The sequence below is a fragment of the Mycobacterium sp. SMC-13 genome, from assembly GCF_045311035.1.
GTDB lineage: Bacteria > Actinomycetota > Actinomycetes > Mycobacteriales > Mycobacteriaceae > Mycobacterium.
Window position 1 is genome coordinate 167,237 of the sequence record NZ_JBJIAI010000009.1, and the last position, 94,262, is coordinate 261,498.

General features: G+C 67.4%; 91 protein-coding genes and 1 pseudogene (1 of these 92 cut by a window edge). 45 read left to right on the top strand and 47 right to left on the bottom strand.

The window, feature by feature from the left end; genetic code table 11:
* Both ACJH6I_RS15620 and ACJH6I_RS15625 read right to left on the bottom strand, forming a co-directional pair.
* A protein-coding gene (locus ACJH6I_RS15620) for an alkaline phosphatase family protein (RefSeq protein ID WP_318984983.1) crosses the window boundary here: on the bottom strand, nt 1–695 show its 5' portion. It extends 457 nt beyond the left edge of the window; only the first 695 of its 1,152 coding nucleotides appear in the window; the start codon lies at nt 693–695; its stop codon lies beyond the left edge, outside the window.
* Between the two features lie 139 nt (nt 696–834).
* A complete protein-coding gene (locus ACJH6I_RS15625; protein ID WP_406784259.1) occupies nt 835–1,131 on the bottom strand; it encodes a hypothetical protein in 297 nt (98 codons plus the stop codon).
* A 205-nt stretch (nt 1,132–1,336) separates the two neighbouring features.
* Here ACJH6I_RS15625 and ACJH6I_RS15630 point away from each other — a divergent pair, with 205 nt between their 5' ends.
* Complete coding sequence (locus ACJH6I_RS15630) at nt 1,337–2,554, top strand: acyltransferase (protein ID WP_318984984.1); 1,218 nt, start codon at nt 1,337–1,339, stop codon at nt 2,552–2,554.
* 39 nt (nt 2,555–2,593) lie between these two features.
* Complete coding sequence (locus ACJH6I_RS15635; protein WP_212811351.1) at nt 2,594–3,280, top strand: Rv0518 family GDSL lipase; 687 nt, start codon at nt 2,594–2,596, stop codon at nt 3,278–3,280.
* On the opposite strand, the gene ACJH6I_RS15640 is transcribed toward ACJH6I_RS15635, so the two are convergent.
* The gene (locus tag ACJH6I_RS15640; protein WP_212811352.1) at nt 3,270–4,349 is read right to left on the bottom strand and encodes a GGDEF domain-containing protein; all 1,080 of its coding nucleotides are present in this window, start codon (nt 4,347–4,349) and stop codon (nt 3,270–3,272) included. The two genes, ACJH6I_RS15635 and ACJH6I_RS15640, sit on opposite strands and share 11 nt — an antisense overlap.
* A gap of 351 nt (nt 4,350–4,700) precedes the next feature.
* On the opposite strand from ACJH6I_RS15640, the gene ACJH6I_RS15645 reads away from it, so the two are divergent.
* The 4 genes from ACJH6I_RS15645 to ACJH6I_RS15660 all read left to right on the top strand — a co-directional run bounded on the left by ACJH6I_RS15645 (nt 4,701) and on the right by ACJH6I_RS15660 (nt 9,586).
* Nucleotides 4,701–5,150 carry a Fur family transcriptional regulator gene (locus tag ACJH6I_RS15645; RefSeq protein ID WP_212811353.1) on the top strand — a complete coding sequence of 150 codons (450 nt, stop codon included), beginning with the start codon at nt 4,701–4,703 and terminating at the stop codon, nt 5,148–5,150.
* A 102-nt stretch (nt 5,151–5,252) separates the two neighbouring features.
* The gene (gene katG / locus ACJH6I_RS15650; protein WP_406784260.1) at nt 5,253–7,379 is read left to right on the top strand and encodes a catalase/peroxidase HPI; all 2,127 of its coding nucleotides are present in this window, start codon (nt 5,253–5,255) and stop codon (nt 7,377–7,379) included.
* A gap of 57 nt (nt 7,380–7,436) precedes the next feature.
* Entirely contained in the window at nt 7,437–8,330 is an 894-nt protein-coding gene (locus ACJH6I_RS15655; protein WP_406784261.1) for a LysR family transcriptional regulator, read from the top strand.
* Between the two features lie 56 nt (nt 8,331–8,386).
* The gene (locus ACJH6I_RS15660; protein WP_406784262.1) at nt 8,387–9,586 is read left to right on the top strand and encodes an MFS transporter; all 1,200 of its coding nucleotides are present in this window, start codon (nt 8,387–8,389) and stop codon (nt 9,584–9,586) included.
* On the opposite strand, the gene ACJH6I_RS15665 is transcribed toward ACJH6I_RS15660, so the two are convergent.
* Nucleotides 9,583–10,245: an MOSC domain-containing protein gene (locus ACJH6I_RS15665; protein WP_406774640.1), complete on the bottom strand. Its 663-nt coding sequence runs from the start codon at nt 10,243–10,245 to the stop codon at nt 9,583–9,585. The two genes, ACJH6I_RS15660 and ACJH6I_RS15665, sit on opposite strands and share 4 nt — an antisense overlap.
* Before the next feature lie 267 nt (nt 10,246–10,512).
* Here ACJH6I_RS15665 and ripD point away from each other — a divergent pair, with 267 nt between their 5' ends.
* Nucleotides 10,513–11,193 carry an NlpC/P60 family peptidoglycan-binding protein RipD gene (gene ripD, locus ACJH6I_RS15670; protein ID WP_212811358.1) on the top strand — a complete coding sequence of 227 codons (681 nt, stop codon included), beginning with the start codon at nt 10,513–10,515 and terminating at the stop codon, nt 11,191–11,193.
* Between the two features lie 79 nt (nt 11,194–11,272).
* Here ripD and ACJH6I_RS15675 read toward each other — a convergent pair whose 3' ends face one another.
* The gene (locus tag ACJH6I_RS15675) at nt 11,273–12,322 is read right to left on the bottom strand and encodes a type IV toxin-antitoxin system AbiEi family antitoxin domain-containing protein (protein WP_318984989.1); all 1,050 of its coding nucleotides are present in this window, start codon (nt 12,320–12,322) and stop codon (nt 11,273–11,275) included.
* A gap of 83 nt (nt 12,323–12,405) precedes the next feature.
* Between ACJH6I_RS15675 and tpx the strand changes: the two genes are divergently transcribed.
* Nucleotides 12,406–12,900 (top strand): thiol peroxidase, encoded by a 495-nt coding sequence (gene tpx / locus ACJH6I_RS15680; RefSeq protein WP_318984990.1) that lies wholly within the window; start codon nt 12,406–12,408, stop codon nt 12,898–12,900.
* Between the two features lie 78 nt (nt 12,901–12,978).
* On the top strand, nt 12,979–14,325 hold the full coding sequence (locus ACJH6I_RS15685; RefSeq protein WP_318984991.1) for a HAMP domain-containing sensor histidine kinase: 1,347 nt from the start codon (nt 12,979–12,981) through the stop codon (nt 14,323–14,325).
* A 1-nt stretch (nt 14,326) separates the two neighbouring features.
* Here ACJH6I_RS15685 and ACJH6I_RS15690 read toward each other — a convergent pair whose 3' ends face one another.
* Complete coding sequence (locus ACJH6I_RS15690; protein ID WP_318984992.1) at nt 14,327–14,569, bottom strand: hypothetical protein; 243 nt, start codon at nt 14,567–14,569, stop codon at nt 14,327–14,329.
* Nucleotides 14,570–14,742: 173 nt separating this feature from the next.
* Nucleotides 14,743–15,012 carry a hypothetical protein gene (locus tag ACJH6I_RS15695; RefSeq protein ID WP_318984993.1) on the bottom strand — a complete coding sequence of 90 codons (270 nt, stop codon included), beginning with the start codon at nt 15,010–15,012 and terminating at the stop codon, nt 14,743–14,745.
* 195 nt (nt 15,013–15,207) lie between these two features.
* Between ACJH6I_RS15695 and ACJH6I_RS15700 the strand changes: the two genes are divergently transcribed.
* On the top strand, nt 15,208–16,074 hold the full coding sequence (locus ACJH6I_RS15700; RefSeq protein WP_318984994.1) for a hypothetical protein: 867 nt from the start codon (nt 15,208–15,210) through the stop codon (nt 16,072–16,074).
* Between the two features lie 20 nt (nt 16,075–16,094).
* Here ACJH6I_RS15700 and aceA read toward each other — a convergent pair whose 3' ends face one another.
* The 3 genes from aceA to ACJH6I_RS15715 form a co-directional block, all read right to left on the bottom strand.
* A complete protein-coding gene (gene aceA / locus ACJH6I_RS15705; protein WP_318984995.1) occupies nt 16,095–18,371 on the bottom strand; it encodes an isocitrate lyase ICL2 in 2,277 nt (758 codons plus the stop codon).
* A 74-nt stretch (nt 18,372–18,445) separates the two neighbouring features.
* Complete coding sequence (locus ACJH6I_RS15710) at nt 18,446–18,841, bottom strand: tautomerase family protein (RefSeq protein WP_212811365.1); 396 nt, start codon at nt 18,839–18,841, stop codon at nt 18,446–18,448.
* Nucleotides 18,842–18,868: 27 nt separating this feature from the next.
* Nucleotides 18,869–20,248, bottom strand: a complete 1,380-nt coding sequence (locus tag ACJH6I_RS15715) for a glutaminyl-peptide cyclotransferase (protein WP_318984996.1) — start codon at nt 20,246–20,248, stop codon at nt 18,869–18,871.
* Between the two features lie 74 nt (nt 20,249–20,322).
* Between ACJH6I_RS15715 and ACJH6I_RS15720 the strand changes: the two genes are divergently transcribed.
* From ACJH6I_RS15720 to ACJH6I_RS15740, 5 genes are all read left to right on the top strand, one after another.
* The gene (locus ACJH6I_RS15720; RefSeq protein WP_318984997.1) at nt 20,323–22,860 is read left to right on the top strand and encodes a DUF3516 domain-containing protein; all 2,538 of its coding nucleotides are present in this window, start codon (nt 20,323–20,325) and stop codon (nt 22,858–22,860) included.
* Nucleotides 22,861–22,886: 26 nt separating this feature from the next.
* Nucleotides 22,887–24,044, top strand: coding sequence for an acyltransferase (locus ACJH6I_RS15725; protein ID WP_318984998.1), 1,158 nt, complete (start codon nt 22,887–22,889; stop codon nt 24,042–24,044).
* Nucleotides 24,045–24,086: 42 nt separating this feature from the next.
* Nucleotides 24,087–24,554: a hypothetical protein gene (locus ACJH6I_RS15730; protein ID WP_212814804.1), complete on the top strand. Its 468-nt coding sequence runs from the start codon at nt 24,087–24,089 to the stop codon at nt 24,552–24,554.
* Nucleotides 24,555–24,618: 64 nt separating this feature from the next.
* Entirely contained in the window at nt 24,619–25,209 is a 591-nt protein-coding gene (locus ACJH6I_RS15735) for a hypothetical protein (RefSeq protein WP_244872535.1), read from the top strand.
* Nucleotides 25,210–25,271: 62 nt separating this feature from the next.
* Nucleotides 25,272–25,547 (top strand): hypothetical protein, encoded by a 276-nt coding sequence (locus tag ACJH6I_RS15740; protein WP_174557662.1) that lies wholly within the window; start codon nt 25,272–25,274, stop codon nt 25,545–25,547.
* Between the two features lie 9 nt (nt 25,548–25,556).
* Here ACJH6I_RS15740 and ACJH6I_RS15745 read toward each other — a convergent pair whose 3' ends face one another.
* From ACJH6I_RS15745 to ACJH6I_RS15795, 11 genes are all read right to left on the bottom strand, one after another.
* Nucleotides 25,557–26,240, bottom strand: coding sequence for a sensor domain-containing protein (locus ACJH6I_RS15745; RefSeq protein WP_212811369.1), 684 nt, complete (start codon nt 26,238–26,240; stop codon nt 25,557–25,559).
* A gap of 196 nt (nt 26,241–26,436) precedes the next feature.
* Nucleotides 26,437–27,078, bottom strand: a complete 642-nt coding sequence (locus tag ACJH6I_RS15750; protein WP_318984999.1) for an FKBP-type peptidyl-prolyl cis-trans isomerase — start codon at nt 27,076–27,078, stop codon at nt 26,437–26,439.
* Between the two features lie 10 nt (nt 27,079–27,088).
* Nucleotides 27,089–27,703, bottom strand: a complete 615-nt coding sequence (locus ACJH6I_RS15755; RefSeq protein ID WP_212811371.1) for a bifunctional 2-polyprenyl-6-hydroxyphenol methylase/3-demethylubiquinol 3-O-methyltransferase UbiG — start codon at nt 27,701–27,703, stop codon at nt 27,089–27,091.
* Nucleotides 27,704–27,728: 25 nt separating this feature from the next.
* On the bottom strand, nt 27,729–29,630 hold the full coding sequence (locus ACJH6I_RS15760; RefSeq protein ID WP_318985000.1) for a transketolase: 1,902 nt from the start codon (nt 29,628–29,630) through the stop codon (nt 27,729–27,731).
* 48 nt (nt 29,631–29,678) lie between these two features.
* Nucleotides 29,679–30,218 carry an isochorismatase family cysteine hydrolase gene (locus ACJH6I_RS15765; protein ID WP_318985001.1) on the bottom strand — a complete coding sequence of 180 codons (540 nt, stop codon included), beginning with the start codon at nt 30,216–30,218 and terminating at the stop codon, nt 29,679–29,681.
* A gap of 44 nt (nt 30,219–30,262) precedes the next feature.
* Nucleotides 30,263–30,961 carry a hypothetical protein gene (locus ACJH6I_RS15770; RefSeq protein WP_244872536.1) on the bottom strand — a complete coding sequence of 233 codons (699 nt, stop codon included), beginning with the start codon at nt 30,959–30,961 and terminating at the stop codon, nt 30,263–30,265.
* The gene (locus tag ACJH6I_RS15775; protein ID WP_318985002.1) at nt 30,958–32,721 is read right to left on the bottom strand and encodes a hypothetical protein; all 1,764 of its coding nucleotides are present in this window, start codon (nt 32,719–32,721) and stop codon (nt 30,958–30,960) included. The genes ACJH6I_RS15770 and ACJH6I_RS15775 overlap by 4 nt, the downstream gene beginning before the upstream one ends.
* Nucleotides 32,712–33,188 (bottom strand): hypothetical protein, encoded by a 477-nt coding sequence (locus tag ACJH6I_RS15780; RefSeq protein ID WP_318985003.1) that lies wholly within the window; start codon nt 33,186–33,188, stop codon nt 32,712–32,714. The genes ACJH6I_RS15775 and ACJH6I_RS15780 overlap by 10 nt, the downstream gene beginning before the upstream one ends.
* On the bottom strand, nt 33,178–34,044 hold the full coding sequence (locus ACJH6I_RS15785) for a DUF58 domain-containing protein (protein WP_318985004.1): 867 nt from the start codon (nt 34,042–34,044) through the stop codon (nt 33,178–33,180). Before ACJH6I_RS15785 ends, ACJH6I_RS15780 begins: the two co-directional genes overlap by 11 nt.
* A gap of 7 nt (nt 34,045–34,051) precedes the next feature.
* Nucleotides 34,052–35,053 carry an AAA family ATPase gene (locus ACJH6I_RS15790; protein WP_318985005.1) on the bottom strand — a complete coding sequence of 334 codons (1,002 nt, stop codon included), beginning with the start codon at nt 35,051–35,053 and terminating at the stop codon, nt 34,052–34,054.
* A 12-nt stretch (nt 35,054–35,065) separates the two neighbouring features.
* Nucleotides 35,066–36,247, bottom strand: a complete 1,182-nt coding sequence (locus ACJH6I_RS15795; protein WP_318985006.1) for a zinc-dependent alcohol dehydrogenase — start codon at nt 36,245–36,247, stop codon at nt 35,066–35,068.
* A gap of 109 nt (nt 36,248–36,356) precedes the next feature.
* Here ACJH6I_RS15795 and ACJH6I_RS15800 point away from each other — a divergent pair, with 109 nt between their 5' ends.
* Together ACJH6I_RS15800 and ACJH6I_RS15805 are read left to right on the top strand one after the other, a co-directional pair.
* The gene (locus ACJH6I_RS15800) at nt 36,357–36,851 is read left to right on the top strand and encodes a flavin reductase family protein (RefSeq protein ID WP_406774623.1); all 495 of its coding nucleotides are present in this window, start codon (nt 36,357–36,359) and stop codon (nt 36,849–36,851) included.
* An 11-nt stretch (nt 36,852–36,862) separates the two neighbouring features.
* A complete protein-coding gene (locus tag ACJH6I_RS15805; protein WP_318985008.1) occupies nt 36,863–37,603 on the top strand; it encodes an SDR family oxidoreductase in 741 nt (246 codons plus the stop codon).
* A 6-nt stretch (nt 37,604–37,609) separates the two neighbouring features.
* Here ACJH6I_RS15805 and ACJH6I_RS15810 read toward each other — a convergent pair whose 3' ends face one another.
* Entirely contained in the window at nt 37,610–38,626 is a 1,017-nt protein-coding gene (locus ACJH6I_RS15810) for a TIGR03617 family F420-dependent LLM class oxidoreductase (protein ID WP_318985009.1), read from the bottom strand.
* A 199-nt stretch (nt 38,627–38,825) separates the two neighbouring features.
* On the opposite strand from ACJH6I_RS15810, the gene ACJH6I_RS15815 reads away from it, so the two are divergent.
* The 4 genes from ACJH6I_RS15815 to ACJH6I_RS15830 all read left to right on the top strand — a co-directional run bounded on the left by ACJH6I_RS15815 (nt 38,826) and on the right by ACJH6I_RS15830 (nt 41,341).
* On the top strand, nt 38,826–39,812 hold the full coding sequence (locus ACJH6I_RS15815; protein ID WP_212811382.1) for an NAD-dependent epimerase/dehydratase family protein: 987 nt from the start codon (nt 38,826–38,828) through the stop codon (nt 39,810–39,812).
* 9 nt (nt 39,813–39,821) lie between these two features.
* On the top strand, nt 39,822–40,256 hold the full coding sequence (locus ACJH6I_RS15820) for a VOC family protein (RefSeq protein ID WP_318985010.1): 435 nt from the start codon (nt 39,822–39,824) through the stop codon (nt 40,254–40,256).
* Nucleotides 40,257–40,420: 164 nt separating this feature from the next.
* Nucleotides 40,421–40,693 carry a hypothetical protein gene (locus tag ACJH6I_RS15825; RefSeq protein ID WP_212811383.1) on the top strand — a complete coding sequence of 91 codons (273 nt, stop codon included), beginning with the start codon at nt 40,421–40,423 and terminating at the stop codon, nt 40,691–40,693.
* A 120-nt stretch (nt 40,694–40,813) separates the two neighbouring features.
* Nucleotides 40,814–41,341, top strand: coding sequence for a lipoprotein LpqH (locus tag ACJH6I_RS15830; protein WP_318985011.1), 528 nt, complete (start codon nt 40,814–40,816; stop codon nt 41,339–41,341).
* Between the two features lie 3 nt (nt 41,342–41,344).
* Here the strand turns inward: ACJH6I_RS15830 and ACJH6I_RS15835 are convergent, their stop codons facing one another.
* The 8 genes from ACJH6I_RS15835 to ACJH6I_RS15870 all read right to left on the bottom strand — a co-directional run bounded on the left by ACJH6I_RS15835 (nt 41,345) and on the right by ACJH6I_RS15870 (nt 51,536).
* On the bottom strand, nt 41,345–42,847 hold the full coding sequence (locus tag ACJH6I_RS15835; RefSeq protein WP_212811385.1) for an amino acid permease: 1,503 nt from the start codon (nt 42,845–42,847) through the stop codon (nt 41,345–41,347).
* Nucleotides 42,847–43,932 carry a Glu/Leu/Phe/Val dehydrogenase dimerization domain-containing protein gene (locus tag ACJH6I_RS15840; protein ID WP_212811386.1) on the bottom strand — a complete coding sequence of 362 codons (1,086 nt, stop codon included), beginning with the start codon at nt 43,930–43,932 and terminating at the stop codon, nt 42,847–42,849. Before ACJH6I_RS15840 ends, ACJH6I_RS15835 begins: the two co-directional genes overlap by 1 nt.
* An 86-nt stretch (nt 43,933–44,018) precedes the next feature.
* Nucleotides 44,019–47,498 carry an indolepyruvate ferredoxin oxidoreductase family protein gene (locus ACJH6I_RS15845; RefSeq protein WP_346415785.1) on the bottom strand — a complete coding sequence of 1,160 codons (3,480 nt, stop codon included), beginning with the start codon at nt 47,496–47,498 and terminating at the stop codon, nt 44,019–44,021.
* A 162-nt stretch (nt 47,499–47,660) separates the two neighbouring features.
* Nucleotides 47,661–48,143: an Lrp/AsnC family transcriptional regulator gene (locus ACJH6I_RS15850; protein WP_061001308.1), complete on the bottom strand. Its 483-nt coding sequence runs from the start codon at nt 48,141–48,143 to the stop codon at nt 47,661–47,663.
* 29 nt (nt 48,144–48,172) lie between these two features.
* Nucleotides 48,173–48,652 (bottom strand): OsmC family protein, encoded by a 480-nt coding sequence (locus tag ACJH6I_RS15855; protein WP_212811387.1) that lies wholly within the window; start codon nt 48,650–48,652, stop codon nt 48,173–48,175.
* Between the two features lie 62 nt (nt 48,653–48,714).
* Nucleotides 48,715–49,755, bottom strand: a complete 1,041-nt coding sequence (locus ACJH6I_RS15860; RefSeq protein ID WP_346415786.1) for a hypothetical protein — start codon at nt 49,753–49,755, stop codon at nt 48,715–48,717.
* A 5-nt stretch (nt 49,756–49,760) separates the two neighbouring features.
* Nucleotides 49,761–50,735 (bottom strand): PE-PPE domain-containing protein, encoded by a 975-nt coding sequence (locus tag ACJH6I_RS15865; protein ID WP_346415787.1) that lies wholly within the window; start codon nt 50,733–50,735, stop codon nt 49,761–49,763.
* Nucleotides 50,736–51,062: 327 nt separating this feature from the next.
* Nucleotides 51,063–51,536: a GtrA family protein gene (locus tag ACJH6I_RS15870; RefSeq protein ID WP_346415788.1), complete on the bottom strand. Its 474-nt coding sequence runs from the start codon at nt 51,534–51,536 to the stop codon at nt 51,063–51,065.
* A gap of 79 nt (nt 51,537–51,615) precedes the next feature.
* Between ACJH6I_RS15870 and ACJH6I_RS15875 the strand changes: the two genes are divergently transcribed.
* From ACJH6I_RS15875 to ACJH6I_RS15900, 6 genes are all read left to right on the top strand, one after another.
* Nucleotides 51,616–52,233 carry a cadmium resistance transporter gene (locus ACJH6I_RS15875; protein ID WP_406784263.1) on the top strand — a complete coding sequence of 206 codons (618 nt, stop codon included), beginning with the start codon at nt 51,616–51,618 and terminating at the stop codon, nt 52,231–52,233.
* A 7-nt stretch (nt 52,234–52,240) separates the two neighbouring features.
* The gene (locus ACJH6I_RS15880; protein ID WP_212811392.1) at nt 52,241–53,662 is read left to right on the top strand and encodes a wax ester/triacylglycerol synthase family O-acyltransferase; all 1,422 of its coding nucleotides are present in this window, start codon (nt 52,241–52,243) and stop codon (nt 53,660–53,662) included.
* A gap of 193 nt (nt 53,663–53,855) precedes the next feature.
* Nucleotides 53,856–54,080: a hypothetical protein gene (locus tag ACJH6I_RS15885; RefSeq protein ID WP_346415790.1), complete on the top strand. Its 225-nt coding sequence runs from the start codon at nt 53,856–53,858 to the stop codon at nt 54,078–54,080.
* Nucleotides 54,081–54,087: 7 nt separating this feature from the next.
* Entirely contained in the window at nt 54,088–54,516 is a 429-nt protein-coding gene (locus ACJH6I_RS15890; RefSeq protein ID WP_406774612.1) for a ubiquinol-cytochrome c reductase iron-sulfur subunit, read from the top strand.
* Nucleotides 54,517–54,685: 169 nt separating this feature from the next.
* Complete coding sequence (locus ACJH6I_RS15895) at nt 54,686–55,420, top strand: cutinase family protein (protein ID WP_244872537.1); 735 nt, start codon at nt 54,686–54,688, stop codon at nt 55,418–55,420.
* Nucleotides 55,421–55,473: 53 nt separating this feature from the next.
* The gene (locus tag ACJH6I_RS15900) at nt 55,474–56,082 is read left to right on the top strand and encodes an alpha/beta hydrolase (protein WP_244872538.1); all 609 of its coding nucleotides are present in this window, start codon (nt 55,474–55,476) and stop codon (nt 56,080–56,082) included.
* Here ACJH6I_RS15900 and ACJH6I_RS15905 read toward each other — a convergent pair.
* Together ACJH6I_RS15905 and ACJH6I_RS15910 are read right to left on the bottom strand one after the other, a co-directional pair.
* Nucleotides 56,009–57,277, bottom strand: a complete 1,269-nt coding sequence (locus tag ACJH6I_RS15905) for an RNA polymerase sigma factor (protein WP_371824544.1) — start codon at nt 57,275–57,277, stop codon at nt 56,009–56,011. The genes ACJH6I_RS15900 and ACJH6I_RS15905 overlap by 74 nt on opposite strands.
* An 8-nt stretch (nt 57,278–57,285) precedes the next feature.
* The gene (locus tag ACJH6I_RS15910) at nt 57,286–57,639 is read right to left on the bottom strand and encodes a YciI family protein (protein WP_318985023.1); all 354 of its coding nucleotides are present in this window, start codon (nt 57,637–57,639) and stop codon (nt 57,286–57,288) included.
* A 138-nt stretch (nt 57,640–57,777) separates the two neighbouring features.
* On the opposite strand from ACJH6I_RS15910, the gene ACJH6I_RS15915 reads away from it, so the two are divergent.
* Nucleotides 57,778–58,290, top strand: coding sequence for a DinB family protein (locus tag ACJH6I_RS15915; RefSeq protein ID WP_212811397.1), 513 nt, complete (start codon nt 57,778–57,780; stop codon nt 58,288–58,290).
* A gap of 9 nt (nt 58,291–58,299) precedes the next feature.
* Here the strand turns inward: ACJH6I_RS15915 and ACJH6I_RS15920 are convergent, their stop codons facing one another.
* Both ACJH6I_RS15920 and ACJH6I_RS15925 read right to left on the bottom strand, forming a co-directional pair.
* Complete coding sequence (locus tag ACJH6I_RS15920) at nt 58,300–60,477, bottom strand: glutamine synthetase III (protein ID WP_212811398.1); 2,178 nt, start codon at nt 60,475–60,477, stop codon at nt 58,300–58,302.
* A gap of 95 nt (nt 60,478–60,572) precedes the next feature.
* Nucleotides 60,573–61,352, bottom strand: coding sequence for an alpha/beta fold hydrolase (locus tag ACJH6I_RS15925; protein ID WP_212811399.1), 780 nt, complete (start codon nt 61,350–61,352; stop codon nt 60,573–60,575).
* 89 nt (nt 61,353–61,441) lie between these two features.
* Here ACJH6I_RS15925 and ACJH6I_RS15930 point away from each other — a divergent pair, with 89 nt between their 5' ends.
* Nucleotides 61,442–63,208, top strand: a complete 1,767-nt coding sequence (locus ACJH6I_RS15930; RefSeq protein ID WP_212811400.1) for a GNAT family N-acetyltransferase — start codon at nt 61,442–61,444, stop codon at nt 63,206–63,208.
* A gap of 8 nt (nt 63,209–63,216) precedes the next feature.
* Here the strand turns inward: ACJH6I_RS15930 and ACJH6I_RS15935 are convergent, their stop codons facing one another.
* From ACJH6I_RS15935 to ACJH6I_RS15945, 3 genes are all read right to left on the bottom strand, one after another.
* On the bottom strand, nt 63,217–64,347 hold the full coding sequence (locus ACJH6I_RS15935) for an MFS transporter (protein WP_212814809.1): 1,131 nt from the start codon (nt 64,345–64,347) through the stop codon (nt 63,217–63,219).
* A 115-nt stretch (nt 64,348–64,462) separates the two neighbouring features.
* Entirely contained in the window at nt 64,463–64,918 is a 456-nt protein-coding gene (locus ACJH6I_RS15940) for a DUF1942 domain-containing protein (RefSeq protein ID WP_212811401.1), read from the bottom strand.
* Between the two features lie 668 nt (nt 64,919–65,586).
* On the bottom strand, nt 65,587–66,075 hold the full coding sequence (locus ACJH6I_RS15945; protein WP_244872940.1) for an Hsp20/alpha crystallin family protein: 489 nt from the start codon (nt 66,073–66,075) through the stop codon (nt 65,587–65,589).
* 251 nt (nt 66,076–66,326) lie between these two features.
* On the opposite strand from ACJH6I_RS15945, the gene ACJH6I_RS15950 reads away from it, so the two are divergent.
* Nucleotides 66,327–66,755 (top strand): cellulose-binding domain-containing protein, encoded by a 429-nt coding sequence (locus ACJH6I_RS15950; protein ID WP_212811402.1) that lies wholly within the window; start codon nt 66,327–66,329, stop codon nt 66,753–66,755.
* 15 nt (nt 66,756–66,770) lie between these two features.
* Nucleotides 66,771–67,745: a squalene cyclase gene (locus ACJH6I_RS15955; protein WP_212811403.1), complete on the top strand. Its 975-nt coding sequence runs from the start codon at nt 66,771–66,773 to the stop codon at nt 67,743–67,745.
* A gap of 35 nt (nt 67,746–67,780) precedes the next feature.
* Here ACJH6I_RS15955 and ACJH6I_RS15960 read toward each other — a convergent pair whose 3' ends face one another.
* The gene (locus ACJH6I_RS15960) at nt 67,781–68,791 is read right to left on the bottom strand and encodes an AraC family transcriptional regulator (RefSeq protein WP_212811404.1); all 1,011 of its coding nucleotides are present in this window, start codon (nt 68,789–68,791) and stop codon (nt 67,781–67,783) included.
* Nucleotides 68,792–69,097: 306 nt separating this feature from the next.
* Here ACJH6I_RS15960 and ACJH6I_RS15965 point away from each other — a divergent pair, with 306 nt between their 5' ends.
* The 3 genes from ACJH6I_RS15965 to ACJH6I_RS15975 all read left to right on the top strand — a co-directional run bounded on the left by ACJH6I_RS15965 (nt 69,098) and on the right by ACJH6I_RS15975 (nt 71,992).
* On the top strand, nt 69,098–70,528 hold the full coding sequence (locus tag ACJH6I_RS15965; protein ID WP_244872540.1) for a cytochrome P450: 1,431 nt from the start codon (nt 69,098–69,100) through the stop codon (nt 70,526–70,528).
* A gap of 34 nt (nt 70,529–70,562) precedes the next feature.
* Nucleotides 70,563–71,027: a DinB family protein gene (locus ACJH6I_RS15970; RefSeq protein WP_406774611.1), complete on the top strand. Its 465-nt coding sequence runs from the start codon at nt 70,563–70,565 to the stop codon at nt 71,025–71,027.
* Between the two features lie 65 nt (nt 71,028–71,092).
* A complete protein-coding gene (locus ACJH6I_RS15975) occupies nt 71,093–71,992 on the top strand; it encodes a phenylalanine 4-monooxygenase (RefSeq protein ID WP_212811406.1) in 900 nt (299 codons plus the stop codon).
* On the opposite strand, the gene fahA is transcribed toward ACJH6I_RS15975, so the two are convergent.
* The 4 genes from fahA to ACJH6I_RS15995 form a co-directional block, all read right to left on the bottom strand.
* Entirely contained in the window at nt 71,979–73,292 is a 1,314-nt protein-coding gene (gene fahA, locus ACJH6I_RS15980) for a fumarylacetoacetase (RefSeq protein ID WP_212811407.1), read from the bottom strand. The two genes, ACJH6I_RS15975 and fahA, sit on opposite strands and share 14 nt — an antisense overlap.
* Nucleotides 73,289–74,593, bottom strand: a complete 1,305-nt coding sequence (gene hmgA, locus ACJH6I_RS15985) for a homogentisate 1,2-dioxygenase (RefSeq protein ID WP_406784264.1) — start codon at nt 74,591–74,593, stop codon at nt 73,289–73,291. The genes fahA and hmgA overlap by 4 nt, the downstream gene beginning before the upstream one ends.
* Nucleotides 74,593–75,810: a 4-hydroxyphenylpyruvate dioxygenase gene (gene hppD / locus ACJH6I_RS15990; protein WP_318985038.1), complete on the bottom strand. Its 1,218-nt coding sequence runs from the start codon at nt 75,808–75,810 to the stop codon at nt 74,593–74,595. The genes hmgA and hppD overlap by 1 nt, the downstream gene beginning before the upstream one ends.
* Nucleotides 75,811–75,871: 61 nt before the next feature.
* A complete protein-coding gene (locus ACJH6I_RS15995) occupies nt 75,872–77,341 on the bottom strand; it encodes a DHA2 family efflux MFS transporter permease subunit (protein WP_406784265.1) in 1,470 nt (489 codons plus the stop codon).
* Nucleotides 77,342–77,554: 213 nt separating this feature from the next.
* Between ACJH6I_RS15995 and ACJH6I_RS16000 the strand changes: the two genes are divergently transcribed.
* The 3 genes from ACJH6I_RS16000 (at nt 77,555) to ACJH6I_RS16010 (ending at nt 82,147) form a co-directional block, all read left to right on the top strand.
* Nucleotides 77,555–78,670 carry a glycosyltransferase family 4 protein gene (locus ACJH6I_RS16000; RefSeq protein ID WP_406784278.1) on the top strand — a complete coding sequence of 372 codons (1,116 nt, stop codon included), beginning with the start codon at nt 77,555–77,557 and terminating at the stop codon, nt 78,668–78,670.
* Nucleotides 78,667–80,793, top strand: coding sequence for a glycogen debranching N-terminal domain-containing protein (locus ACJH6I_RS16005; protein WP_318985040.1), 2,127 nt, complete (start codon nt 78,667–78,669; stop codon nt 80,791–80,793). The genes ACJH6I_RS16000 and ACJH6I_RS16005 overlap by 4 nt, the downstream gene beginning before the upstream one ends.
* Before the next feature lie 199 nt (nt 80,794–80,992).
* Nucleotides 80,993–82,147 (top strand): serine hydrolase domain-containing protein, encoded by a 1,155-nt coding sequence (locus ACJH6I_RS16010; protein ID WP_318985041.1) that lies wholly within the window; start codon nt 80,993–80,995, stop codon nt 82,145–82,147.
* 5 nt (nt 82,148–82,152) lie between these two features.
* On the opposite strand, the gene ACJH6I_RS16015 is transcribed toward ACJH6I_RS16010, so the two are convergent.
* Nucleotides 82,153–82,659 (bottom strand): MarR family transcriptional regulator, encoded by a 507-nt coding sequence (locus ACJH6I_RS16015; RefSeq protein ID WP_318985042.1) that lies wholly within the window; start codon nt 82,657–82,659, stop codon nt 82,153–82,155.
* An 81-nt stretch (nt 82,660–82,740) separates the two neighbouring features.
* Between ACJH6I_RS16015 and ACJH6I_RS16020 the strand changes: the two genes are divergently transcribed.
* On the top strand, nt 82,741–83,475 hold the full coding sequence (locus ACJH6I_RS16020) for a hypothetical protein (protein ID WP_406784266.1): 735 nt from the start codon (nt 82,741–82,743) through the stop codon (nt 83,473–83,475).
* Nucleotides 83,472–84,368: a TIGR03560 family F420-dependent LLM class oxidoreductase gene (locus ACJH6I_RS16025; RefSeq protein WP_406784267.1), complete on the top strand. Its 897-nt coding sequence runs from the start codon at nt 83,472–83,474 to the stop codon at nt 84,366–84,368. The genes ACJH6I_RS16020 and ACJH6I_RS16025 overlap by 4 nt, the downstream gene beginning before the upstream one ends.
* A 143-nt stretch (nt 84,369–84,511) precedes the next feature.
* On the opposite strand, the gene ACJH6I_RS16030 is transcribed toward ACJH6I_RS16025, so the two are convergent.
* Nucleotides 84,512–84,940: a nuclear transport factor 2 family protein gene (locus ACJH6I_RS16030; protein ID WP_406784268.1), complete on the bottom strand. Its 429-nt coding sequence runs from the start codon at nt 84,938–84,940 to the stop codon at nt 84,512–84,514.
* A gap of 242 nt (nt 84,941–85,182) precedes the next feature.
* Here ACJH6I_RS16030 and ACJH6I_RS16035 point away from each other — a divergent pair, with 242 nt between their 5' ends.
* The 5 genes from ACJH6I_RS16035 (at nt 85,183) to ACJH6I_RS16055 (ending at nt 89,724) form a co-directional block, all read left to right on the top strand.
* Nucleotides 85,183–85,914 carry an alpha/beta hydrolase family protein gene (locus ACJH6I_RS16035; RefSeq protein WP_406784269.1) on the top strand — a complete coding sequence of 244 codons (732 nt, stop codon included), beginning with the start codon at nt 85,183–85,185 and terminating at the stop codon, nt 85,912–85,914.
* A gap of 99 nt (nt 85,915–86,013) precedes the next feature.
* On the top strand, nt 86,014–86,616 hold the full coding sequence (locus tag ACJH6I_RS16040; protein WP_406784270.1) for an LGFP repeat-containing protein: 603 nt from the start codon (nt 86,014–86,016) through the stop codon (nt 86,614–86,616).
* Between the two features lie 63 nt (nt 86,617–86,679).
* Nucleotides 86,680–87,540: a helix-turn-helix transcriptional regulator gene (locus tag ACJH6I_RS16045; RefSeq protein ID WP_318985048.1), complete on the top strand. Its 861-nt coding sequence runs from the start codon at nt 86,680–86,682 to the stop codon at nt 87,538–87,540.
* 61 nt (nt 87,541–87,601) lie between these two features.
* Nucleotides 87,602–88,792: an MFS transporter gene (locus tag ACJH6I_RS16050; protein ID WP_406784271.1), complete on the top strand. Its 1,191-nt coding sequence runs from the start codon at nt 87,602–87,604 to the stop codon at nt 88,790–88,792.
* Nucleotides 88,789–89,724, top strand: coding sequence for an alpha/beta hydrolase (locus ACJH6I_RS16055; protein WP_406784272.1), 936 nt, complete (start codon nt 88,789–88,791; stop codon nt 89,722–89,724). The genes ACJH6I_RS16050 and ACJH6I_RS16055 overlap by 4 nt, the downstream gene beginning before the upstream one ends.
* On the opposite strand, the gene ACJH6I_RS16060 is transcribed toward ACJH6I_RS16055, so the two are convergent.
* Nucleotides 89,714–91,420 (bottom strand): GMC family oxidoreductase, encoded by a 1,707-nt coding sequence (locus ACJH6I_RS16060; protein WP_406784273.1) that lies wholly within the window; start codon nt 91,418–91,420, stop codon nt 89,714–89,716. The genes ACJH6I_RS16055 and ACJH6I_RS16060 overlap by 11 nt on opposite strands.
* A gap of 311 nt (nt 91,421–91,731) precedes the next feature.
* Here ACJH6I_RS16060 and ACJH6I_RS16065 point away from each other — a divergent pair, with 311 nt between their 5' ends.
* Nucleotides 91,732–92,835, top strand: a complete 1,104-nt coding sequence (locus ACJH6I_RS16065; protein WP_318985052.1) for a GGDEF domain-containing protein — start codon at nt 91,732–91,734, stop codon at nt 92,833–92,835.
* 11 nt (nt 92,836–92,846) lie between these two features.
* Here the strand turns inward: ACJH6I_RS16065 and ACJH6I_RS16070 are convergent, their stop codons facing one another.
* The gene (locus tag ACJH6I_RS16070; protein WP_406784274.1) at nt 92,847–93,911 is read right to left on the bottom strand and encodes a cupin domain-containing protein; all 1,065 of its coding nucleotides are present in this window, start codon (nt 93,909–93,911) and stop codon (nt 92,847–92,849) included.
* A gap of 111 nt (nt 93,912–94,022) precedes the next feature.
* Nucleotides 94,023–94,262 (bottom strand): annotated as a pseudogene (locus tag ACJH6I_RS16075) (IS256 family transposase); the annotation flags it as partial.

Below are 94,262 nucleotides of genomic sequence, written 5' to 3' on the forward strand. Positions count from 1 at the left end.
TCCACCTGCCGCAACTGCATCCGCCAGGCCGTCGACCCGGCGCCGTACAGATGGCCGAGCATGTCCAGATCGGCGTGGTAGCCGTAGCAGAAGCCGCCGTCGGCGACGGCCTGCTGCACGCGGGCCGCGAGGTCGCCGAGTCGATGCACCCCGACGTACTGTCCGCCGCGGAGCACCGCGCGGGTCAGCCCCGAATCGGTGAATTCGGCGCCCGAGATGACGCTCACCGCGACACCGGCGGCCGACGCCTGGCCGAACGTGGTCGGCAGCGGCTGCACGTCCTCGGGAACCAGCGCGTCGCGCAGGTCCGCGCCGAAGGGATGCGGCGTCCAGCGCAGCGCGTTGACGACGCCGTGGTCGGGAATCCGGAACGAGTAACCGACCATGCCGTGTTCGCCGGAGCGCCGTCCGGTTCCCACCGCCGCCAGCCCCGCAGCGGTGGTGGCGGGGTAGCCGACGCGCAGGTGCCGGCCGCGAAGCCCGGCCAGTACCGGAGCGTCGGCTGCGTAGGTGTCGAGGAGCTGGGCACCGAGGCCGTCGATCAGCAGCACGCACGCGCCACGAACACCGCCGGGCAGGTCGATGGGCCGGTGCACACCGTCGAGTTGGGCCCCGGGGACACCCATCGCGGCCAGCACGGCCGGTACCACGTCGGCCAGATGCGGCGCGTCGGCTCGCGGGCTCGGCAGATCCATGGCCGCGAGCTTAGGGATTTCCCGGGTGAAGTAAATCCAATTACCGCGCCGCGGACCCCATTGGCGCCGAGAGCAAATTCCTATTCGGCGCCATGAATAGGGAAAACGCAATTATCTCGCGACGCGAGCAAATGCGTTGTCAGCCGCCCCAGCCGCGGGTGCCGTCCCAGCCGCCACAGATGCCGTTGAAGCAGCCGTGTCCGAAGCCGCCGGTGACGGGGTTCCAGCCACCGCAGCCCCGCCAGTTCGCGCCGTCGCCGCAGCCACCGCCGCCACCCTGGCCATCGGGTCCGCCGTAGCCGTTGTCGGCAACCACGGTCCGATCCGTGCCGATGCTCCCGGAGAGGGTCATCGCCGCGGCCGGAGCGGCAACTATCGCTGCTGTGGCGGCCACCGCGGCGACCGCCGATGTCGTGAATTTCCGCCTAATTAGCATGTCTACAGAATGCTCCTGAGCGGCCGGATATTCCAGCCTCCCGCACTCCTCGATTCGATTCTGTGAGCAGAGTTACTACCGGACACGCCTTTCTGTGGGGAAATGCATTTCGGCCCGGAATCACGCGGTCGGGAGTGTCATCCAAGAAAAGTCACAGGTTTCCCATCAGGACCCGGGTCTTCGCCGCTGTTACCCTTTTCCCGTCATGAGTGTGGTGCCGAGCGGTGAAATCAAGGCACTGTCCGGCCTGCGCATCGTTGCGGCAGTGTGGGTGGTGCTGTTCCATTTCCGTCCGCTGTTGAAGCAGGCGTCACCGCCCCTGAGCGACGCCCTCGCCCCGATCCTCGACTGCGGCGCGCAGGGCGTCGATCTGTTCTTCATCCTCAGCGGATTCGTCCTCACCTGGAACTACCTCGAGCGCATGGGGCCGGCGTGGTCGACACGGGCGACGCTGCATTTCCTGTGGCTCCGCCTGGCCCGGGTCTGGCCCGTCTACCTGGTCACCATGCATCTCGCCGTGGCCTGGATCATCTTCACGCTCAACGTCGGCGACTTCCCGTCGCCGGAGGCGGCCACCCTCACCGGCCCCAACTACCTGCGTCAGCTGTTCCTGGTCCAGCTGTGGGTGGTGCCGTACTTCGACAACTCCAGCTGGGACGGCCCGGCCTGGTCGATCAGCGCGGAATGGCTGGCCTACCTGCTGTTCGGGTTGCTGGTCATCGTGCTGTTCCGGGTGGCCCGGGTGAGCCGGGCGCGGACCCTGCTGTGGCTGGCGTTCGCCGTGACGCTGCCGCCGCTGCTGTTCCTGGCCGCCACGGGCGAGTTCTACACGCCGTGGAGCTGGCTGCCGCGCATCGTCCTGCAGTTCACCGCGGGCGCCCTGGCGTGTGCCGCCGTCCGCAAGCTGAACCTGACCGACCGGGGCCGCACGGTCGCGGGGGTGCTGTCGGTGGTGCTGCTGGCCGTCATCGTGGGCCTCGTGTACTGGTTCGACGCACATCCGATCCCGACCATCCGTGACGACTTCGGCCTCGTCGACGTCTTCTTCCTGCCGTTGGTGGTGGCCCTTTCGGTCGGCACCGGCACCCTGCCCGCATTGTTGTCGACCCGCGTCATGGTCTACGGCGGCAAGGTGTCGTTCGGCCTGTACATGGTCCACGAACTCGTGCATCAGGGCTGGAACTGGGCCGCGGCGCAGTACCGCATCGAGATGTTGCCGAGTTGGGGCACCAAGTTCATCGTGCTGGCGCTGCTGGCCGGCTCGTTCGCCGGTGCCGTGCTGCTGTTCCACTACGTCGAAGAGCCGGCGCGGCACTGGATGCGGCGCATGGTCGGGCCGGCAGATGGCTCGAAAGCTGTTGTAACACAACGTAAACTCCAGGCGATATCTGACGACGAAGAGCCCGCCGAACGCGCAGGCTGACCGCACTACGCCGTAGTACCGACTCATCATGGGAGACCCGTGCGCCATCTGACCACCTTGTTGCTGACCGCTGCGCTGTGTGCGGTGTCCGTGGTGAGCGCGCCCGGTCCGGCACACGCGTACCGGAACGTGCGCCCGGGGATGCCCGAACGCGTCGCGGTGATCAGCGACTCGTACACCAACGGCACCAACTTCGGCGGCCAGGGCCCCCGGAGCTGGACGGCGCAGGCGGGTCGCAACCTCGATGCCTGGGGTGCCCCGATCACGGCCGACGTCGCCGCCGAGGGCCGGGCCGGTTACGTCGTGCGCGGCGACCACGGCAGCATCTTCCTGGACCTGACCAGGCGCGCCGTGCGGCCGGACGACGCCCTCGTGGTGTTCTTCGGCTCCCGTAATGACCAGGGCGCCGACCTCGTGCAGCTGTCGGGGATGGCGCACGACGCCTTCGCCCAGGCGCGGGCGACGGCGCCCGGTGCCAAGCTGCTGGTGATCGGGCCGCCCTGGCCGACGGCCGACGTACCGCCGGCGGTGCTGCAGATCCGCGACGTGCTCGGCATGCAGGCCGGGATGGCCGGTGCCACGTTCGTCGACCCGATCGCCGAGCGGTGGTTCGTCGACCGTCCGGACCTCATCGCGCCCGACGGCGTCCACCCGACCGACGCCGGACACGACTACCTGGCAGGCCTCATCGCACCGCGGATTCGCGCCGAGCTGCCTACTCGTTGATCGGCAGGTCGTCCCGCACGTCGTAGCGGACGTCGTTGCCGCCGTCCTCGCGGGCGCGTTCCATGGCTTCGGCGGCTGCCGCCAGCAGGGCGTCGATGACGATCTCGGGCGGGTGCACCGTCAGCGGCGCCAGCGGGGTGCACACCACGCCGATGCTCGCGGTCACCCGGGACGGCGTCGACTTCATGGCGCCCTGCACGCGGTCGATCAGCGGCGAGGCGTCGGGACTGGTGAAGGTGTCCGCGACGATGAAGTCGCTGTCGGAGATGTGCGCGGCGATGGCGTTGCGGCGCACCGTTTCCCGCAGGGCCTGGCTGACGTCGATACGGGCCCGGTTGGCGCGCCGCTGGCCGGACATCGAGGACAGCAGCGGAAAGCTGTCGATGCTGACGACCGCGAGCACCATGTGACGGTCGTCCTGCCGGTTGCGGGCGGCGAGCAGGTTCGCGGCGCGCGAGTACAGCCCGTCGGTGTTGAGCAGCCCGGTCAGCGGTTCGATCTCGCTGTGGTGGATGTCGGTCGAGCTGAGCCCGATCGCGACGCGGCACGTGAAGAACACGAAGACGTTGAGCAGCGCGATGATCAGGACGGCGCACGCCGCCAGCGCGGGGTCTTCGGACCCGACCCGGACGCCCAGGTATCCCAGCGTGAGCCCGCCGAGCACCCAGGGACCGGCGAGCACGCTGGGGCGGTGCAGGAAGGCCACATAACCGCTGGAGAAGATGAACGCGCTGGTGGCCAGCAGCCCGAGCATCGGGTCCGTCATGATCAGGCAGGCCGCGCTCATCGGGATCGCGCCGAGCGTCACCGAGATCGCCGAGAACCGCTGCGAGGGCCAGGAATGGCGCAGCCAGACGGCGCCGACGCCGAGCGCACAGGCGCCGACCGCGATGGCGATCGCCTGGCGTACCGGGCCATGGGGGCCCGCGGGGCTGAGCATCAGCACCACGGGAACCATGCCGAGCACCGCGTTGAGCGCGGCGATCACCCGGCAGGTTCGGGTCTGCAGGCCGCGGACGGCGAGCAGCGAGGTGAGCCAGTAATAGTGATTCTGTCCGGCAGCGGTCATGCGGGTACCCGGTGGTCTCCCGCGTCAGCCGGCCGGCGAACCGGGTGGCCTGTCACGCTGCGTCGCATATGCAGCAGATTAACAATCGCGCCGCGCGGATTCGGCGGCCGTCGGCAAACTCTGTGCATACGTTCAGCCTCGGATGCTGAATCGCCCCGCGAACTGAACGCGGCGATTCGCCGGTTCGGGCGAATTCCCTGCGGGCGCGCGGCGGGTCGCCTAAAGTGTCTGCGGAACAACGGCTTTGACCTCTGCGAATGGCATCGTCGCCGGTTTCCCTCAGTGAATTCGCGTGACACACATCACGCCAAAGTCTTGACTCAGTCCAAAAAAGCGCGTAGAAGTGAACACGTGACGACCGACTACACGGAGCAGCTGCGTTCCGCAGATCTCCGTGTGACACGGCCCCGCCTCGCAGTCCTGGAGGTGGTGGCGGGACGTCCGCATGCCGACACCGAAAGTGTCTTCGACGCGGTCCGCGCGATCCTGCCCGACGTCTCCCGTCAGGCGGTCTACGACGTGCTGGCCGCACTCACCACCGCGGGGCTCATCCGTCGCATCCAGCCTTCGGGTTCGGTGGCCCGGTACGAGACCCGCGTCGGCGACAACCACCACCACGTCGTGTGCCGTTCGTGCGGCGCCATCGCCGACATCGACTGCGCCACCGGCGAAGCGCCGTGCCTGACCCCGTCGGACACTCACGGCGTGCTCGACGGTTTCGTCGTCGACGAGGCCGAGGTCATCTACTGGGGTGTGTGCCCCGACTGCGCGGCAGCCACAACTTCACGATCACATCCGTGATCGCAACACAATTCACCACCCTCGAAAGGAAGTGCAGTGCCTGAGGAAACTCACCCTCCGATCGGAGAAGCACAGACCGAGCCTGCCGAAAGCGGTTGCCCGATGCGCATCAAGCCGCCTGTCGAGGGTGGTAGCAACCGGGACTGGTGGCCCAACGCCGTCAACCTCAAGATTTTGCAGAAGAACCCGCCGGCCATCGATCCCACGGACGAGGATTACGACTACCGCGAGGCCGTCAAGAACCTCGACTTCGAGGCCTTCCAACGCGACTTCGACGAGCTGCTGACCAACTCGCAGGAATGGTGGCCCGCCGACTTCGGCCACTACGGTCCGCTGTTCGTCCGCATGTCGTGGCACGCCGCCGGCACCTACCGCGTCGAGGACGGCCGCGGCGGCGGCGGCCGGGGCATGCAGCGCTTCGCCCCGCTCAACAGCTGGCCCGACAACGTCAGCCTGGACAAGGCCCGTCGTCTGCTGTGGCCGCTGAAGAAGAAGTACGGCAAGAACATCTCCTGGTCGGACCTCATCGTCTACGCGGGCAACCGCGCCATGGAGCACATGGGCTTCAAGACCGCCGGTTTCGCTTTCGGTCGCCCGGATTACTGGGAGCCCGAGGAGGACATCTACTGGGGTTCCGAGCACGAGTGGCTGGGTTCGCAGGACCGCTACGCCGGCACCGACCGCACCAAGCTGGAGAACCCGCTGGCCGCCAGCCACATGGGTCTGATCTACGTCAATCCCGAAGGCCCCGAAGGCAATCCGGATTACCTGGCCGCGGCCATCGACATCCGTGAGACCTTCGGCCGGATGGCGATGAACGACATCGAGACCGCCGCCCTCATCGTCGGTGGCCACACCTTCGGCAAGACCCACGGTGCCACCGACATCGAGAACGGCGTGGAGCCCGAGGCCGCCCCGCTGGAGCAGATGGGCCTGGGCTGGGCCAACCCCGGCGTCGGCAACGAGGCCGTCAGCAGCGGTCTCGAGGTGACCTGGACCCACACCCCGACCAAGTGGGACAACTCGTTCCTGGAGATCCTTTACAGCAACGAGTGGGAGCTGACCAAGAGCCCGCAGGGTGCCAACCAGTGGAAGCCCAAGGACGGCGGCTGGGCCAACTCCGTGCCGATGGCACAGGGCACCGGCAAGACCCACCCGTCGATGCTGACCACCGACCTGTCGATGCGCTTCGATCCGATCTACGGTGAGATCACCCGCCGCTGGCTCGACCACCCGGAGGAGCTGGCCGAGGAGTTCGCCAAGGCGTGGTTCAAGCTATTGCACCGCGATATGGGCCCGGTGGTGCGCTACCTCGGCCCGCTGGTGCCGAAGCAGACGTGGCTGTGGCAGGACATCACCCCGGCCGGCAAGACGCTGTCCGAGGCCGACGTCGCCTCGCTCAAGACCGCCATCGCCGAGTCGGGTCTGTCGGTGCAGCAGCTGGTCAACACCGCGTGGAAGGCGGCGGCCTCGTTCCGCTCCAGCGACATGCGCGGTGGCGCCAACGGTGGCCGCATCCGGCTGCAGCCGCAGCTCGGCTGGGAGGTCAACGAGCCTGACGAGCTGGCTCAGGTGATCTGGAAGCTCGAGGAGATCCAGCAGGCGTCGCCGACCGGTGTGTCGTTCGCCGACCTGGTGGTCCTCGGCGGTGTCGTCGGCCTCGAAAAGGCCATCAAGGACGCCGGTTTCGACGTCGCGGTGCCGTTCACCTCGGGTCGCGGCGACGCCAGCCAGGATCAGACCGACGTCGAGTCGTTCGCCTACCTGGAGCCGAAGGGCGACGGTTTCCGGAACTTCGTCGGCAAGGGCGACACCCTGCCGTCCGAGTACCGGCTGATCGACCGCGCCAACCTGCTGGGGCTGACGGCGCCGGAGCTGACCGTGCTCATCGGTGGTCTGCGCGCGCTGGGCGCCAACCACGGCGGTTCGGACCTCGGTGTGCTGACGGCCGACAAGGGCAAGCTGACGAACGACTTCTTCGTCAACCTGCTCGACATGTCCACCAAGTGGGCCCCGTCGCCGGCCGATGACGGCACCTACGTCGGCACCGACCGCAGCAGCGGCGCGCCGAAGTGGACCGCCAGCCGGGTCGACCTGCTCTTCGGCTCGAACTCGCAGCTGCGGGCGCTGGCCGAGGTCTACGCGGAGGACGACAACAAGGAGAAGTTCGTCAAGGACTTCGTCGCGGCGTGGACCAAGGTGATGAACGCCGACCGGTTCGACATCTAGCCGGAACCTGATTCAGTACCCCGTGGGCCCTCGGGCTCACGGGGTACTGTGCTTTTCGTGCTCCTCGATGAACTCCGCTGGTTCGTCGTCCTGGCCGAGACCGAGCACGTCACCGCTGCCGCCGCCGAATTGGGTGTCGCACAGCCGACGCTGTCGCGGGCCCTGGCCCGGCTGGAAAACGAAGTGGGCACACCGCTTTTCGACCGCACCGGCCGGCGGCTGCGCCTGAACGGGTACGGGCGGATCATGCTCGAACATGCGCGTCGCGGCATTGCCGAGATGGATGCGGCACAGAGCCGGATCGCGGCGTTGCTGGATCCGGACAGCGGCCTGGTCCGGTTGGCTTTTCTGCATTCGACCGCGAATTGGTTTGTGCCGGAGGTGCTTCGGCAGTTCCGGGTACTGGCTCCGGCGGTGCGCTTCGAGCTGTTCCAGGGCGCGGCGCACGACATCGCGGAGCGGCTGCGCACCGGGCAGGCCGACGTCGCGATCACGTCCCCGCGGCCGACGCAGGTGCCGTGCGTCTGGCGGGTTCTGTATGTCGAACGGTTGTGCCTGGCGGTGCCCGCCGACCACCGGCTGGTGGGCCGTGCCCGCGTACGCCTGAGCGAGGTGGCCGACGAGACCTTCATCGCGCTCGGGGCGGATTTCGGGCTGCGCCAGCTGACGGATCAGGTGTGGGCCGAGAGCGGCATCACGCCGGAAATCGCGTTCGAAGCCATGGAGATTCCGACGATGGAAGGTTTGGTCGCGGCGGGATTCGGCGTCGCCGTGGTGCCGGTGCCGCGGCCCGGCCGGGGCGATCCCTCCGTGATCTACATCCCATTGTCCGACACCAGGGTCAAGCGCGAGATCGGCATGGCGTGGGTCAAGGGTCGCGAATTGTCGCCTGCTGCAGCGCGATTCGCCGACCTGGTCAGCGCCACCGCATCTGATGCACAAAACGTATGAACCAACTCAAACTAATGTATTGGACACATGAACGGGGCGGTTCCTAGCCTGCGTTCGTGACTGTTGAAGCGCCCGTCTGGACCGGCCATGTGCGCGGCTCCACGGACTACCGCAGGCTGCTCGGCGCGCTGTTCTGCGCCGGCGTGGCGACGTTCGCGCAGCTGTATTCGCCGCAGGCGGTGCTGCCGCTGATCGCCCGCAGCCTGAATACAGGTGCCGCGGCCTCGGCGCTCATGGTGTCGGCGTCGACGATCGGTCTGGCGCTGGGGGTCATCGGCTGGTCGACGCTCGCCGACCGCATCGGCCGGGTGCGCGCGATGTCCTACTCGGTCTGTGTGGCAACGGGTTTGGCGCTGCTGGTGCCGTTCGCGCCGACATTCCAGCTGTTGCTGGCCGGACGATTCGCCGAAGGCCTGGCACTCGGGGGAGTGCCGGCCATCGCGGTGGCCTACCTGACCGAGGAGATCGAAGCCGGCCATGCCGCGCGGGCCGCGGGTACCTACGTCGCCGGCACCACCATCGGCGGATTGCTCGGCCGGCTGGTTGCCGCGCCGGTGGCCGAGTTCACCGACTGGCGGTGGGCCATGTTCGTCGTCGGATTGCTCTGCAGCGCAGCAGCTGTCGGCTTCATCCGACTGGCCCCCGAACCTCGGGGATTCATCCCGGCCGACGAGGAGACCGAGGGCTCCCTGGCGCACCGATTGGCGGCCAACCTGCGCAACCCCAGGCAACTGGTGCTGTATCTGCAGGGCTTCCTGCTCATGGGCGGGTTCGTCGCGATGTACAACTTCCTCGGCTTCCGGTTGAGCGCGGCTCCGTTCGGCCTTCCGCAGACCATCGTCAGCCTGGTGTTCGTGGCCTATCTGGCGGGCACCTGGGCGTCGGCGTGGGCCGGGGCCGCGGCCAGCCGGTACGGCCGGCGCCCGGTGCTGCTGGGCAGCGTCGCGGTGATGGGTCTGGGTGTGGTGATCACCCTGAGCCACAACGTGATCGCGGTCCTCGCCGGCCTGCTGGTCGCCACCGCGGGGTTCTTCGGCGCGCATGCCACCGCCTCGGGTTGGACCGGCCAGCTGGCCACCGTGGGCAAGGCGCAGGCCGGCTCGCTGTACAACCTGGCGTACTACGCGGGTTCGAGCGTCATCGGCTGGGTCGGCGGGATCGCCTTCGATACCGCCGGGTGGTCGGCGGTGGCCGCCGTCATCGTGGGGCTGCAGGTCGTCGCCGGACTCGCGGCGGCCGTCGTGCTGCGCGATTAGTGCTGGCTCGCCCGCTGGTGGACGCGGTCCTTGATGGCCTCCGGCAACGCGTCGGCCGGAAGCAGCCGCGGCAGTAGCTCCGGTTCGAGGGTCAGGGCGCGGAACACCATCGCGACAGTGACGTCGTGCGGCGGACGCGAGACCACCGTGATCGATGCACCGGCCCGCAGCACCCCGGGCGTCACGACGCGCAGGTAGGCGCCGGGCAGGGCCTGGGCGGTGAAAGTCTTGACCCAGCCCCGGATTTCGAGCCACTCGGCGAAGGTGCGGCACGGGATGCGGGGCCGGCTCACTTCCAGGAGCGGGCCGCCGTCGCCGATCTGCCAGCGTTCGCCGATGACGGCGCCGTTCACCTCGAGCCCCGCGGTGGTGAGGTTCTCGCCGAACGAGCCGTTGGCCAGCTCGCGGTCGAGGCGGACCTGCCAGTCGTCGAGGTCTTCACGGGCGTAGGCGTACACCGCCTGGTCGTCACCGCCGTGGAACTGCTGGTCGCCGATGGTGTCGCCGACCAGACCGCTGCCGAGACCGCCGTGCATGGGGCCGGGGGCGCGCACGGGCACCGGCTCGGACGTCGGGCGCTTGTCGATTCCGGTGCTCAGCTGATCCTTGTCGGGGCTCGGTCGGGGGACCGCCAGATTCACCGTCAGGATCGCTGCCATGGCGCAAGCCTAGAGGTGCCGTCCGGCTCCTTCGACCGGGAGTGGCCCGGGTCACCGCCAGCGCTGAAATCGGTCGCCGTGGATCACCTTTCGATCACATTTTCGATAAAGATCGCGCGCTGACCTGCATTTATGTGGGATAAGGCGCGCGTGTGGGGTAAAAGTGACGTTAGTGAAATTTGTGACGAGAGGGACCACCGGGGCCGCGACCCCTGCGTAGACCACGCAGCGTCGTGTGCCGGTGGCGCACGACGAGAGGTGGCCGAGATGCGGCGGATCATTGTGACGGTGGCGAGCGCGGCACTGCTGGCGGCGCCCATGGCGGTGGCGGCTCCGCTGGTGTCGGCGCCCCTCGCGTCGGCCGACACCACCTGGACCGGTGGTACCCACCGACAGGCCATCGACTTCGTCATCCAGCGCGCGCTGTCGCAGCGCGGTGTGCCGTTCGTCTACGGCGGTGGCAACGCCAACGGCCCCAGCCTGCCTCCGGCCAGCGTCACGACCGCGGCTGCGCCGGTGGCTCAGCCGGCTCCGCAGGTCGGCCTGCAGCCGATGGGTGTCGCGCAGCCGGCGGCGGCGCCGCAGACCAACACGCTCATCCCGGGCCTGTCGGGTCTGTTCGGCCAATCGCCGACCGCGAGCGCCATCACGCCGGCGCCGACCACGCCGGGCTTCGATGCGTCCGGCCTCGTTCAGTACGCGTTCGCCGGCGTCGGCATCAAGCTGCCGCGGTCGTCGGGTGAGCAGTACAAGGTGGGTCGGAAGATCACCGCCGACCAGGCCCTGCCGGGCGACCTGCTGTTCTACGGCCCGGCCGGCTCGCAGAGCGTCGCCCTGTTCGTGGGCAACGGCCAGATGATCGAGGGCACCGAGCCCTCCGTCACTGTGGGCCCGGTGCGCACCAACGGCATGGACCCGTACCTGAGCCGCATCATCGAGTGGCAGTAGCGGCTGCGACCACCCGATAGCGCCTCGGATCGCAGTCACCTACTGACCGTGATCTGAGGCGTAAGCGCACGGATTCGGGTCAAGCGGCGATATCGGCGGCGGGATATCCGCATCCCGGTCCGCACGGATGACCACGCACGGGGATCCCACGCCGTCGGAGCACCTGTGCAATCTTCGTTGCGGTCTGACATGGCCGGTCGAATACCTGCTGATAGCTGAGTCGGACCGTCCACCTGCCGTCGACCGCGGCATCCAGATCGCGTTCGATGTCGTTGTTCCGGGCGGCCGCCGAGTCGTGGAACAGCCGGCCATCGAGCTCTACCACCAGCCGCTTCCCGTACTCGACGTCGCGGTATCGAACACCGGACGACGACGAAGACCTGTTCTGACGACTGCCTCGGGGTAACCCGTGCGCCCGCTCCACGCGATCGAGGTAGCGCTGTTCGAGGACCGAACACGTGCCTTCTGAGATGTCGAGCAGAATCGCCCGCAGCCAGCGTCGGCGAGGCACGCGCCGTCGGCTCTCGAGTACTGCCAGCAGTCGCTGTGCTGTGGTCCGTCGGGACTGGCAGGCGTCCGCCAGGACGGCGATCGCATCGAATTCTGCGGCCCGGCAGGCGACATCCAGTGCGGCCTCCTCGTAGCGCAGCCGCGGTGGTCCCACGTGCCACAGCACCCGCTGGTCCAAGTGGGCAACGTGATGGATGCGAACTCCGTCGGGTTCGACCAGTGCGGTCCGGTTCCGCTCAACCGCGACGTGGACGACCGGGCCTTCGTGCTGCATCGCCGACTCCAGACACAGCGCCGCCGGCGTGGCGTAAAGCACTGCAGCCCAGGCGCGTTGCTGCCAACTCGGCGATCCGGTGTGGTCGACGTACACGCCGTCGTGCATACGAGCCCATTCGTTGCGCCGCAGCATGCGCCGGATGTAGGCGTCGTGCCGGCCGGCGCCGAGCACCTGTCGCCGCGAAATGACACCTGCCTGACGGCCGAGAATCGCGACAATCTCCGCGTCGGCGGCTCGGCCTTTGTCATCCACGTCGTCGATCTTCGCGGCAGTGCGCGGGCCGGCACCAGACCCCGGGTTGCCCGGCTGTGGATAACCGTCTACGCCTCGGATCTCAGCCACATATTGACTGCGATCCGAGGCGTAGCGGGCACAGCAGCACCCCAGCGCTGCGCGCGTGACGCAGTCTTGACAGACTGTCGGGTATGGCACAGATAACCCTGCGTGGAAACCCCATCAACACCGTCGGCGAGCTGCCCGCTGTCGGGTCCGCAGCCCCGGCGTTCGCCCTGACCGGCGCCGACCTGGCTCCGGTGACCAAGGACCAGTTCAGCGGTAAGTCCGTGGTGTTCAACATCTTTCCGTCGGTCGACACCCCGGTGTGTGCCACCAGCGTGCGGACCTTCAACGAGCGGGCGGCCGCCGACGGCGCCACCGTCGTGAACGTGTCCAAGGACCTGCCGTTCGCCCAGAAGCGTTTCTGCGGTGCCGAGGGCATCGAGAACGTCACCACTGCGTCGGCGTTCCGGGACAGCTTCGGTGAGGACTACGGCGTCACCATCGCCGACGGCCCGATGGCCGGCCTGCTCGCCCGCGCCATCGTGGTGATCGGCGCCGACGGCAATGTCGTGTACACCGAACTGGTGCCCGAGATCGCCCAGGAACCGGACTACGACGCAGCGCTGGCCGCCGCCAAGTAACACCAGCTCTTCGACGGACGGGGTGTGTGCCAGGGGCACGCGCCCCGTCCGCTTTTTCGTATCGGGCATGATGACCTGGTGCAGCTGCGATTACCGATACCGGCTTTGTCGTTGCGAGCCATCGTCGTCGTCGCCGCGTTGTCGGTGGTCGCGACGGTGCTGATCATCGGAACCTGGGTGTGGATCGGCGTCACCAACGACCAGTACAGCCAGCTCGATCGGCGGCTGGACTCGCTGAGCAGCCTGCCCGACGTCAACACCCTGCTGAGCATCGCCCGGCAGACGCCCACCGGCACGCCGCAGTCCGAGGGCTCACTGGTGCAGACCGTCCGCATCGGCGCCGCCACGGTCTCGATGCCGCCGGAGATCGTGCTGCCGCAGTTCGAGGCCGGGTATGCCAACACCACGATCAACGGCGTCGAGTACCGGGTCCGCACCGTCACCACGGGTTCGGCGTCGATCGCGCTCGGCGCGCCGCTGGCCGAGGCGCAGCGTCAGATCCGCAACCTGCACATCCGCATCCTGGCCATCTGTAGCGGCGTCATTCTCGGCACGTTCGTGGTCGGCGGCTCGATGTGGTTCGTGATGATCAACCCGTTCCGCAAGCTCGCTCAGCAGGCCCGGCAGATCAACTCCCAGTCCAAGCCCGAAGAGGTCCACGTGCGGGGCGTCTCGGAGGCCGTGGAGATCGCCGAGGCGGTCGAGGGCATGTTGGCCCGCATCGGCGAGGAACAGGCACGCACCAAGGCCGCACTCGAGTCGGCCCGCGACTTCGCCTCGGTGGCATCGCACGAGTTGCGCACCCCGCTGACCGCGATGCGCACCAACCTCGAGGTACTGTCCACGCTCGATCTCGAGGCGGAGCAGCGTGCCGAGGTGATCGGCGACGTCATGCGCACACAGAGCCGGATCGAGGCGACGCTGACGGCGCTGGAACGGCTCGCCCAGGGCGAGCTCACCACGGCCGACGATCTCGTGCCCGTCGACATCACCGAGTTGCTCGACCGGGCCGCCCACGACGCGGTGCGCGTCTACCCCGACCTCAACGTCGCCCTCGTACCGTCCCCGACGGTGCTGATGCTGGGGCTGCCCGTCGGGCTCCGGCTGGTCGTCGACAACGCGATCGCCAACGCCGTCAAACACGGTGGTGCGACCCGGGTGCAGCTGTCGGCCGTCAGCTCGCACGACGGCGTGCAGATCGCCATCGACGACAATGGCACCGGCGTACCGGAACACGAACGTGACGCGGTGTTCCACCGGTTCGCGCGCGGGTCCACCGCGTCACATTCGGGTTCGGGTCTCGGTCTGGCACTGGTTGCCCAGCAGGCTGAACTGCATGGTGGCACAGCGTCTTTGACGCAGAGTCCGCTCGGCGGCGCGAGGCTCCTGCTGGAGCTGCCCGCGCCGCGTCCGCAAGCGGGCTGAGCTAGATGCAGGCGCCGAAGATGCAGAATCCGCCGTCAGGCTCCCAGCCGCCGTTCCACGTGCCCGGCGGGTTCCAGCCCCAGGCCGGCGGGGGCGGCGGACCCCAGCCGGGTCCGGGTCCCGGGCCGTTCCAGCCCGGGCCGTGACCCCAGCGCGCCGGGACCGGCGCCATGCCGGTATCCGCACTCGCGGTACCCGCACCCAGCCCGACGGCTCCGGCGACAACGCCGCTCGCGACAGCCAAACCAACAATGAATTTTATCGATTTCATGATCTACTCCATTCCTCGACTCAATCGATTGCTGCAACAACGTTGCGGCGCTCGCTGTTTCTCGGTCTGTAGTCATTCTCGTTAGTCAAGCTATGTATGGCCTGTGTCCGCCTTAGGCGGTGGCTTTCGGTTTCCGGGTGCCCTGCTCAGATGCAGGCGCCGAACAGGCACACCCCGCCATCCGGTTCCCAGCCGCCGTTCCAGGTACCCGGCGGGTTTCCGGGCGGCGGTGGCGGGCCCCATGCCGGTGGCGGCGGGCCCCAGTGGTGGTCCGGCGGCGGTGGTCCCCAGCCGGGCCCGGGCGGGGGTGGCGGTGGACCCCCGTCGGCGCTCGCGACGCCGGTGCCCAGCGTCACCAGGCCGGCGCCGAGGCTGCCGGCGATCGCCAGGCCGGCAATCATCTTGGTGTGTTTCATGATCGATCGTCTCCGTTCGTGGCGGACTGTCCGACCATGGAACGGCAGCAGGTTGTGGATCAGCTGTGCCTGACGTAAGTGGTAGGTCCCGGTTTGGCGTCGTGCGGCCGGCGCAGGAAGGCGACCGCGCCGGCCCGCTTCCTACAATTGGCCGATGCCCGCCAATTCTCGGTTCGTCGGAGCCGGAGCCGCACCATGCTGATCGGCATCCTCGCCGCCCTCGTTGCCTGCTTCAGCTATGGCACGGCATCGGTGCTGCAGTCCCGCGCGGCCCGTCGCGACGGCGAAGCTGCCGACACCGCACCGACGTTCCGGTCGACAGTGACGGCGATCCTGGCGCCGCTGTTCCTCGCCGGCATGCTGCTGGACGGGCTGGGCTTCCTCGGCAGCCTGGTGTCGGCGCGGCTGATCCCACTGTTCCTGTCGCAGACCATCATGAGTGCCAACCTCGCGGTGACCGCCGTCCTGAGCGTGCTGGTGCTCGGGGTGCGCCTGCGCCCGCGGGACTGGGCCGCGATCGCGACAGTCCTTGTGGCACTGTGCATTCTGGGCTTCAGCGCCGGTGAACTCGGCACCGAGGTGCCGGGCCGGCACATGCACTGGAGCGTGCTGGCGGCATCGGCGCTCATCTTCGTCTTCGGGGTGGTGCTCGTTCGGGTGCTCGGCAAGAAGGCCGCGGTGCCGGCCGGGCTGATCGCCGGCATCCTGTACGGCGCCATGGCGGTCGCGGTCCGGATCACCCACGGGCTCGACCCGTTCAAATGGCATGCGTTGCTCTCCGACCCGGCGGCGTGGGCGGTGGTGGTCGCCGGCGGCGGTGGCTTCTACCTGTTCACCGTCGCACTGCAGATCGGTTCGGTGAACGGCGTGGCCGCCGCACTCGTCATGGGGGAGACGGTGATTCCCGGCGTGGTCGGCGTCCTGTTGCTGGGCGATGTGGCGAAGCCGGGGCTCGGATGGCTGGTCGGGGTCGCTTTCGCCACCGCGGTCGCCGGGGCGGTCGCGATCGCGATTTTCGGTGCGGCAGAAGAGGAACCGGCGGTCGCCACGGCTCAGGCGTGAAACCGTGGCGACCCGACCGGCTAGTCCTCCTTGCGGATCAAGCGGCCGAGGGCCTCGCGGTCCGGCGCCAGCAGTTCGTCGATCCGCGCCTTGTTGACATCGGCGACGATGATCTCGCCGACCTCCTGATAGACGTTGCTGAACAGGCCGTGCGACTTCATCTTCTCGGTCTGGTAGATGTTGTCCTCCGTCGGCGTCACGTAGTAGACGATCTCCGACTTGAACCGGTGGATCAGCCACACGTGGATCAGATCCATCAGGCGCTTCTGCCGCAGCTTCTCGGCGAAGGTGTTCTGGTCGCGCACCGTGAGGATGTTGCGGCCGTAGCGGTCCTTGATCGGGTCGACGACGACGTTGGCCAGCGGCTCGTCGCCGCTGCCGTAGATGCCGAGATCCAGGACGTCGGAACCGGCGCGGCGGGGCCGCAGTTGTACGTGCAGCTGCTCGCCGATCTGGTAGTGATCGCTCCACATGGTCAGCCACTCTTCGAGGAGCTTCTTGGGCACCTCGGTCTGGACCAGGTGCTGGTGTTGCGTGGAGCCGGCACCCATCGCCTTGGTGGTCGCGGTCCGCCCCGACGACGCGGCCAGCGCGGCATCGCTGCGCGGACCGCCGACGAGCGTTTGCGGTGTGCGGTAGGGAGATTCGACGAGCCGCATCTTGCGTTGCAGCCGGGCCAGGGCCAGCATGCCCTCCTGTCGCAGGGATGTCGCGAACTCCTCGCACGCCACACCGTCCACCTGGTGGCCGCCGTAGGTGATGAAGTTGAAGACGAACCCCATCTTGCCGAGTTCCTCTGGGAACGCCCGCATTTCGTCATCGGTCATGCCGGTGGTGTCCCAGTTGAACGACGGCGACAGGTTGTACGCCAGCATCTGGTCGGGGAATTCGGCGTGGATGGCCTCCGCGAATTCCCGGGCGTCGGCCAGGTCCGCGGTTTTCGTCTCCATCCACAGGATGTCCGCGAACGGCGCGGCCGCAAGGGATTTCGCGATCGCGTACGGGATGCCGCCGCGCACCTGGTAGTAGCCCTCCGGGGTCTTGGCGAGCTCACAGTCCCACGCCACGTCGGCGCCCAGCTCACGGGCCTTCTCCCGCGCCGCATACAGCGACGCGCGGGCCGCGAACTTGCGCCACTCCTCGGGGCTCACCGTGGTGGCCTCACCCTCCTTGGCCCGGAACTGCAGCACTTCGGCCACGGCTTCGCAGTAGGTGTTCAGGCCCGAATCCGCCTGCCACGCCTCGACGAATTTCGACTCGACCTTGTCGAACACCGCGTCGACCGACTGCCCGGAATTCTGGTCCCAGGCCGCGGCCGCCTCGTCGATGAGGCCCGCGATGCCGTGGCTGTCCAGCCAGGCGTCGGCGGCCGCGTACTGGCCCTCGGGCAACGCGTACAGCAGGTGCCCGCGCAGGTCGGTGACGCCCTTGTCGTGGAAGCGGCGCACCATCGCCAGGAAACAGGATTTGTAGGACGGGATGTTGAGGTTGGTGGCGCCCAGCAGGAACGGCTGGTCACGCTCGTCGGCGGCGCTGTCGATGAGGTTCGCGGCCTCGGCGTCGGTGCGCGCGACGATGATTCCCGGCACGCCCATCATGTCCAGCTGGAAGCGCGCGGTGTTGAGGCGCTTGAGTTGTTCATCCGACGGCACCAGCACCTTGCCACCCTGGTGGCCGCATTTCTTGGTACCGGGCCGCTGGTCCTCGATGTGGTAGCCAGGCACTCCCGACTCGACAAAACGGCGAATCAGGTTGCGTACGTGGGCATCTCCACCGTGACCGGTGTCGGCGTCGGCGATGATGAACGGCCGGTAGTCGATCGCGGGGGTCGCTGCGCGCTGTTCCTCGGTCATCTGCAGGCGCAGGTACTGCTGGTTGCGGTCCGCGGTCAGCAGCGCACGCACCAGCCCGGCGGCTTCGTCGGGCACCTGGCTCAGCGGGTAGCTGGCCAGGTCGGGCCCGGGGTCCTCGCTGATGGAGCCCTTGGCCGAGGTGGCCCAGCCACCGAGGTAGATGCCTTCGATGCCGATCCGCTTCATCACCACCGCCTGGCCGGGGGAATACGGCCCGAACGTCGTGATGCTCTTCTTCTGCGCGAACAGTTCGCGCAGCCGCGGATAGAACGCTTCGGCGGCCTGCCGGGCCACCGGATAGTCGGACGGGATGGTGCCGCGTTGTTCGACGACCTGACGCGCGGTGTAGAGCCGCGTGATGCCGTCGAAACGCGGACTGTCGAAATACTCCTGCACGTCGGCGACGTTCTGCTCGAACGACGTCGCCACTGCTTCGAGAGTCATGGACTGCTCCTTGCTGAGCTGGTTTCCGATGAGCTCTCCGAGCCTATCGCCGCGGGGCTGCCGTGAATACGCGATCAGACATTCACATCGAAGCCGAGGTTGACGTCGCAGGCGGCCTGCCCGCCGCGGACGCCCCAGTTCTCGAGCGCACTCTCGCGCAGCAGGATCGTGATGTGGTCGGCGGGGATGTCGAAGGCGCCGAGGCGGCCCGTGATCTCGCGGTACAGCGCGCGCTTGGCGTCCACCGACCGGCCGGCGAAACAGTCGATGGTCACCAGGGTGTACCGCTCGGGATGCGCGAGATGCGGCGCGTGCGAAAACCGGTGCGGCTCATGGACCAGGAGCCGGACGTGCTTGTCGCCGACCGGGATCTGGAACGCGGCGACCAGTGCCGCGTGGACGGCATCGATGAGGGCGACCTCGTCGGGCTGGCTGTACTGACGTCGGACCTCGATCAGTGAACTCGGCATGGCGCTGATCGTCACATCCGGCAGTCGTCAGCGCACCTGAATTTCCGCCGCTGTCGCCGGTTCGAACCGCACCCGGTAGACCGCCGGCCAGTACTTGCCCGTGACCAGGAACTGCCCATTGCCGCCGGCGCCGCCGAGATGCGCGATGCCGTTGAGGACGCCGATGTCGCCCTGCCAGGCGGCGTCGCGCAGGCCGGTGGCATAGACGACGGCGGTGACGACGCCCGTGTTGGCGTCGATCTCGATGATCTGGTCGGTCGGGAACACGTTGGCCCAGATCCGGTTTCCGGCGCAGTCGAGGCTGTTGAGCCCGGTGACCTGAATTCCGTTGTAGGTCACGGCGAGGGTGCCTGTTTCCCGCATGTCGTCGAGACGGTGGAAGCGCAGCACCGCGGATCCGTCGCTGCGGATCAGCCGGTCACCCGTGCGGCACAGGCCCCAGCCCTGACCGTCGAGCGGGACCTCGCGCAGCATCGTCAGCGTGGCCTTGTCCCATTCGATGGCGACGCCGTTCTCGTACGTCAGCTGCCACAGGTGCGGGCCGGCATCGGCGATGCCCTCGCCGAAATAGGCCGGCGGCAGCGGGACCGCGCGCCGCAGCTGTCCGGTGTCGGCGTCGAGTTCGCGCAGCTCGGACTTTCCTTCGAGGCCCGTGCTCTCGTACAGCGTCGGTCCGTCGACGAACATGCCCTCGGTGAACGCGACGGGGTCGTGGTCGAACCGTTCGAGCACGACGGGGCGGAGCCGGGCGACCTGATCGGCTGCGGCGGTGGGGATTCCGGCCACCACGACCAGCAGCGTGCCGACGGCCGTCAGTGTCACGGCGGTGATCGCGGCGGTGTGTTCCTGCACCCAGTGGCGCATCCGCTCCAGGCCCTTCTCGGCGTACCGCGCGGCCACCAGGTGCGCCAGGATCGGTGCGGCGGTGGTGGAGCCGGCCAGTACGACGAAAAAGCCGACGGCACCGGCCTTTTCGACGGGCGCGGTCAGCAGCGCGTCGATGGCCACGCCGCCGGCGACGCACGCCAGGATGAACTTCGGGTTCGCGACGGCGAAGACCACCCCGGTGACGCCGGTGACCAGTGGCGACGCGGACTGCAGCCGCGTCAGCCAGCCCGTCGCCTGCGCGTAGTGCGCGCGCCGCAGCCACGTGACGACACCGAGCACGATCAGCGCGATGCCGATGCCGAGCTGCAACCGCGAACTGGTCGCGGCGGCGTGCGACCGGCCGACGGGCGATACCAGCACCACCGTGCTGATGACGGCCGCCATCCCGGCGAGCCACCCGCCCAGGTAGGTCAGGCCGGTGCTGCGGGGCCGGTCCGAGTACAGCAGGAGCAGCACCGGCGGCAGGACCGCCATGGGGGACAGCGCCACGATGAGCGCGTCGGGGATCAACCACGTCACACGAGCCATCTTGCCTGCGCGCAGCCTGCCCGCCGCTGACGCGCGTCCGGTGATCGGGCAGGCTGGTGTCCACGATGGCACCCCGCATATCCCTCCTGGACGACCCCGCCGACCTGTCCGCGCTGCGCGCGACGGGCGCTGACCCCGACGAACTGCTCGCGGCGTTCGCCGAGTGGGCCGAGGCGGCGGGGACGGCGCTGTACCCGGCGCAGGAGGAGGCGCTCATCGAGTTGGTCAGCGGCGCCAACGTCGTCCTGGCGACGCCGACCGGTTCCGGCAAGTCGCTGGTGGCCACGGGCGGGGTGTACTTCGCGCTCGCGGCGAACCGGCGCAGCTACTACACCGCGCCGATCAAGGCCTTGGTCAGCGAGAAGTTCTTCGCCCTGTGCGACGTGTTCGGCGCCGCGAACGTGGGCATGCTCACCGGCGACGCGGCGGTCAACGCCAGTGCGCCGATCATCGCGTGCACGGCCGAGATCCTTACGAACATCGCGCTGCGGGAAGGCGCCGACGCGGACATCGGTCTGGTGGTGATGGACGAGTTCCATTTCTACGGCGACCCCGACCGCGGCTGGGCGTGGCAGGTGCCGCTGCTCGAATTGCCCAGGGCGCAGTTCCTGTTGATGTCGGCGACGCTCGGCGACGTGACCGTGTTGCGCGAGGACCTCACCCGGCGTACCGGCCGCCCGACCGCGCTGGTGGCCGGCGCCGAACGCCCGGTGCCGCTGTTCTACAGCTATGCGACGACCGCGATGCACGAGACCATCGCCGACCTGTTGCAGACCAAACAGTCACCGATCTACGTCGTCCATTTCACGCAGGCGGCGGCGCTGGAGCGGGCGCAGGCGCTGATGAGCGTCAACGTGAGTACCAAGGAGGAGAAGGCCGCCATCGCCGACCACATCGGCGGCTTCCGTTTCACGACGGCGTTCGGCTCGACGCTGTCGCGGCTGGTGCGCCACGGCATCGGTGTGCACCACGCCGGCATGCTGCCCAAGTACCGGCGGCTGGTGGAACAGCTCGCGCAGGCCGGGCTGCTGAAGGTCATCTGCGGCACCGACACGCTCGGTGTGGGCATCAACGTGCCGATCCGCACCGTCGTCTTCTCGGCGTTGTCGAAGTACGACGGCACCCGTACCCGGCTGCTCAATGCCCGCGAGTTCCACCAGATCGCCGGCCGTGCCGGGCGGGCCGGCTACGACACCGCGGGCACCGTCGTCGTGCAGGCGCCCGAGCACGAGGTCGAGAACCTCAAGCAGTTCGCCAAGGTCGCCGACGACCCGAAAAAGCGCCGAAAGCTGGTGCGCCGCAAGGCACCCGAGGGCATGGTCCCCTGGGGTGAGAACACCATGAAGCGCCTCGTCGAGGCGGCGCCGGAGGCGCTCACGAGCAACATGCGGGTGTCCACGGCGATGATCCTCGACGTCGTCGACCGTCCCGGTGATCCCTGCCTGGCCATGCGCCGGTTGCTCAGTGAGAACCATGAGCCGCGCAAGAGGCAGCTGCGACACATCCGCGAGGCGGTCGGCATCGCGCGTTCGCTGCTGCAGGCCGGGGTACTGGAACGCCTGGCCGAGCCGGAACTGGACGGGCGCCGGTACCGCCTCACGGTGGACCTGCCGCCGGATTTCGCGCTGAACCAGCCGTTGTCGACGTTCGCGCTCGCGGCCGTCGAGCTGCTCGACCCGGACTCGGAAACGTTTGCGCGCGATGTGGTTTCGGTGATCGAGGCGACGCTCGAGGACCCACGCCAAATCCTCGCGGCGCAGCTGAAGAAGGCCCGGGGTGAGGCCGTCGCGGCGATGAAGGCCGAAGGCATCGAGTACGACGAGCGCATCGAACTGCTCGACGACATCACTTACCCGCGTCCGCTCGATGAACTGCTGGCGCACTGTTTCGAGGTGTACTGCCGGAGCAACCCGTGGGCGGCCGACGGCCACCCGGCGCCGAAGTCCGTCGTGCGCGAGATGTGGGAACAGGGACTGACGTTCAAGGAGTACGTCAGTGCCTATGGCCTGACCCGCACCGAGGGCGCGGTGCTGCGCTACCTGTCGGATGCCGTCAAGGCGCTGCGCTCGGGAGTGCCGGCCGCCGCCCGGACCGATGAGCTCACCGACATCGTCGAATGGCTGGGTGAGCTTGTGCGCCAGGTCGATTCGAGCCTGCTCGACGAATGGGAACAGTTGACCAGCGCTGATCAGGTCGACGAGGTGGCGGTGATGGCGCCGGTGCGGCCACTGACCGGCAACGAGCGGGCATTCACCGCGATGGTCCGCAACGCGCTGTTCCGGCGCGTCGAGCTGTGGGCCCGCCGCCGCTGGGCGGAACTCGGGGACCTGGATTCCGGGTCGGGGTGGGCGGCGCAGCGCTGGGAAGCGGTGGGGGAGCAGTACTTCGCCGAGCACGACGACATCGGCACCGGGGCCGATGCGCGGGGACCCGCGATGCTGATCTTCGACCGGGCGCCCGACGTGTGGCGCGTCCGTCAGATCCTGGACGACCCGGCGCATGACCACGACTGGGGTATCGACGTGGAAGTCGACCTGGCCGCGTCCGACGCGGACGGCGCACCGGTCATCCGGGTCGTCGATGCGGGGCTTTTCGGTAGCTGAGTGCACTTCTCGGGCACACTGGGCGCATGACCACCCCGGCCCCCGAGCCCGTCAGCGGCACTCGCGGGTTCCTGCCTGCGGTCGAGGGCCTGCGGGCGGCCGCGGCACTGGGGGTCGTGCTCACGCACGTGGCGTTGCAGACGGGCTACACCGACGGTGTCGTCGGCCGGTTGCTGGCCCGCTTCGACCTGTCGGTGGCCGTGTTCTTCGCGTTGTCGGGCTTCCTGCTGTGGCGCCCGCACGCCGCCGCGGCGCACGGGCTGCGGGCCGAACCCGAGGTGGCGCCGTACTACCGCTCCCGGCTGGTCCGGATCATGCCGGCGTATCTGCTGACGGTGGTCGCGGTGCTGACCCTGTTGCCCGACGCGCACGGCGCGGACCGGGCGGTCTGGATCGCGAATCTGACCCTGACGCAGGTCTTCGTCCCCAAGACGCTGATCGCCGGGCTCACGCAGATGTGGAGCCTGTCGGTCGAGATGGCCTTCTATCTCGTGGTGCCCCTGTTGGCGCTCCTGGTCGCGAAACTGTCGCTGCGGCTGCGAATTCCGGTCATCACCGGAGTGGCGCTGCTGAGTTTCGGCTGGGGTTATCTGCCGATCCCGGCGTATCACGGCGCCAATCCGCTCAACTGGCTACCGGCCTACGCCTCGTGGTTCGCCGTGGGGATGTTGTTGGCGGAGTGGATGTTCCGGCCGTACGGCTGGGCGCACCGGTCGGCCCGGCAACGCTCGACCCTGATGGCGGTGGCGGTCGTCGCATTCGTGGTGGCGGCCTCACCGTTGGCGATGCCGGCCGGGCACCAGCACGCGACCCTCGGCCAGTTCATCGTGCGGACGGCACTGGGGGCGGTCATTGCCGGCGCGCTGCTGGCGCCGCTGGTCCTGGACACCCCGGACAGCCCGCACCGGGTGCTGGCCAGCGCCCCGATGGTGACGCTCGGCCGCTGGTCGTACGGTCTGTTTCTCTGGCACCTCGCCGCCCTCGACATGGTGCTCGCCATGATCGGGCAGACGACGTTCCCCGGTGCGCTGCCGGTCGTGATGGTCCTGACGACGACGTTCGGCTTCGCGGTGGCCGCGGTGAGTTACGCGCTGCTGGAGGAGCCGTGCCGGGTGGCGCTGCGGCGCTGGGAAGCCCGGCGACGGGCCGCGATGGCCGATCTCGACTTGCCGACCGCGACATAGAGTTGCAGGGTGCGATTCACGCGTCAGGGGCCGCTGGACCGGATGAACGCCGCGGTGGCAGAGCTCGAGTTGCCGGACGCGGTGTACAAGACGTGCCCTTGGCAGCCACGGGATCTCGTGACGGAGGGCCTGCGGCAGTGGTTGCGGTGTTGCGGGGTGGCCATGCGCGACGGTCAGGTGATCGGCATGCCGTCGCACGCCGTCGACGAGGCCTGGCACGGGCTGATCCTCTGTACCGCAAGGTATTCGGCCTTCTGTGACACGGCCTACGGCCGGTTCCTGCACCATCATCCCGAAGGCGGGGCGCCCGCCGGCGCCGTGTCGGAGCCGATGCACGAGCAACTCCGGCGGACGGTCATCGCGTGGGAAAAAGTCGCCGGACCGGATGAGGACTGTGTGCTGTGGGACCTCGACGAACGCGTCGGGGTCGACAAACCGTGGGGGATCGCTGCGGCGCGGGTCGCGGAAATCAGGTCGGCGTACCGGGCTTTTCAGGCCCGAACGAGATGACGGAGGCCGGTACACGCGATAGCCTGACCCGTTACGGACGCCGGTTGAAAGGACGGACGAGCATTTGAAGACCGAGCGACAGCGTTTCCACGCGCCGGTGATAGTCGGCGGTGTGCTGCTGGCCGGTGCGCTCGCGGCGGCCGGTCCGGCTGCGGCGGACCCGGCCACACCGACGACACCCGCACCCGGCCAGCCCGTCGTGGAGCCTGCGAGCGGTCCCAGCGGCCCGGTGGCCGCGCCTCCGATCGGCGCTCCGACGGTCCCCGAGATCGAGAACCCGCAGTACGGCGCCGGTAGTACGCCGGGTCAGCTCGGCTATCTCCGGGACATCTGGCACACGTTCCACAGCGGCAACCCGATCGAGGCGCTCACCATGCCGCCCGAGGAGGCACCCGGACCACCGCCCGGTGCGGGGCCGGCGCCCAAGCTGCCACCAGGGTTCATTTCACTGACCGATCCGGCGTCGTCGAACCCGATCGTCGACACCGGGCCCAAGACCGGTGGACCGGCGCTGCCTCCGGGCTACTACCCGCTGAACGGCCCACCGCCGCCCGGGTACTACGACGCCCCGGGTGCGGCTCCGGCCACGCCGGCGCCGGGTGGTCCCGGCGCGCCGCCGCCGGCTGCCGGATTCGCGCCGACCCCATCGCACTGACTCGACGGCGTAATGTGATTACATACGCTAAGTAATCGCAGTCTACGCAGGGGAGCGTGTGCATGACCTCGATCAAGAAGACCTTGTCCGCCGCCGCCGTCGCGGGTTCGCTCGCCGCGGCCGCGCTCGGCTTCGGTATGCCGCTGGCTGCTGCGCAGCCGCCGCCACCGGCGCCCGGGCTGGGCGAGGAGGTCCCGCCGTGGGCCCCGAAGAAGCCGGCTGAGGTGTGGGACGGTCAGCCCGTCGTGTGGACCTCGGCCTGGGGCGGCCGGTGGGGCGTCTGGATCAACGACGGCTTCATCCCGTTGACGTCGAACCCGGTGACCAACGGCGGGTAGCCACCGCCGTCACCATCGTGCCGCGACGTTGGTGCCGATCTGGGTGGCGATCTGGACCGCTGTGTCCGCCGGATTGGGACTGCACGTGTTGATGTCGATGATGACGTTGTTCTTGTGTGCCAAGGCGCGGCCGCATGCCCATCCGGGTGCGGCCGCGTCTTGTTCTGTCGCGACGACGCTGAGGGTGTCGTGCGCGTTGGTGATCGGCCCGACCGACCACTGCGACTGACTCTGCGTGTGGGTGTACTGCTTGCACGCCGGCCATAGCTGCGCTTGCGTGTTGAAGAACTCCTGCGCCTTGTCCTGCGTCGGAAACAGGACGACAGCCTGCTTGAGGTAGTGGGTGAACTTGTCCCCGTCGTTCATGCTCTGCTCGCGTTCGGCCCAGAAGCCGCTGCCCGCGTACACCGCGGCTTCCGCGGCGCCGTCGATGACGAGGCACTCCGGCGGTGCCATCGTGGCGCTGTTGTCCGACATCGTGGACTGAGCGCTGAGCACCGTCATGGCGGCCGACCCCATGGTCGCGTTGACCTGGTCGGGGTTGAGCAGCAGACCGTCCAGTTCGCGTTCGACGAGGGGCCGGGCCACCATCGGCGGCGTGGTCACCGGCACGGGTGTACCGGCGGTGCTACCACATCCGGCGGTCAGAACCGCGACCATGACGACGGTGACGGTGCCGACAGAGCTGCGCATATATCCTCCCGTCGCGGCAGCGGCGACCTACTGACATGCTGCGCTGTCGTGCTGCGCTGTCCTCCCCAGCGCGGCACTCCAACACTTCTATTGTGGCGTCAGTTGAGGTCGGGGCCACCTTTGCTCGACGGTGTTTCGCGGTAACGATGAACCAAGTTCTTGATGACAGGTTCGCCGCACCGCCGCAGCATGACGGTCAGTTCGACACGTCGAGGATCTTGATCGCGAAGACCAGCGAGTCGCCCTTCTCGATGCCCGCGCTCGGCTGGCCGTCGGGGTAGCCGTCGGCCGACGTCATCGCGACGGCGACGGTGGAGCCGACCTTCTGTCCGGCGATGGCCTTCTGGAAACCGGGCACGACGCGCAGGAGGGAGAAGGTGGCCGGGGCGCCGCGGTCATAGGCGCTGTCGAACTTCGATCCGTCACGCCCGTTGAAGCCCGCGTAGCAGACCGAGACCGTCGCGGTTTCGGGGACGACGGGTCCGGTGCCGGCCTTGAGCGTCTGCACCTGGGTCTGGTTCACGCTGAACGGGCCCTTGACGCTGACGACCGGAGCCGCGGTATCGGTGGATCCGGTGACGGCGACGCTGCCGGTGGCGCCGCTCAGCGTCCACTCGGGTGCGCCGCCCTGTCCTTCTGCCGTCGGGCAGGTGCGGGCGGCGGCGGTCGAGGAGTTGTCGAGGGCGGTCGCCGCGCTCGGGGTCGTGGTCACCAGCGGCGCCTGCGTCGTGGTCGCCGCCGGTGGCTTCTCGTCCGAGCCACACGCGGTGAGGGCGACGGCGAGGGAGGCGGCGCAGGCGGTCAGGGCAACGGAGGAAGACACGCGAGAGAGGTTCACCGGTGTCACGCTACCCGGGCGGGATCGGGATGAGGACTGCGACCAGGAAGTCGGATTTGTCGGTGAACACCCGCAGATCCCAGGTGGAGAGCAGCAGATCCGGGGTGAGGCCGGCTCGGCTGGCGTCCTGGAAGAACTGATTGAATTCGTAATCGCGTCCGGCGCCGAACCCGATCACCACACGGCCGTTGTCGGCCAGGTGGGCGCGGAGCCGGGAGAGCACCTGCACGCGGGTGCTCGGGGCGACGAACGTCATCACGTTGCCGGCCGACACGATCAGGTCGAAGGGCTCCGGTATGCCGCGGGCCGGCAGGTCGAGTTCGGCGAGGTCGCCCACCAGCCAGCGCGGTCCGGGGTGATCCTCTTCGGCGGCCGCGATGAGAGCGGGGTCGACGTCCACCCCGACCACCTCGTGCCCGGCCGCGGCGAGGTAGCCGCCGATCCGGCCGGGGCCGCAGCCGGCGTCGAGGATTCGCGAGCCGCGGGCAGCCATCGCGTCGATCAGGCGGGCTTCGCCGACGAGATCCTCACCGGCGCGGGCGAGCGCCCGGAACCGTTCGATGTACCACTGCGAGTGGCCGGGATCGGCTTCGACTTTCTGCATCCACAGGCTCTGCTCGACCATGCGTCCATTGTCGCAAGCCCGAACTTCAGCGCGGCGTGCTGTCGACAACGCTCTTGGCGATCAACGTCGTCGCGGCTTCCCGGATGCGGTCCGCGTCGACGCCCGCCCAGGCGAGCAGCTCGCGTGTCGTGCCGGAACCGGGCATGCCGCGGACAGCCAGATGCGCGAGGCGGATATCGGCAAGATCGTGAGCGACGAGCGCATCGAGAACCGCCGACGCGAGACCGCCCTCGGGGTGGTGGTCCTCGGCGACGACGACGCGGCCACCGGTGGCGGCGACGGCCGCGGCGACGGTGGCCGCGTCGAGCGGTTTGATCGAGTAACAGTCGATGACCCGCGCGGTGATGCCTTCCCCGGCGAGTTCGTTTGCGGCGCTGAGGCATTCGTGCACCGTCACACCGGCACCGATCAAGGTGACGTCATCGTGATCGGATACGCGCAGGAGCTTGGCGCCGCCCACCGGAAACTCCTCGGTGGCGTCGTACAGCACCGGGTAGGCGCCGCGCGTGGTGCGCAGGTAACTGATTCCCGGTGTCTCGGCCATCGATTGCACCAGTGCGACGGTGCTGGTGGCGTCACTCGGGTACAGCACGACGGCGTCGTGGACGGCGCGCATCATCGCCAGATCTTCGAGTGCCATCTGCGATGGGCCGTCCGCGCCGATTTCGACGCCGGCGTGGGAGCCGACAAGTTTCACATTCGCGTTCGAGATCGCGCCCATACGGATGAAGTCGTAGGCGCGCGTCAGGAACGCGGCGAACGTGGAGGCGAACGGAACGTATCCGCGGACGCTCAGGCCCGTCGCCGCGGCCACCAGCTGCTGTTCGGCGATGAACATCTCGAAGTAGCGGTCGGGAAATGCCCGCGCGAATTCGCCTGCGTGGGTGGAATTTCCGACCTCGCCGTCGAGTGCGACCACGTGCCGGTTGCGACTGCCGACCGACACCAGCGCGTCACCGTAGGCCTTTCGCGTGGCGATGTCCGCACCGAGTTCGTAGGTGGGTAGGTCGACGGGCTCGGCCGCCCGCCATTCCTCTGCCGGAGCGGGCGTCGGTGGCTCGAGGCTGCGCACGATCAGTCGGCGCCGGCCACCGAGTTCGGCGATGGCCCGTTCGGCCATGTCTTCGGGCAACGGTTTGCCGTGCCAGTCCGGGCTGTCCTCCACCTCCGAGAACCCTTTGCCCTTGATGGTTTTGGCGATGATCACCGTCGGCCGGTCCACTGCTTCCGCAGTACCGACGCCGGCCATGGCTTCATCGATCGCGGTGAGGTCGTGGCCGTCGATGACGACCGTCCGGGCGCCGAACGCCTGGCAGCGCCGCTCGTAGGCCGCGACGTTCCAGCCGAGGTCCGTCGGGCCCCGCTGTCCCAGCCTGTTCACATCGATGAGGGCGACCAGGTTGTCCAGCTTGTAGTACGACGCCTTGTCGAGCGCTTCCCACATGGAGCCTTCGGCCATCTCGCTGTCACCGCACAGCACCCACACCCGGTACGGAAGGCCGTCGAGGTATTTCCCGGCCAGCGCGAGTCCGACGCCGTCGGGCAGTCCCTGACCGAGCGAGCCTGTCGCGACGTCCACCCACGGCAGTACCGGTGTGGGGTGACCTTGCAGGCGCTGCCCGAACCTGCGGTAGCCGTCGACCAGTTCTTCGTCGGTGATCGCGCCGACGGCCGCGAAGGCCGAATACAACAGCGGTGACGCGTGGCCCTTCGAGAAGATGAGATGGTCGTTGGTGACGGCGGCCGGATCGCGCCAGTCATAGCGCAGGTGACGGGTGATCAGCACGGCGACGAGATCCGCGGCTGACATGCTCGACGTGGGATGACCGGATCCGGCACTGGTGCTGGACCGGATCGAATCCACGCGCAGACGGGCCGCGACTTCGGCCACGGTGTCCATGGGGGTTATCGGTGGTGTCGTGTTCACACAGGGCGCATACCCGGTGTCACGGTCGGTACACGCGCGCCCGACGCGTCAGGGCAGACACCGCGTGGATTCGATGATCTCGGCGCCCATGTTGCGCCGCATCATCTTCAGCGCCGCGTCACCGAGTTGCGGGTCGATGTGCGCGACCGCGTCGGGTGGGACGATGACGTCGTAGTGCCGCAGGTACCCGTCGAGGGCGCTGTAGAGAATGCACTGTTCGGTGACCTGACCCGTCAGGATCAGCCTGGTGACGCCACGCTGCCGCAGCAGGTAGTCGAGAGCGGTGGCGTAGAAGACGCTGTGCCGCACCTTGGTCAGAAAGGTGCTGCCCTGTGTCGGCACCAGCGGCTTGACGAGCTCGGGGTGGCTCCCGGACAACGCGACGTCGACGATGCCTTCGCCGCCGACGCTGAAATCTTCATGGTTGTCGTTGACGTACAGGACGTCCACACCATGGTGTGATCGGGCCGCCGTCAGCAGCCGGTGCAACGGATCGAGAATCTCGGCGACATTCGCCGCAAGTTCCTCACCGTCTTCGTGCCGGTAGTCGTTGAACATGTCGATGATCAACAGAGCGGTGTCACTCATCGATGGTGCATACCCAGACGTCACCGCGGGCACACCTGCCGATGTCACCGTGCCGCGTCGCGCAGGATCTGTTGCAGCCCTTGCATCGGGTCGGCGCCGTCCGGCGGGGGCAGCGGTGGCGGAAGGGTCGACGTGGCATCCCCGGCCGCGGGCGGCGGCGCCGGGGGCGGTGCTGCCGGAGGGGGTGGGGGCGGCGCGGCCGGCGGCGGGCCGGCCTCGGCGAGCTTGGCGTCCAGCCGGGGCAGGGCCTCTGCGCGGATCCGGCGCCGCTGCGCATCGGGGTCGGCGTTGCCCGCGAAACAGTCGGCGGGCGCGTGCGTGACCACATCCCTGGCGGCGGTGTACTGCCGGACGGCCGCGTCGCGGTCGCCCGCTGCGGCAGCTTGATCGCCGAGGGTTTCGCGGATCAGCTCGAGGTTGACCCGGACCGGGCACGACCGGTCGGCCGGGGTCTGCGCCAGGGCGCGGCCGAATTCGCGGTCGGCATCGCCGAGCCGGTGCTGCAGTACCGCGAGGCTTCCGCCGGCGTACGACGTCCGGCCCGGTTCGATCACGTTGAACTGGCGCAGGATTGCGACGTCGTCGGACAGCGCGGCGGTGTCCCGGTTCGCATAGTCGGTGACCGCCGAGTCGCCGACGACAGCGACAGTTGCCAGCTTCGCGGCGAGGATCAGCACCGCGGCGACGACGGGCGCCGAGCCCAGGAGCAGTCGGCGACGCAGCTTTCGTCGGTCGGTGTTCACAGTCGTACCCGGTCCAGTCGGGTGCGGGCCGCTTCCCGCAACGTCAGGAACAGTTCGATGAGAAGCAGCATGGCGGCGAGCCCTGAGAGCGCCCAGTAGAGTTCCGTTCCACTGTGACCCGAGCCGATGGGCGATTGGACGGGGCGGGCGACGTCGGTGAGCGCCTCGGGCGGCAGCCCGGCCGCGGGCCGCGGCACATACGGCACCCCGATCTGCTCGGCAACGGCCCGTAGCGAGGGGACCGCGTCGTCGCCGTAACCGATCACGGCCCCGCCGGCGACCACACCTTCCGGTAGATCGAATTCCCTTTGCGGAGTGGCGGATTCCGGTGTCCCCGCGCCGAGGTAATACACGAGGTTCTTGGCGTCCGGGTATTGCTGGGCTGCGCTGAGCAGCTGGTAGCGCAGCACCGTACTTGCCGCGCCGGCGTCGGTATGTGCCGGTTCCGGTGTGGGGTAGGTGATGGGAGCCGTCACGACCGGCTTCAGACTCCACGCGTCGGCCGAGAGCGGCCATTCCACTGCTGGGCCGGACGCGAATCCGACGACGGCGAACCGCGCGGTCGGATAGCGGTCGATCAGTTGCGCGATGTCGGCACTCGCCTCGGCCGCGCGTGAGCGGCCGTCGGGTCCCGGTGCCGCCATGTCCGCCGAGCGGTCGACGACCAGGAAGACATTCGGTTCGAGCGCGCCTGCGGTCTGGGGCGGCGGGGGTGTCGCCCCGATCGCCGGGCGCGTGCCGGCGGCGATCAACAGCACCACGGTCAGGCCGAATCCGGCCCAGCGCCACGTCCGCCAACCGGTGTGTTCGGTGCTTCGCCGTCGCCACCATGCGGCACCGCAGGCGGCGAGCAGGGCGACCACGAGTGCGATGTCCGGAGTCTCTGTCGGTGTGGCGGCGACGTTCGTCCGATCGGCCGGGGGCGGATGGCGGGTGATGTCGCGCAACGACGCACCGATATCAGTGGCAGGGTGCGACCTGCCGCCGGTGTCGTGCACGAGGCCGGAAACGGTGCCCCCATCGGCGCCGACGATGAGTGCGTTCACCTGGATCTTGCTGGTGGCAGCCAGGTCTCGAAGCGCGGCGCCGTCGAACAGCCGGCCGGCCTCTCCGCTCGAAGCGTCTGGCCCGACGTAAATGAGTGACCTGCGCGTCGCCGTGCCCTTGGCGGCCGGCGGGAACCCGGTCATGCACAGCGCGAGGAGGTCTTCGATGTTCGGGGTGTAGCCGGTGTAGCGGACGGGCGCGACGAACGGTCTGGCGTCGCTGCGCTTGATCTGCCGACCATAGGCGGTGAACTCCGCGGCCACGTACTGGTAGTCCCGAGTCAACGGGACGACACGGCGATTGGCAGACGTCAGCCCGATCCGCTCGGTGCGGTACTCCCGGGCCGCATCGGCGAAGAACTGCAGCGTCGCGTTGACGGGGGAATCGGAGACCGGGGCGCCGACGCAGATCATGATGTCCTGCGGCGCAGCGGCTTCGGACCGGCGATCGAGCGTGGGCAGACCCGTGGGTCGTGCCGTGGCCACGACGGCGGCACCGAAACCCACCACGAGGAGCACGACGGCGGACCACACCGAGATCGTGTTCCGGCGTTGTGCCCGGCGGTATTCGGGCAGCCGCGTCAGGCGGCCGGTGTTGGCGAGCGGTTTGAGATCGCCGGGACGCTGGCGGTGTGGCCAGAGCACGGCCACCGCCACGCACGCCGCCAGCGCGACGAACCCGATGATCGCCGCAATCCGCCAGGTCAGCTCCATCGCCTGACCAGCCCTTCGGCGGTCGCGCAGGCATCGTCGACATCGACGTCCGATCGCGGATTGAATTGCACGTCGACGAGTTCGGACAGCAGCGGTGCGGCGGCGCCGGCCGGGCCGGCTGCGATGGCGCCGACGTGCATGTACTGCACGCGGAGCCCGGTCGCGGCGTGCAGGAACCGGCGGACTTCTCGGCTCAGCGCCGCCCCGGCAGCCGGCGCCGAGAGGTCGCCCGATCGATGGCGCCTGGCGATGCCGCGAATGTCCCGGACCGCGCGCAGCTTGATCATCTCGTCCCGCACGACTCGGATCAACCGCACGTCGCCGATCCGGCGGGACGCTGACGTCGCCTTGAAAAGCCAGGCATACCAGGCGATTACACAGACGATCAGCGCAGCCGAAAGCCACGGCCACCACCCGGAATAGGGCTCGGGGCCGACCACGTAGCGCAGCAGATCGTCATCTGGCACGTGCGTAGACCCCCGTCATCGCCGTCAGGGCGGGTTTGATCTGGGTGCTCGCGCCGATTCGCGCATGCGGTACGCCGGACACGGTCAGAAACTCCGAAAGATTCTGGCGCCGTTCGTCTTCCGATCGCCGGTAGGCTTCGGTGACGGCGCGGTCGAGTGCGGACGGCGGTAGCAGGAACTGTCCATCGGCGGCGTCGTAGCTGCGGCCGGCTCCGGATCCCACCGGTGGCATGTCGGTCACCAGCGCCCACAGGACGTCGTGCCGGGCGGTCAGTGAGCGCAGCACGTTCTGCAACGCGTCACTGATCTCGGGTTCGTCGGACACGATGAAGACCAGGAGCCGGTGGCGGTAATGCGTGGCCAGCCATTTCAGTTGGACCAGCAGATCGCTGCGAGCGGGGGATTCGCCGGCGAGCTGCAGGTAGTGGTGCAGCATGCGCTCGATATGCGTCTCGCCACGCCGCAGGCGGGTGTCGATACAACCACGGCGGTCTCCCGCCACCAGGCCTATCTCGTCGGATCGGCGCAGCGTCATGAGCCCGATCGCGCCGATGACGTGCATGATGATGTCCTTCTTGAGCTCTCCCGATGGCGCGAGCGCCGACACGTTTCGGCCGGCGTCGGCGACCACCACGATCTTGTGGTGCTTCTCGGACACGAACTGCTTGATGAGGGTGTGGCCGGACCGGGAACTCGCCTTCCAATCGATGTCCCGGACGTCGTCGCCCGGGACGTAGGGGCGTAGTTCGTCGAACTCGAGGCTCCGGGTGTGGATCAGCGCGTAGCGGCCGCCTTCCAGGAGGCTGCCCGGGTCACGGCCGATGTGGATTTTCGCGGCGTCGAGGTGTTTCCCCATGTCGGCCTCACGGCACCGGGACCGTCTGCAGTACCGCGTCGACCACTGCGTCAGGCGTGATCCGAGCGCTCGCGGCCTCGAAGCCGAGGATCAGTCGATGCCGCAGCACGCGGTGTGCGAGCATCGAAATATCCTCGGGAACAACGTGTCCGCGGTCGTGGATGACGGCGAGCGCGCGTGCGGCGCGGCAGAAGGCGATGGTTGCGCGGGGGCTCGCGCCGTATTCGACGAGTCGGGCGAGGTGCGACGGTAGGTGTTGGGCGGGGCTGCGCGTGACGTCGACCAGTCGGCTCGCGTACGCGACGAGCGCGCGATCGAGGTGGACCGAGCGGACGATCTCCTGCACCCGCCGGACGTCGTCGAGCGAGACCACGGGGGCCGGATGACGGGCGCGGTCGTACCGCCCGGCGTCCATGCGGTCGATGATCTCGATCTCGTCCGTGATCGACGGATAGTGCACGAGCTCTTTGAGCATGAAGCGGTCGGTCTGGGCCTCCGACAGGGGATAGGTGCCTTCCTGGTCGACGGGGTTCTGGGTGGCGATGACGAGAAACGGCTCGGGTATCGGGTATTCGACGCCGGCGATCGTGGTCTGACGTTCCTCCATCGCTTCGAGCATGGCGCTCTGCGTCTTGGCGCTCGAGCGGTTGACCTCGTCGAGCAACACGATGTTGGCGTGCACCGGGCCCAGTTGGGTGGTGAACGTGTTGGTGTCGGCCTCGAAGATCTGCGTGCCGATGATGTCGCTGGGCAACAGGTCCGGCGTGCACTGGATGCGGCGGAAGCTGCCACCGACAGACGCGGCAAGAACGCGCGCCGCGGTGGTCTTGGCGAGACCGGGAACGCTCTCGATCAGCAGGTGACCGCCACCGAGCAGCGCGACGAGCATCGTCTCACGCAGGTGCTCCTGGCCCACGACCTGATGGGAGAAGGCCGACGCCACGGCGCCGACGATGGCTCTCGCCTCGGCGATGGCGCCCGGGTCGGGTTGCATTCGGGGTAGTGTCATCGGTCCTTCCGCTCACGGCTTGAGCATCACCTTCACGGCACCGTCCGTTTTCTTCTGGAAGATGTCGTAGGCATGTGGTGCATCATCAAGGGGCAGAACGTGACTGGCGAAGGTGTCGACGCCCAGCGGATCGTCGTCGCCGAGCAGCGGCAGGATGTCGTCGACCCATCTCTTGACGTTGGCCTGGCCCATGCGCAGCTGGATCTGCTTGTCGAACAGCGTCATCATCGGCAGCGGGTCCGACATGCCGCCGTACACGCCGATCAACGAGATGGTCCCGCCGCGGCGGACGATGTCGATGGCCGAGTAGAGCGCATGAAGTCGATCGACCCCGAAGTTCTGCATCATCGGCTTTGCCACCATGTCGGGCAGCGTCGCCGTCATGCGCTGAAGTGCCTGGGCCACAGGCGATCCGTGGGCCTCCATGCCCACCGCATCGATCACCGAGTCGGTGCCGCGGCCGTCGGTCAGCGCCCGGATGGTGTCGCCGATGCTGCCGTCGACGGTGTCGAGGTCGACGGTGTGGATACCGCGCACCGATGCCCGCGCCAACCGTTCCGGAACCCGGTCGACGGCGATCACCCGATAGCCGAGATGCTGAGCGATGCGCGCACACATGTCGCCGATCGGCCCCAGCCCGAGCACCGTGACGCTACCGCCGTCGGGAATGTCGGCGTAGGCGACAGCCTGCCACGCCGTGGGCAGCACGTCCGACAGGTAGACGAATCGCGAATCCGGCGGTCCCTCAGGCACTTTGATGTGGGTGAACTGGGCCTGCGGCACGCGGAGGTATTCGGCTTGGCCGCCCGGTATCTGCCCGTACAGTTCCGAATAGCCGAACAGCGCGGCACCTTTGCCGTGGTCGCGAACCTGCGTGGTCTCGCACTGGGTGTAGAGCTGCTGGCCGCACATGTAGCAGTGCCCGCAGGAAATCTGGAACGGCACGACGACCCGGTCACCGACGGACAACCCGTCGACGTCGCTGCCGACCTCGCGAACGATGCCCATGGGTTCGTGCCCGAGAATGTCGCCCTCGTGCATGAACGCCCCGAGCACTTCGTACAGGTGCAGATCCGATCCGCAGATGTTGGTCGAGGTGACTTCGATGATGGCGTCGGTGGGCGCTTCGATCTCGGGGTCGGGCACGGTGTCGACTCGGACGTCTCGTCGGCCATGCCAGGTAACTGCCTTCACGCAGGACTCCCATCTCCGGTATCGACCATCGACGGCACCCGTTGACGGTTTGCAAGAATGAGCAGTGGCTACCCCAACTCCGGTATCCCAAAACCCGAGGCCAGGACCGGTGATGAAACCAGAGACCGCATTTGATGATTTCGTCGACCTGCTCGACTACCCGATGTTCGTGGTCACGGTGCAGGCCGGCGGTCAGACCGCCGGATGCCTGGTGGGCTTCGCCACGCAGGCCAGCATCGACCCGCCGAGGTTCCTCGTCGGGCTGTCCACGGCGAATCACACGACCTCGATCGCGCGGACGGCCACTCACCTTGCGGTGCACCTGCTGCCGCGCGACGAGTTGAAGCTGGCCGAGCTGTTCGGCGGTGAGACGGGCGATGCCGTCGACAAATTCGAGCGCTGCGCCTGGCATGTCGGGCCGGAAGGCTCTGCGGTCCTCGATTCCGCGCTGGCCTGGTTCGTCGGCGAGATCATCGCGAGATTCGACATGGGCGACCACGTGGGTCATCTGCTGGCACCTGTCGCGGGCGGTGATTCCGGCACCGGGGGCAAGCCGGTGTTCTTCGACGATGTGAAGGATCTCAGCCCGGGGCACGGCGCGTAGACAGGGCTGAGATGACCGGTATCGCAGGCAAAGTCGTCGCCATCACGGGCGCCAGCAGTGGCATCGGCGAAGCAACAGCCCGGCTGCTCGCCGAACGGGGCGCGGTGGTGGTTCTCGGCGCCCGCCGGGGTGCCCGGCTCGACGAGTTGGGCGTTGCGATCCGCGCCGCCGGCGGGCAGGTGGTCACGTGCCCGACCGATGTGACACACCGGGCCGACGTCGACGCACTGGTGGCCGCCGCGGTGGACGCGTTCGGTCGGCTGGATGTCCTGGTGAGTAATGCCGGCATCGGCAAGATCGGTCCGGTCGCCGACCTGGACACCGACGGCTGGTCGCAGATGATCGACGTCAACCTGCGCGGCGTGCTCCACGGCATCGCCGCGGCGCTACCGGTGTTCCGGCGACAGGGTGCCGGGCACTTCATCACGACGGTGTCCACGGCAGGGCTGAAAATCGTTCCGGGGCAGGCGGTTTACGCGGCCGCGAAGAACGCGGTGCGAACCCTGATGGAAGGTCTGCGGCAGGAGTCGACGGACGGCGTCGTACGAACGACGTCGATATCGCCGGGCTTCGTCCGCACCGAGCTCGACGCCGCGATCGACGACCCGGCCCTTCGCAACCAGATCCGTCGCAACATGGATGACTTCGGGCTGCCGCCGGAGGCGGTCGCCCGCGCGATCGCCTTCGCCATGGAGCAGCCGCACGACGTCGAGATCGGGGACATCACCATCCGCCCGACCGTGCAGGGTTAGTCGACGCTAGCGCGCTGACAACCGCCGGGCGATCTCGCCGTACCGCTCGAAACGGTCCGTCCCGCCGAGGGCGTTGTAGAGGACGACGCGGGTCGCGACGCCCTCGTATCTGGCAATCAGCTTGTCCGCCAGGTCATCCCACGTCGACTCGGTGACGAAAGCGGCGATGTGGTCGTCGGTGATCTGCGCCATCATGCCGGCCATGTCGCCCGCCTTCTGCTTCTCCCGCAACCGCGCGGTGGTGCCGTCGAAACCGGCTTCGTCCCAGATGAAGGCGTAGTTCGGGGTGCTGCCGTAGAAGCTCATGCTGGCGCGCACGAATTCGCGTTCGTTGTGGCGTTCTTCGTCGGTGTCGCCGACGATCGTCATGGCCGGGATGATCGTGTCGATGTCGGCGGGGGAGCGGCCCGCCTTCTCGGCTCCGGCGGCCACATTGGGCAGCACGTGGCGGGTGACGTAGCCCGGTTCGCCGAGCGGGTGGATGTGCACGCCGTCGGCGACCTCGCCGGCCATGCGCAGCATCCACGGATTCACCGCGGCGATGTCGACCTTGGGATCGGGCGCATCGATCGGTCCGGGGCTCCACTGCGGCGTGATGAAGTCCAGGTCGTAGAAATCGCCGTGATGGTCGAGCTTGCCGGTCCGGAAAGCCGTGAAACACGCCTTCACGGCGCGCACATAATCGCGCAGCCGCGGGCCCGGCTGCTCGAACGGCATGCCGTAGCGCCGCACCACGTGCGTCCGCACCTGGGTGCCGAGACCGAGCCGGAACCTGCCGCCGGTGGCTTCCTGGAGCTCCCACGCCGAGGCCGCCGTGACGAAGGGGCTGCGCGGAAACGCGACCGCGACACCGGTGGACAGCTCGAGTCCGGGAGCGGCCTGGGACGCGACGGCCGCACTCAGATATGCGGTCCGGCCCGTCTCGGTCAGCAGGAGACCGGAGAATCCGGCGGCGTGGGCGCGCTGGGCGAGTGTGCCCATCTGAGCCAAGGGCTGCGGAACCGTCATCACGTCGATGTGCACGGTGGCAGCCTACGGTTGTGCCACTTGTCAGCTGGCGTGGTCGAACGTATTAGCCGTCCACACCTCCACCGCGCCACCGGGGCCCGAAGCACCGCGCATCTGCACGCGTGATGTCCACATCGCGCGGATCCACCCTGCGGCGTGAAGGCAGGTACTAGCGTCTGGGCAGCGGCAGTTCACTTCGGAGGGGGTAGGCGTCATGCGGGTGCTGGTCACGGGCGGGACCGGGTTCGTCGGTGGTTGGAGTGCGAAAGCCATTGCGGACAAGGGGCATTCGGTCCGGTTCCTGGTGCGCAACGCGGCTCGGTTGCAGACCAGCGTGGCCCAATTGGGCGTCGACGTCTCTGACCACGTGGTCGGCGACATCACCGATCGCGACTCGGTGCTGCGCGCGCTGGACGGGTGCGACGCCGTGCTGCACGCCGCGGCGCTGGTCGCCACCGATCCGAACCAGGCGGCGCAGATGCTGAGTACCAACATGGACGGTGCGCGCAACGTGCTGGGCGGCGCCGTCGAACTGGGCCTCGATCCGATCATCCACGTCTCGAGCATCACCGCGCTGTTCAATCCCGACGTGGACAAGCTCGAGGCCGACCTTCCGGTGTTCGGCGGCACCGACGGCTACGGACGGTCCAAAGCCCAGGTCGAGATCTACGCCCGCGGCATGCAGGACGCCGGGGCGCCGGTGAACATCACCTATCCCGGCATGGTCATGGGTCCGCCGGTCGGCAACCAGTTCGGCGAGGCCGGCGAAGGCGTGGCGCAGGCACTTCAACTCGGCGCGATTCCCGGCCGCAGCGCGGCCTGGACGGTGGTCGACGGTCGGGATCTGGCCGAGCTCCACGCGGCGTTGCTGGAGCCGGGCAAGGGACCCCGCCGCTACATGGCCGGCGGCCATCGGATCCCGGTGGACGAGCTGGCTCGGCTGTTGAGCGAAGTCGGCGACAAGACCATGTTCTCCGTTCCGGTTCCCGACACGGTGCTGCGGCTGGCCGGCCAGGTACTTGATCGGCTGGGACCATTGCTGCCGTTCCAGACGCCGTTCACCGAAGCCGCGATGCAGTACTACACCCAGATGCCCGACTCGGACGACACCCCGAGCGAGCGCGAACTCGGTGTCACCTACCGCGATCCACGCATCACCTTGGCCGACACCGTCGCCGGCCTTCGTAAGCTGAACCACTGAGGGCGAATGATGGCTGATGTCAAGAAGTTTCAGGTCACCTTCGACTGCGCGGTACCCGAGCGGGTGGCGCGGTTCTGGTGCGACGTGCTGGGATACGTCGTACCGCCGCCACCGCCGGGATTCGCATCGTGGGACGACTTCGACCACGCACTGCCACCCGAACATCGAGGTTCGAAGTTCGCGTGCGTTGATCCCGAAGGCGTCGGCCCGCGCCTGTTCTTCCAGCGCGTACCCGAAGGCAAGACGGTGAAGAACCGCGTGCACCTGGACGTGCGCGTGGCCACCGGTCTGGCCGGGGACGAACGACTGGCCGCGCTCGAGGCGGAGTGCGAACGGCTGATCGCGCTCGGTGCGGTCCGCGTGCGATTGCTTCCCGCCGACGACATCAACGAGTCGTGCATCGTCATGCAGGACGTGGAGGGCAACGAGTTCTGCCTCGACTGACCGCAGACCCGTTTACCGCTGGCGCCGTGGGGTATTCACCAATTGCCTACGGCGCCAGGTCCGCTCGTTCGGGGGTCGGGCACGCTCGCCAGGTAGGAATGCGATGTCGCATCCGTCGCGGACCTTGACGCATGAGGCCATGCAGTCGAGGCAAGGACGAGACAATGACCATCAAACAACTGGCAGCAGCGGCCACCGTCGCCGGCAGTCTGGCGGCCGGCTTGTTCGGCGTGGCCGGCGGAATCGCGACCGTGTCGCCGAGCACCCTGGGCAGCGGCGTCGCGAGCGCCGAACCGAATGTCCCCCCGGCGATTCCGCCGCCCTGGGCGCCGGTCCAACCGAACCCGCCGTGGTGGGCCCCGGGTGCGTCCGTGGTGTGGAGCCCGGCCATCGAGCGTTGGGGCTTCTGGTGGTTCGGCAATTTCATGCCGATGTAGGCAGGTTGCCGTAGCCACCGGAATGAGCCGGTCGTCGCATCTCAGAGAAGAAATGCGGCGACCGGTTCAACGGCGTAGATGTGGTGAATCGGGATTGGCGACGACAACAAGAGGGGTGCCATGAGGCGACAGGTTGCGATCGGTGCGGTGAGCATGGCGGTTGTCGTGGGGATCGCCGGCTGCGGTGGCGAGAAACCGCCGTCGGAGACGACGAGCTCGAGCAGCAGCACCACCACCACCAAGTCCACGTCATCGCCGGCATCGTCGACGACGGCCTCGCCCACCCAACCGCCGACCGGCAATCCGCCGCCCGGCCAGGCCGAGGTGACCGTCGACGGGGTGCGTCAGAACATCACGGGCAACGTGGTCTGTACCAACGCCGTCGGAAACTTCAACATCGCCATCGGTCAGAAGGCCTCGGGAGTGGCGGTGGTGCTGACACCGGACGCCGCCACGGTGCACTCGGTGATCCTGGGCAACGTCAACGGCGTCATTCTCGGCTATCAGCAGGGCATGTCGGGCGGCGAGGCCACGGCGTCCAAGGACGGCGACACCTACGTCATCAGCGGTAGCGCTACCGGGGTGACGGCAGCGCTACCGCCCGTGATGGTGACCAAGCCCTTCGAGATTCGCGTTACCTGCAGCTGATGCTCACGCCGCGATCTGAGTGACGTTGAGGTGCTTGTGCGCCTCGGCCTTCCGCTGCGCGAGCTTCGAGTGCGACCTGCCGTACACGAAGTACAGCGCGACGCCGACGGCCATCCACACGACGAACCGAAGCCAGGTCTCGACCTCCAGGTTGATCATCAGCCACAGGCACGACAGCGCAGCCAGGATCGGGACGAGCGGCACGAGAGGCACCCGGAAGCCGCGTTTGAGATCGGGCCGCGTGCGGCGCAGGATCGGCACTCCGATCGCCACCAGGATGAAGGCGACGAGCGTGCCGATGTTGACCATGCCCGCGAGGGTGCCGAAGTCCACGAACGCCGCCAGCACCGCGCACACCACGCCCACGATGACCGTCAATCGCACCGGGGTGCCGTGCTTGCCGGTGTGCGAAAGCCGCTTGGGGAGCAGGCCGTCGCGGGACATGGCGAACAGGACGCGGGTCTGGCCGAGGAACATCACCATGACGACGGTCGACAGGCCCGCCAATGCGCCGATGGAGATGATGTTCTTGGCCCAGGTGTCACCGTGGAGGGCGAATGCCGTTGCGAGGGTGGCATTTTCTCCCTGCAGTTCGGTGTACGGCACCATGCCGGTGAGCACGAACGACACCGCGACGTAGCAGACGGTGACGATGGCCAGCGCGCCGAAGATGCCGCGCGGGACGTCGCGCTGCGGGTTGCGGGTCTCTTCCGCCGCGGTGGCGACCACGTCGAAGCCGATGAATGCGAAGAACGCGATGCTGGCCGCGGTCAGCAGACCCAGCCACCCGAAGCTCGTGCCGCCGGTTCCGGTGAGCCAGGCCAGCATGGACTGGTGTACGCCATCCGCCTTCGCCGAGGGCTGCGCCGCCGGGATGAAGGGGGTGAGGTTCGAGGCCTTGAAGTAGGTGGCACCGACAACGAGGATCAGCACGATCACGGACAGCTTGATCGCCACGGCGACGGCCGAAACCCGCGATGACAGCTTCGTTCCGGTCGCCAGCAGCACACCGACGATGGCGATGATCACCAGCGCACCCCAGTCGAACTTGACGGACCCCAGGTGCACCACCGGTGACACCGTCCCACCGAGGACGTGGCCGAGATACTGCGACCAGCCTTTGGCGACAACGGATACCGCGAGCGCGAACTCGAGGATCAGATCCCAGCCGATGATCCACGCGACCAGCTCACCGAAGGTGGCGTAGGCGTAGGTGTAGGCGCTGCCGGCGACGGGCACAGTCGAGGCGAACTCGGCGTAGCACAGCGCGGTGAGCCCGCATGTGATCGCCGCGATGACGAAGGCGACCGACACGGCCGGCCCCGCCATGTTGCCCGCGGTCTGAGCGGTAAGGGTGAAGATGCCGGCGCCGATGACGACGGCCACGCCGAAAACAGTGAGATCCCTTGCCGTCAGATCTTTGCGGAGCTTCGAGTCGGGTTCATCGGTGTCCCGGATCGACTGCTCGACCGACTTGGTGCGGAAAAGCCCGCCGCCGGCGCCCATCAGATGGCCCCGTCGAGCCGCTGTTCGGCGAACAGGTTCGCGGCGGCGCCGATGCTGATGCCCGTCTCGCGCGCGGTGGCGATGATGTCGCGGCAGCGGTCGTAGATCCGGGTCACGTCGCCCTCGACGGCGGTGCGGTCCGCGCCGTGCAGTTCACCGGCCACCTGAATGAGGCCGCCGGCGTTGGCGACGTAGTCAGGTACCCAGGTGATCCCGCGGCGGCCGAGCAACAGCTCGACGTCCGGCGTCGCGAGCTGGTTGTTTGCGGCACCGCAAATCAGCTTCGCCTCGATGGTGTCAGCGCTCATAGGCGTCAGAGTAGACCCGAGGGCACACGGAGCATAGACATCGACCGGGGCGTCGGCAACCGAATTGAGAAGGCGCACCGACGGGTGGTCATTCGACAGGCGCAGCAGCGCAGCGGCGTTCACGTCGGTGGCGTACACGTCCGCGCCATCCGCGAGCAGCAGTGCGATGAGTTCCCGGCCGACCTTGCCGACACCCTCGACGCCGACGGTCCGGCCGGCCAACGTCGCTGCGCCCCAGACAGATTCGGCGCCGGCACGCATGGCGTTGAACACGCCCAGCGCGGTGAGGCGCGCGCTGTCACCCGAGCCGCCGGCCCCGGCGCTGCGGCCGGTGACGTGCGACGTGTACTTGCCCATGATGTCGAGATCGTCGGTGTTGGTGCCGACGTCACCGGCGGTGACGTAGCGTCCGCCCAGGGTGTTGACGTAGCGCGCGAACGCCGCGAACAGTGCTTCGCTCTTGTCGCTGGTGGGATCGCCGATGATCACGGACTTGCCGCCGCCCAGGTTCACCCCGGCCGCCGCGGCCTTGTACGTCATGCCCCACGACAGCCGCAGCACGTCCTCGAGTGCCTCGAATTCGTCGGCGTACGGGTACATGCGGCAGCCGCCGAGGGCCGGGCCCAGCGCCGTCGAGTGGATCGCGATGATGGCCTTGAGACCGGATTCGGCGTCCTCGCAGAACACGACCTGCTCGTGGCTACGGGAGCTCAGCTTGTGCGAACGACCGAAGACTCCGGCGGGGGTGGATACCGGGGAGTTGGACACTACTGTCACTACGGATTCCTTTCTGGTGCCGCATGTTCGGCGGCATGGTTGACGCTGCCGCGGGTGTCACGGCAGGACAGCTGGGGTGGCGCCGGTCAGGCCGGGATGCCGAGCTCGCGCAGGCGTGCCCAGTACAGCTCGACGTTGCCGAGTTTGATGTCCTCGTAACCGCGAACGATGTCGGGCAGTCCGGCTGCCTCGACAGCCGTGGCGTAGTTGTCGACAGTCAGTTCGGCGGCGAGGCGCAGCACCATGGCCGTGTAGTGAGACAGCAACTGCCGCTCCACTTTTCGCACGTGCGCGTAGCCGAACGGGTCCAGCTTGGTGCCGCGCAGCACCTTGGCCTTGGCCAGCATCTTCAGTGCCACATGCGATTTCGGTCCGAAGCCGACCTTCTTCGTGCGGCCCATGGCGCGCAGGACGGGCGGGTGCAGTTTGTAGGTGAGGTTCTCCCCACCGGGCACCTGCGCCTGCACATCGGCCAGGAACGCCGGGTCGACCAGCAGCCGGGCGACCTCGTATTCGTCCTTGTAGGCCGTGAACTTGTGCAGCCCGCGGGCGACGGCCTCGCTGAAGGCGGTGTTGTCGGTGATGGTGCGCTCCAGCTGCCACACGGCCTGCACCGTTTCGACGTACCGCCGCGCGACCTTCGTGTTCTGGTAGCGGACCAGTTCACCGGCACGCAGTTCGACCAGCCGGCGCACCTCGCCGCCGAACGTGGTGCTGGCCAGCAGCTCCGGGCTGGCCACCGCGGGCCGGGCCTTGGGCCGGGCGGCCTCGACGGCGGCGGCGAACGCGGCCGGATCGGCCACCGCAACGCGGCCCCAGCGGAACGCCGCCACATTGGCAGCGACCGCGACACCGTTGATGCCGATGGCCTCTTCGATGCTCGCCGCGGGCAGGCGCAGGCCGCCGTTCTGGAAGGCGGCACCCACGACCAGGAAGTTGGCCGCTGCGGTGTTGCCGAACAGGGCCTGTGCCGCGGCCAGCGCATCGAAGTGCGTCAGCGTGCGGGTGACGCCGGTCAGCCGGTCGAGCAACGACTGGGTCTCCGGGTAGGCGACGGACTTGTCGTACACCATGTCGCCGGTCGGGGTCTGGCTCGTCGAGGCGACCGCGATGGTTCGTTCGGCACTGCCGTAGGCCAGGTTCCGGTTGTCGGTCGCGGTGAGCAGGTCGATGGCGATGATGCAGTCGGCACTGCCCGAGGTGAGCCGGTTGGACGGCTCGAGGGCGGCGGTCGAGAACCGCAGGTGCGACACCACCGGTCCGGCCTTCTGACTCAGGCCGATCTGGTCGAGGCTCTCCACCTCGTAGCCCGCGCGCAGGGCGGCGGTCGCCAGCACCTGGTTCACCGTGACGATGCCGGTGCCACCGATGCCGGCGAGCAGGACGTTCTGCGTGCCGGTCGGCACACCGAACCCCGGATCGGCGACCCGCGGCGGTTCCGGCGCCTTGCGCCGGGATGTCTTGCGGCCCTTCTTCTCCGGGGTCAGCTCGACCGTGACGAACGACGGGCAGTCGCCGTCGAGGCACGTGTAGTCGGTGTTGCACGACGTCTGGTCGATGCGGGTCTTGCGGCCGAATTCGGTGTCGACCGGCTGTACCGACAGGCAGTTCGACTTGGTGCCGCAGTCGCCGCAGCCCTCGCACACCGCTTCGTTGATCACCACGCGCGTGTTGCGGGTGGGCAGCGTGCCGCGCTTGCGCTGACGGCGCGCGTCGGCAGCGCAGTGCTGGTCGTAGATGAGCACGGTCACACCCGGGATCTCTCGCAGCACCTTCTGCGCCTCATCGAGGCGGTCGCGGTGCCACAGCAGGGTGCCCTTCGCGAGAGCTTTCTTGTTGTGCCGCTTGGGTTCGTCGGCGCAGATGATGATCTGCTTGACGCCCTCGGCCGTCAGCTTGTGCGTGAGCCCGGCAACGACCAGGCCGCCCTCGACGTCCTGTGCGCCGGTCATGGCGACCACTTCGTTGTAGAGCAGCTTGTAGGTGATGTTGACCCCGGCGGCGATGCAGGCCTGCACCGCGAGCTGACCCGAGTGGAAGAACGTGCCGTCGCCGACGTTCTGGAACAGGTGCGGCACGTCGGTGAACGGTGCCTGCCCGATCCACTGGCTGCCCTCGCCACCCATCTGCGTCAGACCCACCACGGCGCTGTCACTGCGGCCGGACATGGTGACCAGGGTGTGGCAGCCGATGCCACCGCCGCCGATGGAGCCCTCCGGGATCGCGGTGGAACGGTTGTGCGGGCAGCCGCTGCAGAAGTAGGCGGTTCGCTTGGCGGACAACACTTCCAGTGACAGTGGCGGGGGAGGGGTGCGCTTGAGCTCGACGTGATCGCGCAGCACCCGGCGCAGCGGCGCGAGCAGGCGGGCGGCGGTCAGCTCACCACCGAGCGGGAACAGCGGCATACCGGCGGCATCGTGCTTGCCGACGATCTGCGGGGCATCGGCGGTGCCGTACAGGATTTCACGGACCTGGGTTTCGATGAACGCCGTCTTGTCCTCGACGACGATCACCTGCTCGAGACCGCGCGCGAACGCCCGGACGGACTCCTGCCCGACGGGGTACGGCATCCCGATGCGCAGCAGGCGGATTCCCGCGCGGTGCAGTGCCGCGTCGTCGACGCCGAGGTCGAGCAGCGCCTGCCGGACGGCGTCGAAGGTGGTACCGGTGGCGGCGATGCCGACCTTTGCACGCACCGGATCCACCTCGAGGACGTCGAGCTGGTTGATGTCCCCGAACGCGCGGACGGTCGCCCAGCGCGGACCGTAGAGGTCGGCCTCGGCGATGAGGCTGTCGGCCGGTGCGGCCATCGGTCGCTGGACGTAGGTGAACGGCTTGCCGTCCCAGAGGATTTCAGGTGCGGTGATGGTGATGTCGGCGACATCGGCGTCGACCGTCCAGGCGCCGTCGGCCACGTCGGCGACGATCTTCATCGCCACGACGCAGCCCGATGCGCGCGACAGCGCGACGCCCTGCATGCCCATGGTGATGATCTCTTCGGCGTTGCGCGGGAACAGGACCGGGATGCCGAGGGCCGCGAGCGACCGTTCGCTCACGGCGGGCACGGTCGACGATTTCGATGCCGGGTCGTCGCCGACCAGCAGCAGCACGCCGCCGCGGGGATTGACGCCGTACATGTTGGCGTGGCGCAGCGCGTCCGTCGCGCGGTCGACGCCGGGTCCCTTTCCGTACCAGACGCCGATGACCCCGTCGTGGGTGGCTTTCCCGGCGGGAAGGTCGGTCTGGCTGCCCCAGACCGAGGTGGCGGCGAGCTCCTCGTTGAAGCCGGGCGTGAAGACGACGTCGTGCTCGGTCAGCACGTTCGGCATGCCCAGCAGCATCTTGTCGACGCCGCCGAGCGGGCTGCCCTGGTAGCCGGAGACGAAGGTCGCGACGCGGCGGCCGGCACGGAGGTCACGGACATGCTGCTCGACCATCATGCGGGCGATCGCCTGGACGCCGGTCAGCAGGACGGGGCCGGCGCCGGCGCGGTACCGGTCGTCGAGGTCGTAGGGCGCGGCGGGTTCGGCCGCTGCGAGTTCGGATCGGGACAGGACACTGGTCATCGAGAACCTCCACACTTTCCGCCACTCAGATCGCCAGTCCTAGGTGCGAACTATTAGCAATCAGTGCAGCGAAATCTGCCCCTGTGGGTGATCTACGTCAACAGTCGGTCAAAATGTTGAGCAGACTGCTCAATTGTGACGTGGCACACTGTGACGCACGCATCATTTTGTTCGACGTTGCGTCACGTGCTGCACGAGAGGAAGCGATCGGTATTCGACCGGAGTCGCCATCGCGAGCATGGTTTCGGAGTGTTTGACGCCGTCGATGCGATGCACGCGCTGGATCACGCTGAGCAGTTCTTCCTGCGTCTGCGCGGCGATGCGGGCGAGCAGATCCGCCCGTCCCGTCGTGGCGTGGACCTCCAGTACATGCGGGACGTCCTGCAGAGCTTCGATGATGGCGTTCATCTTGGTCTGGTCCGTCTCGATGAAGACCAGCGCATGCACCGCGAACCCGAGCTGCGACAGGTTGATGTTGGGCGGGTAGCCACGCACCAGGCCGGATTCTTCGAGCCGCTTCATGCGCGCCTGCACGGTATTTCGAGCGACCTTCAGCCGCGACGCCAGCTCGAGGATCGGCGTCCGCGGGTCGGCGGCCAGCTCCGACAGCAGCGCGGAATCGAGTGCGTCGAGCTTGATGGTCATGCGCCATTTTCCCACGGCGGCACCGTGGGTCACGCCGATTCGGCGACGCTCACCTGCGGTTCGCACCGCACGTCGAAGTTGACGGAATTGGCGATGAAACACAGGTGGTGGGCCCGCTCGTGGACGCTCGTGAGCGCCTCGCGGTGCCGGTCGTCGACGATCTCGACGACCGGACGCAGCACCACCTCGGTGAAATACCCACCACCGTCAGGGGTCTGCGCCATGGTGCCCGACGGATGGTCGGCGTATCCGGTGACGACGATGCCCTCCTGGGAACACAGCGCCAGGACCCACAGCATGTGGCACTGCGACAGGGACGCCACCAGGAGCTCCTCGGGGTTCCAGCGCTGCGGGTCGCCGCGGAAAGCAGGATCAGCGGAGCCGGCGATCGTGGGTTTGCCGTCGGCGCTGACGTCGTGCGCGCGGTCGTACTCGCGGTAGCCCGAGGTTCCGGTGCCGGTATTGCCGGTCCATGTCACGTCGAGCTCGTAGTGGTGCGTCTTCGCCATGGCGGGCGTCCCCTTCGTCGGTGCTGGCGCGTACCTCTGTTCTAGCGCACGCCCACCGCCGCTCAGTGTTTACGCCGGCCGTGGTCGCCCTTCTCTTTGGACTCTTTGGACTCCTTGGACGAGGCGGCTTTGGCGGCGTCCACCTTGGCCGACGAGTCGTCACCCTTCGCCGCGCGCTTGGACTTCTTGGTGGGTGTCGCCGGCTTGGCATCCTGCTGCTCGGCGGCAGCCGTCGACGTGGCCGGTGCGGCAGCCGATTTGGGTGCGGTGGCGTGGTCACCGGGCTTCTTGGCTGCCGATTCTTCCTGCTTCGCTTTTGATTTGGCGCCCTTCGCTAGGGTCCGCGCGACAACAGCGGTCGGCTGCGCGACCGTTTGCGCCGCGGTCGCGGTCGCCCCGGCGGTCGTACCAGTCGTGCCAGTCGAGACCGACGCGGCCGGGCGCGGCGCGTGGGTGAGGACGTTGGCCAGGCTCTGGACCGAGGACACGACATTGGCGACTGCCGTCAACGGGTTGTGCCCGCTCAGCACCGTGCCGACTCCCGTGGTCGAGAGCGTGGCCACGGCGTAATAGACGCCGACCGCGGCCCGCAGCACCCTGACGACGTAGATCACCGGCGTCAGCGGCGCGAGGTGGGGCGCCAGAGTGGCTGTCACGGTACGCGTGGCGCCGGCCGCGGCGGCGCCGGCCGATCCGATTCCGCTGACCAGCTGCTTCACCTGTGGCGAGGATGATGCGCCGGGAAACGCGGTGACCGCGCTGACCAGACTCTGCAGGTGCCCCGCCGTCGACGTCACCTTCTCCACGGCCTCGTACTCACCGGTGCTGGAGTCAACCTGTGCGCTCAGCACCAGCAGCGGGAAGTCCGGTGTCTGCCAGTAGATCACGTCGGTGGCGACGGCCTGGGCCGCGCCTCCGACGTTGCCGACGTACCGAATCGGATTGAAGGCGGTGTCGATGGCTGCCGCCGTGAGCGCGTACCGGTATTCGGCGCTGTGCACCGTCGTCGGGTGCGCGGCCGGGAGAACCGGTGCGGCGCTGGTGACCACGACGGCTGCCGAGCACACCACCGACAGGGTCACGGCCTGCGTCTTGACCCACATGCGAACTACCTCCTCGATTCCCCGCCACGGCGAGATTTCCGAAAACCGAACCCCCGCTTGGGCTTCGGTGCTTTCTCTTTGTCTTCCTTCGCGCTGCCAGACTCCTTGGCGCCGGCAGCAGCTGGTTTGGCGGCCGCCGGATTCAGGGCCCTTGCCGCCAGGGCGGCGATCGACGGCCGGGGAGCCGGATCTCGAGGTGCAACCTGCGGGCGGTGGACGTAGGCGCGGTCGATCTGCGGCCGGAGCAGAGCGTCGATGAGAGACGTGTTCAGTCCGGCATCGCGCAACGGTTGAGTGAGTGGCAATCGCCTGGTGGGCACCACGTAATGCGTGGTGGTGCCGCCGGCGGCGTTGGTGCGGACGGTCTTGAGCGTTCCCGGTGTCGCCGGGTTGGCGGCCGACCCGTAGTCGGTGTGCACGAATCCGATTCCCATGACGGCGTTGAGGACGGCCAAACGCGTTGGCTTGTCCGGCCAGTCCGAGAAACCGTCGTACTCGCGAACGATCTCGGTGGTGGGGTATGCGCTCGCCCTTGGCACGTTCGGCGCGAACAGTTGCAGTGCCGGATTCTTGGTCGTGATGCCGCCGGTGGTGTTCTGCGGGTCACCGAAGGTCACGAATTGCAGATTGTCCGCACGGTGACGAGTGAACGAATCCTGCAGCGACCGCGAGAGTTTCACGTAGTTCAGGACGATGGCGCCCTGGCTCAGGCCGGCGAGGGTGACGGCGGCGCCGTCCGGAACGGTGGCGAGGGTCGCGTTCACCTTGGTGCTCCCGATGACTGCGTCCGCGCCGAACAACAGGCCTGCGGGATACCCGATGCCATGGATGGTGCCGCTGGAATCCAGGTACCCGTCGGCCAGTCCCAGGGCCTCGCGGGCGGTCGGCGACACAGCGCACAAGCAGGTGCCCTGCAGATAGAAGGTGACGTCGGGGCTTTCGTCCGATGCCGCCGCCGACGGCTCCGCGCCGATCGCCACGCAGAGTGCGACAACGAAACCTATTGCACTGCAGCGGTTCAGGCGGGCCACTGGGCAGTTTCCTATCTGTGCACGAGGACGGAATTACGGTTGATACGCAGCGCGCCACGAATCGGGCGACGATGTCGCCCGTGGTGACGTACGTGGAATCTCGCTGATGAGTCAGCGGCGGTGATGGCGGCGTGGAGCGAATGATTCTCGCCGGCGCGTCTGATGTGCCCTGCCGTCCCCGACTACCCCCGTTTGGTACCTCAGTACAACTTGACCAGGCGAAATTAACACCGTCGCAGCATTCTTGCTCGCCATGAGACGCACGTCACCGCGAGCTCAGCGCCGGAACACCACCCAGCGCATCGCGGCGTACATGTAGACCGCCTCGCAAACGCCCGCGGCCATCCGGGCGACGTGGTACTCGACGCCCAGGGCTGACAACCCGGTCGACACACCGAGGATGAACGCCAGGTAGTTGACAGCGACCACGACGACGTAGACGGCGAGCTGCGGACCCACCGCGCTGTGCGAGCTGAAGTTGAAGATTCGATTCAGCACATAACTGAGCCCGAACGCGCTCGCATAGGCCGCCGTGACTGCCCCTGCCAGTGGCAATCCCAACCCGTCGCGCAATCCGGTGAGCAACAACAGGTCGATCGCGAACGTGCAGCCGTTGATCAGTGCGAAACCCAGGAACGTCGGAGCGACAATCGATTTGAGGCCGAAGGGCAGCCGGCCGACGGCCAGCTCACAGCCCCGGTGAAATCGGTCGACGGCGCGCTGCAGGCCACTCGCCGCGTCGACGGTCACGCGGGCACTGTGTCATGGGCCGGCGTCGGCCAGGTAGCCGCGAGGCGAACTCTGCGCTGCGGCTCGGCAGCGTCCCGTAATGTCCACGGCGATGAGCGCCACCATCATCACGTCGGCGGTAGCGACCTTCGCCGTCACCAACATCGACGATCTCGTGGTGCTCGCGGTGTTCTTCGGCCAGGCCCGGGGCCACCGCGGCGCGGCCGCGCGGGTGGCCGCCGGACAGTACCTGGGTTTCGCCGCCATCTTGGTGGTGTCGATATGTGCCGCGCTTGTCGGCGCGGCATTGCTACCGGTCACCGTCCTGCCGTGCCTCGGATTGTTGCCAATCGCGTTGGGGCTCAGGGCAGCTTGGGCGGCCTGGCGGGGTCGTGGCGCCGAACCGTCGGAAGCCGACGGCGGGCCGGCGTCGTTCGCGCCGGGTGTCTCGCAGGTCGCCGCCGTGACCTTCGCGAACGGCGGCGACAACGTGGGCGTCTACGTGCCGATGTTCATGGTCGCCACTGCCGGCACCGTCGCCTGGTACGTCACGGTGTTTCTCCTCGGGGTCGGGGTGTGGTGTATCGCCGGCCGGTATTTCGCCTCGCATCCGGTCGTCGCCGACACGTTCACGCGGTGGGGACACCTCATCCTGCCCGTGGTCCTCATTGCGGTCGGAACCACGATCCTCATCGAAGGCGCCGTCTTCGCGCGGTGACCGCAGTATGTTCACCCGGGTGACCAGCAAACGACTGTCGCCGCTCGATTCGATGTTCCTGGCGGCCGAATCTCCCGAGACGATGATGCATGTGGCGGGACTCATGCAGTTCCGCCCGACATCGGGCGACGCCGGGGACATCCTGGATCAGCTGCGCGACGAGATCTACGGGTCGAACGAGATCGAGCCGCCGTGGAACATGAAGCTGCAGACGCCGTGGTTCCTGCTGAATCCACTGCAGCGGTGGGTCGAGGACCCGAAGTTCGACGTCATGTATCACGTCCGGCGGTCCGCATTGCCCCGTCCCGGCGACCAGCGTGAGTTGGGAATCCTGATCTCCCGCCTGCATGCTCGCCAGCTGGACCTGACGCGACCGCCCTGGGAACTGCACATCATCGAGGGCCTCGACGACGGAAACGTCGCCCTGTACGTCAAGATGCACCATTCCCTCGTCGACGGCTACACGGCGATGAAGACGCTCATCCGGTCGATGTCGACCGACCCGTCCGACACCGACACCCCGCTGTTCTTCCGGAACCCGGTGCCGAAGCGGGAGCGCAAGACGGACGAGAAGGACAGCAGCCTCATCCCCGACATCGGCGGGCTGCTGCGGTCCGTCACCTCGGAGTTGTCGACCGTCATCGATCTGCCTGCCGCGTTCGCCAAGCTGGCCGTGACCGCGGTCAGCAGGAGCAATCCGCTCGTCGGGCCGGGCCAGGCGCCGCACACCATCTTCAACGGTCGCATCGGCCGGAGCCGGCGGTTCGCCACACAGCAGTACGACATCGCGCGGCTGCGGGCCGTTGCGGATGCGGCCGGCGCGACTCTCAATGACGTCGCGCTCGCGATCTGTGGCGGTGGACTGCGTGACTATCTCCTCGGACTCGACGCCCTGCCCGAAAAGTCGCTGATCGCCATGCTGCCGGTCAACATTCGCCCGAAAGACGATCCCGGCGGCGGCAACGCCGTGGGCGCCATTCTCGCGACACTGGGTACCGACCTCGCCGACGCCCGCGAGCGGATCGAGACCATCAGCGCCTCGACGAAGGCGGCCAAAGATCAGTTGTCGGGCATGACCAGCACGGCCATCCTGGCCTACACCGCGGCACTGATGGCGCCGTTCCTCGTGCAGACCGGAGCGGCGACGGTGGGTGCCCCCAAGGTGGCACCGGCGTCCTACAACGTCATCTTGTCGAATGTCCCCGGACCTGACTATCCGCTGTACTTCCGGGGCAACGAGCTGGTGTCCACCTATCCGGTGTCGATTCCCGTCCACGGTGTCGGCCTGAACATCACATGTCAAAGCTACTCGGGCACTTTGAATTTCGGTTTCACCGGGTGCCGCGACTCGATGCCGCACATGCAGAAGCTGGCCATCAAGACCGGCGAGGCGTTGCTGGCGCTCGAGCAGGCCTACGGTCTGCTGTGAAAATTGTGTGTAAACGCAATTGACTCAAGTGGCGAAACGAACAGTCACAGCGGTCTCAATGGTGCTACCTTCACCGAACCAGATAGCGCCGGAGAGTAGGTATGAAATGAGTGCAACGACCACGCGATTCGCTCGCATGTCAATGGGGGCAGCAACGTTCGGCGTTGCATCTGCGGTGGCTGCATTGATCAGCATGCCGATCGCGCACGCCGACGAACTGCAGTGCTCGGACGGCTTGGTCGCCTCCGAAGGCACCTGTGTGCCGCAGGTGGATGCGCCCGCGGCTCCGGAAGCGGCTCAAGGTCCGTTCAATGCGCCGGAATCCTCGCTCGATGACCCCAGCTTGTTCACGCCGCCCTACCAATTGACCGAAGACGAGGTGGCCTCGCCCGGATACAACGGCGGTGGTCGGCGGTAAGCCGGTCATGGCCGACGCCGGACACCCGAGCCGCCGTGGGGTACTCCTCGGTGCGGGTGCCGTCGGTGCCGGGGTGGTGCTTGCCGCCTGTGGCGGGAAAGAGTCGCCATCGCCGGCCGGCCAGTCCACGAGCAGTGAGACCAAGGCCGCAGCACCCTCGGTGAAGACTGCCGATGTGCCGGTGGGCGGGGGAGTGGTCCTCGCCGCGGCGAAGGTCGTCGTCACTCAGCCGAAGGCCGGTGAGTTCAAGGCGTTCACCGCGGTGTGCACCCACAAACAGTGCACGGTGTCGAAGGTTTCCGACGGCACCATCGACTGCCCTTGCCACGGAAGCAAATTCAGTGCGGTCGACGGCTCCGTCGTCACCGGTCCGGCAGAGGAGCCGCTGGCGCCGAAGGCGGCGTCGGTCGTCGGGGACACCGTGACCGTCGCCTGACCTCACGTCCGACGACTACACCGAGCAGTCATGGGTCAATGCTGGGGCGGCGCCCTTGGTGGTGGATTCTTGGCAGATTCCTGTGGCTCGCGGGTATCGCTCGCCATCTGCTGTGTGTCAGCATGGAAAAACCGGTCGCAGTTAGCTGGTGCAAGGCGGTGAAGCTGGTATGGACATCATCAAGCTGTTCCGAGCCAGGCGGTTAGCCCATGTCGTCGGGGTCGCCACGGTCGTCGCTTCCGCGTTTGTGGGCGCTCCGGCACCACCGGCGTCCGCCGACCCGTGCCCCGATGTCGAGGTGGTGTTCGCCCGCGGCACCAGCGAACCCCCGGGTATCGGGATGGCCGGCCGGGCCTTCGTCGATGCCCTGCAGGCCCAGGCAGGCAACAAGTCGGTGGCGGTATATCCGGTGAACTATGCCGCCAGCAGCGATTTCGGGAACCGGCTGGATTTCGTACAGAGCGTTGTCGACGGGGTCAAGGACGCCGCCACACACGTCGAAGCGTCGGCCGCGGCCTGCCCACAGACCAGGATCGTCCTCGGCGGATACTCGCAGGGCGCAGTGGTTTCCGGGTTCACGACCGCGAACGCGCTGCCGAAGGAGATCCCGGCGGACTTGGCGGAGTACACCTGGTACGCGCCCAAGCCGATGCCGCCGACGATCGCGAATCACGTTGCGGCGCTTGTACTGTTCGGAAAGCCCTCGTCGCAGTTCATGGCGGACATCGGCGCGCCGCCGATAGCCATCGGGCCCGCGTACGTGGCCAAGACCATCGAGTTGTGCGTACCCGACGACACCATCTGCAACGGGGCCCCCGCGGGTGGGCCGTCGTTCGCGCACATCACCTACGGCTCGAATGGCATGGCCGACCAGGCCGCGACTTTCGTCGTCGGCAGGCTGTGACGACGTTCCTGCTCGTTCCGGGTGGCGGATGCGATCCGTCATACTGGCGATTTGTGGTGCGCGAGTTGGCTGTTCGCGGGCACCGCGGCATCGCGGTGGACCTACCATGCGCCGATGATGCGGCCGACCTCAACACGTACGCCGACGTGGTCGCGGCACAACCATTCGATGACGGCGAACCGCCTGTGGTCGTGGCGCATTCGTTCGGCGGGTTCACCGGAGCGCTGGCCTGCCCGCGGGCCGGTGCTGCGGAGTTGATCTACGTCTCGGCGATGGTTCCCCGGCCGGGCGAACGCCCCGGTGATTGGTGGAGCGCCACCGGATGTGTTGCCGCGCAACGGGAAGCGGCCGCCGCGGGTGGGTACGAAGTCGATGACGCCGTCGCGCTGTACTACAACGGTGTCGACCCCGCCGTGGTCGCGGAGGAGGTCGAACGCGCGCAATCGGAGACCCCGTCGCTGAAACCGTGGCCGGCCGAAGCGCTTCCGCAGGTTCCGACGCGGTTCATCCTGTTCCGCGACGACCGGTTCTTCCCTGAGCGATTCATGCGGCGCGTGGTCGCGGACCGTCTCGGCATCGAACCCGAGGTCATGCCCGGCGGTCACATGGCGATGCTGTCGCATCCGGCCGAACTCGTCGATCTCCTGACGCTCGGCCGGTGAGGTATGCCTGTTCGACGGGGTTCGCGGTCAGGTCGGCAGCGCGGCTGTAGGCGTCGGCCGCCTCGCTTGTCCGGCCGAGACGAGACAGCAGTGCGGCGCGGACCACGTGATAGACGTGGTAGCCGGCCAGGTCGAGCGCTTCCACCAGATCCAGCGCCGTCTGCGGGTCATGGACCTCGGCAACCGCCACGGCGCGATTGAGGGCGACAACGGGTGTCGGGGCAATCGCCATCAGCTGGTCGTACAGGGCGAGAATCTGGTGCCAGTCGGTGGCGGCGGCGGTCGGCGCGTCACTGTGCACGGCGTTGATGGCGGCCTGGATCTGGTAGGGCCCGGGCTGGTTCCTGCGCAGGCATCTGCGGACCAGCGCCTGCCCTTCGGCAATGAGGCCGCGGTCCCACCGACCGCGGTCCTGGTCCGCCAGCAGAACAAGCTTGCCGTCCGCATCTGTTCGCGCCGCGCGTCGTGCATCGGTCAGCAGCATCAGCGCGAGCAGTCCCCAGACCTCGGGCTCGTCCGGCATCAGCTCGGCCAGCAGCCGGCCGAGCCGAATCGCTTCGGCGGTGAGTTCGGCCCGTACGAGATCGTCGCCTGAGCTTGCAGTGTGTCCCTCGTTGAAGATGAGGTACACCACCGCGAGGACGCCGTGCACACGCTCGGGTAGGTCACTGTCGTGCGGCACCCGGTAGGGGATGCGGGCGTCGCGGATCTTGCGCTTGGCGCGGACCAGCCGTTGCGCGACAGTGCTTTCCGAGATCAAGAAGGCACGGGCGATCTCCTTGGTGGACAGGCCGCCGAGCAATCGCAGCGTGAGTGCGACGCGCGCGTCGAGGGCGAGCGCCGGGTGACAGCAGGTGAAGATCAGGCGTAACCGGTCGTCGTGCACGGGGCCTTCTTCGAGATTGTCGTCATCGGCCGCCGGATAGAGCAGTGCCGCCTGCGCGTGCCGTTCATCGCGGACGGTTTCCCGGCGGAACCGGTCGATGATCGTGTGCGCGGCGGTGGTGATGATCCAGCCCGCGGGGCTCGGCGGCGCGCCGGTCTGCGGCCAGCGGTCCACTGCTTTGGTGAAGGCGTCCTGGACCGCCTCCTCGGCGAGGTCGATGTCGCCGAATCGACGGACCAGGACAGCCACCGCGCGCCCGTACTCCCGCCGGAACACGCCGGCGATCTCTGCGGGCGGCAGCTCTAGCACGGCCGCGTTCAGCCCCTCAGATCGCCCCGGAACGGGCGCACCTCGATGGGCAGGAGCCGCACGGCTTCCGCCTGCCTGCGGGCCCAGCCGAGCGCGGAATCCAGATCGGGCACGTCGATGATGGTGAAGCCGCCCAGGTGTTCCTTGCCCTCGGCGTACGGTCCGTCCGTCGTCAGGACCGCGCCGTCGTGGACCCGGACCACGGTCGACGCGTCAGGACCGTGCAAGCCACCGGAGAACACCCACACGCCCGCTGCCTTCATGTCGTGCTCGACCGCGTCCAGGGCATCCATGATCGGCCCCAGCACCTCCGGCGGCGGCGGATCGCCGACCGGCTGATGCATGGCGAGTAGGTAGTGCATGACCGTCACTCCTCGATTCGGGGCGGCCGGTTGCCACCCTTCACCTTCTACACGAACGGCTACCCCGGGTTTCGACAGACATCGGATTTTCCTGGGCGATCGGCAGAATGTCGGGATGGCCTGGCACCATCGGGAAGCGTGACTTCCGTGCAGCGGCCGGTGCCGCCCATCAATGCCGACGAGCGCGCCACACTCGAGGGTTGGCTGGACTTCTACCGCGCAACGTTGGCGGCCAAATGCGAGGGTCTCGACGACGAGCAGTTGCGCACCGCGTCCGCGCCGCCGTCGGAGCTGACGCTGCTCGGGTTGCTGCGGCACGCCGCGGAGGTGGAGCGCAACTGGTTTCGCCGGGTGCTCGCCGGTGAGCAGGCACCACCGATTTTTGGGCCCGCGGATCACCCCGAGGGCCACGACGGCGGATTCGAGCTGTCACCGGAGTCGTCGTACCCGCTCGCGTTCCGGATCTGGCAGGACGAGATTGCCCATGCGCGCGCCAACTGCGCTGCGCGCCGGCTCGACGACACCAGCCCGTTCATGGGTGGCGAGGTGAATCTGCGCTGGATCTACACGCACATGATCGCCGAGTACGCCCGCCACTGCGGGCATGCCGACGTCATCCGCGAACGGATCGATGGTGCCACCGGCGTGTGATGTGGACGGTCAGAGGACGTAGAGCATCTCCTGATACGTCGGCAACGGCCACAGGTCGTCGGCCACCACCGTCTCCAGCGTGTCGGCCGCGGCACGGACCGCCTCCATGGCGGGCAGCAACGCAACTTGCGCGTGCTTGGCCTCGTCATAGGCCGACGCGGCCGAATGCTCCGACAGTGCCGCCTTCAGCGTGGCCAACGCGTCACTGAGCGCACTGATCGGCTCCGAGACCGATTGCAGCAGCGTCAAACTCGGCGTCATACCAGCCGCCGTCAATGCGGCGACGTTCTGTGCGAGCTCGGTCTGGTAGCGCAGCGCGGCCGGCAGCACGATGGTGGAACCGATCTCGAGCGCCAGCTTGGCCTCGACGCCGATCGTCAGCGCGTACTGCTCCAGGCGTACCTCATAGCGGCTGTGCAACTCCCGCTCGTTGAAGACGCCGTACTTCTCGAAGACCGCCACCGCCTCGGGCTTGATCAGTTCCGGGATGGCATCCAGCGTGGTCTTCAGGTTCGGCAGCCCGCGGGACGCCGCCTCGGCCTGCCAGTTCTCCGAGTAACCGTCACCGTTGAAGACCACCGCACCGTGTTCGGTGATCACCTCGGTGAGCAGCTTCTGCACCGCCGTGTCGAAGTCTTCGCCGTCGGCCACAGCTTGCTCCAGATTGGTGGCGATGTAGTCGAACGAGTCGGCCATGATGGTGTTGAGGACGATCATCGGGACCGCCACTGTCTGGCCCGAGCCCGGTGCCCGGAACTCGAACCTGTTGCCGGTGAACGCGAACGGGCTGGTGCGGTTGCGGTCACCGGGGTCGGTCGGCAGCACCGGCAGGGTGTCGACACCGATGATCATGCTGCCCTTGCCTTTCGACGACGTCGCAGCGCCCTTGGCGATCTGCTCGAAAACATCGGCAAGCTGATCGCCCAGGAAGATCGAGATGATCGCGGGCGGTGCCTCATTGGCACCCAAGCGGTGATCGTTGGTCGCCGATGCGACCGAAACCCGCAGCAGCCCAGCGAATTTGTGCACCGCGCGGATGACGGCGGCGCAGAACACCAGGAACTGGGCGTTCTCGTGGGGCGTGTCGCCCGGCACCAGCAGCGACCCCAGTTCGGCGTTGCCGACCGAGAAGTTGACGTGCTTGCCCGAGCCGTTCACGCCGGCGAACGGCTTCTCGTGGAACAGGCATTCCATGCCGTGCTTCTTGGCGATGGTCTTGAACACGGTCATCAGCAACTGCTGGTGGTCGGAAGCGATGTTGGCGCGCTCGAACATCGGGGCCACCTCGAACTGCCCGGGGGCGACCTCATTGTGGCGCGTCTTGGCGGGGATGCCGAGCTTGAACAGCTCCCGCTCGGTGTCCATCATGAACCCCAGCACCCGGTCGGGGACGGCACCGAAATAGTGGTCGTCGAACTCCTGGCCCTTGGGCGGTTTGGCGCCGAAAAGCGTACGGCCGGAATTGATCAGGTCGGGCCGGGCGAGGAAGAAGTGCCGGTCGACGAGGAAGTACTCCTGCTCGGGACCGCAGAACGAGACGACCTTCTCGAGATCCTTGTGGCCGAACAGCGTCAGGATGCGTTCCGCGTGGATGCCCATGGCCTGCTGGCTGCGCAGCAGCGGTGTCTTGTAGTCCAGCGCCTCGCCGGTCATCGACACGAAAACCGTTGGGATACAGAGTGTGTTGCCGTTCGGGTTCTCGAGGATGTACGCCGGGCTGGTGACGTCCCAACCGGTGTACCCGCGGGCCTCGAACGTGGACCGCAGACCGCCGGACGGAAAGCTCGACGCGTCGGGCTCGCCCTGCACCAGCGTCTTGCCGGCGAACTCGGCCAGGGCCTGCCCGTCAGAGACCGGCTCGAGGAAGCTGTCGTGCTTTTCGGCAGTCAGGCCGGTCATCGGATAGAAGACATGCGCGTAGTGCGTCGCGCCCTTTTCCAGTGCCCAGTCCTTCATCGCGGCGGCGACGGCATCGGCGACCGTCGGATCCAGCTTGGCGCCCTTCTCGATGGTGGCGACCACCGATTTGTAGATCGCTTTGGGCAGGCGCGCCTGCATCTCGGCCTTGGTGAATACGTTGGTGCCGAAGATCTCGCCGGGCGCTTCGGCCGGGTCGAAGGTGTACGCCGGGGGCGTATAGGCCTGGACGCCGGCGATCGCTCGCAAGCGGGTGGTATTTCCGCTCAATGCAGTTCCTATCCCTACGTGAATGACCGCTTCACACTAGGGACGCCTCATGGCAGCAGTGTTACGTCGATGTCAAGGGCGGCGTCAAGTACCGGTCAGCCGCGGCGGCCGACATCCTGGCTCAGAATCTTGGGCCACGTCTCGACGTCCTCCGGTGTGTGAGCGAGCGTCAAGGTGGACCGCGGCATCAGCGCGGCAAGGGCTTCGGCGGTCGAGAGCGGATGGGCCGGGTCGTCGATCCAGGCCAGGATCGTTGTCGGCACGTCGATCCGCGCGATGGCTTCGGGCGTCGGTAGGTCACTGAGCGCGGCACCGCGAAACAGTGACGGCAGTAGGGCGTCGGCGACATCGGGAACGGTTTCGGGTGCACCCACGGTCGCCGGCGGCCGTGGCGCGCCACGAGAGGCCGCAATGAACGCGCCGACGCCCTCGGTCTCGATGAGCGTGGCCGCGGCCTCGTAGTGCGCGGCCTGCGCGCGCCGGGTCTCCCACGCGGTGGCCGGCACCATCAAGGTCAGTCCCGTGAATCGTTCTGGTTCGCGGCACGCCGCATGCAACAGCGTCCCGGTGCCCATCGACGGCCCGACCCCGTGCACCGGTTCGCCGGGAAACCACCGGTCGAGCAGATTCAGCAGGTCTTGCGCGAGCTGTTCCCACCGGTAGTCCGCGGGGACTTTCCGGCCCGTCGACTTGCCGTGGCCACGCGCGTCGTAGCGCAGCAGCCGCGTCCCGCTGAGCCCCCGGCCGAGGTCGAGATTGAGCACCCGATCGCGCGCGCGGCTGGAGGTGAGTCCGTGGAGTTGGACAACGGGGTGGCCACCTTCGTCGCTCAGTTCAACCGCAAGCTCGGCTCCGGGAACTGCGAAAGTAGGCATCAGGCAACTCTTTCCGTAACCGATCGCCTCGTCGTGGCGTCGACCTGCTGACCGAGCATTCAGGCTAACCGGGGCGCTAGGGTACCGCCATGCGGCTCACGAACGTCTCGCACCTGCGACTGCCGTTCGGACGGCTCTGGGGCTACGACGTCGCGGTGTCGGCGCCGGGTCGGCAGCTTCCGGTGTCCTTTGACCAGCGGATTCATGTCGGCGCAGGGGCCCGGCCGGGCTCTTGGATGGCGTTGTCCATTCGCTTGCCGGACCGCGTGAGCCGGGAATCGCTGGCCGCTGCGTGGCTGGCGGTGGTGGCCCGCCACGGCACGTTGCGGACCGCATTTTCGGCAGGACCGGACGGCGATCCGCAACTGCACGAGATCGAAGTGCGTCCGGCCGGTTGGGTCGAGCACGAGATAGCTGCCGGCCAGGCGGTGAACGACGCGCTGCGCGGTGTCCTGGATGCGGCCTGCTCGCCGTATCAGCAGCCCTCACACCGGTTGTGCCTGCTGGAAACCGCCGCTGGTTTGACCGTGGTGATAGCGGCGGACCACAGCCACGTCGACATGTGGTCGATGCTGGTGATCGCCCGGGATCTGCTGGCGCTGCTCGCGGCTGCGCGCACCGGGCGCGTGGTTTCGCTGCCGCCGGCGCCCGCTTTCGTCGAACACACCCAGGCGCTGCTCGATCGTCCCGCGGCGCCGGACCACGTCCGGGAAACGTGGGCGCGCATCATCGCCGACAGCGGCGGGGTGATGCCGCGATTCCCGCTGCCTCTGGGCGAACCTGAGCTGGGGCCCGAGCGCGTCGAAGTCCGGGATGTGTTCGATGTCGACGCCAGTGCGGCTTTCGCCGTGCAGGCCCGCAACGACGGCGTGTCGACGCTCGCGCTGGCGGTGGCCGCGATGACGGCCGTGACCCGGGAGCTGGCCGACGCGCCGCTTCGCGCCGTCTTCCCGGTGCACAGTCGCTTCGATACCACCTGGCACGACTCGGTGGGCTGGTTCATCACCAATTCGGTTCTGGAGTCGACCGTCGCAGATCCACGTGCCGCGGCTGCCGCGGTCAAAGAAGCAGTGCAACTCGGGTCGTGGCCATTGGCGGACGTGCTGGCCCCATGGGGCGGCATGCCGATGTCGCCCGGGATGTTCGCGATCTCATGGCTGGATCTGCGGCGTCTTCCGGTTCGCATCGACGACGTCGGGCTGGACGCTCAGTACGTGAGCGCCGCCATCCAGACCGACGGCGTCATGCTGTGGTTCATCCTGGACGAGTCCGGCCTGCATCTGCGATGTCGCTATCCCGACACCCGCGAGGCGCGAACGAATGTCGGGGCATGGCTGGACCTCTTGGTGACGCGTCTGCAGTCGCAAGCGCGAACCTCGGTGCGGGGACTACTGCGGGTGGGAGACCGCAGTTTCCGGGTGGAACGGGCGGCCCGTGACGATGTCGCGTCGATCGTCGCGCTGCTGTCCGACGATGAATTCGGCCAGGACCGGGAAACCGCGGACCTCGAAGACTACGAGGCGGCGTATGACGGCCTCGTCCGTGACCACTCCAACTACCTCGGGGTGGTCCGCAACTGTTCCGATGTGATCGTTGCGACCGTCCAGCTGACCGTGATTCCCGGGCTGTCCCGCGGCGGTTCGACCCGACTACAGATAGAGGGTCTGCGGGTCACCGCGGCCGAGCGCCGAAAAGGACTGGGTACGGCCCTGGTGCAGTGGGCGCACGAGTACGGCCGGGCACACGGTGCGCGCTTGGCCCAGGTGGCCACCGACGAAGCGCGCGAACAGGCTCGGGCGTTCTATGACCGCCTCGGGTACCACGCCGCGCACGTCGGCCTCAAACGCACCATCTGAGGAGGCCGTCACCGCTCGCGGAGCGGTCGACCGCCGGTGAGCAGCCCGGCGACGAGAAGTGCTGCGCCACAAGCGCCGACGGTCGCCGGCCAACCGCATGAAGCCACAGCAGCCGCGCCGAACGCCGTCCCGAGGCTTCCGCCCACGAAGTAAACCAGCATGTACGCGCTGTTGAATCGGGCAGGCGCGGACGGATCGATCGCCAAGATGGTGGTCTGGTTCGCCACCTGTGCCGCGAACAGGCCGGTATCGAATGCGGCCAGGGCCGCCATGGTCGCCAGTGGGCTGCCCAAGCCGAAGGCGAGGACCGGGCAGGCGGCGCCCGCCACCGCGAGACCGACGAGGACCACGGGCCGGAAGCCCAATCGGTCGGTGTAGACGCCGGCGACGCGCGTCGCGAAGATCCCTGCGCTACCCGCCAAGGCGTAGAGCCCGATCTGCTTGGCAGACAGGAAGTATGGCTGTTGCGACAACGCGACCGCGATTCCGGACCAGACCGCGCAGAACGCGAAGAACCACAGTGATCCGCGCAGCGCGCCACGGCGTAACACGCGGTCACGGGCGAGCAGCCGGGGCAGCGATGCCAATCCGGCGAGATAGTTCTGTTCGACGGCTCCGGTCGCGGTCGGCAGGAACAGCAGGCAGCCGCCGGCGACTCCGAAGGCCGCGGCAGCGACCACGAGAAGCATTGCGTGCCAGCCGATCACGTCGCTCAACCAGCCGCCGGCGATCCTGCCGGCCAGGATGCCGGCCGAAATCCCGGCCGTGACGATACCCAGAATTGTCGAGCGCCGGTGCGCGGGCGCGAGGCGACCGACAACGGAACTCAGACTCGCGCCCACCGCGGAGCAGGCGCCGGTCAGCAGCAATCCGAACCCGACCAGCCACACAGTGCCGGCAACGGCGGTCAGTGCGAGCGCGGCGCCGAGCGCCAGGAACTGCCAGGCGACCACCCGCCGCGGCGAGAACCTGTCCACCAACGGGACCAGGAGCGCCAGCCCCAGCAGGTAGCCGATCGGACCGCAGGCCAACGCCGCACCGACCATCGCCGTGCCGGAGCCCAGCGATCGTGCGATGTCGGCGATGGCCGGCTGGAGCGGGTAGATCGTCGCGGTCCCCAAGGCGGCGGCCAGCGACATGAAAAGGACTGTGGTGCCGGTGATTACCGGACTTCGGTGTGCAGTTGTGGTCACGAGTCGACGTTATTGGCCACGTCGCGGGCAGCGCTGGCGGAAATCCGCCATCGCAGTCTGGCTAGCTCTTCCAGACCACCTTGTCACTGCCGCCGGCATCCCGGTACACGACGCTGTCGGGCGCGGTTCCGTTCCGGACATCGAAGTAGATTCGACCCGTGGCATAGCTGCCCGGGGCGATTGGCTGGTTGGGCAGGCCCTCGACCTCGTTGCCCTTCATGTCCGCATATGTCGAGCTGTTGACGGCCCGCGCGTTGAAATCGGAGATGTTCGGCGTCGGCGCACCGCTCACGGCGCGCGCTGTCACATCCGAGTACCAGATGCCGTCGTTGTGTCCACTCGGCTGCAGGTTGATGACGGTGTACTCGATCGCGCCACCGGGGCTGGGAATCTCGGCTCGCTGGCCGAACATCACTGCTGTCGGGTCGGCGAGCGCCGGGGTTGCCGCCAGGATTCCGGCGGCCGCGATGCCGGTAGCGGCTGCCATTGTTTTCGATGCGATCTGCGAGAACGCCACGTCGAGCTCCTTTCGTTTCCTCCTGTTTTCAGGAGTTGGCTGTCTTTGGTCCTTCTGCAGGGGTATCCAAAGGCAGGGACGACGAAACTGGCCGACGTGAAGACCGGGCCTTGCCGCCGGGGAGGGTTTGCCTAGATTGGGCGTCGGCGCCTCCTGGTAGGCGCCCAGGGTGTGGCCCTGGCGGCGTACGGCCCAGCCTTCGGGGTGGTGGAGGAACCACCGGCTCACATGACTGCTGCAGCGGCTATCGATCCCGGAGGGCTGCGCTGCACCGGCGTCATACGGCGCACCGGCCCGCGCCGCGGTCGCCGACATGTGGACTCCAAAGACCGACCAGCGCACCGGGGCCCGTATAGAGCGCACCCGACCGCTGGTGGCGTCGGTTGCTGACGGCAAGGAGCTTCAGCGGCGCAGAAGATCGCGTCGACTTCGGCGATCAGCGCTATCACCATCGTGGGGTCGTCCACACCCAGCGATTGGGCCAGCTCTTCTGGCGTGATGGTGTCAGGCGCGGCCGGCGCCGCAATCATGCTGTGCTGCATCACTTTTCACCTCCTTGCACTGTCGGCATGACACCGACCATTCAAGAATGTGCCGCAGTCGCGGAAAGTTGGCCGGCCGGTGCCGGGCTGGTCAGCGTCCAGCCCGGCACCGGCGCATCGACCCGGTCAGGCGTTCACCGGCTCCTTGGCCGCTGCCGTGTTGGTGACAGGGCTGCCGTCCTCGGTGATCACTTTGCTTTCGTCGATCGCCTTGGCGTTTCCGGTTCTGCTGACCGTGATCTTGCGCGGCTTGGCCTTCTCGGCCACCGGGATCACGAGCCGGAGCACCCCATCGCGGTAGTCCGCGGTGATCCTGCCGGTGTCAAGGTTGTTGCCCAGCACCAGCTGTCGGGAGAAGACGCCGCGCGGCCGCTCGGCGGCCAGCATTTCCCGCGACGAATCCACCGGGGACCGTTCGGCGCGCACAGTCACCACATTGTTCTCGATGTCGAGGTCGAGGGAATCGGCATTGACGCCGGGCAGGTCGAACTCGACGTGGAACTCATCGCCGTCGCGCCAGGCGTCCATGGGCATCGCCGCCGGACGGGCCGCGGTGCCGAGGACTTCTTGGGTGAAGCGATCCAGGTCTCGGAACGGGTCAGTACGCAGCAGCATCGTGGCCACCTCCATCTGTCCTTTCTCTTGTGCCATCTATGCGCTTCCAGCTCGATTATCTGTGTCGGCTGGCATAGATTTGTTTTAGCACTCGACGTCGGCGAGTGCAAGCAAGTCGCAGAAAAATTTTGATGGATGTCGACGCCCAGCCGGGTGCGCGATCTCGCGCCGGTTGCAATCGTGCAAAGGTACGGCAGCGCACCTGCGCCACGGGAGAGGGCACGCATCGGGGAGCCTTAGTCTGGGCTGCGATGACTGGACCGGACTCTCGTGTGAAGCGCTGCCGCGCAGCGCTTCACGTCGTCGTGTCCGCATTGACGGTCGCCTTCATCGGACTCGTCGGCACTCCGGTCGCTCATGCGGCCGCGGCCGGGGCGCGGCTCGTGGTGCAACACACCTGGCAGGACGGGTTCATCGCGCGCTTTGTGGTCACCAACTACAGCACCGTGCCGATGGCGGATTGGAAGATCGAGTTCGACATGCCGGTCGGGCAGTCGATCTCGCACGTGTGGAGCAGCACCTTCGCCCAGTACGGCACGCACTACGTGATCACCCCCGCCAGCTGGAACCGCGTGATTCCGCCCGGTGGTACGGCCAACGGAGGCATCCGCGGCATTCTGAGTGGCACCTACACGCCACCGTCGAATTGCGTACTCAACGGCCAGGTCTACTGCTCCTAGCGTGATGGCGGTCTGATGACGAGCGTGGCCCTTACGGACTGGCTGCTGGACTCGGACCCGGCGCTGCGCTGGCAGGTCGAGTGCGATCTTCTCGATGCGCCGGCCGCGGTGTGGGAGGGAACCCGGTCGCGCATCGCGACCCAGGGCTTCGGTGCACGCCTGCTCGCACTGCAGGATCCCGACGGCCAGTGGGCCGGCGGCGCGTTCTTCCCGGCGGACTACGACTTCGACGACCCAGAGCGGCCCGAGGAAGGCCAGCCATGGACGGCCACGACCTGGACGCTGAATGCGCTGCGGGAGTGGGGACTTGATGCATCGGTGTTGCGGGAACGCCGCACCGCCGAGCTGCTCGACGCGCACTGCCGCTGGGAGTACGACGACCTGCCGTACTGGTCCGGTGAGGTGGACTGCTGCATCAACGCCTGGACCCTGGCCAACGGCGTGTGGCTGGGCGCGGACGTCGACGGCCTCGCCGACTGGTTTCTCGAGCATCAGTTGCCCGACGGCGGGTGGAACTGTGACTGGGTCGAAGGATCGCGGAGATCGTCGTTCCATTCCACTCTGAACTCGCTCAAGGGGCTGCTGGCTTTCGAGGCCGCCACTTCGGGCAGCACCGAGATCCACGCGGCACGCCGGCGCGGGGAGGAGTACCTGCTCGAACGCCGGTTGCTCAATCGGCTCACCACGAACCAGCCAGTGGGGCAATGGATCAACGACTTCAGCTATCCGATGCGGTGGTCCTACAGCGCTCTCAATGCGGGTGAGTACTTCCGCCGCGCCGCACTGCAGGATGGCAGCGCACCGGATCCCCGGTTGAGCGACGCGGTCGACATCGTTCGGGCGGCCCGGCAGCCGGACGGCACCTGGTTGCAGACCGGCCGGCAGCCGGGCCGCGTGTGGTTCGAGGTCGATGTGCCGGCCGGGGAGCCGTCAAAGTGGCTCACGCTCTACGGGACACGACTGCTCGACTGGTGGGACTGCGCCGCGTAACCGCGGACAATGGCCGGCGCCGCGCCCTTTCGCTCTCACGTGCGGGACGCCCGGAAGGCCCGCGGACTCATCCCGTGCCACCGGCGGAACGCCTGCGAAAAGCTCGACAGCTCAACATAACCGAGTCGACTCGCCGTCTCGGCCACGGTCAAGCGACCCCCGATCAGCATCTCTTCTGAAAGGCGCTGGCGGATCTCGTCGAGGAGTTCGCGGTACGACGTGCCCTCGGCGCCGAGCCGGTGGCGTAACGTCCGCGGGCTCATCAGCAGCGCTTGGGCGATCTCGTGCGCATTCGGTGGCTGCGCCGGGGACGCCAGTAGCAGGTCGCGAACCTGGCCCGAGAGTCCGGTCCGGCTGCGCCGCTCTTCGAGGAGATTGCGGCACTGCTCCTGGGTGGCGGCGGAGTTGTAGGCGTTGGCCTGCGGCAGTGGGAGGTCGAGCACGTCGATGGGCAGAATCAGCAGGTTCTCGGGTGCATCGAACTCCGGCTCGGCGTCGAATGCGGCGATGTACCGCTCGAGATTGGCAGGCCGGCGGTGGGTGAACCGGACGCCCAAGGGCGGCAAGTCTGCCGACAGTTCCCGTTTGATCACTGCGACCGCCGTGGCCAACCGGTCGATTTCGAATCGGCGGACGCGGTCGGGCGTGCCCGGCGCCTCCAGGACGAAGTGGAACTCGTCGCCGACCACCCGGGTACCGAGCGTCGACGAGGCGAACGTGAGGTCGAGATAGCGCACGCCGACGTCGATCGCACTGCGTAAGGTCGGGCTGCTGATCAAGGCGAACCCGAAGATGCCGTAGGTGGCAAGCCGATAGCGCAGCCCGACCTCGACGCCGAGGTCATCGGGATAGTCCAGCGCCTCAAGCAGATTCGTGACGACAGTCAGTTCCTGGCGGGCGGTGACCTCGGCGCCCGGGCGCTGCAGACCTTGGACAGTCAGTCGAGAGCCGGTGAGGCAGGTTTCCGGGCTGACGCCGCGTTCGCCGGCCAGCCCGAGCAGCACGCCGACGCTCGTCGGCGTGCGGGGGATGTCCCAATCAACCACATTGCCGAATCTAGTAAGTCGCGTCGCCAAGATCGATTTGCTTCGCCGAATTGATAGTGGCAGTCGCGGTTGCACCGGGTGGGCGGATACGTAGGTCGGTGACCACAGATCGTCGACCCCGGCGATCTGCTCTCAGCGTTGCCACTTCGAGTAAGTATTCCGCCGCTTAGGGTCTCCCAACTGCTCATCTTGGTTCGTAGCGTCATTACCAACGAAGAGGGATGTGCGGAGGAGGCCCCGTGAATGAGAACTGGTCAGACGCCGATCCACAGCCCGAATTCCAGATCTGACAGGACGGAGAAACTCGTGAACATTCTCGATCAGGCAATCACCAAGGCGCAGGAAGCGATCCTCGACCCAGTGCGCAGCCGCGCTCAGTCGACCATCCCGATGCCTTTGCAGATCAAGGGCATGCACCTCTACCAGAAGACGAAGAAATCGGTGGTCGGCGACAAGTCGCCGGTCTTCGTCGAGGCCCCGATTCCCCCCGTCGAGGAAGTCGAGCTGGCAGACATCGACGTCAGCAACCCGTTCATGTTCCGCCAGGGCCGCTGGCAGTCCTACTTCAAGCGGCTCCGCGACGAGGCGCCGGTGCACTACCAGCCGAACAGCCCGTTCGGGCCGTTCTGGTCCATCACCCGCTACGACGACATCGTCACCGTCGACAAGGACAACGAACGCTTCTCCGCCGAGCCGCAGATCATCATCGGTGACCCGCCGGAAGGCCTGGACGTCGAGATGTTCATCGCCATGGACCCGCCGCGGCACGACGAGCAGCGGGGCGCGGTGCAGGGCGTGGTGGCGCCCCAGAACCTCCAGGAGATGGAAGCACTGATCCGGACCCGGGTGCAGGAGGTCCTCGACGGTCTGCCCGTGGACGAGCCGTTCGACTGGGTCGACACGGTCTCGATCGAACTGACCTCACGCATGCTGGCAACCCTGCTCGACTTTCCCTACGACGAGCGCCGCAAGTTGGTCTACTGGACCGACACCGTGGCCGGCAGCGCCTCGGCCACCGGCGGCGAGGCCGACATGGATGAGATGTTCAGCGCCGCAGCCGATATGGCACGCGCGTTCAGCGCCCTCTGGTACGACAAGAAGGCTCGGTTGGCGGCGGGAGAGAAGCCCGGCTTCGACCTCATCACGCTCATGCAGTCGTCCGAGGACACGAAGGACCTGATCGACCGGCCGATGGAGTTCCTCGGCAACCTGATTCTGTTGATCGTGGGCGGCAACGACACCACCCGCAATTCGATGACCGGTGGCGTGCTCGCCCTGAACCAGAACCCCGACGAGTTCGCCCGGCTGAAGGCCGATCCGGGCCTCATCACCAAAGCGGTCCACGAGATCATCCGGTGGCAGACCCCGCTGGCCTACATGCGCCGCGTCGCCAAACAGGACACCATCCTGAACGGACAGTTCATCCGCAAGGGCGACAAGCTCGTCATGTGGTACGCCTCGGCCAACCGCGACGAGCGCAAGTTCGAGAATCCGGACGACTTCATCATCGGCCGCCACAACGCCCGCCATCACCTGGCATTCGGCATCGGCATCCACCGCTGCATGGGCAGCCGCCTCGCCGAACTGCAGCTGAAGATCCTGTGGGAGGAGCTGCTGGCCCGATTCGAGGACATCGAGGTTGTGGGGGAGCCCGAGTACACCCAGTCCAACTTCGTGAAGGGCTACTCCAAGATGATGGTGAAGGTCACCAGGAAGCAGCCGGCCGCCACGGTGTGACGAGAGGACAGCGATGGGCTCGTTCGATGTACTGATGGACGACGAACGGGCCCAGCTCGACGCCTTCGTGGAGGACTACCGCCGTGCCGTCGAACTGACTCTCGACGGCCTCACCGAGGAGGAGTCCCGCCGGCGCCTCGTCCCGTCAGCGACAACGCTTCTCGGGTTGCTCAAGCACGTCACCTGGATGCAGCGCGTGTGGTTCGAGGAATGCGTCGGCGGCACATCCCGTCAGGCTCTCGGCCTGGTGCAGAGCGTCGACGAGTCCTTCCAGCTGGATGACGACGACACCATTGCGTCGGTTCTTGCGGCGCACCGTGATGTCTGTGCGACAGCGCGGGCGGCGGTCGCCGATCTACCGTTGGACACCGTCGTGACGGGGCACCGGTCCGGGCCGCGAACCCTGCGTTGGGTCATGTTGCAGGTGCTGCGGGAGCTGGCGCACCACTGCGGGCACGCCGACATCCTGCGCGAACAGGTGCTTGCCAGTCGTGCGTGATCAGCGCGCATATCCTGGGTGTTAGACGCCGCGCTGTGCGACGCCCGGACCTCCGGGAGGCAGCGATGTTCGAGGAAGCGCAGTTGTATGCGCCGGTGACGCGGTCGGGAGATGACGTCACCGTCCATCTGGCTGCGGATCATCCAGGCGCAGTCGACCCGGAGTACCGCGCCCGCCGCAACGCTATTGCCGCGCTCGCCATGGATTGGCAGCCCGGAACGCCGCCACCCGTCGCGACCTACACCGACGACGAGCAGGAGGTCTGGCGCATCGCGTGCGCCGAGCTGCACCGGCTACACCAGCGCCGGGCCTGCACCGAGTACCTGCAGGGCAGGGAACGGTTGGGGCTTCCCGAGGATCGGATTCCGCAACTGGTCGAGGTCAACGAGAAGCTCGGGCCGCTGACCGGCTTCCAGTACGTGCCGGCGGCCGGTCTGGTGCCGCTGCGCGAGTTCTACGGACTGCTCGCCGACGGCATCTTCCACTCCACCCAGTACATCCGGCATCACTCCGTGCCGCTCTACACTCCCGAGCCGGACCTGATCCACGAGGTGGTCGGCCACGGCAATTGCCTGGCGCACGAGCGGTTCGCGGCGCTGTACCGGCTGGCCGGGCAGGCGGCGCAGCGGGTGAAAACGACTGAGGCCCTTGAATTCGTCTCGAAGGTCTTCTGGTTCTCGCTGGAGTTCGGTGTGGTCCGTCAACATGGCGAGGTACGTACCTACGGTGCCGGCCTGCTGTCGTCGTACGGGGAGATCCAGCAGATCGATGTGGCTGATCTGCGGCCATTGAACATCGCCCGGATGGGGGTGCAGACCTACGACATCACGCACTACCAACCGATTCTCTTCTGCGCCAGGGGATTCGGCGAGATCGAGGATGTTGTCGGCGGGTTCTTCGCCGAGGTCGACGACGCCATGGTGGAGCGCCTGGTGCACGACGCCGCTCAGGTCACGGGTAGGTGATCGCTGGTTGGACGACCGCGACGCATTCGCCGAACCCGATGATGGCCGCCCCGGGACGATGTGCCGTTGCCTTGAGGGTGATTTCGTCGCCGTCTTCGAGGAACGTGCGCGTTTCCCCGTTGGGCAGCGTGATCGAGCCCGTGCCGCCATGACTGAGCTCCAGCAGGCTGCCTTCGGAGCCGGTGTCAGGACCGGACAGGGTGCCGCTGCCGAGCAGGTCGCCGGGCTGCAGGTTGCATCCGTTGCTCGTGTGGTGAGTGACCATTTGCGCGAAGGTCCAGTACATGTGGCGGCTGGATGAGCGTGCGATCGGGTGCGGCGGCTCGCCGTCGTCGCGCATCCGGGCCGTGCTGATACGGACCTGCAGCTCGATATCGAGCCCACCGCTCGCACGGTGCCGTGAGCTGTCGAGGTAGGGCAGGGGAGCGGGATCACCCTCGGGACGATCGAACGGAATCCGGAACGGCGCCAATGCTTCTGGAGTCATTACCCAGGGCGAGACCGTGGTGCCGAAGCTCTTCGCCAGGAACGGGCCGAGTGGCTGGTATTCCCAGGCCTGCACGTCCCGCGCCGACCAGTCGTTGAGCAGGCAGTAGCCGGCGATGTGGGATTCGGCGTCATCGAGACGCACCGGTTCGCCGAGGCGGTTTCCCGGGCCGATCCACGCGCCGAGTTCCAGCTCGAAATCCAGGCGCCGGGTGGGTGCCAGCACAGGCGCTGGTGCGTCCGGACCCTTCAATTGCCCGTGCGGTCGCGTCACGGGAGTGCCGCTGACCTGCACGCTCGAGGCACGCCCGTGATAGCCGATGGGCACCCATTTGTAGTTGGGGAGAAGGGGATTGTCGGGCCGGAACAGCGCTCCGACGTTGCGGGCGTGGTGGATGCCGACGTAGAAATCGGTGTAGTCGCCGATGCGGGCGGGCAGCAGGACATCGACGTCACGCAGTGGGGTGAGCAACGCCGCCACGGTCTGTTGTTGCGGCGCGCCTTCGGCGAGCAGTGCGTGCAGCGCCCTACGAAGTGCTACGCGGGGACCAGATCCCAAGGCGAACAAGGCGTTCAACGTTCCGTCTGCCGCGGACTCTGCGGCCGTCTGCGCCTCGCCGGTGAGCAGGCCGGACTCGGCGAGCCCCCTCAGGTGCAGGACCATGTCGCCGATCCGGACAACACCGCCCGGTTCGCCGTTTACACCGGCGACCACGCCGAACGGCAGATTCTGCAGCGGAAAGTCACTATCAGGGCCCGCGGAGGCGACCCAACTCCGCCGGCCCGGGTCGTGGGTGAAGTCGAGTGCTGTCACGGCTTGTCCGGCTGGAAGCGCTTGACCAGCCCTCTCCAGCAGTCCGCGTAATCCTGTTGCCGCTGCGGTGAATTCGCGGCGTACGCCGTCACCTGCTGCGGGAACCGCGTCTCGAACATGAAGGCCAGTGTGTGCTCCTGCTTGACCGGTTTCAGTTCTTCGGTGCTGGCGGCGTGGAATGCGTTGGCGTCCGGGCCATGTGGGGTCATGCCGTTGTGCAGGCTGACGCCGCCGGGCACGAAGCCGTTCGGCTTGGCGTCGTACACGCCGCGCACGAGTCCCATGAACTCACTCATGACGTTCACGTGGTACCACGGCGGCCGGAAAGTGTCTTCGGCGACCATCCACCGCTCGGGGAAGCAGACGAAGTCCACGTTGGCGGTTCCGGGCGTCTCGCTCGGTGAACTGAGCACTGTGAAGATCGACGGGTCGGCATGATCGAACAGAACCGGCCCGACGGGGGAGAATCGGCGCATGTCGTACTTGTACGGTGCGTAATTGCCATGCCAGGCAACGACATCCAGTGGTGACTGGGCGATATCCGCTCGCCACAGCGTGCCGCCCCATTTCACATACATCGTGGACGGGACGTCGCGATCCTCATAGGCCGCGACCGGTGTCAGGAAGTCGCGCGAGTTGGCCAGGCAGTTGGCGCCGATCGGGCCGCGCTCGGGAAGAGTGAAAGGGCCGCCGTAGTTTTCGCACAGATAGCCGCGGGCCGGACCGTCGGGCACCTCGACGCGCATCTTCACACCCCGCGGGACGACGACGATCTCACAGGGCTCGGCGTCGATGATCCCGAACTCGGTACAGAACCGAACATTGCCGTGCTCGAGCACGAACAGCATTTCGGCGTCGCCGTTGTAGAAGTAGGTGTCCACCATCGATGACGTGATGGTGTAGATGCTGTTGGCGAATCCGGTGCGGGCGTTGACGTCCCCGCCGGTGGTGATGGTACGGACGCCGGTGACGAACGTCGTGTCCTCGACCGCCGGATCCGGCATCGGTAAGGGGTTCCAGCGCATTTGGGCAATGGGGATGGCAGGAGCATCGTCGGGTGCGGACCGCCAGTGCTCGCTGGGGACGGCGGTGAAATCGCCCCAATGGGCCACGCTCGGCCGAATCCGGTACAGCCAGGACCGCTTGTTGGCGGCGCGGGGTGCGGTGAACGGCGACCCGCTGAGCTGCTCGGCATAGAGGCCGTAGGCGCACCGCTGCGGAGAGTTGCGGCCGACGGGCAATGCGCCGGGCAGTGCTTCGCTTTCGAAGCTGTTGCCGAAACCGCTTTGGTACCCGGCCATCACAGGTTCCCGCGCTTCGCCTGCTCACGCTCGATGGACTCGAAGAGCGCCTTGAAGTTGCCCTTGCCGAAACCGAGTGAGCCGTGGCGTTCGATGAGTTCGAAGAACACCGTCGGCCGGTCTCCCAACGGCTTGGTGAAGATCTGCAGCAGGTATCCGTCCTCGTCACGGTCGACCAGGATGCCGCGCCGCTGCAGTTCCTCGACCGGTACGCGCACCTCGCCGATGCGGGCACGCAGTTCCGGGTCCTCGTAGTACGCGTCCGGGGTGTCGAGGAACTGCACACCCTGCCGACGGAGCTCGTCGACGCTGGCGAGGATGTCGTTGGTGGCCAGCGCGAGGTGCTGGACGCCCGGCCCGCGATAGAACTCGAGGTACTCGTCGATCTGCGACTTGCGCTTCGCCACCGCCGGTTCGTTGAGCGGGAACTTCACCCGGTGGTTGCCGTTGGCGACCACCTTCGACATCAGTGCCGAGTAGTCGGTGGCGATGTCGTCGCCGATGAACTCGGCGAGGTTCACGAAGCCCATGACCCGGTTGTAGAAGCCGACCCACTCGTCCATCTTGCCGAGCTCGACGTTGCCGACGACGTGGTCCAGGGCCTGGAACAAGCGCGGCGGCGCGCCGTCCCGTCTGATCTGACCGCTCGTTGCCGGCTGATAGCCAGGCAGGTAGGGACCGCTGTAGCGGGCTCCGTCGGTTTCGCGTTGCACCAGGGTGTGCCGGGTCTGCCCGTAGGTCGCGATAGCGGCGAGGCGTACGGTGCCGTGGTCATCGGAGACGTTGTGCGGTTCTTCGAGGATCGTCGCACCGGCTGCCTTGGCCTGGGCAATGCACTTGTCGACGTCGGGCACCTCCAACGAGATGTCGACGACGCCGTCGCCGTGCGTGGCGTGGTGCGCGATCAGAGGGCTGTCGGGGCTCACCGCACCCTTCAGCACGAACCGCACCGACCCCGAACGCAGGACGAACGCCTTGTGGTCGCGATTGCCGTTCTCGGGCCCCGAGTAGGCGACCAGTTCCATGCCCCACGTCGATTGGAAGTAGCTCGCTGCCTCTGTGGCATTGCCGACGACGAAAACGATGGCATCCCAGCCGGTTACGGGGAATGGATCATTGCTCGGGTCGTACTCCACCAGGCCCACCAACTGCTTGAGCTGGTTGACGTCGAGCCGGGCCTGCTTCTCCTGGTCGGTCAGGGCGCTCTGGTTCGCCATGTAGACATTCTTCTCCCAAAGGCGGGATTACTCGATGAATTCGCCGCCGTGTTCAGTCGCGTCAGACGCGTTCACCGGCGGGAACCTCGGCGAGCGCACAGTGATAGTGGTGACTCGGCGGCTCCTCGTCCGGTTCCTCGGCAAGCAGGTCGTTGGAGATCGTCGCGAACGCGAGCACTCCGCCGAGGGCCGCAAGGCCCGCTGAGATCAGCATCGTGGTGTGGAAACCGGCGGTCATCGCGGCGGGCGATCCGAAAGCGTCGCCCGTCAGTCCCGACAACGGGGGTAGCAGGGCGACGGCCAGTAGCCCCGCGGTGCGTGCCACCGCGTTGTTGACTCCGGAGGCCACGCCGGCGTGGCGCTCGTCCGCTGCGGCCAGGGCGGCGGCGGTGACGGGTGCGACCGTCGCGGCGAGCCCCAACCCGAAGACGACGACGGCGGGGAGCACGACGGTGGTGTACGAAGCACCCGGGCCGATCCGCGTCATCAGCACCATGCCGGCCGCGATCACGAGCGGGCCGATGGTCAATGGCAGACGTGGACCGATGCGCTGGGCGAGTGCGCCGGACGCCGACGAGAGCGCCAGCATGATCGCCGTGACCGGGAGCGAGGCAGCGCCGGCGGCGACGGGGGAGTATCCGAGTGCGGTCTGCAGAACGACCACCAGCAGGAAGAAGACACCCCCGAGCGCGGTGTACACCACGAAGGTCACGGCGTTGGCACTCGTGAACTGTCGAGACGAGAAGATGCCCAGCGGCAGCATGGGATTCGCGGAACGTCGTTCGATCGCGACGAATGCCACCAGGGCGATGACTCCGAGCACCCCGGCCGCGAGAACGACGAGAGAATCCCAGCCACGGTTGGGTCCTTCCACGACGGCGTAGGTCACACCAGCCAGCCCCGCAGTCGCTGTCGTGGCGCCGGCGTAGTCCAGGTGGCCGGCCGTCGACGGGTCGCGGCTCTCGGGCACGTGGCGTACCGCGAGCCACGCGACCAGGCATCCCAGGGGCACATTGATGAGAAAAATCGCCCGCCAGTCGATCGCTTGTACGAGATAGCCGCCGAGCAGCGGGCCGATCGCCGCGGCGACGCCACCCAGAGCCGACCACGCGCCGATCGCCTTTGCCCGGTCGGTCGGGATGAACACCGACTGGATGATGGCGAGGCTGCCCGGCGTCAACAGCGCGCCGCCGATGCCCTGCAAAGCCCTTGCGGCGATGAGCATCTCGGCGTTGGGTGCCACCGCACAGAGCGCTGACGCCACCGCGAACCACGCCACGCCGACGACGAACACCCGCTTGCGGCCCAGACGGTCACCAAGGCTGCCCGATAGCAGGATCAACGCGGCGAGTGTCACCGAGTAGGCGCTGACCACGAGTTGCAGTCCACCGACCTCGGTGTTCAGGTCGTGACCGATCGCCGGCAGCGCGACGTTGACGACCGTTGCGTCGAGTTGCGCCATCCCAGACCCCAGCACGGTGGCGGCGAGGATCCAGCGTCCCGCCGCGCTACCGAAGCGGACACCGGGCATGTCATGCCTCCACTGAATCGCCGTCGTGCTGTGAGTGACCGCACGCGTGCGCTCTAAACCTTCGCACACGGGCCGGTACAGGGATGGCGAAGCGGCGACGGACACGCCATAATTGGCACTCGTCGGACGAGAGTGCTAACGCTGCTTAGTCGATCGTGAGGAGGGAACCTAGTGAGCAGCACTGACTTCGCCATCCCCGAGGCCAGCGAGCCGATGCGTATCGTGCTCGTCGCACCCCCATATTTCGATGTTCCGCCCAAAGGATACGGCGGGACCGAGGCCGTCGTTGCTGACCTGGCCGACGCCTTGACCGCCCGAGGACACCATGTGACGCTCCTCGGCGCGGGACAGCGCGGGACCAACGCCGCGCGCTTCGTCCCCCTCTGGCAGCGGACGCTTCCGGACCGCCTCGGCCAGCCCTACCCCGAGATCATGCACGCGGTCCGGGTGCGCCGAGCCATCGAGAAAATCGCCGCGACCGACGGGGTGGACATCATCCACGACCACACGTTCGCGGGCCCGCTCAACGCTCCGGTCTACCGGTCGCTGGGTATACCGACCGTGGTCACCATGCACGGACCGATCGATGACGACCTGTATCCGTACTACCGTGAGCTTGGCGACGACATCGGTCTGATCGCCATCAGCGACCGCCAGCGCCAGCTCGCTCCGGACCTGAATTGGATTGGCCGCGTGCACAACTCGCTGCGCATCGGCGACTGGCCGTTCCGGGCCGACAAGGAAGACTACGCGCTGTTCCTGGGACGGTACGCGCCGTACAAGGGCGCGCATCTGGCACTCGAGGCGGCCCACGCGGCGGGCGTGCCCCTGGTGTTGGCGGGCAAGTGCAATGAGCCCGAGGAGCGCGCCTACTTCGACGAACAGGTGCGTCCACTGCTGACCGAGAACGATCATGTGTTCGGCCAGGCGGACGCCGCCGCGAAGCGCAAACTACTGGCGGGCGCACGCTGTCTGCTGTTCCCCATCCAATGGGAAGAACCGTTCGGCATGGTGATGATCGAGGCGATGGCCTGCGGCACTCCCGTGGTGGCGCTGCGTGGCGGCGCGGTGCCTGAGGTCGTGACCGACTGCGTGACCGGATTCGTGTGTGAGCACCCCGACGAGTTGCCCGACGCGATCGCCAAGACGCACACCCTGGATCCCGCGGCCTGCCGACGCCATGTGGCGGCCCATTTCGCGACAGGTCAGTTCGGCGCGGGGTACGAGCGCATCTATCGAGCCGTGCTGGCGGATGCGGACTCCGCACCGAGCCCGATCACGTTGCGGCGCATCGTGGAACCCGGCGCCTCGGAACGGGCGAGCGCATGAGTGCACCGACCGCGCTGAACGCCGGCGAGCCCACCAGCATCGGCTTCGGTGGGGACACGGTGACTCTGGTGGAGGGCGGCACCTTCTGTGTGTCGGACCGTCACGGCGACGTGTTGCCGGGCGGTGCCCAGGGTCTGTTCTTCCGCGATGCGCGCGTGCTGTCTCGATGGGAGCTGCGTGTCGACGGCCGGCCGGCTGAGCCGTTGTCGGTGCAGACGCCGGAAGCCTTTGCGGCACAGTTCATCATGCGGAGGGCGCCGCTGCCCGGCTTGGCGGACAGCACGCTGCTGGTGGTGCGGGAGCGCACCATCGCCGACGGGATGCGGGAGTCCATCTCCCTCCGGAATCTGGCCGGCGAAAGCACGGTGGTGACGTTGGAACTGCACGTCGACGCCGACTTCGCCGATCTGTTCACGGTCAAGGAGGGACGCGCCGCTCATGGCGGAGCGAACCAGTCCGTGGTGAACGGCGAGCTGGTGCTGCAGGACCGTACCGACCCGGTCCGGGGCCTGACCGTGACCGCAGCCGGCGGACCCGCGGTCCTGCCGGGGGCATTCCGTTGGCGGGTGGTGGTGCCCGCGCATCAGAGCTGGCAGGTCGAGATCGGTGTCCAGCCCACGTGGGGTGCCGGTCGCATCAACGGCCGGGCGCGCAGCGGCGATGCGGTCCAGTCGGGTACGCCGGCACAGAAGATCGAAGCGTGGCGGGAGAGCACCACGACGGTCGAGTCGGACCATGCGGGCCTGGCAGAGGTGTTGCGCCGCACCGAGAGTGATCTCGGCGCGCTGTTGATCCACGATGAAAGCGGCGAGGGTGAGCCGTTCGTCGCCGCCGGGGCACCGTGGTACATGACGCTGTTCGGTCGAGACAGCCTGCTGACCGCCTGGATGGCGCTGCCACTGGACTGCGGGCTGTCCCTCGGCACGCTGCGGCAGCTCGCCGACGCACAAGGCCGCCGTGTCGACCCCATCACCGAGGAACAGCCCGGCCGCATCCTGCACGAAATCCGAAGGGGGCCGGCCAGTACCGACGTCTTGGGTGGGACCGTCTACTACGGTGCCGTCGACGCCACGCCGTTGTTCGTGATGCTGCTGGCCGAGAGCTGGCGGTGGGGTGCCGACGAAGACGTCGTCCGGTCGCTGCTCGGCGCAGCGGACGCAGCGCTGGCATGGGCCACCCGGTACGGGGACCGCGACGGCGACGGGTTCATCGAGTACCGCCGGGCCACCGACAGGGGACTGGTCAACCAGGGCTGGAAGGACAGCTTCGACGGCATCAACGACGCGGCGGGGCACACCGCCGAAGCGCCGATAGCGCTGAGTGAGGTACAGGGCTACCACTACGCGGCTCTGCTGGCCAGGGCCGAACTGGCGGACGCGTTCGGTGCACCGACGACGGCGGCCCGGTTGCGTGACCGCGCGGCGACGCTGCGCGCACGATTCCACGAGGCGTTCTGGCTGCCGGAAAAAGGTTGGTATGCCATCGCTTTGGACGCCGGAAAGAACCCGGTGGACGCGCTCACGAGCAATATCGGGCACTGCCTGTGGACGGGTATCGCCGACGATGATCATGTCGAGACGCTCGTGGAACGGTTGTCGGCCGACGATATGGATTCCGGATTCGGGCTACGTACCCTGGCCGCATCCATGGGCGCGTACAACCCCATGAGCTACCACAACGGGTCGGTGTGGCCGCACGATACGGCGATCGCCGTCGCCGGGCTGATGCGATATCGGCACGTGCCCGGCGCCGTGGCGCTGGCCGAGCGGCTGGCCGCCGGCCTGCTCGACGCGGCCGAGGCGTTCGGCGGGCGGCTTCCCGAATTGTATTGCGGCTTCGGGCGTTCCGAATTCGGTGCACCGGTCCCGTACCCGACGTCGTGTTCGCCGCAGGCCTGGGCGAGCGCGGCGCCGCTACTGCTGGTACGGGCGTTCCTCGGACTGGAACCCGATGTGCCGCATCGCCGGCTCGTGGTGGCGCCGCGTCTGCCTCAGCTGTGGGGTCGCACAGTGTTGGGCGATCTGCGACTCGGCGACGCGACAGTGTGTATCGAAGCTGACGGGGACACCGCGAAGGTCACCGGGCTGCCCGACGATTGGGAGCTGGTCATGTCGGATGGGTGAACCGAATCCCCGACTCGGCGAGTAGTCGGGTGGCCACAACTTGACCGCCACTCAAGCCTGCTTCGGAAAGCGATTGCTCAGCATGGATTTCCGCGTATTCGAGCGGTAGCTGCACCAGCTGGGTGCGGCAAGTTCAGGCCGACCCTGCGTTACATCATCCGGCCACATTGTCATGCCCATACATGCTCTAATGGTTGCCATGGCAGGTCTGACGGAGGGGAACGTCGATCCGGCATTCGCCGCGGTGCGCGATATCTTCGAAGCGAGCTTCGCCGACGGGCAGAACTGGGGCGCGGGCGTCTCGGTCGTGATCGACGGCCGACCCGTCGTCGATCTGTGGGGTGGGGTCGCCGACCCGCGCACCGGCCGATCGTGGCAGCGGGACACGGCTTGCGTCACCTTCTCGTGCACCAAAGCAGTAACCGCCACAGCCGCGCTCATGGTGGCGGAGCGCCACCGCGTCGACCTGACAGCGCCAGTGGTGAGTTGGTGGCCTGAGTACGGCGCGGCGGGCAAGAGCGAAACCACGGGTGAGCAGCTGCTGTCGCACGCTGCCGGGCTACCCGCTGTGGAGCGGCCTGTTTCGATCGAACAGGCTGCCGATCCCGAACTGATGGCCGATCTGCTCGCCGCTCAGCATCCGGTGTGGGAACCGGGATCGAGACACGGCTATCACGCATTCACATTCGGGTGGCTGGCCGGCGAGATCGTGCGTCGGCACGCCAAAACGACGGTGGGGGAATTCGTTCGATCGAACGTCAGTGCAGACCTCATGATCGGGGCCGACAGAGCCGCACTCGACGCCATCGCCCGGACCGGTTTTCCCGACGCGAGCGAACAGCAATGGGCAACGGACACCGCCACGATCCCCGCCACCACGGTCGCACGGCTCGCCGAGGCGTATCGCGATCCACAGTCCTTGTTCACCCGTGCCACCGCCAATCCACCCGCGCGCTACAACCATCCCGACGTGCTGTCAGCCGGCTGGCCGGCGAGCGGACTGATAACCACTGCGCGCGCACTGGCCGACTTCTACGCGCGCCTGACTGCCGGCAAGCTGTTGCATCCGGAAAATCTGAACGACGCAGTCCGCCCGCGGCACAGCGGTTCTGATGCCGTCATGGTTCTCGATTCCAGCTACGGCCTGGGATACATGCGACCGTCTCAGCTGTTCGCTTTTCCCGACAACGTCGGACCTGGAGCCTTCGGGCATCCTGGCGCCGGTGGTGCGTTCGCGTTCGGTGACATCGACAATCGACTGGCGTTCGCATTCGTGCCGAACCTGCGTCGTGACGCTCTCGCCGGCGATCGTCGGGCGGTCGATCTCATCGAAGCGACGTACGCCGCGTTGTGAGTTGCTCAGCGCTTGGTTGATTTCTCATCCCGCCGCCGGCCGATTTGCCGAAAGCCCGGGTGTACCGCCGGGGTCAGGCCCTGCTGATCGGCGAGCGTGGCGAGCAATTCGTTCAGCGTCTTGCGTTGTTGGCTGGTCAAGCCGGCAGTCAGCTCTTGTTCGTGCTCGCGCGCGATCTCCGAAAGCGTCTGCATCAACTTCTCGCCCGATTTGGTCAGGTACAACGCATACAGGCGCCGGTCGGTCGGGTTGCGCCGGCGCTCGACCTCACCCCGTGACTCGAGCTCGTCGAGGTACGCGACCACTCTGCTGGGCAACAGGCCCAGCCGCCCACTCAGCTCCTGCTGACTGAGGCCTGGCTCGCTGGCGATCATCCGCAAGATGCCGGCGTGTGGGGGTGTCAGCTTCACGGCCACAAGGCGTTCGGCGAACAACTGAGCGGCGTGGTGGCCGAGCTGGGCGAGCAGGAACGAAACACCGCCCCGCTGCTGGGCGCTGGAAGCTGATGACATGGACGAACAATACATGGACGAAACCGTTCATTTCGTGAATGAGGTTGACGCATCCAGTTCACCAAGAATATCGTTCATGTCATGAACGATTACACCCGCGATCGACCGACCGCCACGAGCCGGGCGCCACAGCAAGGCGGGCCGCCGCTGTGGCTTCTCGGCACGATTTCGCTCGGCCTGCTGCTCTGTGGCGTCATCCTGGGTGTCGTGCTGGGCGGCATGCCGCCGCTGCCGTACGGGAATTCAGCGGCGGTGCTGGACTACTTCCGCGCCCATACATCGTCCGCGCAGGTGAGTGCGGTCTTCGTCTTCGGGTCGTCGGTGCCGCTCCTGATTTACGCTGCCACGGCCAGCGCGCGGCTGCGGCAGCTCGGCGTCACCGCGCCGGGCGCGACCATCGCCCTGGCCGGCGGTGTCCTGGCCGCCGGGGGACTCGGTCTGTCGAGCTTGCTGCTGTGGACACTGTCGCGGCCGGAGATCAGCACCGACGGTCCACTGATCAACGCGCTCTACTACCTGGTGTTCCTCACCGGCGGCGTGGCACACGTCGTGATGCTCGGCCTCCTGACGGCGGGCCTGTCGGTCCCGGCGCTGATCCTGCGCTTGGTGCCGCGGACCCTGGCGTGGATCGGCCTCGGCATCGCCGCGGTGGCCGAGCTGACGACGCTGGTTCTCATCTGGCCGCCGGCCGCGCCGCTCCTGCCGATCGCCAGGTTCTCGGCTCTGATCTGGCTTGTCGCCGTCGGTGTCCTGCTACCGAAGCGCCGTGCCGCCCGCAACCGGCAAGAGCAGGTCGTCCCGGGAGGAAGCGCATGAGGCTCAGCGTCAGCGTCACCAACTTCTCGTGGCCGGAGGGGCCGCCCGCGATCCGCGCAAATCTCGCCGCGGTGGCCGAATTCCTCGATGGCACAGACGTCGACACGCTCTGGGTGGCGGATCATCTGCTGCAGGCCGACCCGGCCAGCCGGCTGGACGAGCCGATGCTGGAGGCCTACACCACGCTCGGGTTCCTGGCCGCCAAGACCACGGAGTTGCGGCTGGGGACCTTGGTCACCGCAACGACTTTCCGCGACCCCGCGGTGTTGATCAAAGCCGTCACCACTTTGGATGTATTGTCCGGCGGGCGAGCATGGTTGGGACTCGGCGCCGGCTACAACGCCGACGAGGCGCGGGCGCTCGGCCTGTTCCTGCCGACGACTGGTGAACGGTTCGACCGCATGGGCGAATTGCTCCAACTGGCCCGCCGAATGTGGGACGGCGACGAATCTCCTTACGAGGGTCGCTATTACCGCGCTGAACGTCCCATCGGCCGGCCACGGCCGATCACGCGGCCGCCGGTGCTGATCGGCGGCACCGGCGAACGTCGTACCTTGCGTATGGTCGCCGAACACGCAGATGCCTGCAACCTGTTCGATATCCCGAATGGGGACAGCGTTATTCGCCGCCAGCTCGACGCGCTCGGGCGACACTGCGCCGAGATCGGGCGACCGCCTCAGGAGATCGAACGCACTCTCACCACCGCATTGACTCCCGGTGAGTCCGCCGACCAGCTGGTCGAACGTTGCCGGAAACTGGCGGGTCTCGGTATCCAGCACGTCGTCGTGATCGCCCGCGGCCGGCCGTGGACAGTTAGCGAGCTCGGTGAGGTGGTCAGTGCCGCAAGCGAACTCGTGACAGTAGAGCCCAGCGCTGCCGGTGGGTCCACGTAGAGCGTCTGGCGATGTGTCAGAGCGTAATCACATGGAGGTGACCGGTGTGGGCGCGAGTGAGACAGGCAGGTAACTGATTCCTCGCAACAGCGTGCTGTCGTTCATGGCCGGCGTCACGCCGCACGGAACTACCAGGATCGAAATCATCGGTAGTAGCCATCGCTGGCCAGGATCTCGACGCCGCGCCAACCCCAGTAGACGCGGTGCGCCTGGATCAAGCCGTTCTCGATCTCCATGACCTCCACAAAATCCATCTGCTGGCCGTCCGGTGTCTCGCGGGGGTACTCCCAGGTCGCGCGGCGGCCGTCGGTGAAGAATCCGGCACGGTAGTAGTGCCGCTCGTCCGGAGTACGTGCCACCACCTCGGTCAGGAACGGTCGGAGTTCCTCGTGTCCTCGGCACACCCCCGGGCCACCCAAGATGTGCGCTGCCACCGGGCTTTCCAGAGTGGCGTCCGGTGCGTAGCAAGCCAACAGTGCCTCGACATCGTGGTTCGCCAACGCTTCTTCCCAAGCACGCGTGACTGCTTCGATGCCTCGGCGATCGACTTCGTCAGTGTTTTCGGAGTTCATGGCTCCAGAATGCGCCGCCGATACTTCGGTGCTGGTCGAAGCGTGGGGGCATGGCCGAATGCCATGACGTAAATGATTGGCCGCCAAAGGCGGCCGCTGCTACTTTCGTCGGCAGGCCAGGTGAAGGACGAGGAGGTGGTACCCGTGAACGTATCGACGTGGGTGCTCCTTGCCAGGGCCACAGTCGGGCGATAGGTCGTCCCGGGAGCGCCGTCTCACCGCACTCCCGAAAGGCACGGCCAATGGACTTCATTTCCGAACAGCGTCTCGACGACGGCAGCGTCGAGCGCAGATTCAGTCTCAATGACATCCCGGGCATCCTGTGGACGCCCGGCTCGTCACCCGCACCGCTGATCCTGCTGGGGCATCCCGGCGGTCTGCGGCGGATGTATCCGCGACTCACGAATCGTGCCCGCGACGCTCTGGCGCACGGGTTCGCCGCCGCCACCATCGAGCTGCCCGGTAGTGGTGATCGTCCCCGCTTGGCTGAACTCGAGCGGGGACGCGCCGATCTGCACCGGGCACTGGCCGCGGGCCGGCCTGTCAGCGACATCGTCGACCGCCTCGTCCTCCCTTTGGTCGATGCCGCAGTCCCGGAATGGCAGTTGGCCCTTGACGTGCTCCTCTCATTGCCCGAGATCAGCGGCCCGGTCGGCTTCTCCGGCGGGGTCATGGCCATCGGCATCCGGTTGGCCGTGGTCGAACCACGCATCGTCGCCGCGGGTCTGTTCGCCGGCAGTTTCGTGCCTCGCACCATGTTCGATGAGGCGCGTGAGGTCACGATTCCTCTGCACGTCCTGCTGCAGTGGGACGACGAATCGAATGACCGCCAGATGGCGCTCGACGTGTTCGATGCCTTCGGTTCCCGGGAAAAGACGTTGCACGCCAACATGGGTGGCCACATGGGTGTCCCGAAATTCGCGGGGGAGGACGCGGCGCGCTTCTTCACCCGGCACCTCATGCCGGCCCGGTGAGCGCGCGCGACGCTGAAGTGGCTCCGTTAGGGTCGTGACCGGGCCGGGACATCAGCTGCAACATGACGCGCACCACAGGAATGACGTGAGGGGAAACCTATGAACACGAGCACGTACCGCCGCACAACCGTCGCCGGCCTGGCCGCTGTCGCACTGACCGTTGCCGGCTGCAGCACTGACAAGAGCGGCGATGTCTCGGCGCAGCCGCAGGTCGCGTTGGTCGTGACGTCCGAAGTTCCGGCGCCGCCCACCCAGGTGAAGCTCATCGGGGAGAGGGACGTCGAGGTCACGCTCACCGGCCCGATCGCCGCCAAGTACGCGTCCGCCACGGACAAGCAGAAGGCGGCCCTGGGCAAGCCACTGACGGGCGATCACAACGCCGGTACCCGCGACAGCGGCGTCGTCTTCCAGCAGTTCCAGGGCGGCGCGATCGTGGCCAAGAACAGTCAGCCGGGCACGCCCGCCTACATCATCTGGGGCAAAATCCGCGAGGCCTGGAATGTGCAACGCGACGCGGACGGTGTGCCGTCGGTCAGCGGTACGAACGGCTCGGCAGGCCCGTTGGGCGTCGTCACCAGTGACGAGACTCCCGCCGGCGACCAGCTCGTCGCGACGTTCGAGCACGGCAAGATCGCGTACAACACGACGACCCGCCAGGTGGAGGTGACGGTCAACGGCAAGGTTGTGCCGTCCGGGCTGTAGTGGCAACTGCCTGTCACTGCCAGGGACAGGCGCGCCGCGGATCCGTCACGCACGATGGAAAACATGACGGACGCACGCGGATCAGGCGGGCAGCAGCTGGCGGACTTTCTTCGTAGTCGACGGGCAGCGGCCGACACGGCGCTACTGCCGGGGCTGGTCGGGCTGGGGCCGCGCCGGGTGCCCGGGTTGCGCCGCGAGGAACTGGCCGAAGCGGCTGGGGTGTCGTTGACGTACTACACACGCCTGGAGCAGGGACTGGCCACCAATCCCTCGACCCAGGTGCTGGACGCGCTGGCAAGGGCCCTCGGGCTCGACGAGGCCGAACGGGCGCACTTGCAGCGGCTGGCCGCGGTCGGCGACAGGAAGGTGCCGTCGGAGCGAACCCGGCTGCGTCCCGATTGCGTCACCCTGCTGGACGCCATGCCCGACATCGCCGCCGTCGCACTGTCGCCGTTGCAAGACATCATCGCCTGGAATCGACTGGGCCATGCGCTGCTTGCACCGCACCTGTCACCGACGGCGCCGTACAGTGCCGAACCGCCCAACAAGGTCGCGATGATGTTCATCGACGCACACGCGCGCAGCCTCCATCGCGAGTGGGAGGCCGAGGCCACCTTGGCAGTGGCTTCGTTGCGCTATGTCAGCGCCGGCCATGTCGCCGAGGCCGACCTCGCCCGTCTGGTCGGCAACCTGAGTGTGGCCAGTGAGGACTTCGCGCAATTGTGGGCGGCGCAACCCGTGGCGTTGTGTACGCACGGCATCAAGCGCTACCACCACCCGGTAGTGGGGCGGCTGGACCTGCATTTCCAGATCCTTCATCTGCCCGAAGACAACGGTCACCGACTGCTGTTGCAACACGCCGAACCCGGGTCCAGCGATGAGGCTGCGCTGCGCCTGCTGGCCAGCACGACCATCACCGAGTAGCACTCGTGTAGCGAATATCGCTGCGCGGCAACAAGAAACACCCAATCCAAGGAGCTCGCCCGTGGATAGTTCCACCCTGCCCAAAAACAGTCTCCCCGCGCCGACGCGGCGACTTCATCCGGGTCTGCCTGCGCTGGCGCTCGGCGGGTTCGGCATCGGCCTGACCGAGTTCGTCATCGCCGGGCTGCTCACCGACGTGGCCGACGCACTGCACGTCAGCGTGCCCACTGCCGGCGCGCTGATCTGGGGATACGCCCTGGCGGTCGTGGTGGGCGCGTTCACCGTCACTGCCGCGCTGTCGCGCCGCCCGCCGAAAACCGCACTGCTGGTGCTGCTGACCTTGTTCGTCATCGGCAACGGATTGACCGCGCTGGCACCAGGTTTCGGCGTCGCAATGCTGGGCCGGATCATCACCGCGCTGTGCCACGGCGGATTCTTCGGCATCGGCGCCGTGGTCGCCGGCGATCTGGTCGCGCCCGAACGCAAAGCATCCGCCATCGCCGTCATGTTCGGCGGGCTGACCCTGTCGAACGTGCTCGGCGTACCGTTCGGCACGTTCGTCGGCCAGCATCTCGGCTGGCGCAGCGCGTTCTGGATCATCAGCGCACTCGGTGTGCTGGCAATCGCCGGCGTCGCCGCGCTGGTTCCCCGGTTACCGACACCAACACCGGCAGGCAACAGCCACTTCGCCGTCCTGTATCGCCGCCAGGTCATCGTGTCGATCCTGCTGACCATGATGATGTTCGGCGGCGTGTTCGGAGCGTTCATCTATGTGGAACCGCTGGTGACCCGATTGACCGGTTACGGCGACGGCGCCGTGCCATGGCTGCTGGTCCTCTTCGGAATCGGTTTGTTCATCGGCAATTTCGTCGGTGGCTGGGCCGCCGATCGTGATCTCACCTGGGCCCTGCGCATCTTGTCTCTACTGCTGCCCGTCGTGCTCATCGCATACGGGATGCTCGCGTCCTATCGGATACCAGTGGCAGTCCTGCTGGTCGTCATGGGCCTCGTCGGATTCGCTGCGACGCCCGCTCTGCAACTGCGCGTCATGCGTTTCGCCGATGACGCGCCGACCATGGCCTCGGCGGCCAACATCGCGGCGTTCAACCTCGGCAACGCCATCGCATCGGCAATCGGAGCCGCGACCATCGCCCTGGGCCTGGGCTGGCGTTCCCCGGTGTGGGTGGGCGCGGCGATGGCGCTTGTCGGCACGTTGCTGGTGTTCACCAACAGCCACGGGGAGGCACAGTGACCGAGTCGCCCGCGCTGCATCCTCAGGCGCGCGCCCACCTGGCCGCGGCGGCGACAGCGCCGGGTATCGCGACCTTGTCGGTGCCCGACGCGCGCCTGGCGATACTGAGCTACCTGGACCTGCAACGGCCGGCACCCGCGATGGTGCAGGTCCAACACCGGTTCATCCCTGGTCCGACCGCCGACCTTCCCGTTCGGATCTACCGGCCGACGCAAGATCGCGGGCCGCATCCGGTGATTGTCGTGTTGCACGGCAGTGGCTGGGTGATCGGCAACCTCGACCTCGTGGACGAACCAGCCCGGGTCCTGGCCCGCGACACCGGGTACGTCGTGCTCGCCGTCAACTATCAGAAGGCACCCGAGCATCCGTTTCCGGTTCCGCTGCAGGACTGCATGGCCACCGTGCGCTGGGTACATACCCACGCCAGTGAATTGGACGTCGATCCGGGCCGGCTGGCCGTGGTGGGTGACAGCGCCGGCGGCAACCTCGCCGCCGCGACCACCGCCGAGTTGGCCGGTACCGACGTCACGGTCGCCGCTCAGGCTCTGCTCTATCCGGCGCTGGATCGGCGCATGGCCGCACCGTCGTATGCCGCGTTCGCCCGTGGCTTCGGTCTCGACGCCGTCGATATGGCCTGGTTCTGGAACCACTATGTCGACGGGGACGCAAGCGACGATCCGCGGGTTTCACCGTTACGCGCCAACAGCTTTGCGCATCTGCCGTCCACGTTCGTGGCGACCGCCGGCCATGACGTGCTGCGCGACGAGGCAGAGGCGTACGCCGGGCTCCTCCGTGACGCCGGCGTGGACGTCGTCGCCCGGCGCTACCCCGGGATGATTCACGGTTTTTGGTGGATGGACGCTGCGCTCGACGAGTCACGCACGCTGCAAAGAGATCTCGCCGGATTCCTGGTCGACCGCCTCAGCCGCTGACCCCGCCGGCTTTCGCCAGGATCGCCCGCGCCGCACGCTCGGCGATCAGCATGACCGGCGCGTTGGTGTTCCCGGACGTGATCGTGGGCATCGCCGAGGCGTCGACGACACGAAGGCCGGCGACGCGGTACACGCGACAGTCGGTGTCGAGCACGGCGCCCGCTGACCGCGGAACCCCTTGTGCGTCAAAGGCTCCCATCGCACACGTGCCCACCGGGTGGAAGATGGTCGTGCCCAGTTCCCGGGCCGCCTGCTGCAGATCGTCGTCGCTGACCACCTGCGGGCCGGGGAGAAGCTCCTCAGGGCGATAGCGAGCCAGCGCCGGCGCCGCCATGATCTCCCGCGTCATCCGCAGGCCCTTGACGGCGGCCTGATGATCGGCGTCGGTGGACAGGTAGTTGCACATGACCTTGGGGTTGATCAGCGGGTCCGCACTGGCAATGCGCACATGCCCCCGCGAACTGGGGCGCAGATTGCAGACCGAGGGCGTGATCGCTCCGAAGCTGTGCAGCGGTTCCCCGAACTTGGGCAACGACAACGGCTGCACGTGCCATTCCAGATCGGGGCTGGCCAGCGCGGGGTCGCTCTTGGCGAAGGCGCCGAGCGTCGAGGGCGGCATCGTCATCGGCCCGGAGCGCAACATCAGGTACTGGAGCCCCATGCCGCCGCGGGTGAGCCAATTCCGGTACAGCGTGTTGACCGTCTGGGCGCCCTGCACCCGGTAGATCGTGCGGAGCTGCAAATGGTCCTGGAGGTTTTCACCGACCCCGGGCAGATCGACGGCCACGGGCACGTGGTGCTGGGAGAGCAGCTCGGCCGGCCCCAGACCCGAGGCCTGCATGAGATGCGGTGATCCGATCGCACCGGCGCTCAGGATCACCTCGCGGCGCGCGTGGACGTCGACGAGTCGGCCGTCTTTGCGGAGCCGCACACCCGTGGCACGGTGTCGAGCGGTGGTCCAGGCACCGGTCCGCTGATCCGCCCGGACTTCGTCGTCCATCAGTAGCTTCACGGCCTGGGTGTCGGTGTAGACGGTGAGGTTGGGTCGGTGGGCGATGGGATGCAGGAAAGCGTCGGCCATCGACCAGCGACGGCCACGCCGTTGGTTCACATGGAAGTACGCGCTGCCGGCATTGTCGCCGCGGTTGAACTCATCGATCGGGGCGATACCCACCTGGGCCGCGGCGGCCTGCCAGGCGTCCAGGATCTTCCAGCGCACCCGCGGTGGCTCGACGCGGATCTCGCCACCGGTGCCGTGCCAGTCGTCGGCCCCACCGAAGTAGTCCTCGAGCTGCTTGTAGATCGCGAGCGTCTCGCCGGTACTGTCCGGGCCGCCCCATCGCCATCGCTCGTCGCCGGTTGCTTGCGCCCAGAGGTCGTAATCGCTTGCCTGCCCACGCATGTGGATCATGGCGTTGATAGACGAGCACCCGCCGAGGACGCGGCCGCGCGCGTAATGAATGCTGCGGCCGGCCAGACCCGGGTCGGCCTCGGTGGTGAAGCACCAATCGGTGCGGGGGTTGGCAATGGTGTACAGGTAGCCCACCGGCACCTTGATCCAGAACCAGTTGTCCTTGCCGCCGGCCTCGATCAACAGCACCCGATGATCGGGGTTGGCGCTCAGCCGATTGGCGAGCAGGCAGCCGGCACTACCTGCTCCCACGATGACGAAGTCGAATTCGGCAACGGGGTTCATTCCGGGATCGGTCCTCCAGGCGTCGGATTGGTGTCCCAGTGTGCGTGATCACCCGCCGGTCCGTACACATCCCCGCAGCTGAGCGCATGTCGATGTCGTGGCGCCAGTCCCGACATCGCGGTCACATGCACCGGCCCATCGAATGCTGGCTATCTCGAATATATGAGAATTCACAGTTTGCACCCCTGGCAACCTGGCCGAACATGTGATGCAATCAGGCGTCAGCAAATTAATGCCAGGGCAGCGCGCAACGGCTGCGACAGGTTTGACGACTGCGGACACCCAGGTAACCCGTTGGGGGGAGATGCACCATGCGTTGGCTCCAGCAATGGTGGCGTCAGTCCGATCACTACGACTGGCTGATGGGCTACGTCAAGTTCCGTGGACTGTCGGGGCTGGTCCGCACGATGATCGCCGGCGTGGCCATCATGACCAGCCTGGTCCCGATGGCACTGCTGACGGTCCCCGAAGGTCCGGTCGGCGTCGTCCCGCGGTTGGTCACCCGCGCGGCCATCGTCGGATTGCTGCTCGCCGGCCTCATCTGGGTCGTCGGACTGCCCAGCCGCCGGCGGTCCACGGTCTTTGCCACCCTGGTCACGACGTGTATTGCCGCCGTGGCACTGTCGTGTAGCGACCCGGCCGTCGGGATCCTGGTCTGCACCACGTTCGGCGTGCCCGCGGCGTACGTGGCGTTCACTCATCGGGCGATCCACGCGGCCTACAACTTCCAAGTGGCAATGATCGTCGCGGCGGTGGTGGCCTTGCGCCTGACAGCGTCCGGCCGCCCCGTCCTCGCGGCGTGCGCGATGTGGTTGATCTTCATTCTCACCGTCACAGTGCCGGCCAGCATTCAGATCGTCGTCCACGCGCTGGGAACCGATCTCATCCGCGCGGACTGCGACCCGCTGACATTTCTGCTGAATCGGCGTGGCTTCGGGATCAAGGCCCAGGAACTGATCCATCGGGACCGGGGTACGGCCGCGCATCTCATGGTGACGGTGATCGATCTCGACGGTTTCAAACTCCTCAACGACAGCCGCGGTCATCTCTTCGGTGACCGTGCGCTGATCGCCGTGGCCGAGATACTCCGCAAGCAGACGTCGCACGATGCCGTGATCGGTCGCACCGGAGGCGACGAATTCCTGATCGCCGAGACCACTTACCGACCCCAACAATCGTCGGCCGCCGAGCGCCTACGTACGGCGATTGCCGCGACGCCGTACGCCATCACCGCCAGCGTCGGCGTCGCGACGGTCGCCCTGGCCGATGTCGACGACGCTGCCGCCCCCACGATCATCGACGATCTGGTGATGGCGGCAGACCTCGAGATGTATGCGGCGAAACGCTTGGGCGGCAATGCTTCCCGGCACGCAGGCGGAGCGCATGGGCAGTCCGCCCTGAGGCTCGCCGAATAGCGTCACGGGCATCAACCTTGGCCGACTCCGTGGGCATCGACGGGGTTCACCCGGGGAACCACCAGTGGGTCCGCGGGAGTGAAGGGTAACGCCGGCAGATCATCGATGTGAGTGTTGAACGCGGCGGCCAAGACTTCCCGTGAATAGGCGGTGGCAGAGGCTTTGAAGCCGATGTCGGCGGGGAACGGCTGATCGAAGAAGATCAGGAAATGCCAGTCGTCGGTTCCGATGTTCTCGATGTGATGCGGGTAGGCGCGCGGGATGAAGTACATGTCTCCCGTTGTCAGGTTCCACGTGTCCAGCGAGCCGTCCGGGTTCATGATGGTCATGCGCGCATCGCCGTACTGCACGTAGCCCATCTCCGCGGTGACGGGATGCCAATGCGGTTCGCGCATACCGCTTTCGGTGACGCGAAGCGAGTACATCGAGATGTCCTTCAAGGCAGGCCAGAACTGGTCGCGGGCGAATCGTGCGTTGCCGCTGGCGTAGTTGAGACCCGGCGCTTGGGCTTCGACATCGAACTTGTGCGGATCGTTGAAGTGGGCAGCGGCGGGGATGCTGGGGTCGCCGGTGCGGGCTGCCAGTTTGTGGTCGACGGTGCTACGACGGATCTTGTTGATGTCGGACGACGGTAGGTCATAGGTGTTGCCCAACACGGCGTCGGTGAACGCGCCGAAGGTTGCGCCCAGACCGAAGTCCTCGGGACGTTCGTGGCGGAAGGCGATGATGAACTCGGCGACGTCGGTACCGATGTTCTCGATGTGGTGCAGTGCACCGGAATCGATGTGGAACATCTGCCCTGCGGTGACGATGAAGTTCGAGAACACGCTGTGGTTGTCGAGGACCGACACCAGCGCCGTTCCTGAGACGCAGTAGGTGAGTTCGTTGGCGTTTGCGTGCCAGTGGGGTGTGCGCATGGCGCCGGGGTTGAGCAGCAGTCGCTTGATCGACAGATTCTGCAGAATCGGCATGGCATCAGCGGTGACCCGACGCATTGAGCCGTGTTCGGATTCCTCGACGATCTCGCCGCCCAGGAGCGAGACGGTGTGGCTGCTGCGGGTGATGGACGTTGTCATACGGAGCCTCCTCGTTGATCAAGCCGACAGAGGTCAGTGTTGTCCGCTGGAAGCTTGCCGTCATGGACACCGGCGGTAGAGCAATTGTCAATACCTGTGGATCGGGGTGTTTCAGGCGACCTCCGTTTCGGTGTGTTGATCGCCGTCTGACGGTGGTGTCGGTGGGGTGATGTCGGTGGGCCGTTCGAGCAGTTTGCCTTTGTGGAAGACCGCTCCGGCGCGGACGAGGGCGACCAGATGTGGGGCGTTGACGGCCCGCCAACGGGCTTGGGCTGCGTCGATCAGCTTGTAGGCCATGGCCAATCCAGCGGCCCGCGATCCCGGACCCTTGGTGACCTTCGTTCTCAAACG

What these genes read in the sequence shown, in the direction of transcription:
- ACJH6I_RS15625 (WP_406784259.1), bottom strand. Translation starts at nt 1,131, where the DNA reads ATGCTAATTAGGCGGAAATTCACGACATCGGCGGTCGCCGCGGTGGCC.
- ACJH6I_RS15630 (WP_318984984.1), top strand. Translation starts at nt 1,337, where the DNA reads ATGAGTGTGGTGCCGAGCGGTGAAATCAAGGCACTGTCCGGCCTGCGC.
- ACJH6I_RS15640 (WP_212811352.1), bottom strand. Translation starts at nt 4,349, where the DNA reads ATGACCGCTGCCGGACAGAATCACTATTACTGGCTCACCTCGCTGCTC.
- katG (WP_406784260.1), top strand. Translation starts at nt 5,253, where the DNA reads ATGCGCATCAAGCCGCCTGTCGAGGGTGGTAGCAACCGGGACTGGTGG.
- ACJH6I_RS15665 (WP_406774640.1), bottom strand. Translation starts at nt 10,245, where the DNA reads ATGGCAGCGATCCTGACGGTGAATCTGGCGGTCCCCCGACCGAGCCCC.
- ripD (WP_212811358.1), top strand. Translation starts at nt 10,513, where the DNA reads ATGCGGCGGATCATTGTGACGGTGGCGAGCGCGGCACTGCTGGCGGCG.
- tpx (WP_318984990.1), top strand. Translation starts at nt 12,406, where the DNA reads ATGGCACAGATAACCCTGCGTGGAAACCCCATCAACACCGTCGGCGAG.
- ACJH6I_RS15695 (WP_318984993.1), bottom strand. Translation starts at nt 15,012, where the DNA reads ATGAAACACACCAAGATGATTGCCGGCCTGGCGATCGCCGGCAGCCTC.
- ACJH6I_RS15700 (WP_318984994.1), top strand. Translation starts at nt 15,208, where the DNA reads ATGCTGATCGGCATCCTCGCCGCCCTCGTTGCCTGCTTCAGCTATGGC.
- aceA (WP_318984995.1), bottom strand. Translation starts at nt 18,371, where the DNA reads ATGACTCTCGAAGCAGTGGCGACGTCGTTCGAGCAGAACGTCGCCGAC.
- ACJH6I_RS15710 (WP_212811365.1), bottom strand. Translation starts at nt 18,841, where the DNA reads ATGCCGAGTTCACTGATCGAGGTCCGACGTCAGTACAGCCAGCCCGAC.
- ACJH6I_RS15720 (WP_318984997.1), top strand. Translation starts at nt 20,323, where the DNA reads ATGGCACCCCGCATATCCCTCCTGGACGACCCCGCCGACCTGTCCGCG.
- ACJH6I_RS15725 (WP_318984998.1), top strand. Translation starts at nt 22,887, where the DNA reads ATGACCACCCCGGCCCCCGAGCCCGTCAGCGGCACTCGCGGGTTCCTG.
- ACJH6I_RS15730 (WP_212814804.1), top strand. Translation starts at nt 24,087, where the DNA reads ATGAACGCCGCGGTGGCAGAGCTCGAGTTGCCGGACGCGGTGTACAAG.
- ACJH6I_RS15740 (WP_174557662.1), top strand. Translation starts at nt 25,272, where the DNA reads ATGACCTCGATCAAGAAGACCTTGTCCGCCGCCGCCGTCGCGGGTTCG.
- ACJH6I_RS15745 (WP_212811369.1), bottom strand. Translation starts at nt 26,240, where the DNA reads ATGCGCAGCTCTGTCGGCACCGTCACCGTCGTCATGGTCGCGGTTCTG.
- ACJH6I_RS15755 (WP_212811371.1), bottom strand. Translation starts at nt 27,703, where the DNA reads ATGGTCGAGCAGAGCCTGTGGATGCAGAAAGTCGAAGCCGATCCCGGC.
- ACJH6I_RS15765 (WP_318985001.1), bottom strand. Translation starts at nt 30,218, where the DNA reads ATGAGTGACACCGCTCTGTTGATCATCGACATGTTCAACGACTACCGG.
- ACJH6I_RS15775 (WP_318985002.1), bottom strand. Translation starts at nt 32,721, where the DNA reads ATGGAGCTGACCTGGCGGATTGCGGCGATCATCGGGTTCGTCGCGCTG.
- ACJH6I_RS15785 (WP_318985004.1), bottom strand. Translation starts at nt 34,044, where the DNA reads ATGGGGAAACACCTCGACGCCGCGAAAATCCACATCGGCCGTGACCCG.
- ACJH6I_RS15790 (WP_318985005.1), bottom strand. Translation starts at nt 35,053, where the DNA reads ATGACACTACCCCGAATGCAACCCGACCCGGGCGCCATCGCCGAGGCG.
- ACJH6I_RS15805 (WP_318985008.1), top strand. Translation starts at nt 36,863, where the DNA reads ATGACCGGTATCGCAGGCAAAGTCGTCGCCATCACGGGCGCCAGCAGT.
- ACJH6I_RS15815 (WP_212811382.1), top strand. Translation starts at nt 38,826, where the DNA reads ATGCGGGTGCTGGTCACGGGCGGGACCGGGTTCGTCGGTGGTTGGAGT.
- ACJH6I_RS15820 (WP_318985010.1), top strand. Translation starts at nt 39,822, where the DNA reads ATGGCTGATGTCAAGAAGTTTCAGGTCACCTTCGACTGCGCGGTACCC.
- ACJH6I_RS15825 (WP_212811383.1), top strand. Translation starts at nt 40,421, where the DNA reads ATGACCATCAAACAACTGGCAGCAGCGGCCACCGTCGCCGGCAGTCTG.
- ACJH6I_RS15830 (WP_318985011.1), top strand. Translation starts at nt 40,814, where the DNA reads ATGAGGCGACAGGTTGCGATCGGTGCGGTGAGCATGGCGGTTGTCGTG.
- ACJH6I_RS15835 (WP_212811385.1), bottom strand. Translation starts at nt 42,847, where the DNA reads ATGGGCGCCGGCGGCGGGCTTTTCCGCACCAAGTCGGTCGAGCAGTCG.
- ACJH6I_RS15845 (WP_346415785.1), bottom strand. Translation starts at nt 47,498, where the DNA reads ATGACCAGTGTCCTGTCCCGATCCGAACTCGCAGCGGCCGAACCCGCC.
- ACJH6I_RS15850 (WP_061001308.1), bottom strand. Translation starts at nt 48,143, where the DNA reads ATGACCATCAAGCTCGACGCACTCGATTCCGCGCTGCTGTCGGAGCTG.
- ACJH6I_RS15855 (WP_212811387.1), bottom strand. Translation starts at nt 48,652, where the DNA reads ATGGCGAAGACGCACCACTACGAGCTCGACGTGACATGGACCGGCAAT.
- ACJH6I_RS15860 (WP_346415786.1), bottom strand. Translation starts at nt 49,755, where the DNA reads ATGTGGGTCAAGACGCAGGCCGTGACCCTGTCGGTGGTGTGCTCGGCA.
- ACJH6I_RS15875 (WP_406784263.1), top strand. Translation starts at nt 51,616, where the DNA reads ATGTCCACGGCGATGAGCGCCACCATCATCACGTCGGCGGTAGCGACC.
- ACJH6I_RS15880 (WP_212811392.1), top strand. Translation starts at nt 52,241, where the DNA reads ATGTTCACCCGGGTGACCAGCAAACGACTGTCGCCGCTCGATTCGATG.
- ACJH6I_RS15885 (WP_346415790.1), top strand. Translation starts at nt 53,856, where the DNA reads ATGCCGATCGCGCACGCCGACGAACTGCAGTGCTCGGACGGCTTGGTC.
- ACJH6I_RS15890 (WP_406774612.1), top strand. Translation starts at nt 54,088, where the DNA reads ATGGCCGACGCCGGACACCCGAGCCGCCGTGGGGTACTCCTCGGTGCG.
- ACJH6I_RS15895 (WP_244872537.1), top strand. Translation starts at nt 54,686, where the DNA reads ATGGACATCATCAAGCTGTTCCGAGCCAGGCGGTTAGCCCATGTCGTC.
- ACJH6I_RS15910 (WP_318985023.1), bottom strand. Translation starts at nt 57,639, where the DNA reads ATGCACTACCTACTCGCCATGCATCAGCCGGTCGGCGATCCGCCGCCG.
- ACJH6I_RS15925 (WP_212811399.1), bottom strand. Translation starts at nt 61,352, where the DNA reads ATGCCTACTTTCGCAGTTCCCGGAGCCGAGCTTGCGGTTGAACTGAGC.
- ACJH6I_RS15930 (WP_212811400.1), top strand. Translation starts at nt 61,442, where the DNA reads ATGCGGCTCACGAACGTCTCGCACCTGCGACTGCCGTTCGGACGGCTC.
- ACJH6I_RS15935 (WP_212814809.1), bottom strand. Translation starts at nt 64,347, where the DNA reads ATGTCGCTGGCCGCCGCCTTGGGGACCGCGACGATCTACCCGCTCCAG.
- ACJH6I_RS15945 (WP_244872940.1), bottom strand. Translation starts at nt 66,075, where the DNA reads ATGCTGCTGCGTACTGACCCGTTCCGAGACCTGGATCGCTTCACCCAA.
- ACJH6I_RS15950 (WP_212811402.1), top strand. Translation starts at nt 66,327, where the DNA reads ATGACTGGACCGGACTCTCGTGTGAAGCGCTGCCGCGCAGCGCTTCAC.
- ACJH6I_RS15955 (WP_212811403.1), top strand. Translation starts at nt 66,771, where the DNA reads ATGACGAGCGTGGCCCTTACGGACTGGCTGCTGGACTCGGACCCGGCG.
- ACJH6I_RS15970 (WP_406774611.1), top strand. Translation starts at nt 70,563, where the DNA reads ATGGACGACGAACGGGCCCAGCTCGACGCCTTCGTGGAGGACTACCGC.
- ACJH6I_RS15975 (WP_212811406.1), top strand. Translation starts at nt 71,093, where the DNA reads ATGTTCGAGGAAGCGCAGTTGTATGCGCCGGTGACGCGGTCGGGAGAT.
- hmgA (WP_406784264.1), bottom strand. Translation starts at nt 74,593, where the DNA reads ATGGCCGGGTACCAAAGCGGTTTCGGCAACAGCTTCGAAAGCGAAGCA.
- hppD (WP_318985038.1), bottom strand. Translation starts at nt 75,810, where the DNA reads ATGGCGAACCAGAGCGCCCTGACCGACCAGGAGAAGCAGGCCCGGCTC.
- ACJH6I_RS15995 (WP_406784265.1), bottom strand. Translation starts at nt 77,341, where the DNA reads ATGCCCGGTGTCCGCTTCGGTAGCGCGGCGGGACGCTGGATCCTCGCC.
- ACJH6I_RS16000 (WP_406784278.1), top strand. Translation starts at nt 77,555, where the DNA reads ATGCGTATCGTGCTCGTCGCACCCCCATATTTCGATGTTCCGCCCAAA.
- ACJH6I_RS16005 (WP_318985040.1), top strand. Translation starts at nt 78,667, where the DNA reads ATGAGTGCACCGACCGCGCTGAACGCCGGCGAGCCCACCAGCATCGGC.
- ACJH6I_RS16010 (WP_318985041.1), top strand. Translation starts at nt 80,993, where the DNA reads ATGGCAGGTCTGACGGAGGGGAACGTCGATCCGGCATTCGCCGCGGTG.
- ACJH6I_RS16015 (WP_318985042.1), bottom strand. Translation starts at nt 82,659, where the DNA reads ATGTCATCAGCTTCCAGCGCCCAGCAGCGGGGCGGTGTTTCGTTCCTG.
- ACJH6I_RS16020 (WP_406784266.1), top strand. Translation starts at nt 82,741, where the DNA reads ATGAACGATTACACCCGCGATCGACCGACCGCCACGAGCCGGGCGCCA.
- ACJH6I_RS16025 (WP_406784267.1), top strand. Translation starts at nt 83,472, where the DNA reads ATGAGGCTCAGCGTCAGCGTCACCAACTTCTCGTGGCCGGAGGGGCCG.
- ACJH6I_RS16030 (WP_406784268.1), bottom strand. Translation starts at nt 84,940, where the DNA reads ATGAACTCCGAAAACACTGACGAAGTCGATCGCCGAGGCATCGAAGCA.
- ACJH6I_RS16035 (WP_406784269.1), top strand. Translation starts at nt 85,183, where the DNA reads ATGGACTTCATTTCCGAACAGCGTCTCGACGACGGCAGCGTCGAGCGC.
- ACJH6I_RS16040 (WP_406784270.1), top strand. Translation starts at nt 86,014, where the DNA reads ATGAACACGAGCACGTACCGCCGCACAACCGTCGCCGGCCTGGCCGCT.
- ACJH6I_RS16045 (WP_318985048.1), top strand. Translation starts at nt 86,680, where the DNA reads ATGACGGACGCACGCGGATCAGGCGGGCAGCAGCTGGCGGACTTTCTT.
- ACJH6I_RS16060 (WP_406784273.1), bottom strand. Translation starts at nt 91,420, where the DNA reads ATGAACCCCGTTGCCGAATTCGACTTCGTCATCGTGGGAGCAGGTAGT.
- ACJH6I_RS16065 (WP_318985052.1), top strand. Translation starts at nt 91,732, where the DNA reads ATGCGTTGGCTCCAGCAATGGTGGCGTCAGTCCGATCACTACGACTGG.
- ACJH6I_RS16070 (WP_406784274.1), bottom strand. Translation starts at nt 93,911, where the DNA reads ATGACAACGTCCATCACCCGCAGCAGCCACACCGTCTCGCTCCTGGGC.